Genomic DNA, 115,343 nt, shown 5'->3' on the forward strand with positions numbered 1-115,343 from the left:
ATTAGCGGGCGGTAGTGAAGCTGAGGACTGGACACAGTCTTGTATGTTCGATGCCATGGGCGCGATGAGTACCCAATATAATGATACGCCCAAACAATCCTCGTGTGCTTATGATAAGGATCGCGACGGTTTTGTAATTGCCGGTGGTGGTGCGATGGTAGTGGTAGAAAGCTTAGAGCATGCCCAAGCTCGCGGTGCCAATATTTTAGCTGAGATAGTTGGTTATGGCGCTAGCTCTGATGGCACTGAGATGGTCGCACCCAGTGGTGAAGGTGCGGTGCGTTGTATGCAGCAAGCTTTAGATCAAGCTGGCTTAAAAAGCGTTGATTATATCAATAGCCATGGTACCAGCACGCCACTAGGGGACATCACTGAACTTAAAGCCATTGCGGAAGTATTTGGTGCTAAGGGTGCTTCTAATTCTAAAGCGTCTGTTCCACCTATCAGCTCAACCAAATCAATGACCGGTCATAGCTTAGGTGCAGTTGGAGCACAAGAATTAATCTATTGCTTACTGATGCTACAAGAAGGCTTCATTGCCCCAAGTATTAATATTGAAAATCTTGATTCGGCTGCTGAAGGCTTTGATATTGTCACCGAGAAGCGTGATACTAAACTCGAAACTCTAATGAGCAATAGCTTTGGCTTTGGTGGTACCAATGCGACCTTGATTATCCAAAAGTTTGACGCTTAGGACATGACGGTAACTGATAATATTCAACAAACGCCAGCTATGAAAGTTAGCTGGCGTTTTGGTAACCTGCCAGCTTCAGAATTACTGCCGTTATTGCAACAGTATTTAACTGCTCAGGACGCCGATGCGCAGTGGCAACTGGTATGGTTAAATAATGATGGACGGCCAGTGATTGGCTTGCTACCCAAAGTGACGTGGTGTGTTTATTTTAATAATACTAATACCCATCACAATTACCATGCCTGTGATTCACCCTCTCCTCCTACCCAAACAGCTGACGATCAAGCACCTGACGATCAAGCACCTGACGATCAAGCACCTGACGATCAAGCACCTGACGATCAAGCGCTCGCCTATCAACCACCTAGTTATAAAGTCATCAAAACTTGTCGCGATGACGAAAATTCTGTAACGACAGCCCATATGAGTTATGCAGACTGGCAGGATGAGTTGATTACTTATAGCAAAGCTTATGAGATTAATAACAGCGCTCCGATTTCAATACACGAAGAAAGTGAGAAGCCAAGTTACCATCACGGCCTTATTGGCTTTATTGGTTATGATATTGCCGCCCATGAGCTAAGCCCTACATCTAACATTCAACGATTATCACAACCTTGTGCGATGCTAGGACACTATGATATTTATCTATCACCGACGAATAATACTAGTAGTGAAGCCAGTTGGGATTTAGGCGTCAATACGACTGATACTGACCCTAATAATGAACCACAAAATACGCTTATAAGAGCGCTTATATCCTATTTAGAGACGTTGGATAATACTCTGTCTGATAGTGACCATTCCAAAGAGCAAATGACTGAAACAGAATCCAAACTTGCACCGTTAATATTAACTGCGCAGTGGAGTAAGCTCGACTATCGGCAGGCATTTGAGCAAACTCAAAACTATCTACAGCAAGGCGACTGTTATCAGATTAACCTCACGCAGGCATGGGAAGGACAGTTTGATAACTCGCGCGGTGATGTTGAAACAACAATGACGCTTATTGATTATTTGCCTGCCCTACACCGCAACACCCAAGCACCATTTACAGGTTATTTAGGGGTTGATCGTTCAGACCAACCGACATTAAGCTTTGAGCTATTAAGTTGTTCACCGGAGTTATTTTTTACCTTTAATAAAGACGCTAAGACTGGCAAGCATCATATTCGTACCAAACCTATTAAGGGCACAATACCGCGCGGTATTAACACTGAGCAAGACTTGGCACTAAAGCAGCAACTGACTGATAGTAACAAAGACCGCGCTGAGAATGTCATGATTGTGGATTTATTACGCAATGATTTGGGTAAATATGCCAAGATCGGTAGCGTAAAAGTACCGCAACTATTCACGATTGAAAGCTTCAGCAACGTCCATCATATGGTCAGCACCATTACCGCTGAGCTAAAAGAAGACAGTCATCCTTTGGCGGTATTATTTGGCAGCTTACCAGCAGGTTCAATCACCGGTACGCCCAAAAGGCGCGCGGTTGAGATTATCTCTGAACTAGAAGCAGCGCCGCGGGGTGCCTATTGCGGTACCCTGGGCTATATGAATTTTGATGGTAGCGGTCAGTGGAATGTCCTGATTCGTACCCTACAAACCGATACCTCATTGGGCAATAAAGGAAAAATCAGTTTATGGGCGGGCGGCGGTATCACTATCGCCTCAGATTGTGACGCTGAATATCAAGAATGTCTCGATAAAGTCGGTAACTTGCTTAACGTACTAACTCAAGAAAACTTAGTTAAAAAATATAGCCAATAAAAAATAATCGAATGATAAGACTTTGCTATTAGGTAACACTCATTCAAGGCTTGTTATCACTTAGCAATAGCGCAACCTCTCCCTCATCGTAGACCTGCACGCCTATTTTCTGCGAATACTGCGTTGTTAAACCATTACCTTCGCGTAAACTGCCGGTAAAGCTACCGTCGCAAATTAACCACCTCAATACGCTCGTTATGAGGACTTATCTCAGCCGCAGCGCGCGGGGTCGGTAATCCACCTAGCATTTCAGGACAAATGGGCACAACCCTAAACTTATCGCTAAGTTGCGTCAATAAATCACTGTCTGCCAGCTGCGCATGATTGCCATCGTAGCGAACACGCTGACCTAGCAGACAAGCACTGACTAGGATGGCTTCTTTCACCTTAATAGATATTTTCAGCTGCTGATTAAATCCTTATTGTCAGGGGTTTGCATGGCTCTTACCGCATTGATAAGACCCTCATTCTGTGCCGCCGTACCGATAGTGATGCGCAAATATTCCTGAATGCGTGGTTTATCGAAATGGCGCACGATAATGCCTTGCTCACGTAGTGTGCTGGCCACGTCACTAGCGTTACCATCTTTAGGACGCACAAAGATAAAGTTAGCATGTGACGGCAATACTTTATAATCCAATTCTGTCAGCTGGGCAGTCAATGACTCACGTAATTCGATAACCTGCTGGCAGGTTTGCTCAAAATATGCGGTATCTAATACGCTAGCCCTTGCCCCTGCTTGTGCCAACTTATCTAATGGATAGCTGTTAAAGCTATTTTTCATACGAGTCAGCGCTCCAATTAACGACACATTACCAAAGGCCATTCCTACTCGTAAACCAGCAAGCGAACGAGATTTTGAAAACGTTTGGGTCACTAGTAGATTATCAAACTCATTAATTAAACTCACCGCTGAAACCGCAGTGTCTGAACTGTCCGCGTCTAGATGCGCAAAATCAATGTAAGCCTCATCAATAACAATCACGGAATTAGAATGCTCACTGGCTAGCTTACGAATATCGGCAAGCGATAACAGCAGACCCGTTGGGGCGTTCGGATTGGCGATGATGATACCGCTACAAGGCTGACGATAAGCATCAGGATCAATACTAAAATCTGCCTCAAGCGCAATCTGTACCAGCTCGATGCCAAAGGTCTGTGCATAAACAGGATAAAAACTGTAGCTGATATCGGGCGCTAAGACTGGCCGTTCTTTAAGGAAGAAACTGGCGAATATTAATGCTAACACTTCATCTGAGCCGTTACCGACAAATACTTGATTGACATTTAAGTCATATAACTGGGCTAATGCTGCTCGCAAATCGTCCGATTCAGGCGCAGGATAGAGACGTAATTCATCAGCTTGCTGCGCTAAAACAGCAGTGATGGCCTCCCCTACTTTCGGTGAAGGTGGAAACGGATTCTCATTGGCATTTAATTTGCATAAGTTGTCATGCTGAGGCTGCTCACCGGGGACATAAGGTGATAAGTTACGCGCTTTGGCCGACCATAATCTGGTGTCTATCTTTGGTTCACTCATAAGTTATCCTACTAATAGCTATATAGATGTTCATGAAATAGGTTTAACAACAGCTTAAAAGTCTAAAATGTATTACTGATAACGATAGCGAGCTGAGCGTGCATGCGCTTCTAAGTCTTCATGCTGCGCTAAAATGTCTGCGGTCTCAGCGAGTGGCTTACTACCACTTTCACTACAATAAATAATAGATGACTTCTTTTGAAAGTCATAAACGCCAAGTGGCGAAGAAAAACGCGCGGTACCTGAAGTCGGTAATACATGGTTGGGTCCGGCACAGTAATCACCAATCGCCTCTGGCGTATGACGACCCATAAAGATGGCACCAGCATGGCGGATACTATCAAGTAGCGCATCGGGGTCATCAACGGACAGCTCTAAATGTTCGGGAGCCACACGATTGATGACTGCCATGCCTTCCTCTCGGTCTTTGACCAAGATGAGTGCCCCACGATTTTGTAAAGAGTCACGGGCGATATCTGCTTTTGGTAACTCTGCTAACGCCTTCTCAATCTCCGCTGCCACCGCTGCCAGCTGCTCAGCGCTGGTGGTCACAAAGATTGCTTGGGCGATACGGTCATGCTCAGCTTGGGACAACAGATCCATCGCCAGCCAATCGGCGCGATCATCTACCTCGCCTTCAGCATAAACTAAAACTTCAGAGGGCCCTGCAATCATATCAATACCCACTTGCCCGAATACCGCCCTTTTTGCCGCTGCAACATACTTATTACCGGGCCCGGTTATTTTGTCTACTGCTGGGATAGTCTCAGTACCATACGCCAATGCGGCTACTGCCTGTGCACCACCAATGGTAAAAACGCGATCAACTTGAGCCAAATGTGCTGCTGCCAATACCAGTGGATTGAGTACGCCTTTTGGGGCTGGCACGACCATGATGATTTCAGTAACCCCAGCAACTTTAGCAGGAATCGCGTTCATCAATACCGAGGACGGATAAGACGCTAAGCCGCCCGGCACATAAATACCGACACGATCAAGGGGTGTGACTTTTTGACCTAAACGGTTGCCTAACTCATCCTCATACTGCCAAGTTTCTTGCACTTGCCGTTCGTGAAATGTTTGTACTCGCGAGGCGGCGGTTGTTAATGCGATTTTTACTTTATCATCAAGAGTAGCAAATGCTTCAGCAAGCGCGTCTTTAGACAATTCTAACTCATTTATACTCGTTGCTGGATGCTGATCAAACTGTTGAGTTAACGCCAGCACCACGCTGTCACCGCCAGATCGTACTTGAGCAATAATATCATCGACCGTTTTTAATAAGTTAACATCATTGACGGTTTCAAAGGCAAGCAAGGCTGTTAGCCGTTGTTCAAAATCGACATCTTGGGTACTTAACTGGCGCATAACTTCATCCTATGATTGAGCTGATATAGTACTGAGTTGCTATATTATTGAAAAGGTACTGAGCTTTTATGAATACAATTTATATAAATATAAGACTGAGCTTTTATTTTTTGGCAAGCAGAGACAACAAAACCAGTTTAGCACGCTATATCTGTCTTGCAGCGCTAAACTGGTTTAAAAATACGTATAACCAACCTTTATATTATCAATGATCATCATGTCTTATAGACAAGGGTAAGTTTTTTGCGGTCTTAAACTTTAAAGACTGCCGATTTAAGATTACGAAGCGGTAGCAATACTGGCTTTGAAGCTATCTAAAATGGGCTCAAGGAGCGCAAATTTACGTTTATAGCTGACTTGATTAACAATAAGGCGCGAGGACACATCACAAATATGATCGAGTGCCTCAAGGCCGTTAGCGCGCAGCGTATTACCCGTATCGACTACATCGACAATCAAGTCCCCTAAACCTACTAATGGCGCAAGCTCCATCGAACCATACAGCTTAATGACATCTACTTGCTGACCTTGACTGGCAAAGTAAGCACGCGCGACATTGACATATTTAGTCGCGATACGCAGGCGACGATTGGGTAATGGCGCGCCTTTAACCCCAGCGGTCATGAGCTTACACTGAGCAATCTGTAGATCTAGCAATTCGTAAACATGATTGGCACCATGCTCAAGCAAGACGTCTTTGCCAGCCACACCGAAGTCAGCTGCGCCGTGTTCTACGTAAGTCGGCACATCACTGGCACGTAAAATCAGCACGCGCACATTTGGATTGGACGTGGGGAAAATTAACTTACGTGAAGCTTCAGGGTCTTCTAACAACTCAACGCCTGCTGCCTGTAGTAACGGCATAGTCTCTTCTAAAATACGCCCTTTAGATAAGGCCAGTGTTAAGCCTGTAAACTCATCATTCACTTCATTTAATAAGCCGCTGGTTGATAAGCGTTCGGTTTGCTCAGTCTCAGTTTTTTCAGTCATGGGGCCATGGTATCCGTGTACGGTTGTTGTTCCTCTATAGTCAGTCCACTATAAGATAGAAATTTTTAACCTGTAATTATAAAAAACGTTAGCTCAGCGTAAAACTCATTTAGTTGCTAGTTATTAGATACTAGCCATTAGTATTAATACGCTCAATATTGACGCCCAATGCGCGCAGTTTATTTTCCACGTCCTCATAGCCGCGATCAATATGATAAATACGATCTATTAAACTTTCACCTTCAGCGGCAGCAGCAGCCATAACTAATGACATTGAAGCACGCAAATCAGTCGCCATCACCGGAGCCGCAGTGAAGCAATCAACCCCTTTAACCACCGCCGTATGTCCATCTACTTGGATAGAGGCGCCCAGACGATTGAGCTCAGGAACGTGCATATAACGATTTTCAAAGATGTTTTCGATGATGGTGCTGGTACCGTCGGCTAAACAACAAATTGCCATCAGCTGCGCTTGCATGTCTGTAGGAAAGCCGGGGTGCGGTTGGGTACGAATATCAACAGGCTTAGGACGTCCTGTCATTTGTGCTCTAATCCAGTCGTCCCCAGTGGTAATCGTTGCACCCATTGATTCAAACTTTTCGAGCACAGGGTATAACAGTGTCGCAGTGGTTTTTTTAGTCAATACATCACCGCGAGTCATCAACGCGCCTGCCAAATACGAGCCGGTTTCGATACGATCGGGTACCACTGAATACTCGCAGCCATGCAAGCGCTCAACGCCTTCGATGGTCATAGTTGCGGTGCCAATACCACTGATTTTGGCACCCATTGCTACTAGCATATTGGCCAAATCGACCACTTCCGGCTCAAGAGCACAGTTGCCTAAAGTAGTCGTGCCTTTCGCTAATGCTGCCGCCATGATAACGTTTTCAGTACCGCCAACCGTGACCATGTCAAAGGAAAAATGGCAACCCAGTAGCTTACCGCCTTTTGATGCTCGCGCTTTAACGTAGCCGTTTTCCACATTAATCTCAGCGCCCATTGCCTCAAAGGCTCTTAGATGCTGATCAACTGGACGCGAACCAATGGCGCAGCCACCAGGCAACGATACTTCAGCCTCACCAAAACGTGCCAGTAAAGGCCCTAGTACTAGAATTGAAGCACGCATGGTCTTAACCAAGTCGTACGGCGCATAGAAATTATCAATATTCTTAGTATCACAAGTGACCGTATCCTCTTGTTTTTGAATATCGATACCCATGCCTGCAATCAGCTTAATCAACGTACGCACATCTAGTAACGAGGGCACATTATGCAGTGTCGTTGGGGTCTCTGCTAATATCATGGCCGCCAGTAATGGCAAGGCTGCATTTTTGGCGCCAGAGATAGTAATTTCCCCTGCGATACGACTACTACCGGTGATTAAAAACTGATCCATAAAAGTCACAACCTAGCTATAAGTATAAAGAAAATATGAAAAACCAGACCTATAAGGATCAGCACCGTGAAGCGCTAGCCCTATATAACCTAGTTACGTATAAAAATATTTAGCCTTTTGATTGAACGTCCCACTCAGCAGGTGTTAACGCTTGAATGTTTAGCGCATGAATATCACCACTGGCAATTTTATCATTTACGAGCGTATAAACCGCTTGCTGGCGCTGAACTGAGCGTTTGCCTTCAAAGCTAGCATCAACCACCCGCACATCAAACTTAGTACCTTGATTGGCTGCTTCAATAAAAGCTTCTGGGAAATGCTGCTGTAAAAATGCAATTAAATCGTCAGCGTTCATGCTCATAGAATATCCTGTTTTATATTTGAAATAGCGTTTGGGTTTAATGTGGCGTCATTATAACAAGAGATTGATGGTCTTACAGTACTGTCTGCTAAATACCCTTGAGCTCTGGCCAGTTAAAGAAACTGATAGCAAGTAACACTAACTGACCAGATGAGCAAAGCATCAATTGAGCTCTTTATTCAAATACTGTAATACTTGCGCGCGCACATCATTAACCCAGCGCAGTGGCGGTGCCATCGCCCCGATACTAGTCGCATGACTGGCACCTTCGATTTCCCCATTTTCGACCACCGCGCCATAATTTTTTAGGGCTTGAGTCATCTTAATAGTGTTCTGCTCGTAGACAATCTTATCATCCTCAGCAGTCAGTAATAAATACGGTGGCTGTGGGCCTTTAATATGTCTGTCTGGCATTACCTGATCTGGGGTAGCATCAGCAGCAAAGGCAGTAGCGCTACTAAATTTACGAAAATCATAGCTATAAGGACCGGCAATACCAACCACGGCGCGGATATCTTTTGGACTGATGCCATAGGGTGCCAAAAAATCTTCGTTGGAGATGGCCGCTACGGCATTAAATGCTCCCGCAGAATGCCCAACCACTGCTAAACGCTGAGGGTCGGCATGAAAGCTCGCTGCATTGTTATAGCTCCAGGCAATCGCTTTCGCGGTATCTTTCACATAATCGGGATAAACGTGTTCAGGCGCTTTGCGATAATTAATCACTGCGGTGATATAACCCGCTTGAGCCAAACTTTGACCAACAAAGGCGTACTCTTCTTTGCTACCACTTTCCCATGAGCCACCATGCACGAATACCACCATAGGATAGCTGTCACTAATGCTCTTCTGCGTCTTCATCGCTTGTGCCAGTGGTTTAGGATAATACATATCTAAGTCTTGTAGTGGCTCGTTGCCATATAAAATGTTTTTACTGACCCCAACACCACCATTCGAGGTAATGCCGTTCACGATACTAAGCGCTGATAACGCTTGTGCTTGCTGGGTGGCTAAAGTAAGGGCACTTACTGCCACTACGCTTGCTCCGGCAAGCTTTAGCGTGCGCGATTTACGCGAGGGTTTGCCAGCAGTATTCTGAGTAGTGATATCCATAGTATCTGTTGTTTGATGTGCCTGTTTTTGATGTACTTTGTTTAAAGGTGAGCCCTTCATAGCCAGTGTCCCTATTATAGTCTAGTCGACAGCCAACAATATAATGACTGCATTGTCGCTTTATTTTATCTGCATCTTTTAATTTCTGTTATTTTACTGGCTGTCTGAGTATTTAACGTGTTTTTCCTGTTACGACTGTTTAGGGTTATTGTGACTGTCACCAATATAAAGCTGTGAATAATTGGGGTGGTTGGCATCACTAAAAAAAACACACCTTATATCTACTCATCTGACTGCTATACAGGCAATGTATCGGTTCTTATATTTACTGATTTTTATAAAGATCAATATAAGGGCTTGATGACCCTTGCTCAGTATTCTCATCTTCTTCTGTTACGGTAGTCGGTGCGCTTGTTGACGTGGCGTCTCTAACGATGGGCGTTGCAGCGGCTGGTGACGAAGTGGCAGCATCAGCTAAATTACTCTCAAACATGATGTCATCATCACTGATCGGCACGCCCCTATCATTAACGACGGTGGTGAGCAGTACCAACTCAGTAATACCAACGGTACTGTTGGCAATATCGATCACATGACTTTGCTGAGTCGGTGTCATTCGTCCCATAATATAAACCACACCATCATTAGTCACGGCTTTTATTTGTGAAGCTTTGACACCGTCGTTGGCCACGACTTTCGCCAGCAACTTTGATGTGATATAGCCATCATGCACGGTTGAACTATAACCTTTAGCCACACTAACATTTAGCTCATTATAGACCTGGCGTACATCTGGCATAGAGCTGACTACTTTTTCAATTTGAACTTTGAGCGCCTCAGTGGGTACTTCGCCACTGAGCAGCACTTCACTATTAAAACTATCAATGCCTATACGGCTATTCTGTTGTAAATTCTCCTGTAAACCATAAATATTAACCTTGACAGTGTGTTCAATACTGCGATCCAGTAGACGCTGCGGAATCGTGCGTTCAGTCATGGGCACCCCGTACGTGCCGTCAGTACTATTGGTCAGATAATTGGTAGTACAACCGGTACTTAAGATGCTGGTCATTAGTATAAGGCCAATCGCGGTACGGCGTGGCATTCCAAAAGTAGCGTTGAGCAAATGCATCCTTGTCATTATTTACCTCATAGAGCATTAGTTTGAACATTGTTGTTTCAGTTGATTTATTGCAGCTACTTTACTTAATTTTTCTCATTAGCGGTTAGGTTTTTGGTAACGACAGCTTGTTGCGGTGTCTTGTTTATCATTTAAGCGTGCCGCTATCACTATTCGCGCTACCACGCCGTTGCTATAAACGCCCCTATCAGCCATTCTGGTTGGTTATCTTTACCACTATCACCTTTATCATCATTAATACTATTGGCAAGTTGCGCAATATCGTAGGCAATCACATCAAATCGACAGTCATAATGAGCATATGTAGGATGCTGATTTAAAAAGTATTTGGCGGTCTTGATAATCTTACGTTGTTTGGCTTTGGTAACGCTAAGTGCCGCATCACCGAAACTTGAACGTCGCCGCTGACGCACTTCAATAAACACCAGAGTCGACCACGCTTTTCCCGTCTCTAACATGATTAAATCTAGCTCGCCAACTTTGGGTTTCTGCCAATTTTGAGCAATCAGTACCAAGCCTTGTGCTTGTAGAAACGCACACGCCTGCTGCTCAAAATAGCTACCTTGGCGCTGCTTCGGTGAGGTTAGAGCCAGCGGGCGATGCGAGTTGCTTTTGTTAGGACTGCTCTTAACATTGTGATTAGCCATAGAGTTCTGACTTTGCCTAATTAACAATTCATAATTATCATAGCACAACATGCTAAACTAACCACTTTCGCGTTTTTATTACTTATTACTACCCGCTAACCCTTACTACCTGTTAATCTCTGCTTTTATCAGCGGCATTTTATCGGTAATGGCTCAGCATTATTTATTTTTTAACATCTTCGAGGTTTTCATGTCTACCCCCACCACCATGCCGGCTTGTTTGTACATTGTTGCGACTCCAATTGGTAACTTAAGCGACATGACCCCGCGCGCTATCGATACCTTAAAGCAAGTCGCTATCATTGCTTGTGAAGACACGCGCACCTCAGGCAGGTTATTGTCGCATTTTGGCATTCATACTAAAGGCGATAGCAGCGATAGTACTAGATCTAGTGATAACAACAGTTCTAACGATAAAAACAGACCTGATAATAAAAATAGTAGCTCTACAGATGGTAGCACTACGGACGATAAAGCCAAAGGTCATAACAAGCTGTGGGCGTATCACGAACATAACAGCGCGATTCAAACGCCCAAAATCATCGAGATGATTCAACAAGGTCATTCGGTCGCATTGATTAGTGATGCGGGAACGCCACTGGTTAGTGACCCCGGTTATCAGTTGGTACAAGCCGCTCATGCCGCTGGCGTGGCCGTCTCCCCCATCGTTGGTGCATCGGCAGCGATTGCCGCGCTATCAGTAGCGGGTCTGCCTTCAGATCGTTTTAGCTTCATTGGCTTTTTGCCAGCAAAGACTCATGGACGCCAAAAACAATTAACTGATTTGAAATCGCGCCCCGAAACGCTAATTTTTTATGAAGCGCCGCACCGTATTATAAAAAGCTTAGCAGATATGGCAGAAGTATTTGGATCAGAACGCGGAGTCACTTTTTGCCGTGAGTTGACCAAGACCTTTGAAACGGTTCATAAAAGCACACTTGGCGCGTTGATTGAATTCGTCAAAGCCGATGACAATCAGCAGCGCGGTGAAATAGTCGTGGTAGTCGCAGGCGATAACGCCGCGCAAGATGACGACGATATCAGTATTCACGATAAGCTATTACAGCGTCTTTTAGAAGATTTGTCAGTCAAAAAATCTGCCGCCTTGGCTGCAGATATTACTGGCGTAAAAAAGAACGCGTTATATCAGCGCTTGCTTGAATTACAATCTGAATAATAAAATGACTATTTTATTGTTAATTTCATTTTAATAAAAAGCTTGGAGAAATGAGTAATGTACGATGTGATGGCGATAGGTAATGCGTTGGTTGATCATGAATATGTACTGAGCGATGTCGCATTAGAAGAGACTGAGCTGACCAAAGGCAATATGACCCTGGCAGGAATTGAAGAGCAGCAGCAACTGTTGGCGTATTTCCAGCTCGCCGAGATTGCGCCGTCAAAACAAGCCGGTGGCGGCTCAGCAGCCAATACTATGTTTGCCTTTGCTAGCTTAGGTGGTAAGCCCTTTTATGCTTGCCGCGTGGGTGATGATAAACAAGGCCAGTTTTATTTACAAGACTTGCATCAAGCGGGCGTTGCGACCTCAGAGCAGTCAATACATGCTGGCGGTGTGACCGGTTCATGTGTGGTCGCGGTGACCGAAGACGGCGAGCGCACTATGCAAACCTATCTTGGCACCTCAAGCGACATTACCTCTGACAACGTCAACTTTGACGCGCTGACGCAGGCAGATTGGCTATATTTAGAAGGCTACTTGGCGATGTCTGAAAGCATCCAGCCTGCCATGACCCAACTGCGCCAACAAGCGGGGATTCATGGCACTAAAATCGCGGTGAGCTTTGCTGATCCAGCAGTAGTGAAATTTGCTAAAGACGGTCTTCTCAATATGCTCGGCAATAAGGTGGCAGTGATATTCTGTAATAGCGAAGAGGCCAAGCTTTTTACGGATAAAAAACAAATCAAAGCGGCTGCACGCACCCTACTTGAGCATTGCCAAATTGCCGTGGTCACTGATGGTGCCAAGGGTGCCATTATCGCGCAAAAGCCTGAGAATGATAGCGACGATATCGCTATTCATGATGTTGCGGCACCAACCGTTACCAAGGTCATCGATACCAATGGCGCGGGTGATAACTATGCCGGTGCGTTTTTGTATGCGCTATCACAGCACTATAGTTTGCCAGAATGTGGTCGCCTTGCCAGCGAAATATCTGGACAAGTGATTCAGCAGTTCGGTCCGCGCTTAGAGTCGCAAGATTATCAAGATATTGCCCGCCGTGTTTTGTCTGCTTAAGTATTTAACTTATCCTTTGAGTTACTGAGCAAACAATTAAGCAAGCAATCGAACATTAAAAAAGCCCATATCAGACCGATATGGGCTTTTCTTATTCTATGAGCTACCTTGCGTTTAACTAAGCAAAAACTTGTAAACTAAGCAGAAGCTAAGGCTTGTTCTAAGTCCGCTTTGATATCTTCAATATGTTCAATACCAATAGAAAGTCTTACCATATCTTCAGTGACGCCTGCTTGTTGCAGCTCTTGCTCATTCAGCTGACGATGAGTAGTGGTTGCCGGATGACAGGCTAATGATTTGGCATCGCCGATATTCACTAAGCGTGTAATCAGCTGCAAGGCATCAATAAAGCGCGCCCCTGCTTCGAGCCCACCTTTTACGCCAAAGGTAAGAATGGCCGATGGCGTGCCTTTCATATAGCGCTGAGCAAGCTCATGATCAGGATGATCAGGTAGACCCGCATATTTCACCCAAGCTACTTTGTCATGGTCGCGCAGATATTCAGCAACGGCTTGCGCGTTCTGTACATGACGCTCCATGCGTAAGCTCAACGTCTCCATTCCTTGCATGATGCTAAAGGCATTCAACGGACTTAGCGCAGCCCCAGTATTACGTAGCGGAGCCACACGTGCACGAGCGATAAAGGCAGCAGCGCCCACGTCTTTTACGAAGTTTACGCCATGATAGCTGGCATCAGGGGTATTAAGTAGCGGGAAGCGCTCAGGATAATCACCCCAAGGGAAGGTCCCACTATCGACAATTGCACCACCGATAGAGGTGCCCGTGCCGCTCATATATTTAGTCAATGAATGCACTACGATATCAGCACCAAACTCAAACGGACGGCACAATGCTGGCGTGGCAACCGTATTATCAATGACTACAGGAACCCCATATTCATGGGCGATGTCACTCAACGCTTGAATATCGACGATGTTACCCAGTGGATTACCGATACTTTCTGCAAAGATCATCTTGGTCTTATCGTCGATTAAATCGTGGATAGATTCAGGATTGGTATGATCAAAAAAGCGTACTTCGATACCTTGGCGCGGTAAGGCATGGGCAAATAAATTGTAGGTGCCGCCATATAGTGTTGAGGTAGTGACAATATTGTCGCCCATTTCACAAATAGTCTGTATGGCATAGGTGATAGCTGCCATTCCTGAAGCCACTGCTAATCCGCCTATTCCACCTTCAAGTGCGGCAACACGTTCCTCTAACACCGCATTGGTCGGGTTCATAATGCGTGTATAAATATTGCCCGCGACCTTTAGGTCAAACAAATCAGCGCCGTGTTGAGTATCATCAAATGCATAAGAGCTGGTATGGTAGATGGGTACAGCGACTGCTTTGGTGGTTGGCTCCACGGTATAACCAGCATGAATTGCCAGCGTTTCAATACGCTGTTTTTGCGCTGATTGGTTACTTGCTTGTTCGTCACTCATAATGTGCTCCTTGGCATTAATTAAACGCTTTATTGATTAAATAATCATCTCTAAAAAAGCTATTGCCTAAACGTTAGCTATAAAAAAAGCTGAATTAATAGTAACCCAGCTTCTTTATGAAAAGAATAGCAAATTTTTAATCGCTTAGTGAATAATATTCATAAGCCAGTAGCTACCCATGTTGTTAACTGCTGTTATTTAACTTTTATTTGTAATAGGCATTTTCAGTACTAGTATGATCAGTCTCATCAACCACTTGCGTTAATTCTGGTACTTGCTGCTTCAGTTGCACTTCTACACCTTGACGCAAAGTCATATCGACTGCTGAACACCCTTGGCAACCGCCACCGAATTTTAATACGGCTGTGAGGCCAATACCTTCTTCTTCAATCAACTCTAGCAATTGTACGTCACCACCATGCGCGGCCAAACCCGGGTTGATTTCTGATTGCAATATATAGTTAATACGCTCTTCCACACTGGCATCTGAACCAACTTTTGGCATTTTAGAGTTCGGCGCGCGGAAGGTCAACTGGCCACCGAAGCGGTCTTTATTATAGTCAATTACCGCATCTTCTAAATACGGTACTGAGGCGGCATCAATAAAGGCAGAAAAGTCTTCATAGCTGAATTGCAAATCAGCAATATCTTCTTCGCCTGGCTGATTATATGCCATGCAACATTCAGCGCGCGGCGTACCAGGATGCTCGACAAAGATACGCACACCAATACCATCAGTATCTTGCTTAGATAATAGGTCAGCTAAGTAGCCTTGCGCTGCCTCAGTGATAGTGATGTTACTCTTAGTTTCAGTCTGCTCAAGATCCAAGGCTGATTCATAGTCCGCAGGCGCGGTATCTGTTGGGTTATGCTCACTCATAATCATTCCTCATTCATTTGTAGGCGTTATGACATTAACGCCATATCTATCAGGGCTGCTGTGTCGTCAATTTAGGGAAATGTGAATAATATCGATTATCGCAGCTTATCATTGAATCGGTCTAACCGCGATGACTATCAAATTATATCATCTATTATACCGCACTTAGAGGTTAATTCCGACCGCGCTACTGTGATTTAACGGCGACCGTTGCAAATGGTCATTATTGGTTTTTCTTATGATCACTTTCAAAATATAAGCGCATCTTATATAAACATTCTATCTTGAACACTGCGTCTGTTATTGTCTATATTAAGGCTGTTTTATTGATTATCAAGCTCTAACGCTTATGGGATATAAATTAGACACAGCATAAATTCAGTTCCTGTTTTTAACGTATGATCAGCATACTTTAGTGATGTTTGTTTACTGTTTTTATAATAAGCACACCTTGCTAATAATCCAAGATCAATATAACGAACGGTCTAAACAAACGATTTAATTTGAATGAGATTACCTTTATGACTGAGTCAGTATTATGATTAAAGAAACCCTAAATCTAGTGACCACTAAAGATGGTGAACAGATCGCCGTTTGGAAAGTATTTGATAGCATCAGAGATAGTACTGTGGTTAATAGTCACGCGGCTAAAGAGCAGAATGTATTGTTGACTCATGGTACATTTTCGGACAAAAGAGTGTGTTTAGGAGTTGCAAAACATCTGGCGAAGCTTGGTCATACTTGCTATATCATGGAATGGCGCGGACATGGTGACAGCTCTATACCAAAAGACAAATTCAATTTTGAAACAGTGGCTTTCTATGATCTTGAGGCTACTTTTCGTTATTTATTTGATGGCTTAAAACTGGATAATTTGCATTGCGTCACCCATAGTGGCGGTGGTATTTGCTTGACTATGTATTTGACCCAAAAGCTTTTGATCCAAGACACGCAATACATTGATAAAATAAATAGCATCACTATGTTTGCTTGCCAAGCTTATGGTGCTGTGCTGAACCCCAAAAGCTACGCTAGAATCTTGCTGATTAAATCAATCACTCGGCTACTGGGCTACTTACCCGCAAAAAGGCTCAAATTAGGTACCATTAATGAAAGTTACCAGACTATGACTCAGTGGTATGACTGGAATCTGAATAAAAACTTTAAAAGCAGTTTGACCAAGCAAGATGTCAACTATCAAAACTCCCAACCTCAAAATACTCACTATCAAACTAGCAGTCATGATGACAGCTTTGATTATCGGCAGCACATGCCCAAAATTACTACACCCATTTATGCTATCAGTGCCAAAGGGGATAATTTTATTGCCCCGTCTAGTGGTTGTCAGCTATTTTTAAATGACTTTAACAACCCTGCTAACGACTTTCGTGAATTCTCAATAAGTAATGGCAGTTTGGAAGATTACACTCATAGCCGAATAATAATGAGTCGTAACGCATCGAAAGAGATTTGGCCAACGGTTGCGGCATGGATTGAGAAACATGGGACATAGCAATTACACCTCGCGAAACATCTTTGCACTTGTCAGTAAGTTATGTGCTGTGTCAGTATTAGCGCCATTGAAAAATCATAAATAAATAAATAATTGATAGTAATTGTTAAGTGTATTTCACGGAGTTGGCATTTATGAGTGTATTATCGGAACAAGACCCAATGGCAAATCCAGCAGAAACCACAATAGAAAGCCCAGTTGGTTTAAAAGAACAAGAAGATATTAAACACTATCGTTATCTGATATTTATCGGTCGTTTCCAGCCCTTTCATCGTGGTCATAAGGCCGTGATTGACGAGGCGTTAAAGCGCACTAATGACGTCATTATCCTGATTGGTTCAGCCAATTTACCGCGTAGCTTACGCAACCCATTTACCGTGGCTGAACGGACAGCAATGATCAAAGGGGCGTACTCAGCTGATGAGGCGGCGCGTATTCATTGTGTGGCGCTAGATGATGCGCTATATAATGACACGCGCTGGTTAAAATATGTACAGGCCGCGGTAAGATCCGTTACCGGTGACTTACAGACCGATATCGGTTTGATTGGACATTCTAAAGACAACTCATCCTATTACCTCTCTCTATTCCCCCACTGGGCATCAATTTCTGTTCCTAGTTATCATAATTTATCGGCTACCCCTATTCGTGACAGTTACCTGATGGGCGCAACGCCGACCTCTGAGCGCACGCCTGAATCGACTCGTAGAATATTAAACGACTTTAAAAAGACCACAGACTATCAGCAGCTGCACGAAGAAGCTGGCTTTATTGATAAATATAAAAAACAATGGGAATCCGCTCCTTATCCACCAACGTTTATGACTGCCGATGCCTTGGTAGTACAGTCAGGGCATATTCTGTTGGTAGAACGACGTAGCATGCCAGGGCGCAGCTTGTGGGCATTACCGGGCGGCTTTCTTAATCCAAAAGAAACGCTGTTTGATGCCTGTATTCGTGAGCTACGTGAGGAGACCCGTCTTAAAGTTCCTAAACCGGTATTGCGCGGCTCACGCCATAGTCAGCATACTTTTGATGACCCGTATCGCTCTGCACGCGGACGTACTATTACTCAAGCTTTTTACTTTCAGCTCAAGAACGACCCAAAAGGTCTGCCAAAGGTGAAAGGAGGTGACGATGCTGCGCAAGCATTTTGGTTGCCGCTGGCGGAGCTTGATGCCAAGATGATGTTTGAAGACCATTATGCCATTATTATGAAGATGGTTGGGTTGTAAGGTACTTTTTTTGCGATGCTTTTTTGCTAAGTTATTATCCAAAAAAGCTTAATAGCCTATTTTTACAGTCATTTTTTTAACACTGTTTTATTTCAACGTCCAAATCGATAGACGAAACGGGCCGTTAATAGCAGAGGAGTTCTGTGATGTACACCAGCAATCTTAATAACTTAATTCTTAATAGCGACAGCTATAAGACCTCACATTGGGTGCAATATCCACCCGGCAGTGAGTATTTGTCTAGCTATATTGAAGCCCGTAGCGGCGACTACGATGTGGTGTTCTTTGGGCTGCAAGCTTTTATTAAAGAGTATCTCAGCACACCGATCACCCATCAAGATATTGATGAAGCCGAAACCATCATTCACGCGCATGGTTTGACCTTTAACCGTGTAGATTGGGAACGTCTGGTTGATAAGCATGGCGGTTATTTACCGCTACGCATTGAAGCCATCCCTGAAGGCACTATTGCGCCCATATCCAATGTGGTCTGCCAGATAGTGAATACCGATCCCGAATTTTATTGGCTACCAAGTTACATTGAAACCGCCCTACTACGTGCGATTTGGTATCCTTCTACCGTGGCCAGTGTCTCGCGCTATTGCAAAAGCATCATTCGCCGTGCATTAGAAAAATCAGCGGACAATACAGAATCACTGATTTTTCGCCTGCATGATTTTGGTTCTCGCGGTGCCTCCAGTCATGAGTCAGTAGCGATTGGTAGCTTGGCACATTTGGTCAACTTTGCGGGTACAGACTCTATGACCGCCTTAGTTGCTGCCAGTCGCTGGTATCAAATGAGCGATGACATGCCAGCGTTTTCAATCCCTGCCGCTGAGCACAGTACCATGACCGCATGGGGTCGCGATGGCGAAACGGCAGCATTTGCTAATATGATTGAACAGTTCGGCGGTGAAGGCAAGACCTTTTCGGTGGTGTCCGACAGTTACGACTTATGGAATGCCATCGATAATATATGGGGCGACACTTTAAAAGACGATGTTAAAAATATGGGCGGCACCTTGGTTATTCGGCCTGATAGTGGTGAGCCGACTAAGGTCGTTCGTGAAGCCTTAGAGCGCTTGGCAGTGAAGTTTGGTACCACTATTAATAGTAAAGGCTATAAAGTTCTGCCCGATTATGTGCGTATTATCCAAGGAGATGGCATCGGACCACAAAGCTTAAGTAAAATTATTAATGTGGTCATGGACGCGGGATTTAGCGCGGACAATATCACCTTTGGGATGGGCGGCGGTTTGCTGCAACAAGTCAATCGCGACACCATGAGCTGGGCAATGAAAGCCAGCGCCATATCTATCAACGGCACCTGGAAAGATATTTATAAAGATCCGGTCACCAGTCACTCTAAACGCTCTAAAAAAGGTCGATTGGCGTTGATAAAGGGCAGTAGTGGACAGCTGCAGACCATCAAAGCAGAAGATCTTAACGCTCATACTGACAATGTGTTGCGTGATGTTTATGTCGATGGTAAATTATTAATTGAAGACAGTCTGACTACGATTAGGGAGCGCGCTGGATGGTAAACATTGCCAAAAATATGTTATTTGCTCCTATTTATCTATATCAAGGGCGCAAGATCAAACGCGATACAGTACGTCTCCCTGAGCCAGACGGCGAACGATTTGGTCATGTTGAGCTGCAATCTGAAAAGGATAACGACAGTGCAGCTTCAGCCTCAAACCTGCAAACGTTAAGTCTCATGGTCGTTGGCGATTCAGCGGCTGCCGGCGTTGGTAGTCAGACCCAGCAAGAGGCGTTAGTAGGTAAGTTAATACCCGCATTGCAGCAGCAGCCTGCTATTAGTACACAGTTTAACGCGCTTAGTTGGTCGTTGCAGGCTACCACTGGACATACCAGTTTTGATATTTTGCGCAGGCTTTATGTACTGCCCGCTCCTAGTCAACCCGTTGATGTCATGGTGCTGAGTGTCGGTGTTAATGACACTACCGCTAACGTCTCTACCAGTAAATGGCAGCAGCAAATTGAAGACATTATTTCTATTGCTCAACGTAAGTTTGGCGTAAGAGAATTGATTTTTTTAAGTCTACCGCCAATGGCACAGATGCCTGCACTGCCTGCCCCGCTAAATGGTTTTATGGGGGCAAAAGCGAATAGACTGGATGAGATATTACAACAAGTTTGTGCTGATCATGATGGCGTAACCTACATGGCTACTGACTTTGCACGGATGATAGAGGAGCATTCGAATGGAACGCCAATCGATATCGCGGTGATGTTTGCCAATGATGGCTTTCACCCTAGTAGCATAACTTATGGCTATTGGGCGCAGCAATTGGCAGCATTAATTACTCAGTTGCTAAATCCAACCTCTAAAGATTATTGATAGGTTTAACTTTCAAAAATCCCTTCACCAAAGATGACGCAAAAAAAACCGCTGAATCATCAACGGTTTTTTAATCTTAATTCTAGGGTAATACATGTCTATAGTAGCGCATGGGCAAAATAAGATCACGCAATACGTGGGTCTTATTCAGCAGAATCAGTATCAGCAACGGCTTTCTTGTTACGACCACCAAATGAACCAAAGCGCTTGTTAAAGCTAGCAACACGGCCTTCGGTAGACGTTTTACGTTGCTCGCCGGTATAGAAGGGATGCGACGCACTTGAAATATCAAGTGGGTAGTATGGGTATTCTGACCCTTCGTGTTCACGAGTGGTTTTGGTTTTGACAGTTGAACGGGTTAAAAAGAACACGTCAGCGTTAGTGTCATGGAACAAAACGTCATGGTAATCAGGATGGATATCTTTACGCATAATAAACTCTCTATGTCCGATGTATGCTCAATATTATGGACCAGTTGTCCATCTATGACATACGTAACTGAGGCACTAAGGACATCTATAAGTCTGGCAGCTGCATCACTGGCTTATTCCAGCACCCAACACCACACTTCTGTTCACTTAGCCTTTCCGCAGCGGGAAAATTAAACGACGATTTTAAAGGTTTTTGTGCGTTGATGCAAGCGTGTTGGGCTTAATAAGCTACTGAGAACCTGATAAAATAAAGCCAACTGCAAGCAAAAACACTATTTTAGCTTACCGATTTATGGTCTAATTACTGGTAATCACCCTGCTTTGTTAAGATATTATTAATAAATCTACTGACTTTTAACGATGAATACGTTATAAACGACCAATACTATTTACAATGCACTATCTAGAATACAGACATTTCCCATGATAGACGCTTATAAGAAAACTCTATAAAGGACAATATATAATGGCAACCTCTTTATTGGCAGGAACAGCGAAGACCTTACTTATTACCTCAGCTCTTGCGGTAACTACCCTTGCTAGCGCAGCGCTACCTACTCAATGGCAGTTAGATAATTCTCACACCCGTGTCGGCTTTGAGGTTGAGCATTTAGGCTTTTCGACTACTATGGGTCGTTTTGACAAGGTTGATGGGTCGCTTAGTTATAATATTAAAGCGCCGAATAAAACTCAAATGCAATTTACCATTGAGACCGACAGTATCGATACCGCTTGGGATGCTCGTGATAAGCATTTAAAGACTGATGACTTTTTCAATGTCGAAAAATATCCTACTATGACTTTTAAGTCTACCCAAGTGAACTTTATTAATCCGCAGCAAGCAAAAGTGACTGGTGACTTTACTTTATTAGGCAAGACCAAACCGTTAACTTTAGATGTAACCCTAAAGAAAATTGCCACTAGTCCAGTGACTAAAGAACCGGTCATTGGCTTCCGTGCGACTGGCAATATCGATCGGGCCGCTTATGGCATGACCACCTTTGCTGATGGCATCACTACTAATGTGCCCATTCAAATCGATGGCGAGCTAATAGAAAAAAAGGCTAAGTAAATTTAAGCTATTACGACTAATCTGGTTAGGTCCTCATTGCTAATAACTATTGCTGACAATCATTTCTGACAGCTCATAATAAAAAAGCAGCCATTATAATGGCTGCTTTTTTTGGTCTTAGCAGTTAGTACTAATCTGCTCTGCTAAGAACATAAGAACAATTGATGTGTTCTCAATAAATGGGCTTTATTTGGTTTTTACTATGTGCCAAACGCCGCCCACTTTATCGCCGTTCATATCACCGACTTTCATGTCTTTGACAAAGAAATATAACGGTTTGCCATTTGCGGCCCACTGGTAAGAACCGTCGTCTCGTTGAATGGTTGAGAATTGGCCACTAGTCTTAACGTTGCTAGGAGCTGTAAGTGCAGGCCAGGCTTTTAGGCAATCGCCAACACAGTTTGATTTATTCATTGAATCTTTGTCAAAAGTATATAGCGTCATATTGTTAACTGAACTGACCAACATACCGTTTTGACTGGCTACCGGCGCGGTAAAGCTTTGAGCATTTTGCATGCTGGTATCCATGCCAACCATCTCTTTCATTGTTGTACACCCGGTAACGGCTAAAACGCCTGTTAGGGCAGATAACATAATAATACGTTTCATAGTAATTTCCTTATAATTAAAAATATTATTCGGTCAGTTTGAAGTCTTATTTTGGCTTTCTTATCTAATCAGCTTTATTACTTAGTTTGTTACTCAAACTGAAGTCAACTAGTAACCAGCACGTTTAAAAAAACGATTACTGACCAATCCTTTCTTAAATCCAGCTTTAAACATTTTTAATATAGCACATACTTTAAAACAGTCGATTTTATCGTTAGGAAAACTTACAAAAGCATTTAAGAGTTACAGATCCTATAAGCTAAATCTATAGTCTTAACCTAATATTTATAGTAGATAAGCTTTGACATTAATCGAAAAAGAACTACTGAAACAACTATTAATCAAATAACCATTGCTGCTCAAGTAATTACTGCCGAAATAGACATTACCCAAACAGGCATTTAGCTCTACTCTACCCTTCTGCGTAAGCTTCTTTTTTTTAATACCTCTCATATCTGCCTGATGACAAAACCTATGCATTTACTTACGTATTTACTGGGTTATTTGTTATGAAATTTCGTACACTGGGCTTAAAGATGATAAGTACATCTACACAATTTGAAACATAAAATCAGCTAAACTACACCTTTATCCAATATACCAACCCTGCCAGCCTATTGAAGTTAGACATAACGGCATGCATATCAGTGTTACTAATACAAAAACATCAGATTGCATCCCTCATAACTCTCTATCTGTCATAAATTATAGATATATAAATTATAAAATTTAGGCTCTACACAGTATTTATTCCTCATCTTGCTTACGATATTAAGGATATGACCACGACAATGACTCAATCTTTTACAAATACTAAATCCCCGTCAATCAAGCACGATGCTGCTACCTACGGAGCAGCCAACCATAAATCAGCAAAGCGAGTTGGCATTCTAGGTGGCGGTACAGCAGGGGCTACCATTGCCATTCGCTTGGCGGCATTGGGGCTTGAGACTTATTTGTTTGAAAAGAAAACCTCACTTGTTGATGGCCCACCAATGTGCCATTTGCATGCTGGTGGTAATCTATACCGCGAAATCCCTGATGAGGACTGCGTGGCACTCCTCAAACAATGTATCGATATTTTGCGCCTTTATCCTTATACCATGGATGTACGCCCAACCGTGTTTGCAGTACCGACTCGAGATGAAGGGCTACCCGAAGATTTGCTCCCGCGTCTGGATATTTTGACCGATGCCTATCAGGAGCTTATTGCACAAGATATTAATAATAAGGTCTTAGGCGAACCTGAAGATTATTATCAGCTCTATAGTCATGAGCAGTTAATTGAGCTCTCGGAGCGTAAACAAGTGGCGGTACCTGAATGCGTCGATGAATGGATGATACCGGTTGCCAAACACTTAGATTTAAATAAAGTTAAGTTTCCATTAATTGTGGTACAAGAATATGGCTGGAATATCTTTCGCTTGGCGGCCTCCGCACAATTAGCCTTAGAAGGCTATGATCACGCTCACGTCTTTACCAATACTCAAGTTAAGAAAGTGGTAGCCGTTGATTGTACGGATTGCTCAAACGCCGACCATCACGTTACCAAGTGGCGTATCGATTATCAGCAAAATAGTAAGTTGACCGATGACGCTATCGAAGTCGATTATTTAGTCAATGCTTGTGGCTTCCGTACCGGTATTATTGACGATATGGTCGGCGTTGAAGTAACCCGTATGGTTGAATTTAAGTCTTCTTATATTACCCATTGGGGTGAGGCTGGCGGACAGATACCAGAAATTATTATTTATGGCCAACGCGGTACGCCAGAAGGCATGGCACAACTTACTCCTTATCCGAGTGGTTACTTCCAAATACACGGTATGAGTAATTTCGTTACTTTATTTGATGATGGCTTGGTTGCTTCTAACAAGGATAGTGCTCAACCTGAACTACCTGAGCAATATGTGCATTATATTGAAGACGGCTGGGATAAAGCACCGCTACAAGCGCGCAGTCAGCAATCCATCGAATATGTGGCAGAATTTGTACCAACATTTAATAGCGCACGCACCGTTGGCAACGCCTTATATGGCGGTCAACAAATTCCTGGTAAGGATGATACCTTACGGGTGGCGGATGTCAGCTTATATCCCAATCTACACTATGCGCGTGCTGAGAATGTCAAAGCCTCATCAACCTTGATTGCTGCGGATGAAATCGTTAACCAGCTGACTGAACTTGGCATACTAGACCATGACTTGCCAGCCAATCGCAGCCGCTATGCTCATGAATGGCAATATTTAGTTCATAACGATAGCGCGACGGTTGATGCTGTGGCACAAGTATTGGCTAAAGAACGCGGGTTTCCCCCTGCTATGGCCACTGTCAATCACAGTATCCGTGAAGCGGCGTTAGATAGTTTAGTGCCAGCTTAAATACAAGCTAAATATCAAGCATAAAAAAACCGGAATCAGAGACTAATCACTAGCCTTCTGTTCCGGTTTTTTATTTTATTAGGGTTGGTTGTTAGTTATTATTAGTTGCCCGCCTTAGTTACCTGCCTTAGTTACCTGCCTCAATTACCCGCCTCAATTACCCGCCATAGTATCCGTATCAACTTTGTCATCAATCTTAACAATCACTTGCAACAGATCAATGGCCTCGTTAATCGTATTACAAACCACTAAGCGCTCAAGGTCTTGCTGCTTCATAAAGCCTTGGTCAGCAGTGTATTTCAAATGCTCAATCAGACAATCATAAAAACCATTAATATTCAGAATAATCATCGGTTTTTCGTGTTGATACAGCTGTCGCCATGTCGCAATTTCCATAATTTCTTCCAGCGTACCTAGACCGCCCGGTAAAGTGATAAAAGCATCGGCATATTCTGCCATCACTGTCTTTCGCGTGTGCATAGTGTCTGTCAAATGTAAGCGTGTCAGTGCTTCATGCGCAATTTCATGTTTAAGCATAAAGGTTGGAATCACACCGACTGCTTGTGCACCGCTTTTAACAACCTCATCTGCCACCGCACCCATGAGACCAATACTAGCACCGCCGTAGACCAGACCCAGGCCATTTTCGGCTAACGCTTGACCCAGCTCACGGGCAGCTTGTTCATAAATGTCGCTATTACCCAAACGTGAGCCACAATAAACCGCGACCAAAGGCATAGCTAACGTTGATTTATCCACGGCTTTTTCAATATTAGTAATATCTTGACTGGTTATTACTTCATAAGTGTCGTTGTTAATTTTCATCTGCATATAGTTTCCTTGATTTTTACTTAAATTAACATTTTTAGCGCTGTTTTCAAATTATTTTTAGAGCGTTCTAGGATAGTTATCAGCAATATACCAATTACGCATAATAAACACACACGATTAAGCCCTATAGTTGATTTGTTTTTAAACGGATGGAGTAGCTAAGAGAAATAGCCACTGGAGTGGCCTAGCCACAAAGCAAGTAATAAAATATTTACCAGCTATAGGTGTCTACTAGCGCCTCTATTTTATTAAATATTGACTATATTGCCAGCATTTATCTTACCATAGGCCACGCAATCTCGCGGCGACAGCGATTTAACACTACGCAATTACTACATTTTTTATGCTACTGCTTAGACTACCAAACACTTTGCTATCTAAGGCTTGGAAGCCTAGATCGGGATCGGTACAAAAATCACCATCAGGAGTGCGATACCACTGCCGGTCTGCGTCGCCAACGGGCTACTAATAACGGTGCAAAAAAGCCCTAGGCTAAACCACCAAAACCAAACTAAGCAGGCGCTGAACAACTAGCGCCATAGCGATAACAGGAAAAACATCGATGATGACGCAACATAATCCGCTCATCCATGCTCTCAGCCAACGACTCACCCAAATCATATTGAGGATCGTCATCCACCAACGTGCAAGCATACACCTTTACTGAATCACCCTTCTTCACCAACATCCGCGTATACGTGCACATAAAATGTGCCCGACTATCAACGCTGGGGTATTTCTCCATACAGTTCTCAGTAATTTCCGGACTGCCATCTTCCGAGCCCGGTATGCCTAGATCCGGAAATACCGTGAACGCCAGATTCTGCGGAATACCCCACTCCTCGAATATCTCGCGGAACCTAGCATCCACTATGAAAGGTACTTCGTCAGCGTCGGTCTGACGCGCTATGGATACCTTGAAGCCCTGATTTACTAGCCAGCGTATGCCTTCCAACGCTTGATTAAAGCTGCCCTCACCCCGGTCTTTGTCGTTGCGGGTATGGGTCCAACTGTCGGCCGCACGGGCCTCCAGAACTTCCACTAGCGGAATATGTTTACGGGCCTTCTTGTTGGGCGGACTGGCTACAATCGGGGGCATAAAAATTCCTTTTTTATTGAAATCTAACAGGCGTTGTCGCAATAAGGTGACCGGTGCTGACGCTATAAGGGTCTCAAGCGACACTAATAATGTGTTTTTTTTCACCCTTGCCAGCACACACTGGGACGAATGAACATGCTTCCACTTGCCCACCATAGCTTTTACGGCTTCGTTTCAAGTTGAATACGGATGAATGATGCTGAGAATTTTGTCTTGGCACGGCGTCAGCACTTTTATAAAACCGTAATTTTTACTTCGGTAATAGCGCGGTCCAGTCATCCCAGATCGTAGCGGGTAAGCTGATAATCGATACCCTTCTACACTACTTGTTAACGATATACGAATTGCGCATAATAAACGTGAATATGATTAAACGCTATTGCCAACATTTATATTACCATAAGCCTTGCTATCACGCGGTAGCACCTATTTATCACTACGCAATAACTACATTATTGTAAGCTCTCGCAATTAAATCGACGGCAATTGACGGCAATTAACGCTGATAGATTATTACTAATAAAGTGCAACCAATCAATAGAAACGATAAAACCGATTAGGATAAAACAATGCACAATAAGCACGCGCAGTCTTCTTTAGATAAACAGGACAACACTAATATCGGTACTTACTCACTGACCATAATGACCGAGCGCAATCAAGCGTTAACAGCCACCGTTTACCGTCCTAAAGCTTCTGTAGAGAAAGCGATAATGATCGCTCCTGCAACGGGCATCAAGCGCCAGTTTTATCATAATTTTGCGCATTATTTAGCAGAACAGGGCTTTGGCGTGCTTACCTTTGACAATGAAGGCATTGGTGAGTCGCTCACCACCGATTTGGCTAAGTGTGATGCGTCATTGATAAGTTGGGGACGTCACGATATGCCAGCAGTGCTTGACGCATTGCAAGATGAATTTGCCGATGCTTCTTATCATTTGGTTGGTCATAGTGCCGGTGGGCAGCTGATTGGCTTGATACCGAACTATGAGTCTATCGCTTCTGTATTTAACGTCGCCTGCTCATCAGGATGTATTAAAAACATGGACATGCCTTATAAAATCAGGGCAATGGGCTTTATGGACGTTTTTATCCCCATAACCAATCTAACGTTAGGTTATACCCCTTCAGATAAGATAGGCATGGGCGAACCTTTACCTAAAGGCGTGGCTCGGCAATGGCGCGAGTGGTGCAATGGATCGGGCTACATCAAGACGGCCTTTGGCAAAAGTATACACACGCACTTTTATGATGACATTACTATGCCAGCATTATGGTTGGGGTTCAGTGATGATGATATTGCCAATAGCAAAAATATGGATGACATGATACGAGTCTATAGCCAGATGCCAGTACAAAAGCACTTTTTAGACCCAAAAGATTTTGGACTTAGCAGTATCGGTCACATGCGTTATTTTAGTAGCAGGACAAATGCAAAAGCACCTGAGCTATGGCAGATGGCTAGTAATTGGTTAAGCGAGCAGCCATAGACTCTTGATTGGACTTAACAGTCAATAAATTTATCGGTCTTAGTAAACGTTTAGGGCTTATAAATATTGATGTCTTTACTTTTTTGCGTCCTCGGCCTCATCTAACTTTAAGCGGTTGGTTAACGCAGAATATAACGACGGTTGCATGTTATGGATGTTGCCTAGCATCCATTTAATGTAGCCGATGGGTACCTCTTTAATCGCTTGTCCTTTGTACTTACCAAACGGCATCTTACCGACGGGATTGGCAGTGTTTGAGATTTTATGGACCGCGTCAAAATCGGTCGGCTCAATCTCTAGCCGTTCACAGCAGGCCTGATACAGTAAGTGGCACATACGTGCATCGCCTAATGCATCGTGTGCGACAATGGTCATCTTAATTGCCGCACTCTTTCCCAGTAATTGCTCGATACATTTAGACTGACTGTAAGCGCTCCACTCTGGGAAGGCTACGCGGGCCAGTCTAACGGTACAGATTAGCTTGGCCGATGGCCGACCTATTACTCGCCAATCAAAACGGACATTGTGGGCGATCAGATACTCTGGTAATTGAAATTTATCCAAATCAAAACGCTCAAGACCAGCCACGTCCTCATCAGTAATACCGTGAACTTTGATAACGATTGGCGATATAGAACGGCCACTATTAAAATACTTCATCCACTCAAACCCAGTAGCAACATTAATAGTCGCTACCTGAATAGGTCGTGGATCACGCCCTTGGTCGGTTTCGGTATCGATAACAAGCGCAGTGCCAGCAGTGTCAAAAGCAGCAATCATAAGCAAAAACCATCGTAATCTAAAAGAAGCGTTATGTAGTCGATCCAAGTTAAAAACGATACAGTGCTGCTGGTATGAATTTTTTGCAGCCTCTGTCCCGCTTGCGAACAGCAAGCAAGAAAAATTTATAGCAGTAGCACATTGCTATGAACGTACCTCTTTTATTTTGAACTAGATATATTAGAGACTATCAAAAACCTATGTAAAAATGATATAAAACAACAGCCCTATAGCGGCCTTAATTTTAAAACAATACCATTCAAGCGGCTACAAGCGCATATAAGGAACGTCGATGCTACCAACTGAAAGAAATCGGCAACAACAACCAGCGTTTTTCAGCCGTCTGATAAGTGTCCTATTAAAGTCCATTTTTTTATTAGCGCTTTTGTTTGTGCTGGATAAATTGCTACCCAGTATTAGTCAACAAACCCAATCTTTTGTGGTGTCAAAATGGCAGCAGATTAATCTATTACAACAGGAATTGCCCACAGAAAACAGCTTACCAAGTCCGCTACCAGAACAGCATCTGACAGATACATGGGGCGGCGCTCGTAGCGAAGGTCGGTCCCATGAAGGCATTGATATTTTTGCCCCGCGTGGCACGCCCATTAAAGCAACGACAGCAGGGGTGATCAGTAAAGTTGGGCAAAATAATTTAGGTGGACGAGTGGTAGTCATTGTGGGTCCAGGCGGCGCTGGACATTATTATGCCCATATGGAAGACTACGCTGATATCAGCACGAATGATTGGGTCAATGCAGGCGATGTTATCGGTTATGTGGGTAACAGTGGTAACGCTAAGGGCACGCCGCCGCATGTGCATTACGGCATTTATATTAATGGCCGCGCGGTAAATCCTTATCCGCTACTATCCAAAAATAACTAACAACTTTAGTATTTTTCTAGGTTATTTAGGTTATCGGTGTCTGGAATCGTTGTGGTTATAGTCGTCAAATCAGGCTCAGCTGCGCAAATACGGGCAGGAGGAAATAAGATGCTAAAGGTCGATCCTTGTCCTTCCTCCGACTCAATATTTAAGCTGGCTTGATGCTGATACAGGGCATGCTTCACTATTGCTAACCCTAGACCTGTTCCTCCGGTAGCGCGGCTACGTCCACTGTCCACTCGATAAAAACGCTCGGTTAATCGGGAAATATGCTGCGGTGCGATACCGATGCCATCATCGATGACCGCAAACACGCAACCCTTCTCGGTCGCTGTCCAACTGATAACGATATTGCCGCCTTTTGGGGTATATTTGATGGCATTAACTACCAAGTTTAATAAAGCGCTATTTAAATAAAGCTCCGCACCATATATATTACTTTCGGTATTCACCTGCAAGCTAATATGATGGCCATACTCTTTATTATAAACACTGGCATCGTCAAACAATTGAGTGAGCAACCGGTTCATATCGATGCAATTGAGCGTCGGCTTTTCTTCATTCTCTAGCCGTGATAACAGCAGTAAATCGTTGACGATGCTGTTCATTCGCGCGGTTTGTTGGGTCATAAGTTTAAAACCGCGTTGCCACTGCGGCGCAATATCGGGCTGGTCAGAGAAGGTCTCAAGATAGCCCATCAGCACGGTCAATGGTGTCCGCAGCTCATGCGAGACATTGGCTACAAAATCTTGACGCATCTGCTCTAAATGCTGCAAGCGGGTGACGTCATAAATAATCAATAGCTTCTCGCCACCAAAATGCGTGACTTCACACTTTAGGTAGCGTCCTGGATTAAGCCATGACACCATATGAATACCGTTATTTGGAGAAACTGTCGTCTGATAATATTGCCGAAATTCTGGCACTGTAATGAGGTTAAAGATACTGTTGCCTTGGTCGCTTGATTGTAGCGCCAGTAAGTCTTCTGCTGCCTGATTCCACCATTCCAAATCATCAGTATCGTTGAGCAAAATAACCGCATCTTGTAAGGCTAATAAAGAACTTCTAATTTTTTTGACCAAACCCATTAGTTTCTGTTGAGTGAGCCTTTCTTGTTTACGGTTTTGATACAGTTGCGATGCCACCACACTGAGACCGCCCAGCATATCAGGAGACGGCGTATTCACCGGTTTATTAATCCAAGCGTTGAATCGCTGTAAGGTATACATCCGCCACAAGCTATATGATAACAGCGCCACGATGATGCTTTCCAAAAGATAGGAGCTGTATAAACCTAACGCCACCCCACCGCTTAACCAAAACAGCAGCCACCGTATATCTGCCCATAGCAGCGCATATCGGGGCGTTGGGCGTCGTTTGTTATCCGCAGACGTCATCATATTGATATACTATCCTCACCACCAGCAACTGTTCCACTGTTCCACTGTCACTATGCCATTTTTACTAAATGTAGTTATCTTACTAACCTACTGTTACTAACCTATTTTTCTCAATTATTCTTGTTCAACCAAGCTAGAAAACCGATAACCAGTGCCGCGTACGGTTTGGATTAAGCTGGCACAGTCATAAGGTTGCAAGAGTTTGCGTAGACGGCGAATATGCACATCAATCGTGCGGTCTTCTATATATACATTGCCACCCCATACTTGGTCAAGCAATTGAGTACGGGTATAAGCTCGCTCCGGATGACTCATAAAGAACGCCAATAATCGATATTCAGTTGGCCCAATATCAATCACCTTGCCATCGGCACTGACCCGCTGACTTTTGGGGTCAAGGCTCAATCCTGCTACTTCAATGGGCTTATCGGCACTCAGTGCACTGCTTCGACGCAGCACCGCTTTAATTCGTGAAACCAGCTCACGTGTTGAGAACGGCTTAGTAATATAATCATCCGCCCCTGCATCCAGCCCTTGCACTTTATTGTCTTCTTCGCCTTTGGCCGTGAGCATAATGACCGGAATCTCGGAGAGCAGCTCGTCTTTTTTGAGCATCCGGCAAAAATCAACGCCACTTTTATCACCCGGTAGCATCCAATCTAGTAAAATGAGCGCGGGACGATGGTCAACCACTTGTTGGTGCGCCTCCGCTACATCGACGGCTTGCAAACAGTCAAATCCTGCCATCTCCAAGGTCATGACAATCATTTCACGGATTGCCGGCTCATCTTCGACAATCAAAATTTGCTCATTCTGCATACGATAGCCTTTTTTTAAATGACAGCTTTTAAATGATAAGTAGTAAATGGTGGGTTAAAGGAATAGGCAAATATAATAGTAAACGCTCGCCACTCTCCCCTTATTAAACAACTTTATTATGACGACTTGATGACAATTTAAATTAACTGACAACTTATTAAATTAACAAACAGCTTAAACTTCCAATAAAAAGTTAAGCGGCCCATCATTAATACTTTCGACTTGCATATTGGCCCCAAACTGTCCGCTAGCAACTATAGGATGCTGAGTTTTTGCATAAGCTATCAGCTCAGAAAACAATGCTTGCGCGGCATCGGGCTTCATAGCTGCACCAAAATCTGGCCGACGTCCGTTATTAGTATTTGCCATTAAAGTAAACTGCGACACCATTAATAATCCGCCGCCGACTTGTTGTACATTTTGATCAAGCTTGCCAACTTTGGCAGGATCAGCAGTATTCTCGAAAATACGATAAGTAAGAATTTTATCTACTAACCGCTGCGCACTTTGTAGGCTATCGTCATGCCCCAATCCAATATACGATAATATTCCGTGTTCAATTCTGCCAATACAACTGTCATCAACCGTGACGCTGGCACGGCTCACCCGTTGAATAAGTGCTTTCATTTATTAATTCCTTAGCAGATTATGATCATACCCTAATACGTGGTTCATGTTAAAATGCGGCTATTGATTTACTTATTTTCTATTCTTATTTTAAACCCTATTCCGGTAACCTCGTCATGACTTTATTTACTACTCTACAGCAGTTTGTCCCGCAGCAGCAGCTGAGCAAAGTTGCTGGACGTTTGGCTGCAAGCCGTCACCCTGTCGTCAAACGCGTCTTTATTCGCAGCTTTGCCAAGGCTTATAACGTTCATTTGGATGACTATGAACGTCAGAGCTTCAAGGCTTATGAGAGCTTTAACGACTTTTTTACCCGTGAGCTTAAAGACGATGCGCGCACCATTGATAGCACTACCAATGGTATCGTCAGCCCCGCCGATGGCGTGATATCACAGTTGGGTCAGATACAGAATCATAAGCTACTACAAGCCAAAGGTCGGCATTACGATGTGGGTCAGCTGCTTGCCGATAGTGAAGATGGCAGTTATTTCGCAGATGGTAGCTTTGCGACTGTCTATCTAGCGCCCAGCAACTATCACCGCGTCCATATGCCATTTGCTGGCACCTTAACCAAAACCCGTTATGTTCCCGGCGCCTTATTTTCGGTTAATACTACCACTGCCGCTAATATTCCTGACTTATTTGCTCGTAACGAGCGCTTGGTATGTATGTTTGATACTCAGTACGGTAAAGCTGCGGTAGTAATGGTCGGCGCGATGATTGTCGCCGGTATCGAAACGGTCGCTACTGGAAAAATCAATCGTACGGACGACATTCAAGAGGCGAGTCATAACATGAGCTTGGCAAAAGGCGACGAGCTCGGACGCTTTTATTTGGGCTCAACGGCTGTTGTAGTATTGCCAAAAGCTGCAAAAGCGGACTGGCAAGACAATATGACCGCTAATGCTAGCGTACAAATGGGACAGTTATTAGGTAAGTCTCATATGAAGGTTAACGCTAATACTGTTAACACTGATGAGAAAAATGCTAGCCCTACGAATGACGATAAAGAAACCTAAACCATCATTTTTTAATCTAAGATTTATAAAACCAAGGGTTTGTCATCACTGGCAAACCCTTTTTTGATGTCATAAGTAAGTAGCTGTTTCGTTGAGTAGCTTTTTAATTTAAGCACTTCAATCAAAACCCTACTTAATCAAGTTACTAATAGTTTTGAATGCAGGATCTTTACTACTACGGCATAGCTCAAACAAGATAGTTTCTACAGTAGTAATCACCCCGCCAGCACGGCGAATGCGACGAATAGCTTGCTTTTTATCGTAAGGAAAACGCGAACCTACCGCATCACCAATGATGACCGGCTGCATACCATTATCGAGCAAATCAAGCGCCGTTTGTAAGACACAGACATGAGTTTCAACGCCGAATAGTAAAACAATACTGCGATTTTGCTGCGCAAGATGGTTCCAGGAGTCATCATTATCACAGGCACTGAATGTGACTTTCTCAAAGCCTTTGGCATTATTGCCTTCTAATAGCTTACGAATTTCGGGTAGCGTATCGCCTAAGCCTTTTTTATATTGCTCATTCAGCATGATCGGAATATCAAGTGCTTGTAGACCTTTGACTAAAGTGGTTATTTTCTTGACGATATTTTCATGGTCGTAGATGTGCGGGGTCAGACGTTCTTGCACGTCAATTATCATCGCTTGCGTATTTTCGCGGGCGATACGGTAGGTACGGTCAGTAATCATGGTGGGCATAGTACACTCCTTGTACGGCTGAAACCTATATGTGTAGGTTGTTTTAACTTCAGATTTGGCATGAAATTATAGTTATTAATTATACTCTTATTTAGTCATAGTTTATCTGGTACGTCAATGAGGATAACCTATAGTAACAACTTATGATTTTTCATTCTATACTTCTCCTATGTACCATTAATACAAAAACCCCCAGTCATAATGACTGAGGGTTTCTGTTAAAACGATTAACTACTTTAAAATTATTGAAACATCAACCGCTTATACACGCTCAATAATAGTGGCAATACCCTGACCCAGTCCGATACACATAGTGGCTAGACCAACTTCAGTATCCATCTGTTCCATAGCATTTAGCAAGGTCACAGTGATACGTGCGCCTGAACAACCAAGTGGATGACCTAGAGCAATCGCACCGCCGTTGATATTGACGATATCTTGCTTGTCAGTAAGGTTCATTGCTTTAAGTACCGATAAACTTTGGGCAGCAAAGGCTTCGTTCAGCTCAATAGTCTGCATATCATCGATACTCATGCCGGCACGTTTAAGTGCTTTTTGAGTCGCAGGTACCGGGCCATAGCCCATGATAGCCGCATCACAACCGGCAATCGCCATGCTGCGAATGCGAGCGCGAGGCTTAAGACCTAAGTCTTTGGCTTTTTGTGCACTCATCACTAGCATCGCTGACGCTCCATCCGATAACGCTGATGAGGTTGCAGCAGTAACCGTACCACCTTTAGGATCAAAAGCGGGACGTAGATTTTGCATTTGTTCCATCGTCGCATCGGGACGAATCACTTCGTCAACGGTACACAGTTGCAAACGACCGGCAGCATCATGACCTTCGATACCGATAATTTCATTGTCAAAACGACCTTCAGTAGTGGCTTCCCATGCACGGCGATGCGACTCAAGACCAAAGGCATCTTGCTCTTCGCGGCTGATATTATTCATACGGCCAAGCATTTCTGCGGTCAAGCCCATCATATTTGAGGCTTTGGCATAGTGCTTAGAAGCAGCAGGATTTAGGTCAATGCCGTGCGTCATCCCTACGTGACCCATGTGCTCAACACCGCCAATGATGAAAGTATCACCTTGATTGGTCATAATTTGCGCCGCCGCAGTGTGTAATGCCTGCATTGATGAGCCACATAGACGATTGACCGTTTGACCGCCAGTCGACGTAGGAATATCAGCCAATAAACCGATGTTACGGCCGATATTCATCGCTTGTTCTAGAGTCTGGTTTACACAGCCCCAGATAATATCTTCGACGTCACGTGGGTCAAAATCGTTACGCTCAACCAAGGCGCGAACCAATTCAGCAGATAAGCTATCAGCACGGACATGGCGGAACATACCGTTCTTAGATTTCCCCATTGCTGAGCGTACACCGTCTACGATGACCACATCTTTTGGACTTAAAGTTGTCATATACATTCCTTTCAATTTTTTATTGTCAGTGGCAGTACTACTATACTCGCATCGTTTAACCAATTATAAGTGGTTGAATCATTAATAAATTATCATCAACCGCTACCGAGCATAGATAAGGTACTGCGCTTCATCCTAGTAATGACTGCCCGTTACGCCGTTGCGTAAAAGGTCTCGCCTGCTGCTGCCATATCGCGAATCTTTTGCGGGGCTTCATAAGCTTTGCCAAGATGCGCATATTTTTCGCATAGCGCCAGATAGTTATCAAGACCCATCTGATCGACATAACGGCATGGGCCACCACGGAATGGTGGGAAACCAACGCCCATAATCATGGCCATATCAGCTTCAGATGGCGTCGATACGATATTGTCTTCTAAGCAGCGTACGGTTTCATTACAGAAAGCCAGCATAGTGCGATCGATGATAGCTTGATCATCAAACTCTTGCTTAGTGCTATCGGTAGTGTCTTTGAGCAACGCATAAGTGGCATCATCTGCAACTTTTTTCGGCTTGCCACGTTTGTCCATTTCATACTTGTAGAAACCAACGCCGTTTTTCTGACCTAAGCGATTGTTGTCATAAAGATGCTGGATTGCACCTTTATAATCAGGCTTCATGCGATCAGGATAGCCGTCTGCCATCACTTCTGCGCCATGTACACCTGTATCAAGACCGACCACGTCGATTAGATAAGCAGGGCCCATTGGCCAGCCGAATTTTTCCATGACTTTATCGACATGAACGAAGTCAGCGCCTTGCTTAAGTAACAAGTCAAAAGCACCAAAGTATGGGAATAGCACACGGTTGACTAAGAAACCTGGGCAGTCATTGACCACAACAGGCACTTTGCCCATTTTGGTTGCTAGAGCGACCGTCGTGGCAATGGCTTCTTCAGAGGACTTTTCACCGCGAATAACTTCGACCAATGGCATACGATGCACAGGGTTGAAGAAATGCATACCGACGAAGTTTTCTGGGCGCTCAAGTGCTTCAGCTAGGTAAGTGATAGAGATGGTTGAAGTATTTGAGGCTAAGATGCAATCGTCTTTAACCAAGCCTTCTACTTCTTTAAGTACTGAACGCTTAACTTTTGGATTCTCAACAACCGCTTCAATAACGATATCAGTATCGCTAAAGTCGCCATAGTTCAATGTAGGACGGATACGGCTTAAGGTTTCACCCATTTTGGTGGCAGTCATCTTGCCGCGATCAACCATCTTGCCAAGCAGCTTGCTGGCTTCACCCATACCAAGGTCTAATTGCTCAGACTTGATATCTTTCATGATAATTGGCAAGCCTTTGCTGGCTGCCTGATAGGCAATACCACCGCCCATGATGCCTGCGCCTAGTACAGCGGCTTCATTAATTTCATGCGCTTGCTTGCTGTGTTGTTTGGCCAGTTTTTTAACCAACTGATCGCTTAAGAACAGACCAACTAAGCTCTCTGCTTGTGGGGTTTTGGCCGCTTTAGCAAAGCCTGCTGATTCTACGTCAATCGCTTTATCGCGTGGCAAATTGACATGTTTTTCAATGGCGTCGATAGCGATGGCAGGTGCTGGATACTGCTTAGGATTGGCTTTAGCAAAGATCATTGCTCTGGCACTACTAAAGGCCATCGCTTGCTCAAGCGGGTTCAGTTTAACTGGGTTTAACTTCTCTTCACGTTTGGCTTCCCAGTTAAGCTCACCTGAAATACATTTTTTGACCAAATCGATCGCTGCATCTTGCAAGTCATCAGCAGGAACGGTCGCATCAACCAAGCCCAGTTTTAGCGCATCCAATGCTTTTTTAGGTGTTCCTGTAGCGATAAGCTCAAGCGCATTATCGATACCAATGATACGTGTACTACGGACGGTACCACCAAAACCTGGGAAAATACCCAGTTGGGTTTCAGGCAAACCAATAATCGCCTTGTCACTCATGACGCGATATTCACAAACCAGAGTCATCTCACAACCACCGCCGAGTGCTGCACCATTAATAGCGGCCACTTTCGGGAATGGCAAATCTTCAAAGCGGTTAAAGGCGTCGTTGACTTTGATGCCCCATTCTCTAATCTCGCTCTCAGACTTTCTAAAAGAGGCGACGAATTCTGTGATATCAGCACCAGCGATAAAGACGCCTTTGCTTGACGTTACGATCAAACCTTTGACATCATTAGCTTTTTCTAAAGCGCTCACGACTTCGCCAAATTGCTTATTAGTCTCAGCATCAAACTTGTTCACGCTCTCATTTTCGGCGTTGTATTGCATGTTGGCAATGCCATCCTCTAGCATTGTCACCGTGATGCGATTTCCTTGATATACCATGTGGAACTCCTTGCTATATAATAAAAGCTACGTTTTAAAGTTAAAGTAAATAGCCAGTTATTGTTGATAAAACAGGTAATAACACAGTCAATCTGACAGATTATAGCTATAAATAGCATGTCAGATTAACCGCGATGACGTCTTTATTATCCAGCGCTCATTGCTTTATCTAGCATGCATTGCTATGGCGCTTCATTTTTATACTTTTTTTGCTTATATTTGGCCTAATAGTTAGCTTTATCGGTCAGATAACCTGTTTATATACTCAGCATTTAAATCATTAAGCCGTCTTAACATCAATCAGTGTAGGGGATTATGCCCCCGACTGTCACAAGCTAATACCGGACTCGTAAGTCACTATCAAGCATTTACCTCTGTAATTACGTGCTTTACATGCATAAGTGTATACTGGTTTTTAGTGTGATAATGTTGCTAACATTATCAGTAGTGCTGTTTAGGTTGTCAGTAATACTGTTAAAATTTTCAAGGGTACTACAGTCACTTACCGCTTTATCAGAACACATTAAGACGGCAAGTTAAATCATCAATACGTAACCAAAACAGACAGCGCCTATCCTATGCCAGCAATCCTCAACCTATATCATGCTATATTAACGATATTTTTATTATTCACCTTATCAATGGTTGGGTTATGACTGTTTCTTCTGCGCCACGCTTTGTCCCTTTTAATAATTTCGAGTCGTTTCACAACAGGCTACGCGCACAATTAGCGCAAGATATTGATACCCTATTTGCCTATGCTCAATTGCCCAGCCCATTAGCAGAAGCCTGCCGTTATGTAATGACCGGTCAAGGGAAACTGGTTCGGCCATTATTAGTAGCAAGTGCCTTTGTTAGTATAAAAGCAGCTAGCGTAAGTGCCACCAATAATTCCCCTGTAACTGAACTAGCAAATACTACCGATGAAAATGAAACAGACAATTTAGATAACCTAGATAGGCTTTTACATGACCAAGCGCACTACGATATGTGCCGCCGTGCCGCATTGGCGGTAGAGTTACTGCACACCTACTCATTAGTGCACGATGACTTGCCATGTATGGATGACGATGAGTTACGTCGTGGTCAGCCGACTGCTCATATTGTATTTAATGAAGTGACGGCATTGCTGGCAGGTGATGTTTTACAGACGCTGGCTTTTGAGGTGTTGACCGCAGAAATTCCGACCTTTGCGCCTTTTGATTCGCAGATAGCCAGCCAGCTATTGGCGATATTTGCACCGCGCGCACGGCGTATGGTGGCCGGTCAAATGCTTGACCTCAATGCCGAAGCCAATAACAACATTTCTCAAACCGATTTAGAAGCTATCCACCGTGATAAAACAGGCGCCTTGATTGAGGCAGCGGTATTGATGGGTGGAATCTGTGCGCAAGCAACTGCCCCACAACGTATCGCATTGCAAGATTGTGCGCAGCATATTGGGCTGGCCTTTCAAGTACAAGATGACATTCTAGACGTCACTACCAGTACCGATACCTTAGGCAAACCTGCCGGCAGCGATGAAAAGTTAGACAAATCTACCTATGTTAAATTAATGGGTGTTGACGCTGCCAAAGATTATGCGCAGTCGTTATTTGATGGCGGACGAGCTGCAATTACTCGTGAGCTTGGCAACAATATAGAAAGTGATGCGCTACTTGAGCTTATTGAATGGCTCTGGTCTCGTAAAAAATAGACACGTAAAAGTAGACGCGTAAAGAGTAGTCTTGGACAATAAGCTTATAAACGTAAATAGATTAAAACATACCCATAAAAAAGGACTTAAATGTAGAGGGCGGCTATGACTAATACCAACACCCCACGTATTTATCTAGGCACTGGCGGCTATAGCGATACCGACTTATTAGGCACGCTTTATTCAACGGGTACTAAGAAAACTGACTTCTTACGTGAGTATGCCAAACAATACGGGGCGGTAGAGATTAATAGCACTTTTTACGCACCTATTGGTCAAAAGGCCTTTGCCGGTATGGTCAATAAAGCCTATGTCCAAGCCGAAAGTGAGTTACAGTTTGCCGTCAAGCTCCATCAAAATTTCACTCATGCGCGCAAAGGTAGCGCAGAACACGCACAAGCCTTTCTTACTGCCTTAACTCCACTGATAGAAGCGGATTGTCTAGCGCCATTGTTATTACAGTTCCCGCATGGCTTTGATCGCACCCGAGATAATAGGCTCTATCTAGCAAATTTAGTAAGTTGGTTTAAAGACTTTCCATTAGCCGTTGAGTTTCGTCATAACAGCTGGCACACGCCGCAAGTAGTCGATAGTTTTGGTGAGCAAGGACTTATTTGGTGTAGTGTCGATTATCCCAAAGTGAAAGGTCTACCACTGTCACGACTGATATTTACCCAGCGCGCGGGTTATCTGCGCATGCATGGTAATAATCTAAACTGGTGGGATGCCATGAGTGCCAGCGACCGTCATGATTATCGTTATAGCGAGGCGGAAATGCAGGAATGGGCGCAAGCGATTGCCAATCAGCGCCAGCATTTCGATACGTTATATATCTTCTTTCAAAACACCGTTAATGCGCATGCCTTCTATAATATTGCGATGTTGAGAGAGGCGCTGGGTAGGTTTGGGCTTGAGGTTTGAGGTTTGAGGTAAAATAAAATATTGTAGGGTGCGCCCAGCACACAAAAAAGCCTTATACTCAATAAAAGTGATGCCTGGAACGCATCCTAATTTTTCTACAGCAGCGTTCGAATCGTTTTTTATTTATCGCTGTCGCAGCTTATAGTTGAATCTAGTTTTTAAATTTTAGCAGTCTTATTTAGGAAAGTGTATATGCTTATCTGGTTTGTAGTCGGAGCGATAGTCTTATCTGTAATAGCATTTAAATATTATGGAAGAAACAGAGAATCTGATAGTTTTAAGCTTATAGAAAGATTAGCTAGCCAAGGTGATGCGCGAGCTCAAATAAACCTTGCCATGATGTATTACGGTGGTACAGGCGTACGTCAAGATCTTCCTAAAGCTATTGAATGGGCAGAAAAACCAGCTCGACAAGGTAATGCTGAGGCTCTATTTGTTATGGGTATGATTGTAGTGGTCAACTAATTTAGGACACCTGACAAGAGGTTTTGGTTAAAGTAGCGTCTCTCTTTTTCAGCTGGTGACAGATGATCATTGAAGCTGTGCGGTCTCACGGTTTGATAGTAGCCCCAAATATAATTACTAATGGCGCTCGATGCTTCAGCGATATCCTCGTAACCACCCTTTGGCATCCACTCGGTTTTGAAACTTCTAAAGAACCTTTCAGTAGGTGCGTTATCCCAACAGTTACCTTTTCGGCTCATACTCTGCGTCATACCCTTACAGTCAGCTATGGCTTCAGCGAATTTCTCACTGGTGTAGTGCGTGCCTTGGTCTGAATGGAACAGTATGTTGCTCGGTTTAAATCTGGTGTGATACGCCATCTGTAGTGCTGAGCTTGTCAATATGCTATCAGGAGAGTCTGATATGCTAAAGCCTACGATACGACGCGCAAACAGATCTAGAACCACAGCCAAATAGCACCAGCCCCCTTTGATACGAATATAAGTCACGTCCCCCGTCCATACTTGGTTCGGTGCTGCTGGGCTAAAGTTGCGATCTAAGATATTGTCATGGATTCTATGTATTTGATCACAGTGCTTGTACTTGTGTGTCTTTAACTGGCAACTGATGAGCCCCATTTGCTTCATAAGCTTAGCAGTTAGGTAACGTGTCAGCTTAATACCATGCTCATTAACCAATATAGCGATAACAGTGCGAGCCCCTGCTGATTGCTTTGAGTCGTTGAATATTTGACGTATCAAAGCCTTTAGTTTGACACGTTCTACATCAATGGGCTTAGTCTGTATGCCATAGTAGTAGCTGCTTCTCACTACATCAAACAAATCACACAGCTTACGCTTGCTTAATCGTTTGTCCTGCTCTGCAAGCTTGCTTATCAGTAGTAGCCTTTTAGACTGTCCGATGCCAACAGAGCTGAAGCCTTTTTTAAAATATCACGCTCCATTCTTAGACGCTTATTCTCTTTGCGCAGCTGTTGCAACTCTCGCTGCTCATCTGTTAAAGCCAAGCCTTGGGTTGGGGCAACGCCTCGCTGCTCTAGTCGATACTTTCGTACCCAGTTGTCTAGGGTCGATACACCAATCCCTAGCGACTCTGCCACTTCTGCAACCTTGCGCTTGTGATCAATCACTAAGCTGATGGCTTCTAATTTGAATTCTCGGGTGTATTCTCTGCGTTTGGTAGTCATACTAATGTCCTCTTTGAGTTAGTATAACCTCTTAAACACTGTCCAATTTTATTATGCCACTACAGTCTAATGTATGAGAAAGGCATAGGCGTACAACAGGATAACGCTAAAGCGTTTGAGTGGTATCTAAAATCAGCTAACCAAGGTAATGCGCAAGCTCAAAGCAATCTTGGTGCTATGTATGATCAAGGCATAGGCGTACAACAAGATTATGCCGAGGCATTTGAATGGTATACAAGATCAGCTAGCCAAGGTGATGCGCGAGCTCAATTTAAGTTCGTTATGTTGTCTTATCTATTGCCGATAATGATTGGCGTTATTCTCATCGGCTACTCCGCGGGTGAGCCATATTGGCGTGAGCATCAACGCGATAAAATTAGACGTCAACCTTTTAAAAAAGAGTGGCGTAAAATTATTCGGCAAAGAATGCCTTATTTTAGACAAATGCCAGCTGATTTACAGTTGCAGTTAAAACAGCATATACAGGTTTTTTTAGCGGAAAAAACGTTTATCGGTTGTAACGGGGTTAAAATAACAGATGAAATACGAATAACGATAGCTGCACAAGCTTGCTTATTATTACTTAATCGCAAAACTGATTATTACCCTAAATTGCAAACCATCCTTATTTACCCAAGTGCTTTTATTAAAAAGTCCCAAAGCATGAATGTGGACGGCGTTTTACATCAACAAAAAAGTGCATTAGCCGGTGAATCATGGGATTTTGGGAAAGTCGTTTTGTCTTGGCAAGACACTTTAGATGGAGCGCAAATTCCAGATGATGGGCGTAATGTGGTGATCCATGAATTTGCCCATCAATTAGATCAAGAAAATGGCAAAGCCAATGGTGCTCCTATTTTAGCTAAAGGACAAAGTTATCAATGTTGGTCAGAAGCCTTTTCGGCACAATTTGAGCATTTAAAAATGCAAGCGCTGAAGGGGACTCCTTCATTATTCGACTATTATGGTGCGACAAATCCAGCTGAGTTTTTTGCTGTTGCCAGTGAGGTGTTCTTTGAACAATCGAAACAGTTTCATCATGAACACCCTAAGCTCTACCAACAAATAAAACAATACTATCAAGTTGATCCCCTGCAGTGGTGAGTCATTTAGGCAATAGTGTAATGGTCAATTTAAATTTATAAGTGACGCATTAACTGAAACAGATAGTGAAGCTACTGTCAAAAACATCAGCAATTGAGCGACATATCTCGCTATTATTCCTATTGTTCTTTTACAATCAATTTCCTAGCTTAGCTCTGAAACTGCATATTGAAGTGGAACGGGTATACACATGAAAGTATTGGTAAAGCAAGATGGCGCGAATATCTTATGCGAGAAATGAGATGAAGGCGATTATTAAGAAGGCTGAATACGACTATGAGATTGAAATGCCAGAAGATCATCTTCATATGCTTATTCGAATACTGCCCTTTAAATATAATAGAAAGAGCAGTCATTAATGCGAACAATGCGCTACTCGCTGTGCCAGTTTATCCCGGTAGGTTTCGACATTAACAGGCCAAAATGGTACAATATTTATTTTTAAACCAACATAAATGAGCCCCTCTGAATGTCTGATGTTGTATTACTGGAAACGGGTATGGAACTGCCTATGAACGGAGAAATGGTGTATTTTAATTACTTCTGGTTACGCGATAACTGCGTCACCTCATGGGATAGCAGCACTCAGGAACGTACCTTTGATATCCTCGAAGAATCTGATGATCTGCACGCTACAAGCGCCAGGTTAAATGAAGACTCACTGGAAGCTGTTTGGAGTGATGGCTATCAAAGCCGCTACGACCTAAATTGGCTTAGCCGTTGGCACAAGGGAGAGAATCATGGTGATTTGGCTGTACGTGCCCGTAAAACCTGGTATGGCGATCACTATCCGGACATAGCGCGTTTTAACTATGATGATGTCATGGCGAACCCACCCAATGTAGCCGATTGGGCGGAAGCGATGTTGGATGAAGGTGTGGCCCTAATTCAGGGGATGCCAAATTCAGACGAAGGGCTGAAAACCCTATGCGAGCTGTTCGGCACTGTGCGTCCATCCTTTTCTGGTTACACCTTTGATGTGAAATCCAAAGCGAACCCTGAAAACCTTGCCTACACAAGCAAGGCGCTTGAGTTGCATACTGATCTGCCTGCCGAAGAACTTGCTCCCGGTATCCAGTTCTTGCACTGCCGGGTCAATGATGCACAAGGCGGCAACAGTTTGTTTGTCGATGCTACTGCAGTGGCCAATACGTTAAAAGAGAAGTATCCACAATACTTCACCATACTCACTGAATACGAAGTGCCTTATCGCTATACTACCGATTATCAGGATGTGCGCACCAAGCAGCGAATAATCGAGATAGACCCTAATAATGGAGAGGTCAGCGGTATCAATTTCAGCCAGCACCTAGCCGATGTATTTGATTTCTCTCAGCGTGAAATGGATACTTTTTATCCGGCTTTTCGTAAGTTTGGACAGATGCTACAGGACCCTCAATATCTGATGACCTTTCGCCTCAACGCTGGGGAGTGCATAGTGTTCGACAACCACCGTATAGCCCACGGCCGAGCTGCCTTTATCAAGGGCAGTGGCGCAAGGCACCTGCGGGGTTGTTATGTTGATCGTGGCGATCTTCGCAGCGTTTACCGGGTCTTGCGTGCTAAATATCCCAAAGTGGAAGGCGTTGCACCGCTTCAGCCGCCCAAAAAGATGTAATTGACCAAAACCTGTTGAGGATAAGAAAAATGCAAACAGAACAAGAATTACGGGTCGATCTGGCCGCTGCTTTTAGGCTTATCTATGAAATGGATATGCACGAGTCGGTCGCCAACCATCTGAGCGCAGCAGTATCCCCAGACGGTAAGCAGTTCCTTATGAACCGTCGTTGGATGCACTTTGCAAATGTCACTGCCAGCAGCCTACAGTTGCTTGATAGTGAAGACGATAGCATTATGCAGACTGACAAAGCTCCTGATGCTTCTGCTTGGAGTATTCATGGAAATGTGCATGAGTCATTGTCACAAGCACGCGTTATTCTGCACGTGCATTCTACTTATGCCACGGTACTATCAACGTTGAAAAATCCACGTATATTGCCGATCGATAATAATACGGCACGGTTCTACGAGCGTATTGCCTATGACACCAATTTCTCAGGTATTGCCTCCAGTGATGAAGAAGGCAAACGCATAATGGATACCCTTGCTGGTAAAAAAGCGTTGATAATGGGTAATCACGGTATTACCGTTGTAGGGGAGACGATCGCTGAAGCTTTCGAGGATTTGTATTATCTGGAAAAAGCTTGTAAGACTATGGTGCTGGCTTATTCAACCGGACAACCTCTCAATGTTCTACCCCATGAGCTAGCTCTGGAAACGGCAGAAAGCTGGGATGAGTTTCGCGGCCAGTCTTACGCTCACTTTGAGCAGCGAAAAGGTATGCTCGATAAAAAGGGCAGCTCGTATCGGGAGTAAAGGCTAAATTATGGAATCATACGTGGGATAGGGTATATGGGATGGATTGTGTCTCATTGCTTTGTCTTGCAAAAATGGGTTTCAAGATGCTTGCACCGTTTATCGATTATTACCTAAAAGATAGGTCGCTGTAAGCATAGTTAAACTGCATAAACTTAATCCCATGGCTGTTGTTCTTTATCAGTAGCATACCTAGCCATAGCTATTAAAGACTCTTTACCCTTATAGATATTGCTTTCGGAATAAAAACCCTCGAAATATAATCTACAAAAACAGTTATAAAAGTAAATTCTAGCCTGTTTAGATTCATTCAAGGGAAACTCGCTAGACTCTGAGAAATGATCCTGAATATGAGTCGTTACCAAGGTTAGTATTAAGATGTCTGAAGCATAAATTCTAGAACCTGAGAATATTTTTTTGAACTCACTCTGTGAAATTATATTTGCTTTCTCTAACAAACTTCCAGTTTCAAGTAAGACCGTATGACTCATTACTTCTCGTTCTTTTTTACTTTCCCCTTTAGCTAGAACTATCCACTCATTAAAGGGTCTAAGCGTTAACTGGGTAGCATTTTTAAAAGAGAAAAGTCCTCTCATAAAAAGAAATAAAACTATAACTATCACAGCAACTATTAAAAAATTTTCCATTATTACCTCTCAAAAGCATATTAAACAACCTAAATACAGCAGTTGTCGTTCCAAAATTAGCACAAACTAGCTATAGTCCATCAAACCAAAAAAAAGGACACCTCGCGGCGTCCTTTTTTTCTTACTTATAAAGCTAAGACAATCTGATTACTAGAGAGTTATTTACTCTTCAACACCAGCATCTTGACCTTTATATTTCGCGTTTGCGTAGTCCCAGTTCACTAGTTTGTCTAGGAAGGTGTCAACATAATCAGGACGACGGTTACGATAATCGACGTAATAAGCATGTTCCCACACATCACAAGTCAATACCGCTACTTGACCATGAGCTAATGGGTTATCAGCGTTACCCGTTTTCGCGATTGACAGTTTACCGCCTTCTTTATCAGCAACAAGCCATGCCCAACCTGAACCAAACTGTGAAGTTGCTGCGTTTTTGAACTCTTCACGGAACTTATCATAGCTACCGAAGTCTTCTTCGATTTTGCCTTTTAGATCACCAGTAGGTTCGCCGCCGCCATTCTTAGGCGTCATGCAGTTCCAATAGAAGGTATGGTTCCATACTTGAGCTGCTTGGTTAAACATGGTTTTTTTGCTGTCATCTTCAACCGTTGCTAGGATGATTTCTGGTAGTGTTTTGTCTTCTAGACCAGAACCCGGTAGCAAATCATTTAGCTTATTCACATAAGCGGCGTGATGCTTGTCATGATGGAATTCTAGAGTCTCGGCGCTGATATGCGGCTCGAGTGCGTCTTTTGCATATGGTAAATTTGGTAAAGTAATCTTTGACATAGTTATTTTATCCTTGCTGGTTTAGCCATTAATCTTATGTTCCGATTGCGCGTCTGTCATAAAAAAAATTGCTTTAACACACTTACCTCAAACTTCACAGACAACACAATCGTTACTGCGATATTTTAAGGTGTTGTTTAAACTTATAACCATAAAATATCGAGCTAAATTGGCTGAGTTTATTGTTAATTAGAATTATTGCTCAATGTGCTATTGCACATCGTTATAAATTCAAAGGTTAAGCACATAACCGTTGTTAAGTTAGTGCAGTAAGCTATTGTTAATTTCAAATTCACAACTTATAAGCTATAATTCACTGTAGCTTACCAGCCATTATAGCAATGATTGCGGACAATATTCGTTACCGAATGTTATAGTCGCTTTAATTCGACTATTTTAGGTGGACTAGTAATGATATGGATTAGCAAACTACCTACTTGAAGCATAAAATAGCCGTCCCAATTAACGTTTAAACTATAATAATTTAATAGCCAGTTAAACCATTAATAATCGAACAATCAAATAATAAACATTTAAATTACGGACTTGTCCTATGAGCGATGCAGAACCCCAATTCCAGACCACCCAGAAGAATCAGACCACTTGGGTGCTTGCCAGTAATAATAAAGGCAAACTTGCTGAATTTAAAAGACTGTTTGCTGAAGCCAATTTAGACGTAACTATCATTCCGCAAGGTGAGCTGGATATTGAAGATGCTGTCGAGGATGGTCTTAGCTTTATTGAGAACGCTATCATCAAAGCACGTCATGCCAGCTGTATTAGTGGCAAGCCTGCTATTGCTGACGATTCGGGACTATGTGTGCCAGTACTGGGTAATGCACCGGGAATATATTCAGCCCGTTACGCCGGCGAGCATGGTAATGATACGAACAATAACGCCAAGCTCGTTGCTGAGCTACAGCCTACACGCGCACAACAACCGGATACCCCTATTAAAGGTTTATTTGTCTGCGTGTTGGCAATGGTTCGCCGTGCCGATGATCCGCTACCCATTATCGCGCAAGGATTATGGCAAGGTGAGATTTTAGACCAGCCGCATGGCGAGGGCGGTTTTGGTTATGATCCGCTATTTTGGTTACCTGATATGCAGGCAACGGCTGCCAGCTTAAGCGCTACTGATAAAAATCGTGTCAGTCATCGCGGGCAAGCTATTCAGCAATTATTGCAGCAGCTATAAAATTGTCTATCATTACAGCTAGTTACAGCTATATTTTTCTGCTGTAACTTCATCATGACTATTAAGGTCATGAAAGTGTGTAAACGCCTATACCAGACAAAACAGATAACTTTTACTTTAATTAACAGATAGATTATACTGTTCTACTTTTAAAATTTTATCGAAAGCCGCTATTTATCGCTTTAATTCATTAAAAAGCATTACTATTAAGGCATATTAGTGGATTATTATTGATATTGTCACTGGTGATTGCCAGTCGCACTATCTGGATGTCGATATCCCCTATTCTTTTCATTCCAACAGCAATCGGCATAACGAGTCCCGATTTTGAGGCGCGATTGTCTGTTATTTTAATCCTAAAGGTGTAATCAACATGGCTACAGATTTACAGATCACAACCAACAAGCTGTCTGAAAAAGAAACCCAGCTGACGGTTAAAGTACCTGTCGAAAAAATTCAAAACAAAGTTGAAGGCCGTATTCGTCAAGTTGCGAAAACCGCCAAAATCGATGGTTTCCGTAAAGGCAACGTTCCTATGTCGCATATCCGCAGCCAATATGGTGCTGGTATTCAACAAGAAGTTATCAACGATGTGATTCGCGATACTGTATTTGAAGCGATTAAAGCTGAAGATATCCGCGCTGTCGGCATGCCTAACATCGATGATGTAAAACTTGAAGACGACTTCTTAGTGTATCAAGCAACGGTTGAAATCTTCCCAGAAGTTGACGTGCAAGGTATTAATGACATTGAAGTTGAGCGTCATACCGCCACTGTTAAAGAAGAAGATGTTGACACTATGATCGAAAATCTACAAAAGCAACGTGAAGAGTTTGTAGAGAAAAAAGGCAAGGCAGCTAGCGGTAATCAGGTCATCTTTGACTTTGAAGGCACAATCGACGGCGAAAAATTTGAAGGCGGCTCATCTGAAGACTTTAAATTGGTTATCGGTAGCAACCAGATGATTCCAGGTTTTGAAGCGGGTATCAAAGGCATGAAAGCTGACGAAGAAAAAACTATCGACGTGACTTTTCCAGAAGACTATCAAGCGGAAGATCTTGCTGGTAAAGAAGCCCAATTCAAAATCAGCGTTAAGAAAGTTGAAAAATCAAAACTACCTGAAATTAACGAAGAGTTCCTTGAGCTATTCGGCGTAAAAGAAGGCGGCGTTGAAAAACTAAAAGACGACGTTCGTAAGAACATGGAACGCGAAATTAAAAACGCAGCCCGTAGCCAAGTTAAGCAAGCTACCTTTGATTCCTTGTTAGAAAAGAACGAGTTTGACGTGCCAAACGCCATGCTAGAGCAAGAAATTGAGCGTCAACGTAGCATGATGATGCAACGTTTTGCTCAACAGTTCGGTTCAAGCGCTGATAGCTTTGACAAAGACATGCTGCCAAATGAGCTGTTTGAAGAGCAAGCATTGCGTGCCGCCCGTCTTGGTATCATCGTTGCTCGCGTTATCGACACCAAAGGTATAGAAGTTGACCAAGCACGCGTTGAAACCTTTATCAAAGAATCTTCAGAAAACTACGAAGATCCAGCAGAAGTCATCGAGTACTACACCAATGATAAACAGCAGCGCGCTAATATTGAGTCTGTGGTTCTAGAAGACCAAGTGGTTGATTATCTGATCGAGCAAGGTAAAGTAACTGACAAAGAAGTCAGCTATCAAGACCTTCTTGCTGCCCAGCAACAACAGCAGCAAGCCATGTAATCTGGCATCAGTGTAGCTGGTGTCTGAGGTAATATCGCAGCGCCACTTCCCAAAGCTGGTTTATAAATGCCCTGACAAATCTTGTTGGGGCATTTTTATTGGTGGTTTATGAGCTTAGCCCTTGATAAATGACCGCAGACGCCCTATTAATAGGGAATCATTTATCATTTGTCACATTAAAACGTTATTATTAGCGCATTAAAAAAGTTACCATTACTGCCATCATTTCTAACACAGCTTTTTAGCAAAATCCAGGTATTGTTATTACCAATTGTTGTCATCAGTTGCTATCAACAGCCGTCAACATCAATAATGATAAACGCCCATAAACGATCAGTTACTCGCTAATATTCACTTTTTTATTTTAAACACTTATTGATAGGATCTCTCTATGACAGATTATGACCGCATCACCTCTAACCCGCATTTTGATATGCTAATGAGTGCGCACGACACCACGCAAAGTGCTCAGAACACCCAAGGCGCATTGGTTCCAATGGTGGTTGAACAATCGGCGCGCGGTGAACGCTCGTTTGATATTTTTTCACGCCTATTACGTGAGCGCGTTATCTTTTTGACGGGTCAAGTCGAAGATCATATGGCCAACCTTATTGTAGCGCAGCTGCTGTTCTTAGAAGCCGAAAACCCTGATAAAGACATTCATTTATATATTAACTCGCCAGGCGGTTCCGTCAGTGCAGGTTTGGCCATTTTTGATACCATGAACTTTATTAAGCCTGAAGTGTCTACTATTTGTATGGGCGGTGCTTATAGCATGGGTTCGTTCCTTTTGGCCGCTGGTCAACGAGGCAAACGTTATGCATTGGCTAACGCTCGCGTGATGATTCACCAACCTTCAGGTGGTGCTCAAGGTCAGGCAACCGATATCGAAATTAATGCTCGTGAAATTTTAAAAACTCGTGCTCGCTTAAATGAAATTTTGGCTGAGCGTACTGGTCAACCGGTAGAGAAAATTGAAAAAGACGTCGAGCGTGATTTTTGGTTAGATGCTAAAGAAGCAAAAGAATATGGTCTGATCGATGAAGTATTAGAGCATCGTCCTACGTCTTTATAAGTGCTGTTTATAAGCACTTTTTATGAGCACGATGCGTCTTAGTACTAACATGAGTCGTTAGAATATTTGTAAGTTTTAAATTTTAGGAGTGCCTTCGTATGGCAGAAGATAAAACACCGCAGTGCTCGTTTTGCGGCAAAGCCAAAAGTGACGTCAAACAGCTAATCGCTGCTGACGATGCCAATATCTGTAATGAATGTATTGAACTATGTACTGACCTCATTGCAGATAGTGCCGACAGTGACGATGATTCTGAAGGCAAGCTTGATACCTCTTGGGTCAATAAAAAATTGCCGACCCCTAAGGAGTTACGCGCCCAATTAGATGAATATGTTATTGGACAAGACGGTGCTAAAAAAGCCCTATCGGTTGCCGTTTATAACCATTACAAGCGTTTAAAAGTCAGCCAGACCTTAGCTAATGACAGCAAAAAATCTAAGATTGGCGCTGATGAGGCAATGGTTGAATTAGCGAAAAGTAATATCTTGCTTATCGGACCGACAGGTTCTGGTAAAACGTTACTAGCGCAGACCTTAGCGCGCTTGCTAGATGTGCCTTTTGCCATGGCTGATGCCACTACCTTGACTGAAGCTGGTTATGTCGGCGAAGACGTTGAGAACATTGTGCAAAAGCTGTTACAAGCTGCTGATTATGATGTGAGCAAAGCTGAGCAAGGCATCATCTATATTGATGAGATTGATAAAATCAGTAAAAAAGGCGATAACCCGTCTATTACGCGTGACGTATCCGGTGAAGGCGTTCAGCAAGCCTTGCTAAAACTCATCGAAGGTACCGTTGCGGCTATTCCACCGCATGGTGGTCGTAAGCATCCACAGCAAGAGCTGATCCAAGTCGATACCAGCAATATTTTGATTATTGTTGGCGGTGCGTTTGGCGGACTTGATAAAGTTATCCAACAGCGTACTGAAAAAACCGGCATTGGCTTCAACGCTGACGTTAGCTCAAAGGACGACAGTGCCCGGAGCTCAGACTTACTGCAACAAGTCGAGCCTGAAGATTTGATTAAGTTTGGTCTTATCCCTGAGCTAATCGGTCGTCTGCCGGTTCTTGCGGCTCTAAGAGAGCTAGATGAGGAAGCGTTAGTACAGATATTGACTGAGCCTAAAAACGCGCTAGTGAAACAGTATAAATACCTGTTTGATATGGAAGGCGCTGATATTAGCTTTACTAAAGAGGCGCTCGACGCCATTGCAAAAAGAGCCATGGCGCGTAAAACGGGTGCTCGTGGTCTGCGTTCTATCGTTGAAAATGCGCTGTTAGAGACTATGTATGAACTGCCTTCTATGAAGGATGCTAAAACGGTTGTCGTTGATGAGCAAGTTATCAATGAAGGCAAAACGCCTAAGATTGCTTAGTCTATCGTAAGCTCGTTCTTGAAAGCTTTTATTAAAAGCTACTATTGAAAGTTATTATTAAAACAAGCTGATTATCACTAATTGGCTTGTCTTATAAAAACGGCGTCTGGTATTAATTATGCTAAGACGCCGTTTTTATATCTGTTGTCTTCTGATTGATCATATATCCATTAGCAAAGAGCAGTCATATAATGCCCCTTATAGATAGTGACCTTTATAAACTGTCATAGACATCTATAGGCATACAAAAAGTGCTTAAACATCATTAATATATAAGCGTTTTTCTTTAATGATTAACATAATGATGATATTTTTAGCTATTTTTTATGTTTGGTGACGTGAATGGGTACTTAACTTAAGTTTTAGCACCTCTTATCTGCTAGTATTTGCTATAATTGTGTTACTAAAAAATCACAGATTAATTGCGTATTTGAGTCTGTATAAGTAGCTATAAAAGGCTGGTCATAGGGTCATATCTCTATATAGCAGCATATAAAGCGCTGCCGTTTTGTTATTACCCTAATTAATGGCTAATGACGCATTTGAACTTTTTGTAGTTATTAGCCTGAGCAATTGAGTTGAAATCCAAGCCTAGTACTGTCATTGTGACAATTAAAATATCATATAAATACGGATTTACATATTATATTTCATCATAAGGATATGCCAATTAAAACTTTTTCACCAGCCAAATCTTCCCTTCTGATGGCCACTGTATTCGCTATTAGCGCTGCTACTATTACTGGTTGTAGTAGCGAAAAAGAAACCAAAGCGATTGATCGTGTCGAAGAAGCCGAAGCACTAGCACGAGTCAAGTCACTTGAAGCCCGCGCAGAAGAGCTAAAAGGCAGTATGCCAGCAGCCACTGAAATGACTGCTACTGCAGGCGGCGCCGATGCAGCAGGTGCAAAACCAACGATTAAAATGCCGGATGAATCTACTATTCCAGATGATGAACGTGGTGCAGGAATACGCCGTGGTTTACAAATTGTCAATCATACCTATAAAGAGTTGCCAGACAACGTCGGTAATCAGCTTAATTGTACCAGCTGTCACTTAAGCAACGGCTCAGAAGCTTATGCCGCACCTTGGAATGGTCTGCCAGGCATCTTCCCTATTTACCGTTCACGTGGGGCACGGGTCAATTCGTTACAAGAACGCGTCAATGGTTGCTTTGAGCGGTCAATGGACGGTAAGGCTCTTGATCTGGGATCAGACGATATGAATGCAATTGTTTCTTATATGACATGGCTATCACAAGACATGCCCATTGGCGTCTCACCTGAAGGTCGCGGTTTTGCCAAAGTGGACAAAACTTTAGAGCCGAATCCTGATAATGGTAAAAAGCTATTTGCCGAGAAGTGTGCCGTTTGCCATGGTGCTGAAGGCGAAGGCCAATATAATGACGATGGCACTTATGTCTATCCCGCAGTTGCCGGCGATAAATCATTTAACGATGGCGCGGGCATGGCACGTACTTATACAGCTGCCAATTTCATAAAAGGTAAAATGCCATTTGGTCAAGGCAATACACTAAGTGATCAAGAAGCTGTCGATATCGCCCAATACTTTACTCATTTGCCACGCCCTGTGAAAGCAAATAAAGATAAAGATTGGCCAAACGGCGACGCTCCTAAAGACGTTCGTCGCTAAGCTTAAAAAATAATAGCGCTTAAAAAAATAATAAAGACTCAACATTGAAAAAGCCCAGCTACTTTAAATAGCTGGGCTTTTTTCTTTTATTCACGGTCATTTTTTAAGGGTTCTTAACTGAAACTTGAGAAGAAAAAGAATGAAATCTTAAGATAAATTTAACACTAAATCTATGGTAATTTCATATCACCAGCAACCAGCCATCCCAGACGGCGCATAATATGTGCCACTAGCCAAGCGATGATAGCCGGTAGTACGAACATCAATAAAATTATCGCTGTCCACAGCTGGGTGCTACTCATGATCTCCTGTGAGGCTTCAATAACGCCGAATACCCCAACCAGTCCTGCCGTACCCATACCTGCGCCCGTTGCAGTACAAGCAAGTCCAAAGCCTACGGTAGCAATTGGGCCAACAACAGCACTGGCTATGACTGCGGGCAATAAAACCAAAGGTTTTTTGAGCACATTGGGAATTTGCAGCATACTGGTACCAAGTCCCTGAGATATCACCCCACTAAAGCCGTTATCTTTAAAACTCGCCACTGCGAAGCCAATCATATGGGCCGCACAGCCGACCACAGCAGCACCGCCGGCTAAGCCGCCAAGGCCAATAGCAATACAGATTGCCGCGCTTGAAGTCGGTAAGGTCAATAAGATACCAACCACGACTGCAATCACAATACCCATCAATAGTGGCTGAAGGGTAGTCGCGGCTTGGATACCTTCACCGATAGCGTTCACAGCGGCAACGACAGGTGGATTAAGCAAGGCACAAACGGCTAATGCCACCGTGCATACTAATAACGGTACCAGTAAAATATCGAGCTTGGTTTTGCCAGCAACCCACGTCCCTGCGCGGTACGCGAAGACTACTGACAAGTACGCTCCAATCGGGTTGCCCGGTAAGGCGACGAACGTCGCAGGCCCACCCACTTGCGGTGTAAATAGTGTACCTGCCATCAGCGCCTCGGAATGAGCGCCCAACATGCCTGCCACTAAGCAACTGAGCATGACCAAGGTTGGCGCTTTTAGATAATAAGCTATGCCCACACCGATACCTGCCCCCATCAACACTGAGGCCAGCTTACCGACCGCAACTAATGCGGGTAGCTGTAACCAACCGCCAATTTGCGAGATGATAAGCCCAGCAATCAGAGTCACAAATAGCCCTAACGCCATACCGGTAAAAGCGTCAATAAAGTACTTTTGAAAAAATGCTTTGATAACGCCAGGATGGGTTATTGCGGGATCAGATACAGTCATGGGCCTACTCTTGGTTGACGTTTTAATAAAGGGGCGACATTAAATAAGCTAAACAAAATGAATCTATTAAAAAAAACGTATAAAAAAAGCGTCGTTGTGACGCTTTTTTTCGATAAATGACCTGCTACCTAACTGTAAACCTAATGGCCTAACCGTAAACCTAAAGGCGGCATGCATTAAATCTAACGGCGCTGCTCAACGATAATAGAGTCAATACCATTATTTTGCAATCGTTGCTGCGCACTGGCAACTGCTTGACGATTATTCATCGGGCGCGAAATCACCTGATAAATCGGCAAACCGTTACCCGTAGTATTTTTGACCACTTTGGCATCGACACCGGCCATTAAAACTTGAGCACGCCGACGATCTGCTTCATCAGCATTACCAAAACTGTTAATTTGTAAAATATAGGTTACTGGAGGCGCTGCCTTTTGTACACTGGCAGTACCTGTACTTGCTCCAGCATTATTAGGTCTACTTGAAGTACTGTTATTGCTGTTGCTATTGTTGCTGGCAGGCGGCGTGCCATCATAAGTAGCGTCTTCTTCGACGATAACAATATTGTTAGCATCGCTACTATTGCCAGCCGCACTATTATTGTTGTTACCGCGACTGGGCTCAATTACCGTACTTTCAGAGATACCAAAATCCCCCGTATCTTCGTTGCGATTGGCTGAATTGTTATCAGGCTGAGTGACTACTGCGTCAGGTTCGAAATCACTGATATCTCCTATCCGACTATCATCCGTCTCCCCAATATCTTCATCAGGAATAGTCGCCATCTCTTGGTTTGGTAAAATATCATAAAACTCATAATCACCGTTATCGGTATCCGTATCAACGCGCGGTTGGACTTGCCGATCGGGGTCAGATACGGTGCTATCAACGGGACTAAAATTAAACAAGGGTGAGAGGTATAAAAATACCCCAATCATAAGGGTCAAAACTGCCCCGACAAACATCCATAATAAGCCGGATACGCTACTGCCTTTGCGCTTTTCAGTGGCACCTTTGGGTTTTTTGGCTAACATGGAACGTGTTCTCCCTACCGAATGAATCTAACAGTGTTGATGAGCTGTCATTGTGTGCTGTTAATATAACTGATGTTATATTAACAAGCGCGAGACGCTTTGCGCCTTTATATATTTATACTACTGCGTTTTTGATGCTGCTGTATTTTTAAGGCTATAGATCTAACCCTACATACTAGACGGTGCTGAAAGCCCTAATAAGCTTAGACCATTGGCCAGTACTTGGCGCACCGCTTTTGATAAGCATAAGCGCGCTTGCATCATCTCAAGCTCAGCTTGGTTGGGCGTTTCACCTGAGGTTAGGCTCACCGGCAAGATACGATTGCTGTCATACCAGCCATGGAATAATGCAGCTAGTTCTTTCAAATAATTGGTCAAGATATGCGGCTCATAGCCAGTGGCTGAACGCAACAGGGTAGCAGGATAAGCGGCAAGTAACTTAATTAACTCATCCTCGCTAGGCGCGATAAGCAAGTTTTGCTGCTGCGCACCGGTAGCATCATCCACACTCAGACCACTGGCGGCCAACTTCTCTAATACACGGCAAACGCGAGCGTGAGCGTATTGAATATAATAAACCAAATTATCTTTACTTTGTGATTTGGCAAGTTCTAAGTCAAAATCAATGTGCACCTCAGGCTTACGCGCCACGTAGTAGAATCGTGCTGCATCATTGCCGACTTCATGACGTAATTCACGCAAGGTTACGAACTCACCTGTACGCGATGACATAGGTACCTTTTCATCGCCACGCCATAAGGCTACAAACTGTACTAATACTACATCTAGACGATTAGAATCAATACCAAGCGCTAATAGTGCAGCTCGGACACGCGGCACATAGCCATGATGGTCAGCGCCCCAGACGTTAACGACTTTATCAAAACCACGATCAAACTTATTCTTATGATAAGCGATATCTGAGGCGAAATAAGTGGTTTGACCATTGGCACGGCGTACGACTCTGTCTTTTTCATCACCAAAGTCAGTAGACTTAAACCAGATATTGCCGTCTTTTTCGTATAAATAGCCTTTGTCATCTAGTATCTGTAAGGCCGGTTCAATATCAGCATCGATAGTTTTTTCATGAAACCAACACTCATAACGCACGCCAAACTCATTCAAATCATCTTTGATATCGGCCAAAATACCACTTAATGCGGCATTTAAAAACAGCTCATAGCCGTCACCAAGTAATGCTTTACTATTGGCAATCAAACCATCGATATGAGCTTCTTTATCACCCGACAGCAGTACTTTTTCGCCATCAGCATTGATTTCAAATTGCGCGTCAGCGGGTACGTCTTTTGCGACTTCTACAAAGCCGTGCAGGTAGCTGTTACTGTGTTGTGTTGTTAATGTCTCTGCAATATCGCGGACATAATTGCCTTGGTAGCCGTTAACTGGAAACTGCACACTTTCGCCATTACTTTCAAGATAACGCAAATAGGTGCTAGTGGCGAGAATATCCATCTGCCGACCGGCATCATTGACATAATATTCGCGCGTGACGTCATAACCAACCGCCTCCAGCAAGTTTGACACACTCATGCCAAACGCCGCGCCGCGACCGTGACCCACATGTAAACTTGAGGTTGGATTGGCTGATACGAATTCAACTTGGACTTTTTGTCCATCAAACTGCTTACTCAAACCAAAGCGCTCTTGCTGATTGAATATATCATCTAATACCGCAAACTTAGCTTCAGCGTTTAAGAACACATTAATAAAACCGGGCCCAGCAATGTCTACTTGGCGAATATCTTTGTTATCCGGCAGTGACTGGACAATTTTTTCTGCCAACGCGCGTGGATTGGTCTTGGCAGCTTTAGCCGCGGTCATGGCAATATTACTGGCGAAATCACCGTGACTGGCATCTTTAGTACGAGTAATTTGGCTGTTGTTTTGCCAATCAGCCGGTAGCGTGCCTTCGTTTTTGAGCACTTGTACTGCATTATCAAATAATGAAGCTAATGTATCGATTTGGGCTTGTGACATAAGACTATAAACTCGGATAAATAAACAATAAAATGGGCAAGAAGAAATAGGATCAATATGCGTTGTAATCATTAAAAATGATTATCGTGATAACTCATTTTTTATTATGAAAGTGACCATCATCAAACTACTGATATTAAATACAGCCAATATTATAATGACATTAAAATACAGAAAGATAAAATAATAAGAAAAGATAAGCAACCTGTAAATATAACAACCTTTACGCTTCATTGCACCATTTGCGCCAAAAATAGCATCAAATTTTTCACATTAACTGGGTATGACCAATGGATAACTTAGCGGTCAATGTTCATTATAAGCGTCTAATGACTTGGCAGTCGGGTTGATTGTAGCGTTCCTGTTGCCTCAGGGTTGGCAGCAGTTTATAGCTTCTTGGTTACGGAGTATAATGAGGCTTTATACCCTGTCTAACGATTTATTCTATTCTACTGTTTTTACTGTTAGTTTTGACTGTGATTGGCCGCTATTTGATGCTCCTTTTTGGCGTATTTGCTGTAGAGTACGGTTATAAAAAGTAACTATAATCAACCACTCGCACAATAATTATTAGAAAATTTAGAAAATAAATCACATGATTACTTTATTTATTTAGGATAACGCCATGTTTGCGATTGCTGCCAGTACTGTTACTAGCTGGGGACTGTACGTTTTATTACCGATATTCATTACCTTCTTATTTTTCATTATTTGGGATCTCTCCAAAAAATCCGATGCGGGGCGCGCGGGTACCTTTTGGATGTTTTTAGCCCTTGGTGCTGGCTTTATAGGATTTGTACTCAAGATTCTAATAGAAGTCGCCTTTAAAAAATGGTTTATCTAAACAACATTTTTTAATGCTCATCATACGTATATCGAATCAGCTAGCGCTCTCAAACTAGAAAAAGCGTTTAGGTGAAAAATTTCAAACGCTTTAAATGACCTTACTTTTTAGCAATTAAAGTGGCACGTTTGGGCGCTGGATACCCTTCGCAAGTTTTTGTTGGGTCGTTGGGATCTAAAAAGTCTGCTAGCGAATGATAAGTCATCCAATCGGTTTTGCGCTGCTCATCAATTGAAGTCACTGCCACATCGACGCAGCGGATTTCAGAAAATCCAGCCTTTGCAAGCCAACCCATAAGCGCAGACACCGACGGTAAAAAATACACATTATTCATTTGCGCATAACGGTCATGCGGTACCAACACGGTATTAGCATCACCGTCTATCACCAAGGTCTCCAGTACCAACTCACCCCCTTTTACCAGCTGCCCCTTAAGCTGTTGTAAGTGTTCAAAGGGTGATTGACGATGATACAGTACGCCCATACTAAATACCGTATCGAACAGTTGGCTATGTTCAGGTAAAGCCTCAAGTGGTACTGGAATATAATGGGTGCGGTAGTCATCAGCGGTTCCTATGAAGTGCCGAATCGCCATAAACTGATGATAGAACAAACATGACGGGTCAACGATTATCACACAATCCGCGCCTGCCCCTGCCATACGCCAACCGTGGTAGCCAGAACCGCCACCAACATCTAATACCCGTCGGCCTTTTAAGTTACCCAAATGCGGCGCCACTCGTTGCCACTTCCAGTCACTGCGCCATTCAGTATCAATTTCTATTGGCTCGCCTTCGCTACTACCAATCTGACTGCTTCCAATTTGAAAAGGTCCTTTGCGCCACGGCATCATTTGCTGCAATAAGGCAATGGTTTGCTTACGTTCAGAATCACTAAGCGTGGCTTCAATCGTCAGTGTGCCACTATCTAAAGCCACATTATCAACCGATATATTAGGTAAACGTGCTACGGCGGCTTGATAGGCAGGCGCATGGGCATAGTTACGCTTGTCTTTAATTTGATTCAACCATTCAGGCAATAGCGATAACCACTTATAAGCGCTCGGCTGCTGCTGAACTAGCGCTAATAAAGTTAGATACAGTTCGCGTTCGGCGTGAATAATAGTGTCATTGGTCATGAAAGCAATTACCGTGATTGTTGGGAAATAAAAATAGGATGAAAATAGGCTTTTTGAATAAGCAACGTTATTTAAAGGCCACAATAGAGACAAAGTTTAAAAACTGAAACCAGGTAAGATGACGCTCAAAGCCAACCTTGCTCAAACGCGCATGATGTTCATCTAAGGTATCGGTAATCAACACGTTCTCTAAAGCATTACGCTTACCGCTAATTTCCATCTCGGTATAACCATTGGCGCGCTTAAAGTCGTAATAGCGCTCAACCAACCAAGCATCAGATTGCTCATCAAAAGCATGGGTCTTTTCGGTCAATACCAAAATACCACCTTCACTTAATGCAGCATAAATTTTACTCAGTACTGCCACTCGATCTGCTGCCGGTAAAAACTGTAACGTTAAGTTCAAAATCACCATATCACAAGGTTCAAGCTCAATATCTCTGATATCAGCCGTGACAACTTCAATATCATGCTCGGGATAATTGTCACTGAGTACCGTACGTGCCTCGGTAGTCATTGCTGGTGAAATATCCACTGCTTTAATTTGTAAATCATGCGGCGCAAACTCGCCAGCCAGAGCCATACTTGCTCCACCAAGAGAACAGCCCAAATCATAAATACGGCTGACCCTTTGACCACTCTCACTTTGTTGGCGGTACTTACCATGTCGCCGTGCAAATATAGGCAGCATCGCTAGTACTTGACCATAGCCCGGTACGCTGCGCCGAATCATATCCGGAAAACAGGCAACGACTTGCTCATCGAAAGAGAAACGTGCGGCCTTATCCAGTGGCGTGGTAAACAAAGTGTCATGTTGAACAATATCGTGCTTAACAGTATCGTTCTGAATGGCAGCAGATGATGGCAATGAAGTGGAATGACTCATGAGATGGCTCGTCTTTTAATAGCGCGTTTTTTGATAGTAGTAAAACTGAGGTTAGCAATTATTTAATGGCTGACCTTTGTATTTTTGAAGTTATATGCTTAGCAAAAGCCTATTATAACATTACTGTTTGTTACTAATAGCCAGCTTCCTGACTGATAAGCTGAATACATCATATTAAAAACCAATCTATTTTTAATCGCTGATGTTTATAACCGTTCATATTTATAACAACAGGATAATTTTATGCAAAATATTATATTAGGTGGTGGCTGTTTTTGGTGCACCGAATCGGTATTTTTAGCTCTTAAAGGCGTAGAATCGGTAGTCTCAGGCTATATGGGCGGCGAAGCTCCTACTGCTAACTACCAAGCCGTATGTAACGGTGATACTGGGCACGTTGAAGTAATTAATATTACCTTTGATGAGTCTGTCTTACCGCTAGAAGTACTATTGGATGTTTTTTTTGGCACTCATGATCCTACTACCAAAGACCGTCAAGGTAACGATGTTGGTAGCCAATACCGCAGTGTGGTTTATTATACGGATGAAGATCAAAAGCCAACCGTTGATCGTACTATTAATAAACTACGTGATATGGGCGTTGACATCGTCACTGAAGTGCATCCAGCCGTTGAATTTTATGTTGCTGAAGACGATCATCAGGATTTCTTCAATAGAAACCCAGGACAAGCCTATTGCAACTTTGCGATTCCACCAAAACTTGCTAAACTTCGTAAAGAATTTAGTAAATATATGGTTGGCTAAAGCACAGATTGAGTCAAAAATTAATTATGAAAACTTAACTTTTACGCTTACATTTAGTAAAGAGCCAAGTGTTGATACGCTTGGCTCTTTTGTTTAGTTTGATGTTTGCGCTAAGCTCATATAGTGAAAGCCGTTAACGCTTAGTGGAGTTCATTATCAAAATTTTAATAAAGAATAGAATCAATAAAAATTACTACTAGTAAAAACTATCAACTGTAAAGGCCCTAACAATGAACCCTGAATTCTGGCAAGCACGGTGGCAAGACAAGCGGACTGGTTTTAATCAGCCTGAAGTGAATCCGTTACTAACTAAATATCTTACGGCTTTAAACTTGCCAAGCGGTAGCAGAGTATTTGTCCCCTTATGTGGTAAATCAATCGATATGATATGGCTAGCAAGCCAAGGTTATGACGTAGTTGGGGTCGAATTGGTTGAATCAGCCGTTCAAGCATTCTTTACTGAAAATGACATCTCGCCCAAGGTAACAGAGCATACTAATAGTCCAAACAACAAATGCTATCAAGGTCAGATTTTAGGTCAGACCATTGAGTTATGGGCTGCCGATCTCTTTGCATTAACGCCCGAAAACCTTGGTCAAATTGATGCGGTTTATGATAGAGCGGCATTGATTGCCTTACCAGCCGAAATGCGCCTAAAGTATAGCGAACAAGTGTGGCATCTGAGTAGAAATATTAGTGTTGACGTTAGTGGCAATGCACCGCAGATTTTGCTCACGCTTAATTACGATCAAAGTGAAAGGAACGGACCACCGTTTTCGATTAGTAGTGAGCAAGTCCAGCAATATTATGGCAGTCATTATAAAATCACTGAGCTTGAAGGCAAGCCGTCAATATTAAACGCAGCGCCAGAGCTGGCAGTGACTGAACATGTCTGGTTATTAAGTGAATAATTGATTGATTCAATAATAATGGAAAAATCTAATGAAAATTTTAGTTAGCCTCACAAGTTTAATCGCCTTTTTGCTGGTCGTATTAGCAGGTCCTCTTTATAAGTTTGATGTTATTGAATTAGGCACTGCATTTACAGGATTTAAGTTTGGGGTGTATGCCGGTATTGCAGCGCTTGTACTACTTGCACTGCAATTTCTATTAAGACGTAAAACGGTAACGCTGGGCAGTGCAATTATGGCGGTGGTATTTTCTGCAATTGCTATAGCAATGCCACTTAATATGATGAATAAAGCCAAAAGTGTACCGCCCATTCATGATATTTCAACCGATTTAGTCAACCCACCTGAGTTTGTGGCTATTGCCCCACTACGCGCTGATGCCCCGAATCCGGTAGCTTATGATGGCATCGAGACCGCAGAGCAACAACGTACCGCATATCCTGAGCTACAAACACTGACCTATCCGCAACCAAAAGCTGAGCTAGTAGGCGCTGTCGAACAGGCCGTCAAAAACTTAGGATGGGAATTGGTAAATACTGATTCCAATGAAGGTATCGTCGAGGCAACAGATACTACGATGTGGTTTGGTTTTAAAGACGACGTAGTGATACGTGTTAATGACCAAGGCAGTGAGCGTTTGGTCGATATTCGTAGTAAATCGCGTATTGGCGGTAGCGACTTAGGAAAAAATGCAGAACGCGTTCATGCCTTTATTAAAGAGTTGGATGCTGTGTTGGCTAAATAGTTGGTTTTGAAGAAAGTATAAATTATTAACTCCACTCTTTGTTTAGCGTTTTTAATAGACCTTTAATAACTAAACCCAGCTAAGCGGTCAATAGCAGTGTGTAATGCTTTGTCATTAAACATATTTAGCTTTCTTTTCCCCCATTTAGAACCTGCTGACCAGTCCGCTAACCCTCTCTTTATATCATCTAAATTTGGTTCATATTTTTCTTGCTGAATGAGCCAGTCAACTGTTGATAGTAACTCCATACCATAAGGCGACTCAAAGCCGTCAATTATTCGATTCACTGTATTTAAAGAATTCAGATAGTCTTTAGCTTCATATTCTAGATAGTCTTGCACTGTTTGCTTATACTGATAATTGAACCTAATAGAATTATCAAATGCTTGACTATCAGCAATACGTTTATTAGCTTGTAGATAATTTCCATCAAGACTATCAAGCAAATGTCTAAGATTGTCCGCATAAGGACCATAACGATTAGCTTGGTAGGTAAGTTTTAACGGATTATCTAATTTATCTATTAATACACTACGTTGTAGCATATATGCTAATTTTTGCACCTCAAGGTGGCTGCATTCCATACCAAGGATAAGATAGCGCCGAACCAATTCAAGTACTAGAGCTCTTGCAGGTGTTAGTTTTTTTGTGCCTACAGGTTTACGAACATTTTGGTAGTTAGTAGTTGGCTCATAAACAAGTATATTTATTTTTAAGTCGCCCATTGCCTTTTCTATTTTAGGCTTTACCTGTTGCCAATCCAATCCTCCATTACCAGCGCCTAACGGTGGTATAGCAATAGACTGTACATTGTTATCGATAATAAATTGGCGTAAATCTTGAAGCCCCTCTTCAATCCAATTCATTTGTGATTTGGCGCGCCAATGCTGCTTAGTTGGAAAGTTGATAATCCACTTCGCACCTAACAGTTCATCTGTGCTAGTAACAAACACTTTTCCTGTCTGTACCTTACCTGCCTGACATGCTTCAGCATATGCTTGCATGTTGTTCGGAAAACGATCTTTAAACATCAAAGCGATACCTTTCCCCATCACCCCTACGGTATTAACAGTATTTACCAACGCATCAACCTCAGCGTCTAATAAGTTGCCAGTAGTATAAGTAATCATGGTTGTTCTCCACTCACCTGTTACGGGTGTTATTATAACAATCTTTAACTATTTTAATGGTTTAAAAGTACCATTCGGACCGAGTAGCCACTCTGATACTAATATTATTCAAGTTCAAAATATTTTGAATATCATTGGTCACTTTGTCGCTATAACAAACAATATACTCAATTGAAGTTATTGGACAACTGTCATAAATTAGTGCTTCTGCTTGATAACGCTCCATCTTTTGCAAATCATTTATATCACGTTTAAAATCACGTTTTTGCAAAATACGCCAATCAACTTTGTCAAGGTTACTCAAATCTGAATGAAATGTCGCCAAAGCGCTATAAGCATGCATATCAGTGAATATAAAGTTGACTTGCCATTCTTGTAGCTTATGCAAACTACTGACTAAAATAATGATATCCTCATTTTTTTGATGCGGCATACCATTATAACCTGTGTATATATTATATAGCATGGGAGAAAACGGCGTAAAATAGAACGGCACATAATCATTAAGTGTACCACCATTACCGATAGGCACCTCTCTTGTATCACGCTTGTCAATTAATTCTTGATTGCCAATAGTTACCTAAGTTATGGACCTAGTAGTGCTATTTGCACATTGAATACCATGTTGCACTAGCCAAGCTAGATTATCACGATGCACAATACGCCAAACCAAAGCATTTTCTGGATTCAAGAATTCGTAAATCATAAGGCTTCATCCTCAAACACGTCTAACCAGCAAGACCAAGCTTTAAGGTTAAAATACATTATTTATTTTATTCTAATAATCATTAACCGCCCTATTCAGAGTCATATTTTACTAACGGTAGCTTTGATAACAGCCATGCTAGTTGATACAATAATTTCAAACAGTATAACAATCCCATGATAAACAATGCGACCTTTTAATATCATCAAACGACAGTAAATAATATTAGCTTTTTACCCAAATCCCTCCTAACCTCACACCGGCGTCAGCTTATAGTAACCAACTGCGTCTATACCTTTTCTTTATCATTAATATTGGTTACTCTAAACCAATCTCATCATATTGAATCTTTGATTTTATTTTCGGCCTTGCCACCACTTATGTTTATAGGATATTTTCATGCGTTTGACTCAGTTGACTACCTTTTCTCTGCTCAGTGCTGCGATTGGCTTAAGTCTAGCCAGCACTGCCCAAGCCGCCAGACCAGAAGCACCAAACTTATCCAATGCTGAGCTACAACAATGCTTAAGCACCCTCAAAAACAGCAGTCAATTTCGCGACGTATCCGATTCGACCTTTGAGCGCTATCGTCCAAGCGAGCCTGATCCTAGTGTAATCCAGTCATTGAATTATCAGCCTGAATTTCAAAAGGACGTTTGGGATTATCTATCAGCGTTAGTGGATAAAGAGCGGGTAGAAGATGGTATTCGTGCTAAGCGCCAATGGGCAGATACGCTGCGAGAAATTGAATCGCGCTATGGGGTCAAAGCCGAGCACGTACTAGGCGTGTGGGGCGTAGAGTCAAACTTTGGGCAGACGCTGGGTAAAAAACCATTATTTGAGTCATTAGCGACATTGTCATGTTTTGATCGACGTCAAAGCTACTTCCGCGGTGAGTATGCCAACGCGCTAAAAATTGTCCAAAACGGTGATATTAATCCCAGTGATATGACTGGCTCTTGGGCAGGCGCGTTTGGCCAGACGCAGTTTATGCCCGGTACTTTTTTGGACTTGGCTGTAGACTTTGATGGCGATGGCCGTCGCGACTTGGTCAATAGCGTGCCCGATGCGTTGGCCTCTACGGCAAACTTCTTAGCGAAGCGCGGTTACCGTTCAGGTGAGGCGTGGGGCTATGAGGTCCAACTCCCTAGCGGATATTGGGCAGTGTCCGATCGTAAAGATAAAAAGTCCATGAGTCACTGGCGCGATCAAGGCTTAACGCTTGCTAATGGTAGCCCACTCCCCTATGACCTCAGTAGCGCCGGACTGCTATTGCCAGCTGGTAAAGGTGGCCCTGCATTTTTAGTCGGTAAAAACTTCGATACTTTTTATTCCTATAACGCTTCAGAAAACTACGCATTGGCAATTGCTCATTTATCGGATTTGATTACTAAAGAGGACAGCAGCAAAACTGACTTTATAACAGCATGGCCAACCGATGACCCTGGTATCAGTCGCCAGCAAGCCAGAGATATTCAGCAAGCCTTATTAAATGCTGGCTATGATATTGGCGGCGTTGATGGCATTATCGGCGATAATACCCGCACGGCCATTCAGCAATATCAGACCAGCCGTAGCGTCTCCCCCGCTGATGGACGCGCAGGACAGAAATTTTATGGCTTAATCGTTGGCAGCTCTGCTCCCAGCAGCTCTCAGTATAGCAACCAGTATGGCAATCAATATGGTCAACCATCTAATAGCCAACCTTTGACTCCCGCATCTGCAGATCGCATGGGGCAACTGATTCAACAACAAACTACCTCGCCTAGCACTTACTCACCTCAATCGTCAGCTCAGCCAGCATCAGTTCAGCCATCAAGGTCTAGCAATAAACGCTATCGCCGCGTTATTGGTGCTGATGGGGTCGTGAACTTAGTACGTGTTGATGAAGGTTCTTAGTATAGGGTTCTTGATATTAGACAAATAAAAAACCACGTCAATTAGGCGTGGTTTTTTATTTTTATTAATGTATAAGAAATGAATTGGGATTTATAACCATTCAAGCCATTTAATTTAAAAGCAAATTAGACGAACGGCGGTGGATTGGGTTTGCCATTTTCGCCATCCCAGTTTTCGCGCGCTTTATCATCAAGATCTGCTGGCGTTTTTAGCTCCCACTTGCCATTTTCTTTCCAAGTCGCATCGCCCCAATCTTCTTTTTCCTTTTCATCCCAATCATTATAGGTTTTACTGGGATCAATACCACGGCGCTTCATATCCGCTACTTGCTCTTCTAGGGTATGAAACTGATCAGCGTTATGCATCATTTCTGCTTGTTTATCGATATCACTCATTAATTCGTCACGTTTAGAGTTAGTCATATTACTCTCCTCAATCAGTCAATATTTATGGTGTTTATTATTACCAGTCTACAGTAAATTAACAACTGCTGGCACGTATGCTTTGTATTACAAAACGTAGCAATGGGCACAATTTATCTATAATTGAGGCTTTACTACTCATTAGGTGCCTTTGGCTGACCTTTCTTAAATAGATTTTGGGCATAAAAGGTCAGTTTCCACATCTCTTGTGATACCCGAGTACCATAAGTCGTCAACTGAATCCAGTTTGCACCGACCAATACGCGTTGTAGTCTATTTAAATCATTTTGAGCAATTCTGCAGCGTGAGACGACATGAACATTGGGCATCTCCCGTTTAACCTCTTGGTCAGCTTTAGAGGCTATCAAGCGATTAATACAGCTTTGTAAATTATAGCTTGAAAAAGTCTCTGGGATTTTTGCTAAAGCGTGTAGTATTTCTTGCCATGTTAAGGTCATCATCCTAGTGATATCTGACAGATTACCGCCCTCATAAGCTTGGGCGCTATATTGAATAGTAAAGGTTTCTATCAATTTGAGCGGTTTGTTCAAACTGTTAGCAGTGACACTATTTTCAGAAATACTGTTTTCAGCGAGACTAATATCTCGCTGAACAGCCTTACTGGCAGATAAGGGAGAGATATACTGCGCAGTGATCCTTTGCAGGTTAGATTTTTCAGGTTTCTCACTCATCCTTACCCATCCATCCTTTACTTCATGGTTTGAGACCATATTTTCATAAGCATAGATGAGCAGTTGCTCGATATTAGTATCCATACCATAGTAATACACATGCTTTGCTTGCTGTTGAACAACACGGGTAAAGTCTTGCAATTGCCGACTAACGTCTGTGGCTTCATGATGAATCTTAATTAATATTAGTAAGGGTTTAAGCTTAGCTTTGGCACTCAGATAGCTTAGGTGCATTTGACTGACACCCATATCTTTGGCCGTGCCGTAACTGTCACCAATGATTACTAGCGTATAATCACAAGCATCAATGCACTGGCGACCGTATAACGTAGCTTGCGGTAATTTGCTAGAGACATCGTAGGTTAGAAAGGCTCGTGCTTGAAAAAATATCGCCAAACTATCTAAGACCAGCGGTTGCTCGTTGTCAGCGCATACGACATGAATATGATAACGACGATTAGGCACAATAACCCTCTAAGTTTAGACAGCAGTATCAAAAATGACATAAAAACAAGCACAAGTATCGGTTGTTGAAACCTCTAGCCTAGCATAATCTCCTCGAGATGCACGCAGTTTATTTTTATTTGCCACATCTTATATCTGGTCATCGTAGCCTATACTAACAATACCGTTGCAAACGTATCTGCGTACCCAGCAGACGCTGTATCAGCATACCAAGCTTGTCATCATATTTACTGGCATAAAAAATTAGAGGCGGCCGAATATTCGTGTTATTAACAGTCGTCCTGCTACTATCTATACCACTATGCGCACTACTAATAGGCAGTGCCAGTAGCTGGTTTTTTACCAATAGCTGCTTCACGCGTTCAGCAATTGCTTTTCCTGAGTCAACCACGTCCATAGAAAGTTGTTGTGACTCAATCTCTTGCAACAAAAACGGTTTAAAAAATGGATAGTGTGTGCAACCTAACACCAATTGATCAATGCCCTCTTGAGCAAATCCTTGCACTTGCTGGTGTAAGCGCTGGGCAGTTTCGGAGTTCTCTGGCATACCTGCCTCTACCCATGGTACCAGCTGGGGGTCAAAATATTTAGTCACTATCGTTTGGTTTGGCAGAGCAATATCAGTAATAACTTGGTTAAGTAACGTGCCATTTAAGGTCGCTTTAGTGGCTAATACCGCCACATGACCGCTTTTACTGGCCAGTATTGCAGGCTTCAATGCAGGTACTAAGCCGACGATAGGCAACTGCGGATAACAGCGCCGAGCGGTCTCCAAAGCATAAGCCGAGGCACTATTACAGGCAATGACGATCAGTTTACAGCCTTGCTGATATAACCATTCTACCGCTATTAATGTCAGCGTCTCGATCTCTTTACTATCACGATTGCCGTATGGCACATGCAAGGTATCGGCATAATAAATATAATGCTCATCGGGTAATTGCTGGGCCAAATGCAAATATACTGATAGACCACCGACTCCCGAGTCAAATAAGCCAATTGGTGCATTGCGCTCTTTATTAACCATTGCCTTATTAAAAGCGACAGTATCAAAGGCAGCCGATTGGGTTTCCACATCACTGATTATTTCATTTGCGGTAAGGCTCATAGTCAATTTACCGCCGTTATCATATACATCCTGCTATACACATATCGTCATCTGGAAGTTTCTTATTAAGTTAAGTACATTTTAGGTTCAGGTGATTGCTTCGCAATGCGTAATCAGACTGCTCAAGCAGTAAACGCCAATAGAAACATGATTATTTTTAGCATTATTTCCTACTGACACTTACCTACTAACTTTTAATAACCACTTATAATAGCTACTTGGATTTTATAACCACTTAATTAACACTTATTTTGCTTAAATCAACAGCATTAACTTGTCGGCATTGACAGTGGATAAGAGTGTCCACCGCTTTGTAAAATTAGTATGGTCTCATCATTTTGTTCTGTTAGTTCGCCAATATCGGTCAAATGATAAAACGCGTTGCGACCGATAATTGCGGTCAACCCATTTCTGATAGGCATATAAGGGCGTACTTGGGGCTCAGCCTGTGGCTTAGCTTGTAACTCAGTGTTATCCATTTGCGCTTCATTATTATTACTGTCACTAACATCAGGTTGATAAGCACGTAATATAATCGGATGCTCCTCATCCAAACGTACCACATCACCGGTAGTAGTAGTAAACTCCAGCCAGTTCATATTATCTTCAGTAACGATACCGACATTATTAATCAGTAGCGGCACATCCTCGACTTGAATTCGTAGCTTTTGTACTGGCGTTTTCAAAAAATACTCAGTAACGCCGTCTTGCTCTTCTTTCCATAGGATAGAAGCGAATAAATTTACTAATGACTCGCGGGTCATATGCCCACCCTCGTGCCACCATTCACCGTTGGCTTTAATTACCAAATCCATATCGATGACTTGCTCAGGATGCCATTTTTCTAATGGCGGTATCGCACGCCCCTGCCGTGTTCCTGCCTCGAACTTTAGATATTGGCTTAGCGAATCCAAACTATTTAGATCGGACGTCACTTCCTGCGGGGTCTCAGAACTATTCATGGTATTATCAATCGTGTTGTTGGTATCCTTGGTCATCACACACTCTCCTAACTATTAGTCAAAGTTTGGCGTATCCAGTATTACTATTAATTTTAGTTTCGGGTATGATAAAACAACATCGTCATTATAGACCCGTCATATGAATCTTACTTTAACACTGATACCTATAAATGCGTATCGTGTTTGTAGGACTTTTCTTTTATAATGAGTAACGGTTTTTTATTAAAATGGTCACATGGGTGTAGTTTTAATTGTCCTTTTACGTTATGGGTTGCTGTGATTACATATGATAACTTTCGCATATGCCAGTCTTCAATAGTAACCTTGTTGATTGATGCCGCAAAGACAGTTTTTATCGAGCAGCCATATGTCTGAGGTAAGTTAGCGTCGCAAGCTTTATTATTCAATTGTTATGCTAATGACGCCCTGAGATAAGCCACTAAAAGTTTAGGAGTAGGTATGCAAGAGCAAGACAAGAAAACGCCAGTCGTTGATACTGATATCGTCAACACTGATTTGCCAACAACGGTAGAGCCAACAGATTCAGACACACCAGAGTTGACTACAGAGGTCCCAGCCGAAACTATTGCGGTTGAGAATACAGAGCTTAAAGAAGCAAATCTTGATACCGTAGCTGTTGATGAAGCAGTCGCTATCGATGAAGAATCTATCGAAAAAGCACCTATTGAAGAAGAAGCTATCGAAGAGGTAGCCGTTGATGAAAAGGGTGCTAAAAAAGAACCTGCTGAAGAAAAAGTAATCGAAAAAATAGCGGTTGAAAAAATACCTGAGCCCATTGCCCCAGAACCTGAGATTGAGCGTGAGTCGATGGAATTTGACGTTATTGTAGTCGGCGGTGGTCCTGCCGGTTTATCTGCGGCTATTCGTCTGCGCCAGTTGGCTATTGAAGCGGGCAACGACGAGTTTATGGTCTGTGTGGTCGAAAAAGGCGCTGAGTTTGGTGGTCATATTTTATCCGGTGCCGTTATTGAACCGCGTGCTTTAAATGAGTTGATTCCTGATTGGAAAGCTAAAGGCGCGCCATTAAATGTGCCAGCGATTGAAGATCGCGTGTATATGTTGGGGTCAGCGACTAAGAGCACTAAGCTTATCGACTCAGTTATTCCAGCCAGTATGCACAACGAAGGCAATTATATTGTTTCATTGGCTAACGTTGTTCGTTGGTTAGCAGAGCAAGCCGAAGAATTAGAAGTGATGATGTTCCCAGGTTTCCCTGCTGCGGACATCTTATATAACGATGACGGCTCAGTAAGGGGCATATTGACTGGCGATATGGGTGTCGCAGCAAATGGTGATGCCAAGGCTAGCTTTGAGCCAGGTTATGAATTATTAGCTAAATATACTATTTTTGCCGAAGGCTCTCGTGGTCACTTGGGCAAACGCTTAATTAGCCGCTTTAATCTTGATAAGGATTGTGATCCTCAGCATTATGGCATTGGTCTCAAAGAATTGTGGGACATCGAGCCTGAGAAACATGAGGAAGGCGTCGTTATGCACGGCTCAGGCTGGCCGTTAACCGATACGGGCTCTTCTGGCGGCTGGTGGTTGTACTTCGCTGAAAACAACCAAGTTAGCTTTGGTATAGTCATCGATTTATCTTACTCCAATCCTTATATGTCACCGTTTGATGAGTTACAGCGCCTAAAATTACATCCGCTTATTCGTAATATTTTAGAAGGCGGCAAACGTATTTCTTATGGCGCACGTTCACTCACCAAAGGTGGTCTCAACTCTTTACCAAAATTCACCTTCCCAGGTGGCGTATTGGTAGGCGACGACGCTGGATTTTTAAACTCTGCCAAGATTAAAGGTACGCATACCTCGATGAAGTCAGGTATGCTCGCAGCTGAAGCTATCTTTGAAGCGTTGCAAGCTGAACGTCAGCATGACGAAGTAATTGCCTATAGCACTATGTATAAAGAATCATGGTTGTATCAGGATAATTATGAAGGGCGTAACTTTTCTCCAGCCATGCATCGCATGGGTCAATGGATGGGCGGCGCCTTTAACTTCATTGAACAAAACTTACTAGGCGGGAAAATGCCGCTGACTATCCATGATAACCTACGGGATTATGACCAGTTAGAACGTGCTGACCATGCCTATCAGCCAGAATATCCTAAGCCTGATGGTAAACTGATATTTGATAAATCATCATCAGTATTTATTTCTAATACCAACCATACTGAAAACCAACCAAAGCATTTAAAATTAACCGATCCTACCGTGCCTATTTCTATGAACTTGCCGTTATATGCTGAGCCAGCACGTTTGTATTGTCCAGTTGGGGTTTATGAAGTGATCAAAGATGCTGAAGGTGCACATTTTGTGATCAATGCGCAAAACTGTATCCATTGCAAAACCTGTGATATTAAAGATCCGTCACAAAACATCACTTGGGTAACTCCCGAAGGTGGTGGCGGTCCTAACTATCCAAACATGTAAATTATAATGACTCTATAAAAAAACCGCTCTTAGCTATTTATATTTGGTTAGGAGCGGTTTTTATTTGCCTAAAATATTCAGTAGCCGTTAATCCGTCCAGGCATCACGATTGGCTTCGTCTTTGAGTTTGACAAAGTCATCAGGATTAAAGGTGATTTGCTCACCTGTTTTACCTTCTTTGATTTGTCGCTCATAGTCTCGTAGTATTCTTAGCGCCACTGGCGACAAGAGGACAATTGCTACTAAGTTGGTCAATGCCATTAGACCCATCGACAAATCAGCAAAGTTCCAAATAGCCGGTAAGCTAGCAACCGCCCCGACGAATACCATACCGAGCACTAGAAAACGAAACACCATAATCATTACTTTGGCGTTTCTGGCACCGGAGATAAATTCGAGGTTAGACTCACCATAGCTATAATTAGCAATGATAGAGGTGAACGAGAAGAAGAAAATGGCAATCGCTACAAAGATAACACCCAAGTCACCGACATATTGTGACAGCGCCAACTGAGTCAGCTGGATACCTTCTTGCTCAACATTAGGATCGACCACACCTGACAAGATAATGACTGAAGCAGTCGCTGTACAAATCACTAGCGTATCCATAAACACGCCCAGCATTTGCATAAAACCTTGTACTGCTGGATGATCAGGATAACTCTTTGCAGTAGCGGCAGCGTTGGGCGCTGAACCCATACCCGCTTCATTAGAGAATAAACCGCGCTTAATACCGTTGATCATCGCTTGAGCAATACCATAACCAATTACCCCACCTGCCGCTTGCTCGAAACCAACCTGCTAGCTCCTCGCCCATAATGCCCCCTTATTTACATATTTCGCATGTTTTCTATGTTCGTGTTATGACCAACATCACCTGCATTCTGAAATGCCTTAGTGATGCATCTCCGTCTCTCTACTTATTCATACTCGTTCAATTCTATGCTCATTCAAATACAAAGTATGTGATTGATATCATGTTGCTATATTTAATCGCTATATTTTAACTGACTGCCCCTAATTTAACTGTTTCATATTCTTATTTTAACTATTATTTATTATTAAACTTTTAAAAGGTTTTAAAATTATTTATTAAAAGACAATTATTATGAATTCCTAACTTTCATAAAAATTTTAGGACTTGATATTAGACCTCTTGCAAAAGTACCATTTCATTGACTTTCGCTAACGGAGTTATAAGAGCTGGCGATGACTTCCGCAAGAGGTCTATTTTGTATAAGATTGTATAAATCTCATGTAAATTAGAAAATCTTATTGTTATACCTTTTAACAATCATTCTATTAATTCTATTCCTAAAATAAATGCCATTTGTGCTGTATTAACTTTGAAATAGACATATAAATTTAAATCCTTAATATATATAAGGTGTTAGCATGTTATCCTAGCAATGTCATTTACTTTTACATTGTTTACCAACATAAGTTTTTTGTGGTGTCCACTAAAAAAATATTTTGTTACACTAAGTAATTTAAATTTACTTATTGTTAATTAAGTCAATATTGTATATATTCCTAATAAGTTCACAATTATCTCTTGCAATAATTTTTGGCATGAATAACTAAAAGAATAATAATTTAATAATCTTGTCAGGAAGATAAAGATAATAATAAGACAGCGGATTGTCATGCCCCACCGACCTTCCTCAATAAACACCATCATATTCATAAGATAAAATTAGTAAAACCCATAATTAATGTATCCATAACCAATATGAGACGTCATACAGATATTCTTTTAGGTTATTAAACTATTGTTCTACAATGCAATTTTTAGCAGTACCGAGCAATTTATGCCAGTTTTATAAGGCTTCGGTTTATAAAAACTAGCATAAATTTGCTCACTTTATTGGTAATTTTGGGTTGCTGAGACTAGTTAATTATTCTGATTTAGCTGTCTATGAAGCAAGTTTTATGATTGCAATATAGACACAATATCGCACTTTACGATAGACACTAAATCACAATGACTTGTTAGGCTCAAACTAGTAATCCTGTTTTTATGTCAGGCAAAAGGAGTTGTCCTATGGAGAACCACAGCGATTCATCCGGTTATTGGAAAGCCAATATCCGTCTCATTACAGGTAGCCTCGTCATTTGGGCTTTAGTTTCTTATGGTTTTGGCATCTTGCTACGTCCATTATTGTCAGGTATTAGGATAGGCGGTACCGATTTAGGTTTTTGGTTTGCACAACAAGGATCTATTGGCGTATTTATCATTTTAATCTTCTTCTACGCCTGGCGTATGAATAAATTAGATAAACAATATGGTGTAGACGAGGAATAGCCCTATGAGTCAATTTACGATTAATATTATTTTTGTGGGTCTATCCTTCGCTTTATACTTCGGTATTGCGATTTGGGCGCGCGCTGGTACGACAAGTGAGTTCTATGTGGCGGGCGGCGGCGTCCATCCCGTAGTGAATGGTATGGCAACGGCCGCTGACTGGATGAGTGCCGCGTCATTTATTTCTATGGCAGGTATTCTTGCTGCTGGTGGTTATGGTGCTTCAACCTACTTAATGGGTTGGACAGGTGGTTATGTACTACTGGCCATGCTCCTAGCGCCTTACTTACGTAAGTTTGGTAAGTTCACGGTGCCTGACTTTATTGGTGACCGTTTTTATTCTAAAACGGCAGCCATGATTGCAGTGGTCTGTTTGATTGTCGCCTCGACCACTTACGTTATCGGACAGATGACCGGTGCGGGCGTTGCGTTCTCACGCTTCTTAGAAGTTGAGAACGATACCGGTCTTATTATCGCTGCTGTCGTCGTATTCTTCTACGCGGTACTTGGTGGTATGAAAGGGATTACCTACACGCAGGTTGCGCAGTATGTGGTTCTAATGATTGCTTATACGATTCCTGCGGTCTTTATATCGCTTGAATTGACGGGCAATCCGATTCCAGGTTTTGGTTTGTTCTCAAACCATGTTGAGTCAGGTATACCCATCTTAACCAAGCTTGACCAAGTCGTCACCGATTTAGGCTTTACCGCTTATACCGCTGATGTGCCTAACAAGCTAAATATGGTGTTATTTACCTTATCACTCATGATTGGTACGGCAGGTCTACCACACGTTATCATTCGCTTCTTCACGGTTCCTAAAGTTGCTGATGCGCGCTGGACAGCCGGTTGGACATTGGTATTTATCTCGCTACTATACTTCACTGCTCCAGCAGTAGGTGCTATGGCGCGTCTAAACCTACTCGACACCATTTATCCACAAGGTGTTGACGAGCCTGCTCTTCCTTATGACCAACGTCCAGATTGGATGAAGACATGGGAAGATACCGGTCTTATTAAATATAACGACCTGAATAACGATGGTCGCATCCAGTTATATAGTGATAGTGGACTTGGCGCAGCAGAATTAGCATTAACTGCGGCAACAGCTGAAGGTGGCGACGTCGCTACAGCAACGACTACCGTTGAAGAAGCAAAAGCAGAACATGCTTTAGAACGTGATGGTATCTTTGTCGATAGAGGCTGGGCCGGTAACGAGCTCGATGTAAACGCTGACATCATAGTATTGGCTAACCCAGAAATCGCACAGCTACCACCATGGGTTATTGGTCTTATCGCAGCAGGCGGTTTGGCAGCAGCGCTATCAACGGCAGCTGGCCTACTACTCGCAATTTCATCAGCGATCAGTCATGACTTGATTAAAAGAAACCTTAATCCCAACATCAGTGATAAAGGCGAGCTAAAAGTAGCGCGTATCACCATGGGTGTGGCGATTGTCATTGCCACATGGTTGGGTATGAATCCACCAGGATTTGCCGCACAGGTGGTGGCATTAGCCTTTGGTATTGCAGGGGCATCACTGTTCCCTGTATTGATGATGGGTATTTTCTCTAAGCGTATTAACAACCTCGGCGCTATCGCTGGTATGTTAACGGGTCTGATTAGTATCTTAGTTTATATCTTTATTTTCAAAGGCTGGTTCTTCATCAGTGGTACTGCAAACTTCCCTGATACTGCAGAGTATTGGTTGTTCGGTATCTCGCCATTATCATTCGGCGCGGTAGGTGCTTTACTTAACTTTATCGTAGCATTCGCTGTTTCTTATGCTACTGCGCCACCACCACAACATATCCAAGAACTCGTGGAGAGCGTACGTTCTCCACGTGGTGCTGGCGGTGCCGTTGATCACTAAGCCCTATGTTCAATAAGCTTAGCTGCTACACGTATCACTGGTTACACCATAAATCACTCACAGGCAGCAGCTGCTTGTGAGTGATTTTTTTATCCTAGGATTGTTATAAATAAATTTATAATAAACGATTATTTTGTTAACCCGTTTCTAAAAATTAGAGAGAACGAGAAAGACAACCGCAAGTACTATAATGAGTAGGCTTAGGAAGTCTGACCACGTTAGCTTATTTTTTGATATTGGTATTAAATGCGCTGATTGCGTTAAGGAAAAGTCTTATGCTTTTTGAGTTTATCGCTACCATTGCCGCCGGATTCGGCCTAGCTGGAGTAGCACTTGTCATAACTCACCTCAGCAAACTCGCAGGTAAAAAGGCACCAAAATGGCTTATTCCATTGTTTGGCGCTATCGGTATCTTTGGCTTTCAAATACACCAAGAATACAGCTGGTTCGGTCAGCAGGTCGCTCAGCTTCCTGAGGGCGTCAATGTTGTTAAAAAAGTTGAAGAAAGCACATGGTTTCGCCCATGGTCATATGTTAAGCCCCAAATATTTCGCTTTATGGCCGCAGATAGCGGACAAGCCCGTGCTAACGTAGATAGTGAAGATATTTATTTGGTCAATTTATATTTATTTGAGAGACGTAGAAGTGTGCAGCAAGTGCCACAAGTTATCGACTGTACCGTACCTGCACGTGCAGACTATGTCTTACCAGAAAAAGGTAGTAAGCTGACGATTGATGAGCATATTAAGCAAACGACTCAATGGCGACCCTTAGAAAAAGACGATCCACTATTTATAAATGTTTGCTTAAGCAAAAAATAAGCGGATTATAAGTTGGCTAATAAGTATTTTCGTAGAGAAATATTGAAGGTATGGTCTTAATGATAGAAACTAATAACGCTTAGTGATACCTGTATAAGCATGCTTTGAGTTCGCCCCTAATAATAAGCCGGCGCATAGACCACCAAAGTGCGCCGCAAACGAGATACCCTGTTGCGGCATCAAACCCTGCTTAATAGTGAGCCAATACCCTGTGCCCATAACGATACAAGCTAACAGATACCCCCAACGCCTTGCGAACACGGCCCCACCTATCATATAACCGAGCATCGCAAAACACAGTCCTGACGCGCCGACATGAATCGATAATGGTGAGGCTATCAACCATGTCATTATGCCTGATGTGACAATGAGTTTAAGAATAGTACGGTAAGCATTATTTTCGAACAGGCCGAATAAAAATAATATCTGTAACAATACTAAGGTATTGCCCAGCAAATGGGCAAAGTTACCATGCATCGTCCACGAGGCAAACACACCTACCATACTACCCAAATCGAATGTACGCGGAACGATACCAAAAATATTCCACAGGCCAAATAGCGCAATTTTATTAAGAAAGAACATACCCCACATCGGTATCAGTACAAAAGCGTATAGGCCAATAACTTGTTTAAGTCGCGCCATAACCAGTGCAAATAACGGTTGCCACTTCATATCTCGCCTCTTCTATTTATCTTTATCTTTACTGTACTAAATCTATTCATTTTTACGCGAGCATCTCTGTGTTTTTAGCATGCAGTCTACCTTTATTATAGAGAGATAGACTTTATTACACGCTAATGGTTTACAGTAAAAATAGTTTGCTGCGCTGGCGTAAAGAATAATGATGACGCGTCTTTATCAGTAGCTAGGGAGCTATCAGCATGCAATAAAGACGCTGAATGATAAGGTACCAGTGCAGTGGGAACAAAGCTACGCGCCGCGTCAATATGTTTAATCGAATCATCAAAAAAGATATGCGGGGCAAAGGTTTTTAGCACCGCTGTTTTTTCAAGTCCTCCTAAAAAGAATGCCATATCTACATTAACCCCCCACTCACGTAAGGTCTTGATAGCTCGCAGATCAGCAGGTGCATTACGCGCCGTCACCAGTGCAATTTTTATTGGACAATGATGCAGACCTGCTGGTAGACGCGCTTGTAAGTTGGACAGCTTAATCAATAACTCTGCATAAGGACCCTTTTTGATAGGCATATCTCGCATCTGAGCTTCACGCTCATGAAAGGCACGCAAACCTTTTTGCTTATATAATAATTCCCCTGAATCATCGAATAATACTGCATCACCATCAAAAGCAATACACAGCTGCTCAGTATCCAGCTCATAGGTATTCACAGGAGTAGCATCCAATATCGCACAAGCACAAATATCAGCATCCGCTACTTGCTGGGCGTCATCGCGATTGGTGGTCAAAAATAAATCAATATTAAAATCGTCAATATAAGGCGCTACTGAACTACCCGATATGAATGCTGAACGCGAGATATTAAGCTTATGTTCACGAATAGCATTAAGTACCTGAATACCGGTATCTGGGCTACTTTTAGAAACAATAACCACTTCAACCAAAGGCGTTTCAATATCCGGATCTAATGCCGTGGATTGGTTACTCTGCTTATTTAAATTAAGTAAGGCTTTGATAAGAGGATAGCCTGCGCCAATACTCAGAGGATCATTTTCACGCTCTGCCATATAATCACGAAATTCTTTGATAGCTTCGGTAGGTCGTTGCTGCAACAACTTTAGTAGATAGTTTTCAGATTCTGACAAATCAAATAGGGCGGTTGCAGAAATTGCGACTATCAGGGTATTGCTAAAATCAACTGCCATAATTTTATCTACTTATAAGTTTTTATGTGCAAACACTTAAAGATTGAGGTTTATTGATTTTACTATATTTACCAGTTTAGACAAGGAGGAGAAAAGTTATGATAACGTCATCATTTTGTCATAGCCTCAAAATCATAAAATAAATCGATAACTTTACTCCATAAAAAACCATATTGTCATTACAACAATATGGTAAGAAAAACCAAGAACCAGCTTCTGACACTCATGATTCAAATAAAGGCTTATTTATTTATCTACTACACATAAGCCTCAACTTAATAACACCAGGGAAATGGCAGGGAAAGACACCAAAACAATCAATCGAATCAAGTCAGAGACAATGAAGGGCGCCACCCCGCGAAACATATCAGCAAGCTTGATATGCGGTGCCACCGCTTTAATCACAAAGATATTCATGCCCATTGGCGGGGTAATAAGCCCAAGTTCTACGGTTAATACCGTAATAATACCAAACCAAACGGGATCAAAGCCTAATGCTAGAATAATTGGGTATACCACAGGAATGGTAATCACCAACATCGCTAAGGCATCCATAAACAGCCCAAGCAAAAAGTACATGATCAAGATGCAGATTAAAACGATCATTGGACTAACGTCCAAACCACCAATCCATGCTGCGAGCGTATTAGACATTCGCGATACAGAAATGAAGTAGCCAAGGGCTTCTGCGCCTAACAGCATAAAGAATACGACCGCAGATAATGCTAAGGTCTCAATTAATGAGCGCTTTAGGCCATCCATTCTCATACCTTTAACAACAGCATAGCCCCAAGAAGCAAACGCCCCTACTGCGGCACCTTCAGTGGGCGTAAATAATCCAAAGAAAATACCAGCAATAATAACAATAAAAATAAAGCTAAAAGGGATAAGACCTGTCAAAGACACTATTTTAGCTTTCCACGGGGTTCGCTCGCCGCGCGGCGCCAGATGTGGCTTCCAGCGCACCATGATCATAACGGTAATAGAGTACATGACTATGCCTAAAATACCCGGTAAAAACCCAGCAATAAACATATCGCCAACTGATTGTTGGGTCAAGATAGCATAGACAAGAAGCGCGATACTCGGTGGAATCATGATCCCTAAGGTACCACCTGCGGCTAAAGCCCCACAGGCAAAACCCGGCTGGTAACCATGTTTTTCCATTTGTGGCAATGCCACTCGCGCCATAGTAGAAGCAGTCGCTAACGAGGATCCTGAAATAGAAGCAAAGATACCTGATGAGCCAATGCCAGCAATACCAAGGCTGCCTCTAACACCACCAAAAATAGTACGGGTAGAATCGAATAGTTTGGTCGCCATACCAGAATGAGTAGCAAAAACCCCCATTAATATAAACAAAGGAATGGCACTAAAATCATACTTTGCTAAGACATCTACCGGAATATCTTTTAGCATTTGTACAGCGCCACTAGGTGAGGTTACTGCCCCAAAGCCCACTAACCCTACCCCTAACATCGCCAAAGCAACAGGTACCCTGCCGACGACTAATAAAATCATGCATACTAAACCGATAGCACCAATAATTTCTGAACTCATGCGCCTGTCTCCTCGGCGTCAAAGAACTCGCCCGTTTTGAAAATATTAATGGATTCGATAAGGGCGCGAATAGCGAGCAAGGCACTTAAGAACGAACTTAGGGCATAAATGGGCATCATTGAGATTCTAAGATCTTGAGTCACTTTACCGAAATGAACGGCATCGACTGCACTCTCATATAGGCCCCATGTGAACACGATACCTATTAAGAAAAACCCCATCATAAAGGTACCCATCATGTAGCCTTTAATAGACTGCGGCATCTTTTGGGTAAAAACGTCTACTATAATCTGGGAACGTTCCACAAAGGCGGCAAATGCAGCCAGTAGCGCAAAAAGCATGAAATAAGAGACAATCTCCACGCCTCCTTTAATAGTGAACCCAAGCTCACCACCAGTGAGCTTGAATAAATAACGAGTGGCAACATCTGCAATAGTGGCGACAACAATGATGATTAAGCTGACACCACCAATGAACTGACATAATCTTGAAATAAAGCGACTGACTCTAACCAAAAATACCATGTGACAACTCCAATAGGTTAAACCTTACAGGCGATACTAGCCGCTTTAGCCTTTTCATAAACACCATCAGCATCTAGTCCTAAAGCTTTAACATCACTAAGATATTTTTGTGTGCCTTTTTCAAGAGGGCCTTTCCAGTCTGGGTTATTGAGCGGGTCTGGAATATCAATGACCTCATCCCCTTTATCTATAGCAGCTTGCAGAGCAATATCATCATGCTTATCAAATACTTTACCAACCTTTTTCGCTAGAGCCATACCTGAATTGTCGTCAATCACTTTTTTCAAATCATCAGGTAGTCTGTCGTAGCTGTCTTGATTCATAGTCACCATAAGCGCAGAGCTATAGAACGGTATATTAGTATGATACTTCGTTATTTCATCAATTTTAAAAGTTGTGACTGCTTCCCATGGGAAACTTAGCCCGTCAACGACCCCGCGCTGTAGAGAGGTGTACATATCATTAGCAGGTAATCCTACGGGAGAGGCACCCATGCTCTCAATAATGTCACCTGCCACTGCTGAAGGGCGACGGATACGCATACCTTTCATATCTTCAGGGGTTCTAATCAATTTATTAGTAGTATGTAGTGTTCCAGGCCCAGCACCATACATAAATAGCAGATGCGAGTCTTTATACTCATCGGCAAGAGTGCCATCTTCATAAAGGGTTTGCAGCATGCAACCCATCTGGGTTGCCGAGCTTGATAGCCCTGGAAGTTCAGCAATCTGGGTTAGTGGGAATCGGCCGCTGGTATAACCATGCGCTTGAGAGCCAATATCTATTGTACCTTTAGCAGCAGCTTCATAGGTAACATCTGCCTTACTAAGGGTCGCTGATGGATAAAGCTCAACTTTGAGACGGCCATTAGAGTCTGTTTCTATTTGTTCAGCCCAGGGTTTAAACACTTCTTGATTAATAGAAGAAGTCGCAGGCCAAAAATGTGAAAAACGCAGAGTAGTGGTTTCTTGAGAGGAGGCAGCCGCAGAATCACCGCCAGTATCAGATGAATTAGAACAACCCATTAGGCTGAGTGCTGCTAAAGCACCTATTGAAAAAAGAGGAGCGAATTTCATTACCAATTCCTTTTGATAATTATTAAAAAAATAAGAGCCTACCTATCAATTAGCTTGAAGGATCAAATATTATTTAAATCGTATTTAGTGTTGATCAATAGATAGCTCTCTATAATATTTACGAATAACTGTAATTAAATCAAATTTAAACTGCTATTTAGAATTAAAGATGCTGCCTAAAATTAGCAGCTATAACGATAGGTGTCAAATCATTTTAGATAATAAAGGTACAAACCTTGGCAATAACTGCCATATCATACCTTTGATTGGTTAAACCTTACAGGCGATACTAGCCGCTTTAGCCTTTTCATAAACACCATCAGCATCTAGTCCTAAAGCTTTAACATCACTAAGATATTTTTGTGTTCCCTTTTCGAGTGGACCTTTCCAGTCTGGATCGTTAAGAGGATCTGGAATTTCAATAACCTCATCTCCTTTATCTATAGCAGCTTGCAGAGCAATATCATCATGCTTATCAAATACTTCCCCAACTTTTTTCGCAAGCGCCATACCTGAGTTATCATCTATCACTTTTTTCAAATCATCAGGTAATCTGTCATAGCTGTCTTGATTCATAGTGACCATCAAAGCAGAGCTATAGAATGGAATATTCGTATGATATTTCGTTAATTCATCAATCTTAAAGGTTGTAACCGCTTCCCATGGGAAACTTAAACCATCAACAACACCGCGCTGTAGAGACGTGTACATATCATTAGCAGGTAATCCTACAGGAGAAGCACCCATACTCTCAATAATGTCACCAGCAACCGCAGAAGGCCTACGAATACGCATACCTTTCATATCTTCAGGCGTTCGAATCAGCTTGTTGGTAGAGTGAAGTGCTCCTGGGCCAGTAGCGTACATAAACAAAATATGTGAATCTTGATACTCACCAGCAATAGTGCCATCTTCATACAAGGTTTGTAGCATACAGCCCGTCTGGGTCGAAGAGCTAGATAGCCCTGGAAGCTCTGCAATTTGGGTCAAAGGAAAGCGGCCACTGGTATAGCCATGAGCTTGAGAGCCAATATCTATTGTACCTTTAGCAGCAGCTTCATAGGTGACATCTGCCTTACTAAGGGTCGCTGAAGGATATAGCTCTACTTTTAAGCGTCCATTGGATTCTTCTGCTATCTTTTTGGCCCAAGGTTCAAAGACTTCTTGGTTGATAGAAGAGGTGGCTGGCCAAAAATGCGAGAAACGCAACGTAGTGGTTTCTTGAGAGGAGGCAGCCGCAGAATCACCGCCAGTATCAGATGAATTAGAACATCCCATAAGGCTGAGTGCTGCTATCGCACCTATTGAGAAAAGAGGAGCAAGTTTCATTACCAATTCCTTTTGATAATTATTAAAAAAAATAAGAGTCTATTTATTAATCTACTAAATAAATGATATATTTCTAAATCTCATTTAGCGTTAATTAATAAATGACTCTGTATGGTATTCAACAACAACTATTATTAATTTAAATTTAAACAACTATTTAGAATTAAAGGTGCTGATTAGAATTAAAGGTGCTGATTGAAAATAGCAGCTATAATGATAAGTGTCAAATCATTTTATGGGTAAGTATGAGAGGCACATTACCTTAATATTAAGTTATTCATGACATTAAAAATATTTCCATCAGGCAAAGAAAAGCCCCCTTCGCTAACGCGAAGGGGGCTTTATCTAGTATAGAGAGCTGACGATGACCTACTCTCACATGGGCGAACCCACACTACCATTGGCGCGATGATGTTTCACTTCTGAGTTCGGGAAGGGATCAGGTGGTTCCATCATGCTATTGTCGTCAGCAAAGGGGGTTAGATATGAGTCTGTTTTAGTTTTACTTATTTTGACTAAGTATCACTTAACCTAACTGAATCAAGGTTAAAGGTGATATCGAAATATATTTATATTCTATAGCATGAAGCTATACAAGATAGATTAATTAGAGCTTTCATACAAACCACTTGGGTGTTGTATGGTCAAGCCAAACGAGCAATTAGTACAGGTTAGCTACACACATCGCTGTGCTTCCACACCCTGCCTATCAACGTCGTAGTCTTCAACGGCTCTTTAGGGAAATCTTATCTTGAGGTGGGCTTCCCGCTTAGATGCTTTCAGCGGTTATCCCATCCGAACGTAGCTACCGGGCAATGCCACTGGCGTGACAACCCGAACACCAGAGGTTCGTCCACTCTGGTCCTCTCGTACTAGGAGCAGATCCTCTCAAATTTCCAACGCCCACGGTAGATAGGGACCGAACTGTCTCACGACGTTCTAAACCCAGCTCGCGTACCTCTTTAAATGGCGAACAGCCATACCCTTAGGACCTGCTTCAGCCCTAGGATGAGATGAGCCGACATCGAGGTGCCAAACACCGCCGTCGATATGAACTCTTGGGCGGTATCAGCCTGTTATCCCCAGAGTACCTTTTATCCGTTGAGCGATGGCCCTTCCATACAGAACCACCGGATCACTAAGACCTACTTTCGTACCTGCTCGACTTGTGGGTCTCGCAGTTAAGCGCGCTTTTGCCTTTATACTCTATGAACGATTTCCGACCGTTCTGAGCGCACCTTCGTACTCCTCCGTTACTCTTTAGGAGGAGACCGCCCCAGTCAAACTACCCACCATACATTGTCCTCGGTATTGTTATACCTGAGTTAGAACCCCGACATGACCAGGGTGGTATTTCAAGATTGGCTCCACAAACACTAGCGTGTCTGCTTCAAAGCCTCCCACCTATCCTGCACAAGTCAGGTCAAAGTTCAATGTAAAGCTGTAGTAAAGGTTCACGGGGTCTTTCCGTCTAGCCGCGGGTACACAGCATCTTCACTGCGATTTCGATTTCACTGAGTCTCTGCTGGAGACAGCGCTGCCGTCATTATGCCATTCGTGCAGGTCGGAACTTACCCGACAAGGAATTTCGCTACCTTAGGACCGTTATAGTTACGGCCGCCGTTTACTGGGGCTTCGATCAAGAGCTTCGCTTACGCTAACCCCATCAATTAACCTTCCAGCACCGGGCAGGCATCACACCCTATACGTCCACTTTCGTGTTTGCAGAGTGCTGTGTTTTTAATAAACAGTTGCAGCAGCCTGGTATCTGCGACTGCCGATAGCTTACGGAGCAAGTCCTTCACCATCAGCAGCGTACCTTCTCCCGAAGTTACGGTACCATTTTGCCTAGTTCCTTCAGCAGAGTTCTCTCAAGCGCCTTGGTATTCTCTACCTGATCACCTGTGTCGGTTTAGGGTACGATTCGTTTATAACTATTGCTTAGAAGCTTTTCCTGGAAGCATGGTATTTGCCACTTCACTGTACAAGTACAGCTTGCTATCAGATCTCGGTATAGAACAGTCCGGATTTGCCTAAACTGTAAACCTACATCTTTCCACCTGGACAACCATCGCCAGGCTGGCATAACCTTCTCCGTCCCTCCATCGCATTATAAACAAGTATCAGAATATTAACTGATTTCCCATCGACTACGCCTTTCGGCCTCGCCTTAGGGGTCGACTCACCCAGCCCCGATTAACGTTGGACTGGAACCCTTGATCTTCCGGCGTGCGAGCTTTTCACTCGCATTATCGTTACTCACGTCAGCATTCGCTCTTGTGATACCTCCAGCATGCCTTACGACACACCTTCACAGGCTTACACAACGCTCCCCTACCACTTGAAAACAAATTCAAATCCGCAGCTTCGGCTCCTAGTTTGAGCCCCGTTACATCTTCCGCGCGGGCCGACTCGACTAGTGAGCTATTACGCTTTCTTTAAAGGATGGCTGCTTCTAAGCCAACCTCCTAGCTGTCTATGCCTTCCCACCTCGTTTCCCACTTAACTAGGAATTTGGGGCCTTAGCTGGCGGTCTGGGTTGTTTCCCTCTCCACAATGGACGTTAGCACCCACTGTGTGTCTCCCGGATATCACTCATCGGTATTCGGAGTTTGCATCGGTTTGGTAAGTCGGTATGACCCCCTAGCCGAAACAGTGCTCTACCCCCAATGGTGTTCGTCCGAGGCGCTACCTAAATAGCTTTCGGGGAGAACCAGCTATCACCGAGTTTGATTAGCCTTTCACCCCTATCCACAAGTCATCCCCTAGCTTTTCAACGATAGTGGGTTCGGTCCTCCGGTGCCTGTTACGGCACTTTCAACCTGCTCATGGATAGATCACTCGGTTTCGGGTCTATGCCCTGCAACTAGTCGCCCTATTAAGACTCGGTTTCCCTACGGCTCCCCTAAATGGTTAACCTCGCTACAGAACATAAGTCGCTGACCCATTATACAAAAGGTACGCGGTCACCCTAATAAATTAAGGCTCCCACTGCTTGTACGCACACGGTTTCAGGTTCTATTTCACTCCCCTCACAGGGGTTCTTTTCGCCTTTCCCTCACGGTACTGGTTCACTATCGGTCAGTCAGGAGTATTTAGCCTTGGAGGATGGTCCCCCCATCTTCAAACAGGATTTCTCGTGTCCCGCTCTACTTAATATGTTAACTCTAGAATTTAAAATACAGGACTATCACCTACTACGGTCAGCTTTCCCACGCTGTTCTTCTATTCTAGAATTAATCGGCTTCTCCCCGTTCGCTCGCCGCTACTTGGGGAATCTCATTTGATGTCTATTCCTAAGGGTACTGAGATGTTTCACTTCCCCTCGTTCGCTTCTTGTACAAGTACAAGATACCTACCTTATGGTAGGTGGGTTTCCCCATTCAGAAATCTCCGGATCACAGGATATTGCCGCCTCCCCGAAGCTTATCGCAGGCTGTCACGTCTTTCATCGCCTCTGACTGCCAAGGCATCCACCGTGTGCGCTTCATTACTTGACCATACAACCCCAAGTAGTCTTTCAACTATCTAGTGTTGTATCAGTCTAATTATGATAACGATATCACCTATGTTTATACGCTTGATTCAGTTCTCTTTTTTATTTGATAATCAATCCCCTGGGATAACAACTGATGTCGTTAAGAGCATTGATTATCAGGTTAGAAACAACACGTGAACATGTTGTTCCTAACCCAGACTCATATCTATGTTTTTAAATAGTTCCTACTCTCTCGTCGAGTAGTAGGTTCTGTATAAAACAGAAAGAAGTAATCTTATGATATAGTTCATATATCTGAATCACTTTTTTCTATGTTATTCGCACACCAAGCTATTTATCATTTATTATGGTGGAGCCAAACGGAGTCGAACCGTTGACCTCCTGCGTGCAAGGCAGGCGCTCTACCAGCTGAGCTATGGCCCCTGAGCGAGGATACAATCGAAGCACTGCTTCGATCCGAGCGCAAGAGTAAATCCCTTAAAGGGAATTTGCTAATGGCTACTTCACCTATGTGGATAAATGGTGGGTCTGATAAGACTTGAACTTATGACCCCCGCGTTATCAACACGGTGCTCTAACCAGCTGAGCTACAGACCCTGAGAGCCGTTAATACAGAGCATCGCTCTGTTAGGCTCGCAAGAGGACATTCCTTAAAGGGAATCTCCTGTCGTCTGCCAACTACGGCTAAAGCTAATAAATAATAGCTTAAACTAAAGAACAACTTGTTGTGAATTCTTGCTGACCGAATGCGTCTATAAGGAGGTGATCCAGCCGCAGGTTCCCCTACGGCTACCTTGTTACGACTTCACCCCAGTCGCCAACCACACCGTGGTGAACGCCATCCCAAAGGTTAGGCTATCCACTTCTGGTGCAATCAACTCCCGTGGTGTGACGGGCGGTGTGTACAAGGCCCGGGAACGTATTCACCGCGGCATTCTGATCCGCGATTACTAGCGATTCCTACTTCATGGAGTCGAGTTGCAGACTCCAATCTGGACTACGATAGGCTTTTTGAGATTCGCATCACATCGCTGTGTAGCTGCCCTCTGTACCTACCATTGTAGCACGTGTGTAGCCCTGGTCGTAAGGGCCATGATGACTTGACGTCGTCCCCGCCTTCCTCCAGTTTGTCACTGGCAGTATCCTTAGAGTTCCCGGCTTAACCCGCTGGTAACTAAGGACAAGGGTTGCGCTCGTTGCGGGACTTAACCCAACATCTCACGACACGAGCTGACGACAGCCATGCAGCACCTGTATTCTAATTCCCGAAGGCACTCCCGCATCTCTGCAGGATTCTAGATATGTCAAGACCAGGTAAGGTTCTTCGCGTTGCATCGAATTAAACCACATGCTCCACCGCTTGTGCGGGCCCCCGTCAATTCATTTGAGTTTTAGCCTTGCGGCCGTACTCCCCAGGCGGTCTACTTATTGCGTTAGCTGCGTCACTAAGTCCTCAAGGGACCCAACGACTAGTAGACATCGTTTACGGCGTGGACTACCAGGGTATCTAATCCTGTTTGCTACCCACGCTTTCGAGCCTCAGTGTCAGTATGATGCCAGAAGGCTGCCTTCGCCATCGGTATTCCTCCAGATCTCTACGCATTTCACCGCTACACCTGGAATTCTACCTTCCTCTCACCTACTCTAGCCTAACAGTTTCAGATGCAGTTCCCAGGTTAAGCCCGGGGATTTCACATCTGACTTATCAAGCCACCTACGCTCGCTTTACGCCCAGTAATTCCGATTAACGCTTGCACCCTCTGTATTACCGCGGCTGCTGGCACAGAGTTAGCCGGTGCTTATTCTGCAGCTAATGTCATCGTCTGTGGGTATTAACCACAGAGTCTTCTTCACTGCTTAAAGTGCTTTACAACCAAAAGGCCTTCTTCACACACGCGGCATGGCTGGATCAGGCTTTCGCCCATTGTCCAATATTCCCCACTGCTGCCTCCCGTAGGAGTCCGGGCCGTGTCTCAGTCCCGGTGTGGCTGATCATCCTCTCAGACCAGCTACAGATCGTCGCCATGGTAGGCCTTTACCCCACCATCTAGCTAATCCGACTTAGGCTCATCTAATAGCGAGAGCAGTAAACTGCCCTCTTTCTCCCGTAGGTCGTATGCGGTATTAATTCGAGTTTCCCCGAGCTATCCCCCACTACTAGGTAGATTCCTAAGTGTTACTCACCCGTCCGCCGCTCGACGCCTGGTAGCAAGCTACCATCGTTTCCGCTCGACTTGCATGTGTTAAGCCTGCCGCCAGCGTTCAATCTGAGCCATGATCAAACTCTTCAGTTTAATCTTGCTATGTAACCCTTTAAAGAGGTTACTAAACTTGGCTCATTTAATCTGGCAATTATACGCTCGTAATTATGTTCGTAATGAATTAACTTTGAGTTTTCTTGCTGTCTTAAATGATAATTTTTATAGTTAGCATCGGCTCGAAAAGAGACTCAACCAACTTTATTTTTTAGCATTCTGAATCAGCAAAAATCCACACAAGTTGTTCTTTAGTTATGCTTTTAAATAGTGTTTATCCACTGTCGTCCAGTAAATAATTGTCTTGCTAATCAATCAAAGCAATTTGCTTATCTCGTTTAGCGAGCTGACTAGTATAGCATCGTTTGACACCCTGTCAACCCTTTGTTCTAATTCGTTTCAGTAAGTTGGGCAGGTCATAAGTAGGTCACTTATGTCGCTGGCTTCCTTTGCTGAGGGGCGTATTATAGACGCTTTTTATGCTGTGTCAAGAACTTATTTTTAATTGGTTTTAAAGCTTAATTTCAAACTCTGTTTGCCAATCTCGCTAGCTTCTTATTCTATACTAGCTTCTTATTCTATAAATAGTATCTATATTATTCAAAGCAGCTTCGTTCCGATAGGGGCGCATTATACGCAGTTTTGATTGGGCGTCAAGGGGTTTTGATGGTTTTTCAATCAATATTAATCACTACTTTAATACTATGATAGTTATCAATAGCTTGGGGCTATCCATCACTCATAATTAACTAAATCTATCCCATTAGATAATAATGCTCTTCTTTTTTATATAGCTACTCACCATTTTATACTCTATTTATAGTTTACCTACTTTTTTAAAGAAAGCTTTATAGGCTTCGACTTTTTTATCTAAGCCTAATGGATAGGCACGCGATGTTGATGGCAGTCTATACAGTGTTAAATCATTGACCTGTCCTGAGCTTGAGCTTTTATCCATGTCTTGCCATTGGTACGGATAATCTATGCTTTGGTTGGTTTTAGGATACTTGGACTTAATTGGCGGTGTATTAAGTAGGTTAAGTAATACCTCAGTTGCCTTGCCGCCTGTGGTAAATAACGCTTCGACTTTTGGCACTTGCAACAAAATGCTATCTAAATCAACCGTTGTGACGACTGTTAGATTTTTATCTGAGGCGTTACCCGTCTCTCGAATCGCTTGTACTACTGTGGGGCAAGAGGCAATACCGCGCTCGAACATGAAGGCGCGGATACACTCAGGATCAAAACGCTTTTCCTCCCCTACTCTGAAATAGTCAGCGTCATCAAAGAATACCCGTCCATAAATACGCCACATATCATTATAGAAATTAGGATAATGAAAGCTCATTGCCCATTTATCAGCGGTCGGTGGAAACGTTCCCATCATCATGACCGTCGCATCTGGTGGTAAGACCGGGCCAAAGGGATGCGTTTCGATATTCGCTGTTTCTGTTTTTAAAGTTTGTGACCATACAAAGTCGTTAGCAGGTTTTGATGGATCGGTGTGAGTATTCAATAGTGGTTTAGTCATGATATTCTTCATCAGAAAAGGTGTTTTTTTGGTATCATAGCAAGCGTAAACGCTGCTTAAAGTGCAATGGCTTTGATATAGTTGTGCTTGATTGTCATAAGACTTGTTATGAACCGCTATTTATAGTTGTTGATCGGATAAACTTATTTCTAATTGCTTATCTCTAATTACTATAAAAGCCTGGGCTATATAGTCAATATACGATTTGTTAGTTATACCGATAGCTGTATAGTTGAATTAACCCGTAAAATAGCTAAATTCAAAGTACCGTTTTGCAGTGTGTCTATTTGCCGATTGTCCATATAAGTGTCTATATTGTTTATCGCAGTGGCTACTCTAATAGTGATACTGCGGGAACATACGACCAAAACTAAGAGAGTACTCATGAGTGACCTAAAAATTACCGTAATTGATCATCCGTTAGTACGCCATAAGCTCAGCCTAATGCGTGAAAAAGACTGTAGTACTTATAAATTTCGTACGCTAACTAAAGAGCTTGCCCGCCTAATGGCTTATGAGGCAAGTCGCGATTTTGAGATTGAAACCTTTCCGATGGAAGGCTGGTGCGGTGATATTACTGGTGAGCAAATCATTGGTAAGACGGCGACGATTGTACCGATTCTGCGTGCCGGTCTTGGTATGTTAGATGGGGTGCTCGACTTAATTCCAACGGCTAAAATCTCGGTTGTAGGCTTACAGCGTGACGAAGAAACCTTGCAACCTGTGCCGTTCTTTGAAAAATTCGTCAGTCATATGGACAAACGTCCTGCGATTATCATTGATCCGATGCTAGCAACTGGTGGCTCAATGATTGCTACTATTGAGATGCTCAAAAAACACGGCTGTAAAAATATTAAAGCATTAGTGTTGGTCGCAGCACCCGAAGGTGTCCGCTTGGTCAATGAAGCGCATCCTGACGTGACGCTCTATACTGCGGCATTAGATAGCCGTCTGGATGAACACGGCTATATCATCCCAGGTCTTGGTGATGCTGGTGATAAAATCTTTGGTACCAAACAGATTTAATACACATAACACCATCAATAACGGCGATAAAGAACGCTTTGTCACTAGCAAGGGTCATTGATGACTGCCACTAATAACTTATTACTAATAACAGGGATGAATGATGAACGTATTGATTACAGGGGCAAGTGCGGGTTTTGGTGAAGCGCTTACTAAGCGTTTGATTGCAAAAGGCCATCGGGTAATTGGTTGTGCCAGACGACTCGATAAGCTTAATGCTATGGCAGAGAGTTTGGGTGAATCGTTTTTACCAGTGGCGATGGATGTCAGCGACACCGCTTCTATCCCGCAGATAATTACTGATCTGCCCGATGGGTTTAAACAAATTGATGTCTTGGTTAATAATGCAGGACTGGCACTCGGTGCGGAGCCTGCCCAAAAATCCAATCTTGACGACTGGATGCGTATGGTCGATACCAATGTTAAAGGCGTGATGGCGTTAACACATGCCGTCTTGCCAGCAATGGTCGCGCGCGATAGCGGTTATATTATCAATGTCGGCTCTATCGCTGGCAGTTGGCCGTATTATGGTGGCAATGTGTATGGCGGCACCAAGGCGTTTGTTAAGCAATTCAGCTTAAACTTACGAGCAGATTTGATTGGTACACAGGTACGCGTGACCAATCTAGAACCCGGTAATGTCGCTGGTACTGAGTTCTCAAACGTCCGCTATCACGGTGATAATGACAAAGCTGCTAAGGTTTATGATGGCTTTAAAAGTATGACTGGTGACGACATTGGCGATATTTTATTATGGCTGATTGAATCTCCAGCTCATATCAACGTCAATCGTTTAGAAGTGATGCCCGTGGCACAGACCTATAACGGACTGACGATTGCTAAGCAGGATAGCTAAATTGTCATAGCTAAACTCAACAGCATTCTATTAGCGCAGTTCATAACAACGAAGCAATACGGTACTTTCTACCTTCTGTAGCTTTGCTGTATTGCCCACCTCTTCGTTGCTTACCTTATTATCGCTCACACTTTGCTCATCTACTAAACGTAAATCATTAAAATCTAAAATTAATACTTCATTACGGGTGCGCTCGCTAGTGCGTTTATTATGGCGTATCGCAAACCCTAGTACTTGCCTACCTTTCACCCGAATCTGGTTAACAATAACTTCTTGAGAGCCTGTTAGCGCTAATTTATTAGCACTCTGGTTACTTGTCCGCGCGCTCATCACTGCAGTAGCCGGATTAAGCGTAGTCGTCAGCAACTTTTCACGGCGTGCGTTCTTAGATATATTGCCGGCCACGAATAATATCTGGTCTAACGGTAAATACTGCGCATGGCGCATCAGCTCATGGCGAAACAATGCCGGTATATCCATATTAAAACTGTCTTCACTTTGCTGATAAAAGGCGGCAAAACTGCGCTGAATATAGCGCCCGAATACCGTAAAGTTAATCCAATCTTGATAAACATCGTTTGCCAAAATCTGCTTAGTAAACGCTTGTGGATCTGGTGTAATCCTACCCTTTAGCATTGCTATTAATAACGCCTGTGGATCGTTAACTACCTGCTGCTCCCAAACTTGCGGATAGAGGCTACTATCAAGTTCTGGTAGCGTTGGTTTACTCATGACGCGTTACCCTTTTTTATGTTGATAATCGAATACATAATCATCGTGGTTATCCTTTGCCATATGCTACTATTTACTTGATATTTTATACGTCCTTTTTGCTCTATAGTATGTTTATAATTGCTAACAACAAGCTTTATTTACTATCAGATTACTAGGGTAGTTTTTATACTATGGTCAACTTGGCTGTTTTTATTACAGTAGGGTTTACTATAACAAGCTCTCATTATTTGTATAAGGATATTTTATGGCGAACACGGCACTTACCTTGACGTTAGAGTGGTTTTTAAATCCTGATCATCTGCCTTTTATAGCCGGAATCCACACTGGCGCTTATAATAAGGCGGGTCTTGATATTGAGATGATCCAGCCAACTGAACATTATGATGGCTTTGCGGAGTTACAAGCAGGTAATATTGATTTGCATGTCAATGAGCCAATCCATTTATTCGAGCATTATTTTGATGATTTAAAAGCACTGGGCTGTTTTTTTGTGACCGATGGCGGGGTTTTAATGAAGCAAAGCAGTATGGACAAGCTGCATCAAAATCAGCCAATACGTATTACCACGCCAGCGGCCAACCCCATTACCAACAAAATTGGCTTTGAGATTTTGAGCCGCTATGCCAAGCAAAATGGCTTTACTTTAGAGTGCGACAATGTGAGCTTTGTAGAGACTGATTTCCAGCATTTACATAACCTGCAACAAGGCGATGGGCAAGGCAAAGAACATAAAGAGTTTGATGGGGCGTGGTTATGTTTTTATAACTTTGAAGGCATTGAGGCCAATCATGCGGGTCTTGACTATACTTTTATCGATCAGCATTTATCACCGTATCCGAACTTCTCCGCACTGGAGCTAATGACCACGCATAGCATCTGGCAAGAGAAATCAGTGGCTTTGCAGGAGTTTGTTAAAGTTACTACTGATATGGGGCAACTGTGTATTAATGATCCGGAGCAGGCGCGTAATATTTATTACGGCTATACCGGTGACACGCCATCGGAATTGATGGATGACATTATCAATGACACGCTAAAACGCTTGATAACGCCTATTAAACCAGATGCTGATCGTTGGTCGGCACTACGTGACATGCTGACCAAGCTAGATATCGCGGCGTTGAGTGACGCGCACTATGCCAAACTGTGGCAGTAGCGGATTTTTGACTCATGATTGATAAAATTGCCGAAAAGTCCAAGCATTGTAAATTACAAACCATCAGTGTCACTGCTTCGGATGGAGCTCTGCTACCGGTCTCTGTGATTGGTAGCGGTCAGCCTGTGCTATTGCTACATGCGTTCGGTATGGATACGCGACAATTTTTGCCATTTATTCTACCCTTGGTGAATCAGTATGCGTTTTATTTACCGCATTTTCGTGGGTTTGGATTAGCGGCTGATTTGACGTTGCCAAGCTTCAATTTTATTGAGCAGTACGCATTAGATACTCAGCAAATAATCCAATATATCACTAAAAAAACAAGTGTTAATGAGATTCCTATCGCTGGGATTTCTATGGGTGCGCTGGTAATGTGGGCTTACTTTCAGCGTTTTAGTACGCACAGTGTCAGTCGCTATCTGAATATTGACCAAGCACCTAGTATTCATAATCAGGCAGACTGGCAAGGTGGGGTGTTTGGGTCACGTCAAGCAGAATTATTTGCTCAATTCGAGAGCTTAATCAATAACGCTGAACCTTATATGTATCTTGATGATTTCCGTCATCTACCTTATAGTTTAAAAGTTGGTTTATTAGAAATGGAGCGCTCGTTCTCATTACTCTCTGTAAATCGTAGACATTCGCAATTATTAGTGAAAGCTTTAAGTTATCGTGCGCCACACAAAATCTCCCTGCATAAGCATGCAACGTGGCAGCATAAACTGCGCTGTCTATCGGCTTACATTCAGCTGCCCTATGATTATCGTAATGTCTTGGAATTAGTAGATATTCCGACTACCTTACTGATTGGTGGTCGCTCGCAATTGTATGACCCAAAATGGCAACAATGTCTGTCTGACATCCTACCGAATGCAACCACACATATATTGCCAAACTCTGGCCATGCGGTACCGCTTGATGCGCCCGTTGGATTTTATCGAGCGTTAAAAGAGTTTTTGCAAAGTTAATGGTGTCATTACGTTTTACCATAGAAAAGGACGTGATTAATACTGTGACGGTACAACACGTCATAGTAATCGACTTAACCTCTCTCTATACTAAAAAATAGGCCAATGTTGGTCAGTAGTGAACGTCACCATACAATATAATAATTTAAAAGGATAAAAACATGCCCTACATTACAGTTGCAACTCAAGCTGATCAACCCGTCGATTTGTATTACGAAGTCCAAGGCACTGGCAAACCTGTGGTCTTGATTCATGGCTGGCCTCTCAGCGGACGTTCATGGGAACCACAAATCGCTCCCCTTGTCGAAGCTGGTTTTCAAGTGATCACTTATGACAGACGCGGTTTCGGTCAATCTTCTAAGCCGTGGGAGGGTTATGACTATGATACTTTGGCGCAAGACTTAAAGGCACTCATGGAAGAACTTGATCTAAAAGATACAGCGATTGTTGGATTCTCGATGGGTGGCGGTGAAGTTGCTCGCTATCTTGGTCAGTATGGATCAGACCGTGTCAGTAAAGCGGTACTCGCTTCTGCAGTTCCGCCTTATTTATTTAAGGCCGATGACAATCCTGATGGTGGTTTGGAAGAGCAAGATGTTCAGCAGTTCCTAGATGGAGTAAGCGGAGATCGCATCGCATTTTTAAATGACTTCACTAAGACCTTTTTTACCCCGAAAGATGGTAAGTTATTAGTTAGTAAACCTCTGCGCCTGTATCACCGTGAGATTGCTACGTTTGCCTCCCCTAAAGCGACTTACGATTGCGTCAAGTCATTTGCTTATACTGATTTCCGTGATGACCTAAAAGCACTCGATGTGCCTACGCTAGTAATCCATGGTGATGCGGATCAGATCGTTCCATTTGAAGTCAGTGGTCAGCGCTCGCATGACATGATTGCAGACAGTCAGCTACATATCATCGAAGGTGGCCCGCACGGTAATAACGTGACTCATGCAAAAGAGTTTAACCAAGTATTGATTGATTTTTTGAACGATTAAATGTCTTTTTAAACGTGTAAAAAAGCGACCTTAACTGGTCGCTTTTTTTGGTAAATATTTTATACGATAGCTTCTAAAATTAGTCAGCTAGCGCTTTAACAAGCTCAAATCTTGGTACTTGCTTGCCGTCTACTGTGACTTTTTCAGCAAACATCGCTAGTGGACGCACCCAAACGCCGTATTCACCGTAAAGACAACGATAGACGACTAACGACTCTTCAGTTTCAGAATGATGTGCCGTGTGCAAAACTTGGTACAGACTGCCTTTGTAATGGCGGTAAATGCCTTGGGGAATGGTTTTTTCTAACATAGTAAAACCTTACTCTTTTATGCTGAGATTTTGATACGTCAACTAACCCACCGTCACTTTCGCATACGCCTTTTTACCGGCTTGAATAACCACCGTTTGCCCAGAGGTTAAGCTAAAGCCGCCATCAACCACTTCGCCATCTACTTTTACCGCACCACGTTTTATCATATCTTTAGCGGCTGAGCTATTTTTGGCAAGTTTTGCTTGGTTTAGTATCTGCGTGATAAACAGCGCGTCTTGACCTTCTAAGTCCAGCGTTACTTCTGGTAAATCTACGGGTAATTCACCATCGGCTAAGACGTTACCGGCTGACTTATGGGCATTGACTGCGGCATCGGCATCGTGAAAGCGTTCAATCAATTCTTCCGCTAAGAGACGTTTGATTTCTTGTGGATTGCGGCCACTTTCCATCTCACTCATTAAGCCTTCAACCTCATCCATTGGCTTAAAGCTTAAAAACTCAAAATAGCGGCGAATTAACGTATCTGGCATAGATAGGATTTTTTGATACATCGTACCCGGCGCATCATAGATGGCGACGTAGTTGTTCAAAGATTTGGACATTTTATTAACGCCGTCTAAGCCTTCTAAAATCGGTACGGTGATACAAACTTGCGGTTCTTGACCATAGCGACCTTGCAAGGTACGTCCCATCAATAAGTTGAAAGTCTGATCGGTACCGCCAAGCTCGACATCCGCTTTAAGCGCAATAGAATCGTAGCCTTGAACCAATGGGTAGAGGAACTCGTGGATTGAGATGGGCGTTTGTGCCGCATAGCGTTTGGAGAAGTCGTCGCGCTCTAACATACGCGAAACCGTTTGCTGGCTAGCAAGCTGAATCATATCTGCCGCTGACATGTCGTTAAACCAATCAGAGTTAAAGACCACACGAGTTTTTTCTTTATCCAAAATCTTAAATACTTGCTCAGCATAAGTTTCAGCATTGGCTTTAATTTGCTCAACGGTCAATGGCGGACGGGTATTATTTTTGCCAGAAGGATCACCGATTTTGGCCGTATAGTCGCCAATTAGGAAATAAATCTCATGGCCTAAATCTTGAAAGTGCTTGAGCTTATTAATCAATACTGTATGACCTAAATGTAGGTCAGGCGCGGTCGGGTCAAAGCCAGCCTTGATACGTAGCGGACGGTTGAGCTTAAGCTTAGCGACTAAATCCTCTTCAGATAGGATTTCTTGGGTACCGCGTTGAATAAGGGCCAGCTGTTCTTCTAGGGTATATGATTGTTCAGTCATGATTTTCTCTTTGTGGTCTATATTGAACGATTTGCGCCTCGAAGAGTTTTAGAACCTCGAAGGCATACAAAAAAATGTTGTAATTTGGCAGATATACTAGCGTTTTTTAAGGTAAATTGCCATGACCAAGCCCGTTAAGATACCACTCACTATAGTCAAATAACCGATATATTGCCGCACAACCAAAAGGAAGTAGAAGAACAGCATATCAACACCATCCAACCGCCATTCCTGACGTTTTTTCTTGACACAGGCTTATGTCTTTTCGATGGGATTCATCTAGCTTACCCAGTATCATGTGTCAGCAGTCTTCTGAGTATGCCCGATGTTTGGTGTAGCGCTTTTGATATTCTTTGACTGTATTTCAGTTTTTCAACAGTAGGTTTCGGTTCTATTATAGGTTTCTTACCAACATAAGCAGCACTTATAGCTGGACACCTGCAATAATTAAGGATATGACTACCATTGCAGTGACGTATTGTCTGACTTTGAAATAGTCATGACGAATAATCTGTGCTTGATGAAGACCGTAATCAATAACCAACAGGCTAACAAACCCAATAATAAGCAGCCAAATAAAACCAAAGGTTGATAGTGTCAAAAACCCTAACCACAAGCCAAGCGCGATGATATTACTAAACACAGGTAGCTTGAACGCCCATGTATCGTCATCAGCCAAGCTAAGATGATTACCCCAATGTGCGCCTGCCATAAATGAGGCAATCACCAACCCATAAATAGATAGAATATGTGCAGTCTTTCCCAAAATTGGGATAGCATCAACACCGACAGTAATCAAAAAAGCGCAGACTACGAATGGAATAGCACCCGCAAAGGTTAAATAAGGGCTTGGCTTTTTCATTTTTTAAACCTATCTTATATTTAGGGTTTTGTTCTTCAAAGTTTTAATTAAGAGTTTGACTGCTATATTTGATTTGATTCTGGTACAAGAAAATCGAGTTCAGTTGTACAAATAGTACTTCAAACGAGATTTACGATGTAACAGTTTTGAAGTAGATTGACTATTATTATTTTGCCACCTTACCCTACTTTACCTTGCCATTTGTTAATAAAGTCACCATTTGGGTCGTATTGCTGGGTTTGTTTTTTGAGATTAAATTGCCTGCACCCTCTAGGATCAGCGCCAACTCCTGCTAAATACTGCCAATTTCCCCAGTTGCTGGCAACATCATAATCGATAAGATGCTGCTCAAAATAGGTCGCGCCATAACGCCAGTCCAGACCCAGCTCATGAATAAAGCAGCTAGCGGTTAATTGTCTGCCGCGGTTCGACATATACCCCGTACTTTTTAGCTGATTAATACAGGCATTGACGATTGGATAGGGCGTTTCTCCATTTTTCCATTGCTCTAACAGCTTTTTATCAAAACGGGTCGATGGCGACTGTGGGGCAATCCCTTGAAAAGTAAAAAGCTTCTGACAATGGGTAACCGCATACCAATAAAAATACTCACGCCAAAGCAGCTCAAACCATATCCAGTAGGTTGACTCATTAGCGATGGTATCGCGCTCATAATGACGCAAACGATTCAATAACGTGTTTACAGACAACGAGCCATTCGCCAGCCAAGCGGAAAACTTTGTGGAATCCGCCCAGTTATCCAGCGTATTACGCGTAGTTTTGTAAGTACTGGGGGAGCTGGAATCAAAATAGGTATCCAAATGGTTCAGACCGCTTGATTCGCCGCCTTTGAACTTATGGGGTGACGGGTATGTTGTGCCAACGCTGGCGTCAGTAACTGCAACGGTTCGTTCGTTAAAATTTTGGCTTGCAAAAAAGTAACCGCTCTTACTTATCATGCTTTCAGGCATTGGCGGGAGCGATTTTGGTTTTTGACAAAGTATAATGTCATTTTCTGCATTTAATAAATCATAATCCGATTCAATTTTTTTACGAAATTGAGTAAAACTTTTGGGCAAACCATCCAGCGGCAGTGAGTCAAATAAGGTGGCCGTTGATTGCATATGCCAGCGTACCTGTGGGTACTTACGTTGCAAAATATCATAAGCTTGGTTTTGGTTGTAATCTGCCGTTTGACTCACACATATATCAGTGACGTATTGTTGCTCGATAAGCTGGCACAGCTGTGCAAAGGTGTCTAATGCCAATGGCAAACGTTCCTGTAAGTGTAGCAATCTATTACCAAGCTGCTCTAGTGACTCATTTAAGTCAGCCAAGGTCTCGGCTAAAAACTGCAGGCGGGCATGACCCATATTGTCGTAATGATAAGCTTGGCTCTTGGTTTTTTTTTCGACAACATCCATCAAAAATGGCGCATAAACGAGCATTAACCGCCTATTATTGCCACCTGCTATTTCAGCAGCTTTCACCAACGTCGCATTATCGTCTACCCGTAAATCATTGTGGAATAAGACCAATGCAACCTTTTTTGCCAACAAGCTATCTGACGGGTTCTCTAATGGCGGATTTGACATATCATAAATTTCCCAATATTTAGATGCATTCAATTAATAACAACGCCCACACTTTAGTATTGTAAAATATCACATACAGTAGAGGACGTCTTTTGAGATTTGTCTAAGGGTCTATCTATACCATTTTTAGGGCACACTGTTGAGTCAAGATCAGGTTACGGCTATTGGATTGATTTATTCTAATTATGAGCATTGACTCTCATTGAGCGGACTGATTAAATGGTTTACACCTAGGAGAATGCCATGACTGAAGAAAATGATCCAAATAAAAGGCGTAAAATTGTCAATAGATTTTTGATTAAACTCACGCAAGAAGAGCCGCAAATGTATTATGCTACGACTTCTGAAGTCGCTCGCAGTATTCATACTATGATCAAAGAGCACACCAACCGCTTATCGGTAGAAGAGCAAGCGCTCGTTAGAGGGATGACTATCGAAGATATTCAGGGCATGCTAGGTTTTAACCTTAAATAAGCGTGCAAAAAACAGAATAACAACACTCTCTACTACATACATCATAAACAAAAAAGACCGCCCTCATGGCAGTCTTTTTTTTGAGCTAAAATTTCAAGCCGAACGTCTAAAACAAATGCTTAAAACAGCTTATTTTAAAACGGCTAACTCTAAAACGGATAGTCACGTGGGGTATGCTGAACCGAAATCCAATGCAAAGTTGTAAACTCTTCAAGTATCCACTCACCATTAAAGCGACCAATACCCGAATTCTTTTCACCGCCGAACGGTGCATTGCTGTCATCATTTACTGAAATATCATTAATATGGGTCATGCCGGCTTTAATACCGCGCGCAAAGCGTAGGCCTTTTGCCATATCTTCGGTAAATACCGCACTAGATAGCCCATACATAGAGTCATTAGCAATCGATAATGCATCTTCTTCATCTTTGGCACGGATAATGCCAACCAACGGGCCAAAGACTTCATTACATGACAAGTCCATCTCGCGCGTCACCTCAGTAAAGATATGCGGCGGGACCACTTGACCTTTAATTTCACCGCTTAAAATCATTTTTGCGCCTTCTTGCTGAGATTTATCAATTTTATCTTTTAGCGATTTGACTTGTTTTTCATTAATGATGGGACCAACTGCTGTGTCCTTTTTATTAGGGTCGCCTACGTTCAAGGTCTTAACGTGAGCAAGGAAACGCTCTACAAAGTCATCGTAAATTTCATCTTCGACAATAATGCGATTGATAGCAATACAAATCTGACCTTGGTGTAGGAATTTACCAAAGGCAGCCGCTTTTACCGCTTGCTCAATATTGGCATCTTTTAATACCACAAATGGACTGTTACCGCCCAATTCTAGCGCCACTTGCTTGATATAATCACCACCATTGGCCAGCTCACCGATATGTTTACCTACCGAAGTCGATCCGGTAAACGATACCAAACTAGGAATATCGTGAGTGACAAGCGCGTCCCCTATCTCACTACCAGCACCAACCACCACATTCAGCAGTCCTTTTGGCAAACCGGCTTCTTCGAATATTTTTGCAAGCAACAAACCACCGGTAATCGGTGTATCACTAGCGGGCTTGAGCACGACTGCGTTACCAAGCGCTAAAGCTGGAGCAATAGAGCGTTGAGTTAGATGAAGCGGAAAGTTCCATGGGCTGATAACTGCAATCACACCCATCGGCTCACGGTAGATGAAGTTTTCTTTACCCGGGGTATTAGAAGGGCGAATTTCGCCGTGCACACGGTTGGGGAAAGTCGCTGACTCAAGAGTAATTGCTCGCGCACTACTAAACTCTACCATGGCTTTAATACGGGTACTGCCCGACTCTTTGACTAGCCAATCGACAATCTCATCTTGGCGTTGATCGAAGATACTGACCACTTTGTATAGCACACCTGCACGCGTCGCTGGGGTTTGCTTGGCCCATTCTTTTTGTGCCTCACTGGCGGCTCGATAGGCCTCATCGAGCTGCCCTTCTGTCGCTTGTTGAATTTCTACAAGCGTATCGCCGTTATAGGGATTGGTATTGGTGTTGACACTATCGTCTTTACCTTTTTGCCACTCACCTGCGATGTATTGCAGATGGAAGTCACTATAGGCGCTGTCATTCTCAAGGTTAGTATTATTGGCTGACATAATTATCCTTATTTTTACTTTGTTGGTATTTAAAATTTATTTGGAAGATATGATTTAACGGTTTGGACTAGAAATATCTAGGCTAATTTTTGGAACAAAGAGTCTCACACAAGAAATGTTCTTAAACTCACTTTTAAGCGGTAAGCGTGTGCAAAAACTGATGAGCTCAAAGCCCAACTTGCTAGACGACTGGTCTAATGCTATCATAGCCACCAATAAAAAAAGAAGACTTAGTCCGTAAATATTGTTGATAAAACGTAACGCATACTGATTAATGTCGTTAAAACACGTCCCCAACATAGCGCTCAAATACAGCGCTCAAATAAAAAATTGACCACCCTATTAATATGAATCTCTAAGGAGAACATCACTTTTATGTCCGATACCATAAGCGCTACACCGGTAACTAGTTCCACAATAGATACTAGAGCCCATCTACTCGCGACTGGCTATCAGCTGATTGCCAAAAAAGGCTTTACCGCTGTGGGTCTTAAGCAAATATTAGACACAGCAGGCGTTCCGAAAGGCTCTTTTTACCATTACTTTGCCTCTAAAGAAGCCTTTGGTGAAGCCATTATCAACCATTACTTCACTCTATATAAGACACGCCTAGATACTATCGACGCACAAGACGTCAGTGCGCAGCAAAAGCTGTATAACTACTTCCAAAACTGGTATGACACCCAGCATAACGGCTGTGATCACGAAAAGTGCCTAGTCGTCAAACTCAGTGCTGAGGTGGCAGATATGTCAGAGCCCATGCGTAAAGTGCTTGATGCAGGCTACAAACAAACAACCCTGTGGCTCGCTGAACAGATCAAAGCGGGCTGGGCAGATAACTCCGTACCGCGTCATGACAATATCTCAGCTGAGAGTATGGCCAAACGTTGGTATTTTGCCTGGCTTGGTGCCAGCTTGATTGCCAAGATTAGCCAGACCAATACTCCGTTAGCAGAAGTATGGCAGATGACCATTATTGAAATGGGTCGTTAGAACTCTGTCTAAAAGCTGTCTTTAATTAAAGCAGTGACGCACTACACTCTGTTAAGTCACTATCTATTAAATCACTATGCTATACTTTTGTAAGTAGTACTAGACGACCGGTCTAATTAATGTACAATGCCCTCAGATGCAAAGAACGCACATCACTTATATTCAATTTTAGAAAGTCTCAACACACCCTTATTAAATTTTAGGAATATTATGAACAACTTTCAATATTACAATCCAGTACGCATCGTTTTCGGTGAAGACCAAATCAAACAGTTATCAGATCTAGTGCCTACTGACGCTCGCGTTCTTATCACTTATGGTGGTGGTTCAGCGCAGCGCACTGGTACTCTAGATGAAGTAAAAGATGCGCTATCAGCGAATGGTAATCGTGAAGTATTTGAGTTTGGTGGCATTGAACCCAATCCAGAATTTGTCACCTTATTAAAAGCTGCTGACATGGTTAACGAACATAACATCGATTTTCTATTGGCGGTCGGTGGCGGTTCAGTCATTGATGGCAGCAAGTTTGTGGCGCTAGTGGCATCACTCACTGAAGAAGACGGTACTGTGTCACGTGAACAAGCTTGGGATGCCCTAACAAGCTACTGTAAGAATATAGACTCTGCCGTTGATTTAGGTGCAGTCTTGACTATTCCAGCAACAGGTTCAGAAATGAACTCAGGCGGCGTTGTTAATTATAGTGAACGTCAAGCGAAACTACCGTTCGGCAGCTCACTCGCCTTCCCTAAATTCTCAATCTTAGATCCTACTAAGACTTTAACCTTGCCCGAGCGTCAAGTAATGAACGGTGTTGCCGATGCCTTTGTCCATGTGATGGAACAATACTTAACCTATCCAGTTAATGCTAAAGTCCAAGACGCATTTGCTGAGAGCTTACTAAAGATTCTTATTGAAGAAGGTTTAGTCGTTAAAAATGATCCAGAAAACATGGAAACGCGTAAAAACATTATGTGGACCGCAACCATGGCACTGAACGGTTTGATTGGTTCTGGTGTACCACAAGATTGGACGACGCATATGATTGGTCATGAATTGACGTCATTGCACGCTATCGATCATGCACGTACGTTAACGATTGTGTTGCCATCAGTGATGCGTGAGCTTAAAGACAGCAAAAAAGACAAGCTGCTTCAATATGCACGTAATGTATGGAACATTACTGATACCGATCAAGACGACGATGCCATCATCGAGACCGCTATTGCTTATACCGAAAACTTCTTCCGTGAGCTTGGCCTACCTGTCAGCCTAGACGATGTTGAACTAGACGCCTCTGCCATTGACCCGATCATCAAACAGCTTGACGCCCATAAAATGGTCAAATTGGGTGAACACGGTACTAACGATTTAGAGGTATCACGTCGTATCCTACAACGTGCGGTCAGCAGCAAAGCGTCTTAATAAAAAAACGTCACAGTAATAAGAAATACATATAGTTATGCTATCTATAGTAGCTACTCAGCACTGAGTAGTTACTACATTAGAAATAAAGCACGTTAAAACAAAGAACCTTAAAATAAATAACTAAAAAGGATTCCTAAAATGAGCTTCGATAACAATTTTAATGAGCAGCAAAATCAACAACAAAATCGTCAAATCAAACTTGCCAGTCGCCCTCATGGTGCGCCAACGAACGACAACTTTGAGCTGGCTGCTGGTGACATTCCAACGCCAAATGACCAGCAAATGCTGCTACGTACTGTGTATTTATCACTTGACCCCTACATGCGCGGACGTATGAGTGATGCAAAGAGCTATACCGATCCATTGCAAGTTGGTGACGTCATGACTGGCGGCGTAGTGGCGCAAGTGGTCGAATCTAACGTTAGTAACTTTGCAGTAGGCGACTTAGTCGTAGCCAATTCTGGCTGGCAGGACTATAGCGTCAGTGATGGCGAAGGCGTGTTAAAGCTTGATAAAGACATGGCACACCCCTCTTACGGTCTTGGTGTCCTTGGTATGCCGGGCTTTACCGGTTATATGGGCTTAACTGATATCGGTAAACCACAAAAAGGTGAGACCTTAGTGGTTGCAGCAGCAACGGGTCCGGTCGGCGCAACCGTCGGACAAGTTGGTAAGCAGTTAGGCGTGCGAGCAGTTGGCGTGGCAGGTGGTGCTGAGAAATGCGCCTTTGCCGTCAATGAATTGGGCTTTGATGCCTGTATTGATCACCATGCCGATGACTTTGCCCAGCAGCTAAAAGACGCTTGCCCAGACGGTATCGACATCTACTATGAAAACGTCGGTGGTAAAGTATTTGATGCCGTATTGCCGCTTCTAAATGCCCATGCTCGTATCCCAGTGTGCGGCTTAGTGTCACAGTATAACGCTACCGAATTGCCTGATGGCAAAGACCGCTTGGGTCTACTTATGGGACACGTGCTAAGTCAACGCCTGACCATCAAAGGCTTCATTATCTTTGAAGAATATGGCGATCATTACCCTGAGTTTTTAAAAACCATGAGCGGCTGGGTCGAATCCGGCAAAATTAAAACTAAAGAATACCAAGCTGACGGCTTAACACAAGCGCCGCAAGCGTTCTTTGACATGCTAGAAGGTAATAACTTCGGCAAAACTGTCGTCAAAGTTGCTGACGTTAAATAACTCTTAGCTTTATTAAATAGCTTTTAGTTTTAATAATTATTAACATTAATAACAAACATTAAAGCTTAAAAAAAGATACGGTTGGTACTCATGTTTATAAATCTAGAAAAACCAGTTTTGTAAATTATGGTTGCTAACAAACAATTTCAATAAGTAATAAATAAGGACAATTATGAATATTTTAATGGTACTGACCTCACACGATCGTCTGGGTGATACTGGTAAAAAAACAGGCTTTTGGCTAGAAGAATTTGCGGCACCTTACTATGCTTTTATTGATGCTGGCGTTAACGTTACTATCGCTTCTCCTGCTGGCGGTCAACCACCACTTGACCCTAGTAGCGACACACCAGATGCGCAAACAAAAGATACCAAACGTTTTAAAGAGGACTCCGATGCTCAAGAGCATCTTGCTAATACTAAGAAACTCGCTGATATGAAAGCTGAAGATTTTGATTCAGTATTTTATCCTGGTGGTCACGGCCCATTATGGGATTTGGCAGTGGATAAGAACTCTATTAATCTGATTGAGACTTTCGTTAAGCAAGACAAGCCTGTTGCTTTTGTTTGTCATTCTCCAGCAGCACTCAAAAACGTCAAAGTCGATGGTGAATACTTAGTTAAAGATAAAAAAGTCACTGGCTTTACCAATTCAGAAGAAGAAGCAGTTGGCCTTGCAGACGTCGTACCTTTCTTATTAGAAGATGCTCTTAAAGCCAATGGCGGCAACTATGAAAAAGGCGCTGATTGGGAGTCGTTTGTGGTAGAAGATGGCTTGTTAATCACAGGGCAAAACCCAGCGTCATCAGAAGAAGCTGCCAAACGCTTACTGACTAAGCTCAAAGGTTAATACTATGGTTCGCTTGCATCATCTTAACCAGTCACGCTCGCTACGCATTTTATGGCTTTTAGAAGAGCTGGGCGAGCCGTACGAAATTATTAGTCATCAGCGAGATGCTAAGACCCATCTAGCACCTGATAGCCTAAAAGCTGTGCATGCCCTTGGGAAGTCACCGGTCATCGAAATGGATGGTCAGATATACTCAGAGTCAGGTGCCATTACTGAGCTATTGATTGAACGCTTTGCGTCAGATCGCCTGCGTCCTGCTCCTGATAGTGCAGACTATGGGTATTATCTGCAGTGGATTGACTTTGCCGAGAGCTCGCTAATGTTGCCATTGATGCTTGAATTGTTTACCAAAAAGGCAGGCATTGATGATAATGAGTTTTTGAATGGTTATATTGATAAAGAAAAGACCAGATTGTTTAAGTATTTAGATGCAGCGGTCGAGGGTAAGTCTTTCATCGTGGGCAACCAACTTAGCGGTGCTGACTTTATGCTGTCATTTGACTTGATCATTCTTGCTCAGCGTCAAAAACTAGAGGCATATCCGCATATTAAACAATACGCGGACAAGCTGGCCGGCCTTGACAGCTATCAGCGTGCGATGCGCCTTGAAGCTGAGCATGACGAGTCAAAATAAGCCCAAACGTGGCTCATCATAAATGCTCAATACAAAATATGATAAAATAGCCCAAGTAAGTCTTGGGCTATTTTTGTTGTTTTATTAGGGCGTGTTGAACATTCACAAATAAGCACTGCTGATAGCTGCTAGTTAATCAAAGCTGTGTTCCAGACAAGAGGCAAATCGACGATAATGCAGATGCCTTAGCTAGGTTTGCTACACACTGCTCATGAATAGCTGGGGGAGCAGTTTTAGCATCAGCCCTGAGGACGGAGTAAGCAAAGCACTGCTTTGCCCGTCCGCAAGACAAGAGCTATGCTCGCAGTTGGACAGGACTCTTTTTTGCCGCTACTTTGTCAAAACTATCCGCTTAGAACGACTAAACTAGATACTTTTGACTTTGAATCGACTAAAAAATAGTCGCTGTCAGTGCTATGGTCGAATGTTCAACACGACTTATTCGTATAAAAAAATACTTATAGTAATTACGGCAACAAACGCTTGGTATTCCAGCTTGCTACATTATTTCCAGCATCGTCACTATCAGTACTCCGCGTATAAACAATGCGGTCATGCATCCGATTGGCACGACCTTGCCAAAATTCAATCTCATTGATCGTAATCTCATATCCACCCCAAAATTCGGGCGTTGGCACTTGAGTATTTTCTGGATAATCGGCTTGTAGCTGGTCAAAAGTCTGTTCCATGACTTCTCGGTTAGCAACTTCGCCACTTTGCGGTTGGCTAACCCAGGCGCCTACTTGGCTATCGTGTGGACGCTTTTGAAAGTACATAGCTGATTTGTCGGCATCTATTTTTGCAATGCTACCGCTAATACGGATTTGACGCTCAAGCTCATGCCAAAAGAACAGCACTTCTGCATTGGGGTTCTCAGCGATATCTTGACCTTTAGCACTTTCATAGTTGGTATAAAACACAACGCCAGTCTCAGTAATCTCACGCATTAATACAATACGCACACTGGGTTTATTATCTGCACCACAAGTAGCAAGACTCATCGCATAAGGCTCTTGTACTTGTTGCTCGGTCGCATCGCTAATCCAACCTTTTAATAGCTCAAACGGTGATGCAGGAATTGACTGCTGGTCAAGAACACCTTTTTCGTACGATAGGCGTTGATCGGTAAAATCCATGCTCATAACTATTCCTTGATTGATTCTTAGCCTAAATTTCTGATGTGTTTGTTTCCTTCTTTGCAAGTATAACAATATTTCTCCGATTTACTCATTTTACAAACAAGATTGAGCTATGCTGAAGAGACCATAGAGACAAATTGTGTCTCTAATTGTAAGTAACAAGGTCGGTTTTTGTGGCTACCGTAGATACCAGCTCTTTTTATGCCGCCATTCGCCGCTTGATGCTGGCAGTCGACGAGCTGTGTGTTTCCAAGTGACTGTCGCCCTGATGGACGAAAGAAAGAAGAGGAGATAGTTTGTTCATCATTACTGGTAGGATAGCTATTAAATGAGTGGGCAGGTCAAAGTGCTTGAGAAGCAGTCTGTTGAGAGACATAGCCTAAATTATTATCATTAAAACTTATAACAGACCCAATTCTTGTTTTCTATCCTACCAAACCGTGCATCGCTATATTTATCTTTTATAAAATTGAAGCGGAAGCGGACGTGTACGCCTTCCTTGTCTATTGTGGCATACCAGTACTCGTCATTAGAACCTGTCATTAATTTAAAGCATTTGTCGTTCATGAATTCGCCTACTGTGTAAATCTCTCCTTGTACGTAACAATCATTACCACTCGTACATATAAGTTTATCGCCCGTATTTATCATGTTTTCCTCTCTCATTTGTTCAGTGAATAGAGATCTAGATAATTCCGTCTCATCGTTAGAGCTTTTCAAGCTTAGATATTTTTTTAAGCTCAATAGAAAAATGCCAATTTTTCAGTACTTATTTTATGTAAAATCCCAAGGTTTTAACGGGTTAAAACCTTATCTCGGATTCTGAATTTTGGATAAAGAAAAAATGTGATATGCAACATTTTACTTTATATTCGAATTAACGAATATAACAGCTTATTAGGTAGTAATGAAGTCGATTTTTGTTTTAATAATTAAAATATAGAATTGAGCAAGTGTCAAAAAATAAGCGACGCCATACACTATTGTTTACTACAAAAATGTAAAGCATTGCTCAAGGGCAAAACTGATGTTCAGAACAATGGCGCCCTATGATGGTGAATGGTTGTTTGTAAATACGCGACTCTCAACTTAATATGGGCTATCGTAGGCTGGCGCTTTTAGCCCAGTCAATCGTAACAATTTGCCAAAAACGCTGGGCTAAAGCCACAGCCTACGCCAAAAATTATGATAGTTGAGAGTGGGGTTTGTAAATGGTTGTTTGTAAAAGGTAGTATGATCAAAGCGTGGCATTGCCACTATACTGACGATTAACCAGTTCTATCTTATGGCTATGGTCTTTATCCAATATAATGTCATTAAAGACTAGATAATCATCAGAGTCAGGTACAATATCTTGTTTAACTTGCTCCCCTATTAGACTGGGGCTCAGTTTGTCACCTCTAAGATAACGGTTAATACGAGCATGACTTGTATTTTTAGGATGATGATCTGCATAGTTGGTGATAATGTAGTTGTTGACTCGCTATCAAGTACTGGCAATACGTATTAGTTGCTGCGTAAGTCCTAATAACTCTATATGCACAACATTTAAGCTGCTAAAAACGCGAAGCCAAATTAATCTCGTCCTTATCATAACCTGAGTGTTATTATGACTATAGAAAATAACGATGCTACCAATACAACTGATACTAATTTAAATGATTTAGAAAAAACATTAAACGATACACTGTTTGAGAGTTTCGATGACGGTTTGTATATTGGCATGATGTCAGGTACTAGCTTGGATGGCATGGATGCGGTGCTCTGTCAGTTCAGTTCTAATGTCAAAACTGACAATAGTAATGATGAAAATGCTTCCGCCCCCATGCAACTATTAACCACTTACAGCCAAGACTTTCCCAAGCGTTTACGTGAAGTGTTATTAGCTTTGTGTCAGCCAAACGGGATAAAAGGCTTAATTTCACAAGACGATGAGCCTGATGATAAATGTGGTGAATTAGATTGGTTCGGTTGGGCAAGTCGCCTGTATGGAGAGTTTGCCAGTGAAGTCGTTAATACTCTATTACAGCAGGCCGATATTGACACAGAATCAGTATTAGCGATTGGCTGTCACGGACAAACGGTTCGTCATCGTCCGCAAATGGGTTTTAGCTTGCAATTGGTCGATGCCAACATCATCGCTGAGCACACGGGTATCAGTGTGATCAGTGATTTTCGCCGCCGTGATATGGCGGTCGGTGGGCAAGGTGCACCTTTGGTACCCGCCTTTCATCAGGCATTATTTTCGGCAACGGATAAGACTCGAGTACTGCTCAACTTGGGCGGCATTGCCAATATCACAGTCTTGCCAACAAACTCTCTGGCACACTCTACGGATGGGCACTCTAGTAGTCAAAACGAGCAACAAACAACTGCACAAATCACCGGTTATGATACCGGTCCTGCCAACTTATTATTAGATGCGTGGGCGGCGCTACATACGGGCAAAGATTATGATGCTGGCGGTGCATGGGCGCAAACAGGACAAATTATTGAGCCGCTGCTCACACAATTATTAACACATCCATTTTTTGCTAAATCTTATCCTAAAAGTACTGGACGTGAAGATTTTAACTTAGCGTGGCTACAAGCCGAGCTACAGACATTTGATCAAACAGCCACCAATACTCGCTATTCATCAGCCGATGTGCAAGCGACACTTACTGAGCTGACTGCAATAAGCGCCAGCGTACAAATCAAACAGTTTATAAAAGATAATGATGGCACTGCAAATAATTTAATAAGCGCAGTATACATCTGCGGTGGCGGCGCGCTTAATGATTATTTAATGACTCGTCTGCAAGCACATCTGCCCTATTGTACTATAGGCACCACAGCAAGCTTAGGACTAGATCCAACATGGGTGGAAGCGGTCGCTTTTGCATGGCTCGCGCGGCAGACGCTAATGGGAGAAACGGGAAATCTACCAGCAGTGACTGGTGCTAGTAAAAATGTAGTATTGGGACAAGTCTGTTTTGCTTAGCTTTTTATTCAGTATTTTTATTTAGTTACTTTTTGCATAGCAATTATAATGATGTGAGAATTAGAAAAATTGGGTCAGTTGATAGAAGCATATAACAGTCGCTTCTTATTTTTATTTTACCTTATCGACCTCATTAGTTACTTTAAGTTTACAGTCGTAAACTAATGTGTTTTATAATGGTTGCTAAAATACCGATATAACGCTATAAACAATATAGCGTGACAGCCTAGTAACTCCATAACAATAACCGTATCACATTAGCAAAATACCATCCTTTTAGGACCGCAACAAATATAGGATATATCGCATGAGCCAACATAGCAGTTCATCTATCTCGCAAGCCCTGAATAGTGCTCCACCGCAGCAACAAAAACTGCGACAAAAGCCACCCCATTATGAGCGCTCTGATGAGACGCGAATAGTGGTCACGGGTATGGGCGCCCTTACGCCACTGGGGCTGGATGTCGGAAGCACATGGACAAGACTACTCAATGGCGAAAGTGGTATCGCGCAGATAACACATTTCGATGCTACTGAATATCGAGCTCAAATAGCAGGCGTGGTTAAGGGCTTCGATGCCAAGCAATATGTGAGCGTTAAAGACGCACGTCGCTACGACGACTTTATACATTATGCGGTAGCAGCAACGACTATGGCGCTGAAAGATGCCGGCTATATCGATGAGATTAGCGCTGCTGATACCCCTGTAAAAGGCGTGGATCAAGAGCGTTTTGGAGTCATTATAGGGTCGGGTATTGGTGGTATTCAAACCATTGAAGACAGCTGTGCAATGCTAAATGATAAAGGCCCTAAAAAAGTCTCACCTTTTATTATCCCCGGCTCTATCGCTAATATGGCAGCCGGTATTGTAGCGATTAAACACACCCTAAAAGGCCCAAATCTTGCCACTTCAACTGCATGCACAACTGCCACCCATGCTATTGGATTAGCCGCACGCTTAATTGCTTATGGCGATGCTGATGTGATGGTTGCTGGTGGTAGCGAAAAAGGCTCAAGCCCTCTTGGTATGTCAGGCTTCGCGGCGATGCACGCGCTCTCCACTCGTAATGACGAACCAACTAAAGCCTCGCGTCCTTTCGATAAAGATCGTGACGGTTTTGTACTGGGTGATGGCTCGGGTGTAATGGTATTAGAGAGCTTGGCTCATGCCAAAGCCCGCGGCGCGACGATACTTGCTGAGCTGGTCGGATTTGGCATGAGTGATGACGCCAGTCATATTACTTCGCCCCCTGAAGATGGTAGTGGTGCAGCACGGGCGATGCAAAATGCGCTTAATGATGCTGGTATCGAGCCATCTGCTGTCGGTTATGTTAACGCGCACGGCACCAGCACGC

At 42.9% G+C, this 115,343-nt stretch carries 97 protein-coding genes, 2 tRNA genes, 3 rRNA genes and 1 pseudogene (2 of these 103 running past the window's edge); 46 read left to right on the forward strand and 57 right to left on the reverse strand.

Going from position 1 to position 115,343, the window contains the following annotated elements:
- On the forward strand, positions 1-694 hold the 3' portion of the coding sequence (locus U1P77_RS09520; protein WP_321154779.1) for a beta-ketoacyl synthase N-terminal-like domain-containing protein. It extends 557 nt beyond the left edge of the window; 694 of the gene's 1,251 nt are visible here — the last part of the coding sequence; the start codon falls outside the window, past its left edge; it ends in the stop codon at positions 692-694.
- Positions 695-697: 3 nt separating this feature from the next.
- Positions 698-2,467, forward strand: a complete 1,770-nt coding sequence (locus U1P77_RS09525; RefSeq protein ID WP_321154780.1) for an anthranilate synthase component I family protein — start codon at positions 698-700, stop codon at positions 2,465-2,467.
- Between the two features lie 161 nt (positions 2,468-2,628).
- On the opposite strand, the gene U1P77_RS09530 is transcribed toward U1P77_RS09525, so the two are convergent.
- The 9 genes from U1P77_RS09530 to U1P77_RS09570 all read right to left on the reverse strand — a co-directional run bounded on the left by U1P77_RS09530 (position 2,629) and on the right by U1P77_RS09570 (position 11,026).
- A complete protein-coding gene (locus tag U1P77_RS09530) occupies positions 2,629-2,853 on the reverse strand; it encodes a 2-thiouracil desulfurase family protein (protein ID WP_321154781.1) in 225 nt (74 codons plus the stop codon).
- A gap of 14 nt (positions 2,854-2,867) precedes the next feature.
- A complete protein-coding gene (hisC, locus tag U1P77_RS09535; RefSeq protein ID WP_321154782.1) occupies positions 2,868-4,007 on the reverse strand; it encodes a histidinol-phosphate transaminase in 1,140 nt (379 codons plus the stop codon).
- A gap of 72 nt (positions 4,008-4,079) precedes the next feature.
- On the reverse strand, positions 4,080-5,375 hold the full coding sequence (hisD, locus tag U1P77_RS09540) for a histidinol dehydrogenase (RefSeq protein WP_321154783.1): 1,296 nt from the start codon (positions 5,373-5,375) through the stop codon (positions 4,080-4,082).
- Positions 5,376-5,654: 279 nt separating this feature from the next.
- Complete coding sequence (gene hisG / locus U1P77_RS09545; RefSeq protein WP_321154784.1) at positions 5,655-6,365, reverse strand: ATP phosphoribosyltransferase; 711 nt, start codon at positions 6,363-6,365, stop codon at positions 5,655-5,657.
- 130 nt (positions 6,366-6,495) lie between these two features.
- Positions 6,496-7,764: a UDP-N-acetylglucosamine 1-carboxyvinyltransferase gene (gene murA / locus U1P77_RS09550; RefSeq protein ID WP_321154785.1), complete on the reverse strand. Its 1,269-nt coding sequence runs from the start codon at positions 7,762-7,764 to the stop codon at positions 6,496-6,498.
- 109 nt (positions 7,765-7,873) lie between these two features.
- A complete protein-coding gene (locus U1P77_RS09555; RefSeq protein ID WP_321154786.1) occupies positions 7,874-8,125 on the reverse strand; it encodes a BolA family protein in 252 nt (83 codons plus the stop codon).
- A gap of 162 nt (positions 8,126-8,287) precedes the next feature.
- Positions 8,288-9,298 (reverse strand): alpha/beta hydrolase, encoded by a 1,011-nt coding sequence (locus tag U1P77_RS09560; RefSeq protein WP_321154787.1) that lies wholly within the window; start codon positions 9,296-9,298, stop codon positions 8,288-8,290.
- A 265-nt stretch (positions 9,299-9,563) separates the two neighbouring features.
- On the reverse strand, positions 9,564-10,379 hold the full coding sequence (locus tag U1P77_RS09565) for a BON domain-containing protein (RefSeq protein WP_321154788.1): 816 nt from the start codon (positions 10,377-10,379) through the stop codon (positions 9,564-9,566).
- A 158-nt stretch (positions 10,380-10,537) separates the two neighbouring features.
- Positions 10,538-11,026: a YraN family protein gene (locus U1P77_RS09570; RefSeq protein ID WP_414479008.1), complete on the reverse strand. Its 489-nt coding sequence runs from the start codon at positions 11,024-11,026 to the stop codon at positions 10,538-10,540.
- Positions 11,027-11,216: 190 nt separating this feature from the next.
- Here U1P77_RS09570 and rsmI point away from each other — a divergent pair, with 190 nt between their 5' ends.
- Both rsmI and U1P77_RS09580 read left to right on the forward strand, forming a co-directional pair.
- Positions 11,217-12,203, forward strand: a complete 987-nt coding sequence (gene rsmI / locus U1P77_RS09575; RefSeq protein ID WP_321154790.1) for a 16S rRNA (cytidine(1402)-2'-O)-methyltransferase — start codon at positions 11,217-11,219, stop codon at positions 12,201-12,203.
- 57 nt (positions 12,204-12,260) lie between these two features.
- A complete protein-coding gene (locus U1P77_RS09580) occupies positions 12,261-13,283 on the forward strand; it encodes an adenosine kinase (RefSeq protein WP_321154791.1) in 1,023 nt (340 codons plus the stop codon).
- 137 nt (positions 13,284-13,420) lie between these two features.
- On the opposite strand, the gene U1P77_RS09585 is transcribed toward U1P77_RS09580, so the two are convergent.
- Both U1P77_RS09585 and nfuA read right to left on the reverse strand, forming a co-directional pair.
- Positions 13,421-14,731 carry an O-acetylhomoserine aminocarboxypropyltransferase/cysteine synthase family protein gene (locus tag U1P77_RS09585; RefSeq protein WP_321154792.1) on the reverse strand — a complete coding sequence of 437 codons (1,311 nt, stop codon included), beginning with the start codon at positions 14,729-14,731 and terminating at the stop codon, positions 13,421-13,423.
- 205 nt (positions 14,732-14,936) lie between these two features.
- Positions 14,937-15,611: a Fe-S biogenesis protein NfuA gene (gene nfuA, locus U1P77_RS09590; RefSeq protein WP_321154793.1), complete on the reverse strand. Its 675-nt coding sequence runs from the start codon at positions 15,609-15,611 to the stop codon at positions 14,937-14,939.
- Positions 15,612-16,149: 538 nt separating this feature from the next.
- Here nfuA and U1P77_RS09595 point away from each other — a divergent pair.
- The 4 genes from U1P77_RS09595 (at position 16,150) to U1P77_RS09610 (ending at position 20,724) form a co-directional block, all read left to right on the forward strand.
- Positions 16,150-17,124: an alpha/beta fold hydrolase gene (locus tag U1P77_RS09595; protein ID WP_321154794.1), complete on the forward strand. Its 975-nt coding sequence runs from the start codon at positions 16,150-16,152 to the stop codon at positions 17,122-17,124.
- A gap of 161 nt (positions 17,125-17,285) precedes the next feature.
- Positions 17,286-18,359 carry a bifunctional nicotinamide-nucleotide adenylyltransferase/Nudix hydroxylase gene (locus tag U1P77_RS09600; protein WP_414479086.1) on the forward strand — a complete coding sequence of 358 codons (1,074 nt, stop codon included), beginning with the start codon at positions 17,286-17,288 and terminating at the stop codon, positions 18,357-18,359.
- A gap of 146 nt (positions 18,360-18,505) precedes the next feature.
- The gene (locus U1P77_RS09605; RefSeq protein ID WP_321154796.1) at positions 18,506-19,903 is read left to right on the forward strand and encodes a nicotinate phosphoribosyltransferase; all 1,398 of its coding nucleotides are present in this window, start codon (positions 18,506-18,508) and stop codon (positions 19,901-19,903) included.
- On the forward strand, positions 19,897-20,724 hold the full coding sequence (locus U1P77_RS09610; protein ID WP_321154797.1) for an SGNH/GDSL hydrolase family protein: 828 nt from the start codon (positions 19,897-19,899) through the stop codon (positions 20,722-20,724). The genes U1P77_RS09605 and U1P77_RS09610 overlap by 7 nt, the downstream gene beginning before the upstream one ends.
- Positions 20,725-20,867: 143 nt before the next feature.
- Here the strand turns inward: U1P77_RS09610 and U1P77_RS09615 are convergent, their stop codons facing one another.
- Positions 20,868-21,155 (reverse strand): type B 50S ribosomal protein L31, encoded by a 288-nt coding sequence (locus U1P77_RS09615; protein ID WP_321154798.1) that lies wholly within the window; start codon positions 21,153-21,155, stop codon positions 20,868-20,870.
- Positions 21,156-21,621: 466 nt separating this feature from the next.
- Here U1P77_RS09615 and U1P77_RS09620 point away from each other — a divergent pair, with 466 nt between their 5' ends.
- A complete protein-coding gene (locus U1P77_RS09620; protein ID WP_321154799.1) occupies positions 21,622-22,227 on the forward strand; it encodes a YceI family protein in 606 nt (201 codons plus the stop codon).
- A gap of 186 nt (positions 22,228-22,413) precedes the next feature.
- On the opposite strand, the gene U1P77_RS09625 is transcribed toward U1P77_RS09620, so the two are convergent.
- A complete protein-coding gene (locus tag U1P77_RS09625) occupies positions 22,414-22,836 on the reverse strand; it encodes a COG4315 family predicted lipoprotein (protein ID WP_321154800.1) in 423 nt (140 codons plus the stop codon).
- Between the two features lie 791 nt (positions 22,837-23,627).
- On the opposite strand from U1P77_RS09625, the gene U1P77_RS09630 reads away from it, so the two are divergent.
- The gene (locus tag U1P77_RS09630) at positions 23,628-25,217 is read left to right on the forward strand and encodes an FAD-dependent oxidoreductase (protein WP_321154801.1); all 1,590 of its coding nucleotides are present in this window, start codon (positions 23,628-23,630) and stop codon (positions 25,215-25,217) included.
- Positions 25,218-25,370: 153 nt separating this feature from the next.
- On the opposite strand, the gene U1P77_RS09635 is transcribed toward U1P77_RS09630, so the two are convergent.
- Complete coding sequence (locus U1P77_RS09635) at positions 25,371-26,048, reverse strand: LOG family protein (protein WP_321154802.1); 678 nt, start codon at positions 26,046-26,048, stop codon at positions 25,371-25,373.
- A gap of 511 nt (positions 26,049-26,559) precedes the next feature.
- On the reverse strand, positions 26,560-27,147 hold the full coding sequence (locus tag U1P77_RS09640) for a hypothetical protein (RefSeq protein ID WP_321154803.1): 588 nt from the start codon (positions 27,145-27,147) through the stop codon (positions 26,560-26,562).
- Between the two features lie 569 nt (positions 27,148-27,716).
- Between U1P77_RS09640 and U1P77_RS09645 the strand changes: the two genes are divergently transcribed.
- A complete protein-coding gene (locus tag U1P77_RS09645) occupies positions 27,717-28,637 on the forward strand; it encodes an alpha/beta hydrolase family protein (RefSeq protein WP_321154804.1) in 921 nt (306 codons plus the stop codon).
- Positions 28,638-28,712: 75 nt separating this feature from the next.
- On the opposite strand, the gene U1P77_RS09650 is transcribed toward U1P77_RS09645, so the two are convergent.
- Positions 28,713-29,417, reverse strand: coding sequence for a putative quorum-sensing-regulated virulence factor (locus U1P77_RS09650; protein ID WP_321154805.1), 705 nt, complete (start codon positions 29,415-29,417; stop codon positions 28,713-28,715).
- A 292-nt stretch (positions 29,418-29,709) separates the two neighbouring features.
- Between U1P77_RS09650 and U1P77_RS09655 the strand changes: the two genes are divergently transcribed.
- A complete protein-coding gene (locus tag U1P77_RS09655) occupies positions 29,710-30,303 on the forward strand; it encodes a M23 family metallopeptidase (RefSeq protein WP_321154806.1) in 594 nt (197 codons plus the stop codon).
- 5 nt (positions 30,304-30,308) lie between these two features.
- On the opposite strand, the gene phoR is transcribed toward U1P77_RS09655, so the two are convergent.
- The 3 genes from phoR to dtd form a co-directional block, all read right to left on the reverse strand.
- Positions 30,309-31,703 (reverse strand): phosphate regulon sensor histidine kinase PhoR, encoded by a 1,395-nt coding sequence (gene phoR, locus U1P77_RS09660; RefSeq protein WP_321154807.1) that lies wholly within the window; start codon positions 31,701-31,703, stop codon positions 30,309-30,311.
- A gap of 114 nt (positions 31,704-31,817) precedes the next feature.
- Positions 31,818-32,522 carry a phosphate regulon transcriptional regulator PhoB gene (phoB, locus tag U1P77_RS09665; RefSeq protein WP_321154808.1) on the reverse strand — a complete coding sequence of 235 codons (705 nt, stop codon included), beginning with the start codon at positions 32,520-32,522 and terminating at the stop codon, positions 31,818-31,820.
- A 174-nt stretch (positions 32,523-32,696) separates the two neighbouring features.
- Positions 32,697-33,149: a D-aminoacyl-tRNA deacylase gene (dtd, locus tag U1P77_RS09670; RefSeq protein WP_321154809.1), complete on the reverse strand. Its 453-nt coding sequence runs from the start codon at positions 33,147-33,149 to the stop codon at positions 32,697-32,699.
- Positions 33,150-33,265: 116 nt separating this feature from the next.
- On the opposite strand from dtd, the gene asd reads away from it, so the two are divergent.
- The gene (asd, locus tag U1P77_RS09675) at positions 33,266-34,168 is read left to right on the forward strand and encodes an archaetidylserine decarboxylase (protein WP_321154810.1); all 903 of its coding nucleotides are present in this window, start codon (positions 33,266-33,268) and stop codon (positions 34,166-34,168) included.
- A 129-nt stretch (positions 34,169-34,297) separates the two neighbouring features.
- Here the strand turns inward: asd and U1P77_RS09680 are convergent, their stop codons facing one another.
- The 3 genes from U1P77_RS09680 to fadB all read right to left on the reverse strand — a co-directional run bounded on the left by U1P77_RS09680 (position 34,298) and on the right by fadB (position 38,619).
- On the reverse strand, positions 34,298-34,873 hold the full coding sequence (locus tag U1P77_RS09680) for an isochorismatase family protein (RefSeq protein WP_321154811.1): 576 nt from the start codon (positions 34,871-34,873) through the stop codon (positions 34,298-34,300).
- Between the two features lie 261 nt (positions 34,874-35,134).
- A complete protein-coding gene (fadA, locus tag U1P77_RS09685) occupies positions 35,135-36,307 on the reverse strand; it encodes an acetyl-CoA C-acyltransferase FadA (RefSeq protein ID WP_321154812.1) in 1,173 nt (390 codons plus the stop codon).
- Positions 36,308-36,459: 152 nt separating this feature from the next.
- Positions 36,460-38,619 carry a fatty acid oxidation complex subunit alpha FadB gene (gene fadB, locus U1P77_RS09690; RefSeq protein WP_321154813.1) on the reverse strand — a complete coding sequence of 720 codons (2,160 nt, stop codon included), beginning with the start codon at positions 38,617-38,619 and terminating at the stop codon, positions 36,460-36,462.
- A gap of 652 nt (positions 38,620-39,271) precedes the next feature.
- On the opposite strand from fadB, the gene U1P77_RS09695 reads away from it, so the two are divergent.
- From U1P77_RS09695 to U1P77_RS09705, 3 genes are all read left to right on the forward strand, one after another.
- Positions 39,272-40,315, forward strand: coding sequence for a polyprenyl synthetase family protein (locus U1P77_RS09695; RefSeq protein ID WP_321154814.1), 1,044 nt, complete (start codon positions 39,272-39,274; stop codon positions 40,313-40,315).
- A 105-nt stretch (positions 40,316-40,420) separates the two neighbouring features.
- A complete protein-coding gene (locus tag U1P77_RS09700) occupies positions 40,421-41,236 on the forward strand; it encodes a DUF72 domain-containing protein (protein ID WP_321154815.1) in 816 nt (271 codons plus the stop codon).
- A 192-nt stretch (positions 41,237-41,428) separates the two neighbouring features.
- Entirely contained in the window at positions 41,429-41,701 is a 273-nt protein-coding gene (locus tag U1P77_RS09705) for a tetratricopeptide repeat protein (protein WP_321154816.1), read from the forward strand.
- On the opposite strand, the gene U1P77_RS09710 is transcribed toward U1P77_RS09705, so the two are convergent.
- Together U1P77_RS09710 and U1P77_RS09715 are read right to left on the reverse strand one after the other, a co-directional pair.
- Positions 41,698-42,603 (reverse strand): IS3 family transposase, encoded by a 906-nt coding sequence (locus tag U1P77_RS09710; protein WP_321156660.1) that lies wholly within the window; start codon positions 42,601-42,603, stop codon positions 41,698-41,700. The genes U1P77_RS09705 and U1P77_RS09710 overlap by 4 nt on opposite strands.
- Positions 42,576-42,887 (reverse strand): transposase, encoded by a 312-nt coding sequence (locus U1P77_RS09715; RefSeq protein ID WP_321154513.1) that lies wholly within the window; start codon positions 42,885-42,887, stop codon positions 42,576-42,578. The genes U1P77_RS09710 and U1P77_RS09715 overlap by 28 nt, the downstream gene beginning before the upstream one ends.
- 69 nt (positions 42,888-42,956) lie before the next feature.
- On the opposite strand from U1P77_RS09715, the gene U1P77_RS09720 reads away from it, so the two are divergent.
- The 3 genes from U1P77_RS09720 to U1P77_RS09730 all read left to right on the forward strand — a co-directional run bounded on the left by U1P77_RS09720 (position 42,957) and on the right by U1P77_RS09730 (position 46,367).
- Positions 42,957-43,991, forward strand: coding sequence for a zinc-dependent peptidase (locus U1P77_RS09720; protein WP_321154817.1), 1,035 nt, complete (start codon positions 42,957-42,959; stop codon positions 43,989-43,991).
- 469 nt (positions 43,992-44,460) lie between these two features.
- Positions 44,461-45,609 (forward strand): TauD/TfdA family dioxygenase, encoded by a 1,149-nt coding sequence (locus U1P77_RS09725; protein ID WP_321154818.1) that lies wholly within the window; start codon positions 44,461-44,463, stop codon positions 45,607-45,609.
- Between the two features lie 29 nt (positions 45,610-45,638).
- Positions 45,639-46,367 carry a class II aldolase/adducin family protein gene (locus U1P77_RS09730; protein ID WP_321154819.1) on the forward strand — a complete coding sequence of 243 codons (729 nt, stop codon included), beginning with the start codon at positions 45,639-45,641 and terminating at the stop codon, positions 46,365-46,367.
- 155 nt (positions 46,368-46,522) lie between these two features.
- Here the strand turns inward: U1P77_RS09730 and U1P77_RS09735 are convergent, their stop codons facing one another.
- Both U1P77_RS09735 and U1P77_RS09740 read right to left on the reverse strand, forming a co-directional pair.
- Positions 46,523-47,014 (reverse strand): hypothetical protein, encoded by a 492-nt coding sequence (locus U1P77_RS09735; RefSeq protein ID WP_321154820.1) that lies wholly within the window; start codon positions 47,012-47,014, stop codon positions 46,523-46,525.
- 162 nt (positions 47,015-47,176) lie between these two features.
- Positions 47,177-47,806, reverse strand: a complete 630-nt coding sequence (locus U1P77_RS09740) for a superoxide dismutase (RefSeq protein WP_321154821.1) — start codon at positions 47,804-47,806, stop codon at positions 47,177-47,179.
- Between the two features lie 553 nt (positions 47,807-48,359).
- Between U1P77_RS09740 and rdgB the strand changes: the two genes are divergently transcribed.
- The 5 genes from rdgB to U1P77_RS09765 all read left to right on the forward strand — a co-directional run bounded on the left by rdgB (position 48,360) and on the right by U1P77_RS09765 (position 54,825).
- Positions 48,360-49,004 carry an RdgB/HAM1 family non-canonical purine NTP pyrophosphatase gene (rdgB, locus tag U1P77_RS09745; RefSeq protein ID WP_321154822.1) on the forward strand — a complete coding sequence of 215 codons (645 nt, stop codon included), beginning with the start codon at positions 48,360-48,362 and terminating at the stop codon, positions 49,002-49,004.
- Positions 49,005-49,377: 373 nt separating this feature from the next.
- Positions 49,378-50,721, forward strand: a complete 1,344-nt coding sequence (gene tig / locus U1P77_RS09750; RefSeq protein WP_321154823.1) for a trigger factor — start codon at positions 49,378-49,380, stop codon at positions 50,719-50,721.
- Between the two features lie 391 nt (positions 50,722-51,112).
- Positions 51,113-51,796 (forward strand): ATP-dependent Clp endopeptidase proteolytic subunit ClpP, encoded by a 684-nt coding sequence (gene clpP, locus U1P77_RS09755; protein ID WP_413786405.1) that lies wholly within the window; start codon positions 51,113-51,115, stop codon positions 51,794-51,796.
- 98 nt (positions 51,797-51,894) lie between these two features.
- Complete coding sequence (gene clpX, locus U1P77_RS09760; RefSeq protein ID WP_321154824.1) at positions 51,895-53,172, forward strand: ATP-dependent protease ATP-binding subunit ClpX; 1,278 nt, start codon at positions 51,895-51,897, stop codon at positions 53,170-53,172.
- Between the two features lie 663 nt (positions 53,173-53,835).
- The gene (locus U1P77_RS09765; protein WP_321154825.1) at positions 53,836-54,825 is read left to right on the forward strand and encodes a c-type cytochrome; all 990 of its coding nucleotides are present in this window, start codon (positions 53,836-53,838) and stop codon (positions 54,823-54,825) included.
- 170 nt (positions 54,826-54,995) lie between these two features.
- Here the strand turns inward: U1P77_RS09765 and U1P77_RS09770 are convergent, their stop codons facing one another.
- The 3 genes from U1P77_RS09770 to argS form a co-directional block, all read right to left on the reverse strand.
- A complete protein-coding gene (locus tag U1P77_RS09770) occupies positions 54,996-56,090 on the reverse strand; it encodes a PTS sugar transporter subunit IIC (RefSeq protein WP_321154826.1) in 1,095 nt (364 codons plus the stop codon).
- A gap of 182 nt (positions 56,091-56,272) precedes the next feature.
- Positions 56,273-57,124: an SPOR domain-containing protein gene (locus U1P77_RS09775; RefSeq protein ID WP_321154827.1), complete on the reverse strand. Its 852-nt coding sequence runs from the start codon at positions 57,122-57,124 to the stop codon at positions 56,273-56,275.
- Between the two features lie 168 nt (positions 57,125-57,292).
- On the reverse strand, positions 57,293-59,122 hold the full coding sequence (argS, locus tag U1P77_RS09780) for an arginine--tRNA ligase (protein ID WP_321154828.1): 1,830 nt from the start codon (positions 59,120-59,122) through the stop codon (positions 57,293-57,295).
- Positions 59,123-59,747: 625 nt separating this feature from the next.
- On the opposite strand from argS, the gene U1P77_RS09785 reads away from it, so the two are divergent.
- Positions 59,748-59,966: a DUF2788 domain-containing protein gene (locus tag U1P77_RS09785; RefSeq protein WP_321154829.1), complete on the forward strand. Its 219-nt coding sequence runs from the start codon at positions 59,748-59,750 to the stop codon at positions 59,964-59,966.
- Between the two features lie 100 nt (positions 59,967-60,066).
- Here U1P77_RS09785 and cmoB read toward each other — a convergent pair whose 3' ends face one another.
- Both cmoB and cmoA read right to left on the reverse strand, forming a co-directional pair.
- Positions 60,067-61,104: a tRNA 5-methoxyuridine(34)/uridine 5-oxyacetic acid(34) synthase CmoB gene (cmoB, locus tag U1P77_RS09790; RefSeq protein WP_321154830.1), complete on the reverse strand. Its 1,038-nt coding sequence runs from the start codon at positions 61,102-61,104 to the stop codon at positions 60,067-60,069.
- Between the two features lie 67 nt (positions 61,105-61,171).
- Positions 61,172-61,990 (reverse strand): carboxy-S-adenosyl-L-methionine synthase CmoA, encoded by an 819-nt coding sequence (cmoA, locus tag U1P77_RS09795; RefSeq protein ID WP_321154831.1) that lies wholly within the window; start codon positions 61,988-61,990, stop codon positions 61,172-61,174.
- 243 nt (positions 61,991-62,233) lie between these two features.
- Between cmoA and msrA the strand changes: the two genes are divergently transcribed.
- From msrA to U1P77_RS09810, 3 genes are all read left to right on the forward strand, one after another.
- Positions 62,234-62,755, forward strand: a complete 522-nt coding sequence (msrA, locus tag U1P77_RS09800; RefSeq protein ID WP_321154832.1) for a peptide-methionine (S)-S-oxide reductase MsrA — start codon at positions 62,234-62,236, stop codon at positions 62,753-62,755.
- 230 nt (positions 62,756-62,985) lie between these two features.
- Positions 62,986-63,666, forward strand: a complete 681-nt coding sequence (gene tmpT / locus U1P77_RS09805; RefSeq protein WP_321154833.1) for a thiopurine S-methyltransferase — start codon at positions 62,986-62,988, stop codon at positions 63,664-63,666.
- A 31-nt stretch (positions 63,667-63,697) separates the two neighbouring features.
- A complete protein-coding gene (locus U1P77_RS09810) occupies positions 63,698-64,411 on the forward strand; it encodes a DUF1499 domain-containing protein (RefSeq protein WP_321154834.1) in 714 nt (237 codons plus the stop codon).
- Between the two features lie 62 nt (positions 64,412-64,473).
- Here the strand turns inward: U1P77_RS09810 and U1P77_RS09815 are convergent, their stop codons facing one another.
- Positions 64,474-65,541 carry a type II toxin-antitoxin system antitoxin DNA ADP-ribosyl glycohydrolase DarG gene (locus U1P77_RS09815; RefSeq protein WP_321154835.1) on the reverse strand — a complete coding sequence of 356 codons (1,068 nt, stop codon included), beginning with the start codon at positions 65,539-65,541 and terminating at the stop codon, positions 64,474-64,476.
- Between the two features lie 61 nt (positions 65,542-65,602).
- On the reverse strand, positions 65,603-66,115 hold the full coding sequence (locus U1P77_RS09820) for a type II toxin-antitoxin system toxin DNA ADP-ribosyl transferase DarT (protein WP_321156670.1): 513 nt from the start codon (positions 66,113-66,115) through the stop codon (positions 65,603-65,605).
- 531 nt (positions 66,116-66,646) lie between these two features.
- Here U1P77_RS09820 and U1P77_RS09825 point away from each other — a divergent pair.
- On the forward strand, positions 66,647-68,146 hold the full coding sequence (locus U1P77_RS09825) for a lytic murein transglycosylase (protein ID WP_321154836.1): 1,500 nt from the start codon (positions 66,647-66,649) through the stop codon (positions 68,144-68,146).
- 125 nt (positions 68,147-68,271) lie between these two features.
- Here the strand turns inward: U1P77_RS09825 and U1P77_RS09830 are convergent, their stop codons facing one another.
- From U1P77_RS09830 to U1P77_RS09845, 4 genes are all read right to left on the reverse strand, one after another.
- The gene (locus U1P77_RS09830; protein ID WP_321154837.1) at positions 68,272-68,568 is read right to left on the reverse strand and encodes a hypothetical protein; all 297 of its coding nucleotides are present in this window, start codon (positions 68,566-68,568) and stop codon (positions 68,272-68,274) included.
- A 134-nt stretch (positions 68,569-68,702) separates the two neighbouring features.
- Complete coding sequence (locus U1P77_RS09835; RefSeq protein WP_321154838.1) at positions 68,703-69,725, reverse strand: DUF4062 domain-containing protein; 1,023 nt, start codon at positions 69,723-69,725, stop codon at positions 68,703-68,705.
- A gap of 154 nt (positions 69,726-69,879) precedes the next feature.
- The gene (gene murI / locus U1P77_RS09840) at positions 69,880-70,752 is read right to left on the reverse strand and encodes a glutamate racemase (protein ID WP_414479087.1); all 873 of its coding nucleotides are present in this window, start codon (positions 70,750-70,752) and stop codon (positions 69,880-69,882) included.
- Between the two features lie 350 nt (positions 70,753-71,102).
- On the reverse strand, positions 71,103-71,831 hold the full coding sequence (locus U1P77_RS09845) for a DUF1285 domain-containing protein (RefSeq protein ID WP_321154840.1): 729 nt from the start codon (positions 71,829-71,831) through the stop codon (positions 71,103-71,105).
- Positions 71,832-72,623: 792 nt separating this feature from the next.
- Here U1P77_RS09845 and U1P77_RS09850 point away from each other — a divergent pair.
- On the forward strand, positions 72,624-74,261 hold the full coding sequence (locus U1P77_RS09850) for an electron transfer flavoprotein-ubiquinone oxidoreductase (RefSeq protein ID WP_321156671.1): 1,638 nt from the start codon (positions 72,624-72,626) through the stop codon (positions 74,259-74,261).
- An 87-nt stretch (positions 74,262-74,348) separates the two neighbouring features.
- On the opposite strand, the pseudogene U1P77_RS09855 reads toward U1P77_RS09850, so the two are convergent.
- Positions 74,349-75,044, reverse strand: a pseudogene (locus U1P77_RS09855) (alanine/glycine:cation symporter family protein); the annotation flags it as partial.
- Between the two features lie 1,261 nt (positions 75,045-76,305).
- Between U1P77_RS09855 and U1P77_RS09860 the strand changes: the two are divergent.
- From U1P77_RS09860 to U1P77_RS09870, 3 genes are all read left to right on the forward strand, one after another.
- Positions 76,306-76,566: a DUF4212 domain-containing protein gene (locus U1P77_RS09860; RefSeq protein WP_321154841.1), complete on the forward strand. Its 261-nt coding sequence runs from the start codon at positions 76,306-76,308 to the stop codon at positions 76,564-76,566.
- A 4-nt stretch (positions 76,567-76,570) separates the two neighbouring features.
- The gene (locus tag U1P77_RS09865) at positions 76,571-78,439 is read left to right on the forward strand and encodes a sodium:solute symporter family protein (protein WP_321154842.1); all 1,869 of its coding nucleotides are present in this window, start codon (positions 76,571-76,573) and stop codon (positions 78,437-78,439) included.
- Between the two features lie 275 nt (positions 78,440-78,714).
- Positions 78,715-79,260: a hypothetical protein gene (locus tag U1P77_RS09870; RefSeq protein ID WP_321154843.1), complete on the forward strand. Its 546-nt coding sequence runs from the start codon at positions 78,715-78,717 to the stop codon at positions 79,258-79,260.
- Between the two features lie 69 nt (positions 79,261-79,329).
- On the opposite strand, the gene U1P77_RS09875 is transcribed toward U1P77_RS09870, so the two are convergent.
- The 12 genes from U1P77_RS09875 to U1P77_RS09930 all read right to left on the reverse strand — a co-directional run bounded on the left by U1P77_RS09875 (position 79,330) and on the right by U1P77_RS09930 (position 92,884).
- Positions 79,330-79,935, reverse strand: a complete 606-nt coding sequence (locus U1P77_RS09875) for a rhomboid family intramembrane serine protease (RefSeq protein WP_321154844.1) — start codon at positions 79,933-79,935, stop codon at positions 79,330-79,332.
- Between the two features lie 122 nt (positions 79,936-80,057).
- Positions 80,058-81,110 (reverse strand): 5'-nucleotidase, encoded by a 1,053-nt coding sequence (locus U1P77_RS09880; RefSeq protein ID WP_321154845.1) that lies wholly within the window; start codon positions 81,108-81,110, stop codon positions 80,058-80,060.
- A gap of 270 nt (positions 81,111-81,380) precedes the next feature.
- Complete coding sequence (locus tag U1P77_RS09885) at positions 81,381-82,670, reverse strand: TRAP transporter large permease (protein ID WP_321154646.1); 1,290 nt, start codon at positions 82,668-82,670, stop codon at positions 81,381-81,383.
- Positions 82,667-83,194 (reverse strand): TRAP transporter small permease, encoded by a 528-nt coding sequence (locus tag U1P77_RS09890; protein ID WP_321154647.1) that lies wholly within the window; start codon positions 83,192-83,194, stop codon positions 82,667-82,669. The genes U1P77_RS09885 and U1P77_RS09890 overlap by 4 nt, the downstream gene beginning before the upstream one ends.
- A gap of 17 nt (positions 83,195-83,211) precedes the next feature.
- Positions 83,212-84,270, reverse strand: coding sequence for a TRAP transporter substrate-binding protein (locus tag U1P77_RS09895; protein ID WP_321154846.1), 1,059 nt, complete (start codon positions 84,268-84,270; stop codon positions 83,212-83,214).
- A gap of 270 nt (positions 84,271-84,540) precedes the next feature.
- Positions 84,541-85,599: a TRAP transporter substrate-binding protein gene (locus tag U1P77_RS09900; RefSeq protein WP_321154847.1), complete on the reverse strand. Its 1,059-nt coding sequence runs from the start codon at positions 85,597-85,599 to the stop codon at positions 84,541-84,543.
- A 356-nt stretch (positions 85,600-85,955) separates the two neighbouring features.
- A 5S ribosomal RNA gene (gene rrf / locus U1P77_RS09905) occupies positions 85,956-86,070 on the reverse strand.
- 169 nt (positions 86,071-86,239) lie between these two features.
- Positions 86,240-89,099: ribosomal RNA gene (locus U1P77_RS09910) — 23S ribosomal RNA — on the reverse strand.
- A gap of 346 nt (positions 89,100-89,445) precedes the next feature.
- Positions 89,446-89,521: transfer RNA gene (locus U1P77_RS09915), tRNA-Ala, on the reverse strand.
- Between the two features lie 97 nt (positions 89,522-89,618).
- Positions 89,619-89,695, reverse strand: a tRNA-Ile gene (locus U1P77_RS09920).
- A gap of 158 nt (positions 89,696-89,853) precedes the next feature.
- Positions 89,854-91,392, reverse strand: a 16S ribosomal RNA gene (locus U1P77_RS09925).
- The 16S, 23S and 5S rRNA genes sit together here with 2 tRNA genes alongside, the layout of an rRNA operon.
- A 778-nt stretch (positions 91,393-92,170) precedes the next feature.
- Complete coding sequence (locus U1P77_RS09930; RefSeq protein WP_321154848.1) at positions 92,171-92,884, reverse strand: uracil-DNA glycosylase family protein; 714 nt, start codon at positions 92,882-92,884, stop codon at positions 92,171-92,173.
- A gap of 384 nt (positions 92,885-93,268) precedes the next feature.
- Here U1P77_RS09930 and upp point away from each other — a divergent pair, with 384 nt between their 5' ends.
- Positions 93,269-93,910 (forward strand): uracil phosphoribosyltransferase, encoded by a 642-nt coding sequence (gene upp / locus U1P77_RS09935; protein ID WP_321154849.1) that lies wholly within the window; start codon positions 93,269-93,271, stop codon positions 93,908-93,910.
- A 103-nt stretch (positions 93,911-94,013) separates the two neighbouring features.
- Positions 94,014-94,766, forward strand: coding sequence for an SDR family NAD(P)-dependent oxidoreductase (locus U1P77_RS09940; protein WP_321154850.1), 753 nt, complete (start codon positions 94,014-94,016; stop codon positions 94,764-94,766).
- A gap of 30 nt (positions 94,767-94,796) precedes the next feature.
- Here U1P77_RS09940 and U1P77_RS09945 read toward each other — a convergent pair whose 3' ends face one another.
- Positions 94,797-95,498, reverse strand: a complete 702-nt coding sequence (locus U1P77_RS09945) for a hypothetical protein (RefSeq protein WP_321154851.1) — start codon at positions 95,496-95,498, stop codon at positions 94,797-94,799.
- A gap of 247 nt (positions 95,499-95,745) precedes the next feature.
- On the opposite strand from U1P77_RS09945, the gene U1P77_RS09950 reads away from it, so the two are divergent.
- From U1P77_RS09950 to U1P77_RS09960, 3 genes are all read left to right on the forward strand, one after another.
- Positions 95,746-96,657: an ABC transporter substrate-binding protein gene (locus U1P77_RS09950; protein ID WP_321154852.1), complete on the forward strand. Its 912-nt coding sequence runs from the start codon at positions 95,746-95,748 to the stop codon at positions 96,655-96,657.
- 14 nt (positions 96,658-96,671) lie between these two features.
- Positions 96,672-97,628 carry an alpha/beta fold hydrolase gene (locus U1P77_RS09955; protein WP_321154853.1) on the forward strand — a complete coding sequence of 319 codons (957 nt, stop codon included), beginning with the start codon at positions 96,672-96,674 and terminating at the stop codon, positions 97,626-97,628.
- A gap of 161 nt (positions 97,629-97,789) precedes the next feature.
- The gene (locus tag U1P77_RS09960; protein WP_321154854.1) at positions 97,790-98,626 is read left to right on the forward strand and encodes an alpha/beta fold hydrolase; all 837 of its coding nucleotides are present in this window, start codon (positions 97,790-97,792) and stop codon (positions 98,624-98,626) included.
- Between the two features lie 79 nt (positions 98,627-98,705).
- Here U1P77_RS09960 and U1P77_RS09965 read toward each other — a convergent pair whose 3' ends face one another.
- The 4 genes from U1P77_RS09965 to U1P77_RS09980 all read right to left on the reverse strand — a co-directional run bounded on the left by U1P77_RS09965 (position 98,706) and on the right by U1P77_RS09980 (position 102,647).
- Positions 98,706-98,936, reverse strand: coding sequence for a DUF1653 domain-containing protein (locus tag U1P77_RS09965; protein ID WP_321154855.1), 231 nt, complete (start codon positions 98,934-98,936; stop codon positions 98,706-98,708).
- Positions 98,937-98,978: 42 nt separating this feature from the next.
- Positions 98,979-100,190: a tyrosine--tRNA ligase gene (gene tyrS, locus U1P77_RS09970; protein WP_321154856.1), complete on the reverse strand. Its 1,212-nt coding sequence runs from the start codon at positions 100,188-100,190 to the stop codon at positions 98,979-98,981.
- 424 nt (positions 100,191-100,614) lie between these two features.
- Entirely contained in the window at positions 100,615-101,052 is a 438-nt protein-coding gene (locus U1P77_RS09975) for a DUF3429 domain-containing protein (protein ID WP_321154857.1), read from the reverse strand.
- Positions 101,053-101,231: 179 nt separating this feature from the next.
- Positions 101,232-102,647 carry a DASH family cryptochrome gene (locus U1P77_RS09980; protein ID WP_321154858.1) on the reverse strand — a complete coding sequence of 472 codons (1,416 nt, stop codon included), beginning with the start codon at positions 102,645-102,647 and terminating at the stop codon, positions 101,232-101,234.
- A 243-nt stretch (positions 102,648-102,890) separates the two neighbouring features.
- Here U1P77_RS09980 and U1P77_RS09985 point away from each other — a divergent pair, with 243 nt between their 5' ends.
- On the forward strand, positions 102,891-103,121 hold the full coding sequence (locus U1P77_RS09985; protein WP_201558688.1) for a hypothetical protein: 231 nt from the start codon (positions 102,891-102,893) through the stop codon (positions 103,119-103,121).
- A gap of 149 nt (positions 103,122-103,270) precedes the next feature.
- On the opposite strand, the gene U1P77_RS09990 is transcribed toward U1P77_RS09985, so the two are convergent.
- A complete protein-coding gene (locus U1P77_RS09990; RefSeq protein WP_321154859.1) occupies positions 103,271-104,764 on the reverse strand; it encodes an aldehyde dehydrogenase family protein in 1,494 nt (497 codons plus the stop codon).
- Positions 104,765-105,139: 375 nt separating this feature from the next.
- Here U1P77_RS09990 and U1P77_RS09995 point away from each other — a divergent pair, with 375 nt between their 5' ends.
- From U1P77_RS09995 to U1P77_RS10015, 5 genes are all read left to right on the forward strand, one after another.
- On the forward strand, positions 105,140-105,757 hold the full coding sequence (locus U1P77_RS09995) for a TetR/AcrR family transcriptional regulator (RefSeq protein WP_321154860.1): 618 nt from the start codon (positions 105,140-105,142) through the stop codon (positions 105,755-105,757).
- A 210-nt stretch (positions 105,758-105,967) separates the two neighbouring features.
- Positions 105,968-107,179 (forward strand): iron-containing alcohol dehydrogenase, encoded by a 1,212-nt coding sequence (locus U1P77_RS10000; protein ID WP_321154861.1) that lies wholly within the window; start codon positions 105,968-105,970, stop codon positions 107,177-107,179.
- A 141-nt stretch (positions 107,180-107,320) separates the two neighbouring features.
- Positions 107,321-108,382, forward strand: coding sequence for an NADPH-dependent curcumin/dihydrocurcumin reductase (locus tag U1P77_RS10005; RefSeq protein ID WP_321154862.1), 1,062 nt, complete (start codon positions 107,321-107,323; stop codon positions 108,380-108,382).
- 172 nt (positions 108,383-108,554) lie between these two features.
- The gene (locus tag U1P77_RS10010) at positions 108,555-109,232 is read left to right on the forward strand and encodes a type 1 glutamine amidotransferase domain-containing protein (protein WP_321154863.1); all 678 of its coding nucleotides are present in this window, start codon (positions 108,555-108,557) and stop codon (positions 109,230-109,232) included.
- Between the two features lie 4 nt (positions 109,233-109,236).
- Positions 109,237-109,866, forward strand: a complete 630-nt coding sequence (locus U1P77_RS10015; RefSeq protein WP_321154864.1) for a glutathione S-transferase family protein — start codon at positions 109,237-109,239, stop codon at positions 109,864-109,866.
- Positions 109,867-110,333: 467 nt separating this feature from the next.
- On the opposite strand, the gene pdxH is transcribed toward U1P77_RS10015, so the two are convergent.
- The gene (gene pdxH, locus U1P77_RS10020; protein WP_321156672.1) at positions 110,334-111,002 is read right to left on the reverse strand and encodes a pyridoxamine 5'-phosphate oxidase; all 669 of its coding nucleotides are present in this window, start codon (positions 111,000-111,002) and stop codon (positions 110,334-110,336) included.
- Between the two features lie 1,612 nt (positions 111,003-112,614).
- On the opposite strand from pdxH, the gene U1P77_RS10025 reads away from it, so the two are divergent.
- Complete coding sequence (locus U1P77_RS10025) at positions 112,615-113,988, forward strand: anhydro-N-acetylmuramic acid kinase (protein ID WP_321154865.1); 1,374 nt, start codon at positions 112,615-112,617, stop codon at positions 113,986-113,988.
- 307 nt (positions 113,989-114,295) lie between these two features.
- Positions 114,296-115,343, forward strand: the 5' portion of a protein-coding gene (gene fabF / locus U1P77_RS10030) for a beta-ketoacyl-ACP synthase II (RefSeq protein WP_321154866.1). It continues 329 nt past the right edge of the window; 1,048 of the gene's 1,377 nt are visible here — the first part of the coding sequence; the start codon lies at positions 114,296-114,298; its stop codon lies off the right edge, out of view.

The organism is Psychrobacter sp. LV10R520-6 (genome assembly GCF_900182925.1).
Lineage (GTDB): Bacteria > Pseudomonadota > Gammaproteobacteria > Pseudomonadales > Moraxellaceae > Psychrobacter.

What these genes read in the sequence shown, in the direction of transcription:
- pdxH (WP_321156672.1), bottom strand. Translation starts at nt 111,002, where the DNA reads ATGGATTTTACCGATCAACGCCTATCGTACGAAAAAGGTGTTCTTGAC.
- U1P77_RS09775 (WP_321154827.1), bottom strand. Translation starts at nt 57,124, where the DNA reads ATGTTAGCCAAAAAACCCAAAGGTGCCACTGAAAAGCGCAAAGGCAGT.
- U1P77_RS09605 (WP_321154796.1), top strand. Translation starts at nt 18,506, where the DNA reads ATGTACACCAGCAATCTTAATAACTTAATTCTTAATAGCGACAGCTAT.
- U1P77_RS09765 (WP_321154825.1), top strand. Translation starts at nt 53,836, where the DNA reads ATGCCAATTAAAACTTTTTCACCAGCCAAATCTTCCCTTCTGATGGCC.
- upp (WP_321154849.1), top strand. Translation starts at nt 93,269, where the DNA reads ATGAGTGACCTAAAAATTACCGTAATTGATCATCCGTTAGTACGCCAT.
- U1P77_RS09525 (WP_321154780.1), top strand. Translation starts at nt 698, where the DNA reads ATGACGGTAACTGATAATATTCAACAAACGCCAGCTATGAAAGTTAGC.
- U1P77_RS09950 (WP_321154852.1), top strand. Translation starts at nt 95,746, where the DNA reads ATGGCGAACACGGCACTTACCTTGACGTTAGAGTGGTTTTTAAATCCT.
- U1P77_RS09945 (WP_321154851.1), bottom strand. Translation starts at nt 95,498, where the DNA reads ATGAGTAAACCAACGCTACCAGAACTTGATAGTAGCCTCTATCCGCAA.
- U1P77_RS09895 (WP_321154846.1), bottom strand. Translation starts at nt 84,270, where the DNA reads ATGAAATTCGCTCCTCTTTTTTCAATAGGTGCTTTAGCAGCACTCAGC.
- hisC (WP_321154782.1), bottom strand. Translation starts at nt 4,007, where the DNA reads ATGAGTGAACCAAAGATAGACACCAGATTATGGTCGGCCAAAGCGCGT.
- dtd (WP_321154809.1), bottom strand. Translation starts at nt 33,149, where the DNA reads ATGAAAGCACTTATTCAACGGGTGAGCCGTGCCAGCGTCACGGTTGAT.
- U1P77_RS09975 (WP_321154857.1), bottom strand. Translation starts at nt 101,052, where the DNA reads ATGAAAAAGCCAAGCCCTTATTTAACCTTTGCGGGTGCTATTCCATTC.
- U1P77_RS10015 (WP_321154864.1), top strand. Translation starts at nt 109,237, where the DNA reads ATGGTTCGCTTGCATCATCTTAACCAGTCACGCTCGCTACGCATTTTA.
- phoB (WP_321154808.1), bottom strand. Translation starts at nt 32,522, where the DNA reads ATGCAGAATGAGCAAATTTTGATTGTCGAAGATGAGCCGGCAATCCGT.
- U1P77_RS09850 (WP_321156671.1), top strand. Translation starts at nt 72,624, where the DNA reads ATGGAATTTGACGTTATTGTAGTCGGCGGTGGTCCTGCCGGTTTATCT.
- U1P77_RS09715 (WP_321154513.1), bottom strand. Translation starts at nt 42,887, where the DNA reads ATGACTACCAAACGCAGAGAATACACCCGAGAATTCAAATTAGAAGCC.
- U1P77_RS10000 (WP_321154861.1), top strand. Translation starts at nt 105,968, where the DNA reads ATGAACAACTTTCAATATTACAATCCAGTACGCATCGTTTTCGGTGAA.
- U1P77_RS09930 (WP_321154848.1), bottom strand. Translation starts at nt 92,884, where the DNA reads ATGACTAAACCACTATTGAATACTCACACCGATCCATCAAAACCTGCT.
- U1P77_RS09960 (WP_321154854.1), top strand. Translation starts at nt 97,790, where the DNA reads ATGCCCTACATTACAGTTGCAACTCAAGCTGATCAACCCGTCGATTTG.
- U1P77_RS09880 (WP_321154845.1), bottom strand. Translation starts at nt 81,110, where the DNA reads ATGGCAGTTGATTTTAGCAATACCCTGATAGTCGCAATTTCTGCAACC.
- U1P77_RS09630 (WP_321154801.1), top strand. Translation starts at nt 23,628, where the DNA reads ATGACTCAATCTTTTACAAATACTAAATCCCCGTCAATCAAGCACGAT.
- U1P77_RS09875 (WP_321154844.1), bottom strand. Translation starts at nt 79,935, where the DNA reads ATGAAGTGGCAACCGTTATTTGCACTGGTTATGGCGCGACTTAAACAA.
- tyrS (WP_321154856.1), bottom strand. Translation starts at nt 100,190, where the DNA reads ATGACTGAACAATCATATACCCTAGAAGAACAGCTGGCCCTTATTCAA.
- phoR (WP_321154807.1), bottom strand. Translation starts at nt 31,703, where the DNA reads ATGATGACGTCTGCGGATAACAAACGACGCCCAACGCCCCGATATGCG.
- U1P77_RS09990 (WP_321154859.1), bottom strand. Translation starts at nt 104,764, where the DNA reads ATGTCAGCCAATAATACTAACCTTGAGAATGACAGCGCCTATAGTGAC.
- U1P77_RS09885 (WP_321154646.1), bottom strand. Translation starts at nt 82,670, where the DNA reads ATGAGTTCAGAAATTATTGGTGCTATCGGTTTAGTATGCATGATTTTA.
- U1P77_RS09860 (WP_321154841.1), top strand. Translation starts at nt 76,306, where the DNA reads ATGGAGAACCACAGCGATTCATCCGGTTATTGGAAAGCCAATATCCGT.
- U1P77_RS09815 (WP_321154835.1), bottom strand. Translation starts at nt 65,541, where the DNA reads ATGATTACTTATACTACTGGCAACTTATTAGACGCTGAGGTTGATGCG.
- U1P77_RS09870 (WP_321154843.1), top strand. Translation starts at nt 78,715, where the DNA reads ATGCTTTTTGAGTTTATCGCTACCATTGCCGCCGGATTCGGCCTAGCT.
- rsmI (WP_321154790.1), top strand. Translation starts at nt 11,217, where the DNA reads ATGTCTACCCCCACCACCATGCCGGCTTGTTTGTACATTGTTGCGACT.
- hisD (WP_321154783.1), bottom strand. Translation starts at nt 5,375, where the DNA reads ATGCGCCAGTTAAGTACCCAAGATGTCGATTTTGAACAACGGCTAACA.
- U1P77_RS09865 (WP_321154842.1), top strand. Translation starts at nt 76,571, where the DNA reads ATGAGTCAATTTACGATTAATATTATTTTTGTGGGTCTATCCTTCGCT.
- U1P77_RS09625 (WP_321154800.1), bottom strand. Translation starts at nt 22,836, where the DNA reads ATGAAACGTATTATTATGTTATCTGCCCTAACAGGCGTTTTAGCCGTT.
- U1P77_RS09640 (WP_321154803.1), bottom strand. Translation starts at nt 27,147, where the DNA reads ATGCCCCCGATTGTAGCCAGTCCGCCCAACAAGAAGGCCCGTAAACAT.
- U1P77_RS09635 (WP_321154802.1), bottom strand. Translation starts at nt 26,048, where the DNA reads ATGCAGATGAAAATTAACAACGACACTTATGAAGTAATAACCAGTCAA.
- U1P77_RS09565 (WP_321154788.1), bottom strand. Translation starts at nt 10,379, where the DNA reads ATGACAAGGATGCATTTGCTCAACGCTACTTTTGGAATGCCACGCCGT.
- murA (WP_321154785.1), bottom strand. Translation starts at nt 7,764, where the DNA reads ATGGATCAGTTTTTAATCACCGGTAGTAGTCGTATCGCAGGGGAAATT.
- U1P77_RS09940 (WP_321154850.1), top strand. Translation starts at nt 94,014, where the DNA reads ATGAACGTATTGATTACAGGGGCAAGTGCGGGTTTTGGTGAAGCGCTT.
- U1P77_RS09570 (WP_414479008.1), bottom strand. Translation starts at nt 11,026, where the DNA reads ATGGCTAATCACAATGTTAAGAGCAGTCCTAACAAAAGCAACTCGCAT.
- U1P77_RS09735 (WP_321154820.1), bottom strand. Translation starts at nt 47,014, where the DNA reads ATGGAAAATTTTTTAATAGTTGCTGTGATAGTTATAGTTTTATTTCTT.
- cmoB (WP_321154830.1), bottom strand. Translation starts at nt 61,104, where the DNA reads ATGACCAATGACACTATTATTCACGCCGAACGCGAACTGTATCTAACT.
- U1P77_RS09620 (WP_321154799.1), top strand. Translation starts at nt 21,622, where the DNA reads ATGGCAACCTCTTTATTGGCAGGAACAGCGAAGACCTTACTTATTACC.
- tmpT (WP_321154833.1), top strand. Translation starts at nt 62,986, where the DNA reads ATGAACCCTGAATTCTGGCAAGCACGGTGGCAAGACAAGCGGACTGGT.
- asd (WP_321154810.1), top strand. Translation starts at nt 33,266, where the DNA reads ATGACTTTATTTACTACTCTACAGCAGTTTGTCCCGCAGCAGCAGCTG.
- U1P77_RS09650 (WP_321154805.1), bottom strand. Translation starts at nt 29,417, where the DNA reads ATGATTGCTGCTTTTGACACTGCTGGCACTGCGCTTGTTATCGATACC.
- U1P77_RS09595 (WP_321154794.1), top strand. Translation starts at nt 16,150, where the DNA reads ATGATTAAAGAAACCCTAAATCTAGTGACCACTAAAGATGGTGAACAG.
- U1P77_RS09555 (WP_321154786.1), bottom strand. Translation starts at nt 8,125, where the DNA reads ATGAGCATGAACGCTGACGATTTAATTGCATTTTTACAGCAGCATTTC.
- U1P77_RS09700 (WP_321154815.1), top strand. Translation starts at nt 40,421, where the DNA reads ATGACTAATACCAACACCCCACGTATTTATCTAGGCACTGGCGGCTAT.
- U1P77_RS09825 (WP_321154836.1), top strand. Translation starts at nt 66,647, where the DNA reads ATGCGTTTGACTCAGTTGACTACCTTTTCTCTGCTCAGTGCTGCGATT.
- U1P77_RS09845 (WP_321154840.1), bottom strand. Translation starts at nt 71,831, where the DNA reads ATGACCAAGGATACCAACAACACGATTGATAATACCATGAATAGTTCT.
- U1P77_RS09600 (WP_414479086.1), top strand. Translation starts at nt 17,286, where the DNA reads ATGGCAAATCCAGCAGAAACCACAATAGAAAGCCCAGTTGGTTTAAAA.
- U1P77_RS09730 (WP_321154819.1), top strand. Translation starts at nt 45,639, where the DNA reads ATGCAAACAGAACAAGAATTACGGGTCGATCTGGCCGCTGCTTTTAGG.
- U1P77_RS09720 (WP_321154817.1), top strand. Translation starts at nt 42,957, where the DNA reads ATGTATGAGAAAGGCATAGGCGTACAACAGGATAACGCTAAAGCGTTT.
- tig (WP_321154823.1), top strand. Translation starts at nt 49,378, where the DNA reads ATGGCTACAGATTTACAGATCACAACCAACAAGCTGTCTGAAAAAGAA.
- U1P77_RS09680 (WP_321154811.1), bottom strand. Translation starts at nt 34,873, where the DNA reads ATGCCCACCATGATTACTGACCGTACCTACCGTATCGCCCGCGAAAAT.
- U1P77_RS09585 (WP_321154792.1), bottom strand. Translation starts at nt 14,731, where the DNA reads ATGAGTGACGAACAAGCAAGTAACCAATCAGCGCAAAAACAGCGTATT.
- U1P77_RS09560 (WP_321154787.1), bottom strand. Translation starts at nt 9,298, where the DNA reads ATGAAGGGCTCACCTTTAAACAAAGTACATCAAAAACAGGCACATCAA.
- fadA (WP_321154812.1), bottom strand. Translation starts at nt 36,307, where the DNA reads ATGACAACTTTAAGTCCAAAAGATGTGGTCATCGTAGACGGTGTACGC.
- U1P77_RS09955 (WP_321154853.1), top strand. Translation starts at nt 96,672, where the DNA reads ATGATTGATAAAATTGCCGAAAAGTCCAAGCATTGTAAATTACAAACC.
- U1P77_RS09965 (WP_321154855.1), bottom strand. Translation starts at nt 98,936, where the DNA reads ATGTTAGAAAAAACCATTCCCCAAGGCATTTACCGCCATTACAAAGGC.
- U1P77_RS09770 (WP_321154826.1), bottom strand. Translation starts at nt 56,090, where the DNA reads ATGACTGTATCTGATCCCGCAATAACCCATCCTGGCGTTATCAAAGCA.
- U1P77_RS09890 (WP_321154647.1), bottom strand. Translation starts at nt 83,194, where the DNA reads ATGGTATTTTTGGTTAGAGTCAGTCGCTTTATTTCAAGATTATGTCAG.
- U1P77_RS10010 (WP_321154863.1), top strand. Translation starts at nt 108,555, where the DNA reads ATGAATATTTTAATGGTACTGACCTCACACGATCGTCTGGGTGATACT.
- U1P77_RS10025 (WP_321154865.1), top strand. Translation starts at nt 112,615, where the DNA reads ATGACTATAGAAAATAACGATGCTACCAATACAACTGATACTAATTTA.
- U1P77_RS09980 (WP_321154858.1), bottom strand. Translation starts at nt 102,647, where the DNA reads ATGTCAAATCCGCCATTAGAGAACCCGTCAGATAGCTTGTTGGCAAAA.
- U1P77_RS09785 (WP_321154829.1), top strand. Translation starts at nt 59,748, where the DNA reads ATGTTTGCGATTGCTGCCAGTACTGTTACTAGCTGGGGACTGTACGTT.
- U1P77_RS09985 (WP_201558688.1), top strand. Translation starts at nt 102,891, where the DNA reads ATGACTGAAGAAAATGATCCAAATAAAAGGCGTAAAATTGTCAATAGA.
- U1P77_RS09900 (WP_321154847.1), bottom strand. Translation starts at nt 85,599, where the DNA reads ATGAAACTTGCTCCTCTTTTCTCAATAGGTGCGATAGCAGCACTCAGC.
- U1P77_RS09705 (WP_321154816.1), top strand. Translation starts at nt 41,429, where the DNA reads ATGCTTATCTGGTTTGTAGTCGGAGCGATAGTCTTATCTGTAATAGCA.
- nfuA (WP_321154793.1), bottom strand. Translation starts at nt 15,611, where the DNA reads ATGAGTGAGCATAACCCAACAGATACCGCGCCTGCGGACTATGAATCA.
- U1P77_RS09695 (WP_321154814.1), top strand. Translation starts at nt 39,272, where the DNA reads ATGACTGTTTCTTCTGCGCCACGCTTTGTCCCTTTTAATAATTTCGAG.
- msrA (WP_321154832.1), top strand. Translation starts at nt 62,234, where the DNA reads ATGCAAAATATTATATTAGGTGGTGGCTGTTTTTGGTGCACCGAATCG.
- U1P77_RS09645 (WP_321154804.1), top strand. Translation starts at nt 27,717, where the DNA reads ATGCACAATAAGCACGCGCAGTCTTCTTTAGATAAACAGGACAACACT.
- U1P77_RS09610 (WP_321154797.1), top strand. Translation starts at nt 19,897, where the DNA reads ATGGTAAACATTGCCAAAAATATGTTATTTGCTCCTATTTATCTATAT.
- U1P77_RS09615 (WP_321154798.1), bottom strand. Translation starts at nt 21,155, where the DNA reads ATGCGTAAAGATATCCATCCTGATTACCATGACGTTTTGTTCCATGAC.
- rdgB (WP_321154822.1), top strand. Translation starts at nt 48,360, where the DNA reads ATGAGCGATGCAGAACCCCAATTCCAGACCACCCAGAAGAATCAGACC.
- cmoA (WP_321154831.1), bottom strand. Translation starts at nt 61,990, where the DNA reads ATGAGTCATTCCACTTCATTGCCATCATCTGCTGCCATTCAGAACGAT.
- murI (WP_414479087.1), bottom strand. Translation starts at nt 70,752, where the DNA reads ATGGTTAATAAAGAGCGCAATGCACCAATTGGCTTATTTGACTCGGGA.
- U1P77_RS09580 (WP_321154791.1), top strand. Translation starts at nt 12,261, where the DNA reads ATGTACGATGTGATGGCGATAGGTAATGCGTTGGTTGATCATGAATAT.
- U1P77_RS09655 (WP_321154806.1), top strand. Translation starts at nt 29,710, where the DNA reads ATGCTACCAACTGAAAGAAATCGGCAACAACAACCAGCGTTTTTCAGC.
- U1P77_RS09995 (WP_321154860.1), top strand. Translation starts at nt 105,140, where the DNA reads ATGTCCGATACCATAAGCGCTACACCGGTAACTAGTTCCACAATAGAT.
- U1P77_RS09740 (WP_321154821.1), bottom strand. Translation starts at nt 47,806, where the DNA reads ATGTCAAAGATTACTTTACCAAATTTACCATATGCAAAAGACGCACTC.
- clpP (WP_413786405.1), top strand. Translation starts at nt 51,113, where the DNA reads ATGACAGATTATGACCGCATCACCTCTAACCCGCATTTTGATATGCTA.
- clpX (WP_321154824.1), top strand. Translation starts at nt 51,895, where the DNA reads ATGGCAGAAGATAAAACACCGCAGTGCTCGTTTTGCGGCAAAGCCAAA.
- U1P77_RS09725 (WP_321154818.1), top strand. Translation starts at nt 44,461, where the DNA reads ATGTCTGATGTTGTATTACTGGAAACGGGTATGGAACTGCCTATGAAC.
- U1P77_RS09810 (WP_321154834.1), top strand. Translation starts at nt 63,698, where the DNA reads ATGAAAATTTTAGTTAGCCTCACAAGTTTAATCGCCTTTTTGCTGGTC.
- hisG (WP_321154784.1), bottom strand. Translation starts at nt 6,365, where the DNA reads ATGACTGAAAAAACTGAGACTGAGCAAACCGAACGCTTATCAACCAGC.
- U1P77_RS09830 (WP_321154837.1), bottom strand. Translation starts at nt 68,568, where the DNA reads ATGACTAACTCTAAACGTGACGAATTAATGAGTGATATCGATAAACAA.
- U1P77_RS10005 (WP_321154862.1), top strand. Translation starts at nt 107,321, where the DNA reads ATGAGCTTCGATAACAATTTTAATGAGCAGCAAAATCAACAACAAAAT.
- argS (WP_321154828.1), bottom strand. Translation starts at nt 59,122, where the DNA reads ATGTCACAAGCCCAAATCGATACATTAGCTTCATTATTTGATAATGCA.
- fadB (WP_321154813.1), bottom strand. Translation starts at nt 38,619, where the DNA reads ATGGTATATCAAGGAAATCGCATCACGGTGACAATGCTAGAGGATGGC.